We start from the raw sequence: 113,267 nt of genomic DNA, 5'->3' as shown, positions 1-113,267 counted from the left end.
GGCGCTCCGCGCTTCCTGGATCCGGGCATCGGCCGTCACCAACTCGGTCTTCGCCAACACCAGCGCCGCATCTATCTCCGACACACGCAGCCGCGCCGTTTCAAGCGCGGCTTTCTGGGTCGAACTGTCGAGCTTGAAGAGGCGCTGTCCCGATTTCACCTTTTCCCCGAGACCCACATAGACCTCTTCAACGCGGCCGGAGCCTTCGGGAAGAATGGGCACCGTGCGATAGAAAGAAACCGCGCTGGTTGTCGATGGATGGTAATAAAGGATCAGCGTCAGGAGAACGATGGTGAGTCCCAGGCAGGCGGTTATGCCATAACGGAGTTCATACCACACTGAATAGAGCGTGATCTCACGTCCGATCCTCTTTCCCTGGACAAAACGCCGGACGAGAAAATCGGGCAGGATCGTCACGACTGAGCATAGCAGTAACTCGATCATGGCCGGCGCTCCTCATTTGCTGGAACACGGTGTTGGTCGTCGGGTGGCGCGGATGGAGCCTCGAGCTCCACAACCCGCACCTGGGAGAATGGCGCGTCGTTCACCGACAGCGGCGATCCCGCAGCAATTGCTTCCGGCGCAGATGCTGCAGGTGCGGGCGCCTGGCGCCTGTCGGCGGCCATCCTGGCAAGCGATTCAGCCATGGTGGACAACGGCGTCCAGAAGTCGGGAATGGGAACGATCGCAAGCAGCAATGCCGCAACCCAGAACACATTGATGTGAGTGAACAGCGCGAGCAACGCCAGAACCGCCACCAACTGAAACTGGACCTGGCTGGCCCCATGCGCGATGCGCTCAGGCAGCGAATGGAGCCAGAAATACAGGCTGCCAAGCATCATGAGCAGCGCGATGATGAATATTACCGTTCCGGTGAAGAGAACATCGGTCTCTCCCGGAGCCACAATAAAGCCCGGCAGATGATGGGGTGCTAGGGGATGCATCGCTTCGGACATTGCCATCACTCCAAAATATCAGGCGCTGCCTGATGATCACCGCTTCCTGTTCGCCACCCTGTGCGGCGGCTTTCTGCTGGGCAAGCCTGACGACGGACTGGTGGCCGGGTCTGGCCATGAATGCGAAGCTCAATTCCATACCACCTCTTCTGCCACAGCGCAGGGTTTTGCCGATCGACTCGAAAATAACCCGGCTTTTGATCCATTTCTCTCAGTCGCCCACGACCTGCCACGTATCGTCCGGATTGAAGCGGTCGATGTATTTGACGATCTGCTCGGTGGCTGGCCCGAGATCCGCCTCGTAGACGACGCCGTGCTGGTTGACGGCGAAGGTTTTTGCGCCCGTCTCGCCATATTTGGCCGGCCAGGCGATAAGGCCAAAGCCGGCGATCATGTTGCCGTTGATGACGTAGTCGTAGGCGCCGCCGGCGATCTGGTCGCCCTGGCCGGTCAGGATCTTGTACTTGTAGCCGAAATAGCCTTCACCCTTGGCCGCGTCCTCAAGTTCGGCCTGATCGATATTACCGCCAGCCGGGCTCTCGCCGTTGATGTCGTCTGTCGGCCAGTAGAGTCCGTCGGTCGCGTCTTCCGAGCTGATCAGTTTCTGCGCGAACTCCTCCACGCCATCCTCGTCGCGGTCCTGCGACGCATAGTCCTCCTGCGCGTCGACATAGGCGCGCATCGTCTCGATCGCGGTGAGCTCGTTCTCGCCGACATACCGGTTCACGATCTCTTCGAGCCCGGCATAGGTGTCGAAAGCCCACTTGCCGTCCGAGCCCTTGACGATCGGAAAAGGCAGCGGCCATAACTTGTCGCCGATCTGCAGCGTGCGTCGGTCGCCCTCGCCATCGAGGACGAGCTGCTTGGCCACACCCTCCTTGATCGCCGCCAGTGTCTCCTCCGCGTTCTCGTCGGCCTTCAGCTTTTCCGCATCGAGGCCGAGAAGGGCCGCAACCGCACCGTTGCCGGCGTCGTTCAGCGCCTTCTTGAACGCCTCGACAGCCGCCTCCGGCGTGCCGAAGACGGGCGGCTCGGCAGCGGCCGCGAAGGCGGTGATCTCCGGCGCCTCCGGCGCATCCTGTGCGGCGGCTGGCTGCGAGACAGTGATGCCCACTGCAAGTGCCACGGCGCAGACAGAGTGGAGAAGGATTATATGAAAAACTCCCGTGTGACGGGGGGTGCCAAATAACTGTATCATGATCCTGTCCTCCCGTTCCGTTAACGCCGGCGTCCGCCACTGGGGCGCTTGATCTGCTTGTGGCCGCCACCACGGCCGCCGCCACCCATTGATTGATGGCCGCGGTTGGAGCTGACCTTGGTCACCTTGCCGCGATCGACGTTGCCAAGCCCCGAAGGCTTCTTCGGCCGGCTGTCGACCCTTGCCGCGGGTTTCGGTTTTCCAGCCGGACGGTTCACCTTGGCCGGCTTCGCCGCCGGGCGATTGGCACTCGGGCGGTCGCCGAGAACCGGCTTCGCCGCCGGGCGATTGGCGGTAGGCCTGTCCGCAGGTTTCTGGATGTTGGCGGGCTTGGCGGGGCGGGTGACGTTGGCGGGCTTCGCCTTCAGCCCGTCCAGCGTGCTCTTGCGCACGTCTCTCGTTCCCGCCGTCTTGCCCGGCGCCCTGTTGGCGAGGCTGTCGTTCTTCTTGATGTCGCGGGCGCGGTCGCGGATGGCGTTGTCGCCATTCTTCTCGATCCTGTTCTTGATGTTGTTCTGGTCGAACTTGTTCAACTGATCGCGGTCGATCTTGATCTTGCTGCGATCGACATTCTTCCAGTCGACGTCGTTGATGTTGATATTGCCGTTGAAGTCGCGGTTGTTGAAACAGTTGTTGCAGTCGATATCGATGTCGTTGCCGTTCCAGCCTCCACCCCATACCCCCCAGTCGTCCCAGTCGACGGCGGCGGCCCAGATAGCCCCCGTCACCGCCCCGGCGAAGAAGGTCGCTCCGGGATACCAGTAGTAGGGATAGGGGTCGGGATAGTAGCGGATCGGCTCCCACACATAGCCCGGCTCGTAAAGCATCTGAGGCGGATATTGCGGGACGTATATCACCTCGGGGCTGGCAGACTTGATGACGACGTTGTCGTTCTCCTTGGTGACCTGGATCTTGTCGTCGGTTTTGATGACGCCCTTGGCGACCGCCTCGTCGCGCAACTGCTGGATGGCGACCAGCACGTCCTTCTGCTGGTAGGCGATGGCATCGCCGAGCGCTTGGGTCCATTCGAGGTCGTCGCTCATCATCTTGACGATGTCCGGATAGTTGAGCAGCGACACTACCGAGCCGTCCCAGCTCTCCTTGGGCTTCAGGCTCTTGTCCTTCTCGTGCCGCTCGAGGAAGCGTGCCGCCTCGACGATCTGCAGCGGATAGAGTGCAGCAGCCGTGATCACCGCAATCAGCTCGTCCGGATAGAGCGCGATCCGCGCAACCAGGACCTCCATCTCGTCGGCGCTCAGCGGCTCCGGCGAAATCGTCGCATCACCCGAAGCGTCAGCCGCCGCGACCTGTTCTTGTGCAAGGACAGGGTGCGCCGAACCAAACCCGGCAAGCAGCAGCGCCAGCGCCGCAGCGCCGATCTTCAATATCTCATTGCCCGTCATGCTTCTATCCTCCCTGTCGAAGCTGCTGTTTGCACCCGGCCGACGGCTGTGGCCGAAATAGAGCTCGACCGATCCAGCCACGCTGAGGCAGCCATCACCTCATACCCCAAACCCGCTGACGCGCTCGACGAGCCAGAACGAAGCGACGCCGCCGATGCAGTATGCGCCCACCAGCCGCGGCCAGGCGCCGGACCAGGTCGCCTTGGGGCTGACGAATGTCAGCCACAGCCGGCTAAAGGCCGCGAACAAACCCATGACGGCCGCGATGAAAAGGAGTTGCCCGAGCTCCACCCCGAGATTGAAGAACAGCAACGCGACGGGGATGGCGTGACCGGGCAAACCGACCTCGCTCAGCGCGCCGGCAAAACCGAACCCGTGCAGCAGGCCGAAGGCAAAGGCGACGAGCCACGGTAGCCGGCCAGTCAGGCTTTGTCGGCCTCGCGTCGAATTGACGATCTCCACCGCGACGAGGGCGATGCTGAGCGCGATCGCCGCCTCGACCGGCGGACCGGGCACGTGGACAAAGCCGAGCGTGGCCGCCGCGAGCGTGACGCTGTGCGCGACTGTGAAGGCGGTGACGGCAAGGGCGATACGCTTCCAGCCGCGCACGAGGATAAGCAGCGCCAGGACGAACAGCAAATGGTCGATGCCGCTCAGGATGTGCTCGACGCCCAGCCAGAGATAGGCAGCCGCCACCTGAGCGGGTCCGGCCGACGCCGGAACCTCGAAGGCGGGGCTGGCCGGCGTAAGACGAGTGGTGCTGGTTTCGCCGCTTAGCCTCTCGATGCGCACCAGCACGTCGGTACGACTCGAGGCAAGACCGTCCATCGCAATGGTCTTGCCCGCGAAGCCAGTCGGCACATGGACCGTCCAGCGCTCGACGTAAGTATCGTTCAGGAAAACACTCTCTCGCGTCGTTGTCTCGGCCGCATCCTCCGGCAGCCTGGGGTAGACGGCCAGCCGCAGCCCGCCCATCGCCGGCGCTTTCCAGAGGACTGAATAGCTATCCGGTGCACTCTCGGTGATCGCGAGATAGGCAGGGCGGAGGTCATGCGCCTCAGCCTGTCCCGTGACCATGGTCAGCAGCAGCCAGGCGGCAGCCAACAGGCGGGTCATGGCGCGGCCTCGGCAAGCTTTTGTCCGTCGGCCTGCTTCGTCCCGTCCGCAACCGTGATGACGTATCGAGACTTCAACTTGTCGTAGAGCAAGTCATTGGCTGCCACCTTGCGGCTGTGAAGCCATTCCCGCCGCGCTGCCTCGCGAACTTCCTCGAATGGACGCTGACGCGCTTCGACACGTTCGCTGACGCGAACCAGGTGCACGCCGTAGGCCGAGGTCAGCGGGCCTTGCCAAACCCCGGTGGCCGAGCGGTCGATCGATGCCGCGAAGTTCTCGCCAAATGTTCGCTCCACGTCCGATTTTGCGAGGCCCCGGAAGTCGAAGCCTGCCATAAACGGGTCGCCGACTTCCGATGCATCGGCCGTCCCGGTATTCAGGGCTTCGCGCAACCGCTCCACGTCCGGGGCGCTCGCGCCTGTCCGGAAATAGACGTGGCTGAATGAAATATGCGGCTCGGCACGGAACCAGTCCGGATGGTCGGCAACGAAGGTCTTCAGCTCGGCGTGGGTCGGCTCGACGTCAAGTGTCAGGTCGGCGACGAATTCCAACTTTTGGCGCATGCGGCGACGGATGATGGCATCGTCCTGGTCGAGGCCCATCGCGATCGCCTCACGATAGAAGACCTCATCGCGGATGTAGTCCTTGACCAGGGCATCCGTTTCCGCTGCGGTCGGCTCTCGTTGCCAGGTGCGGCTGAAAATCGCTTGCATGCTGGCGATCTGGCCGGCGCTGACGACGATTTCGCCAGGAGCCGTCTCGTCACCGGTAGCCCATTGGTACACCCCAAAGAGGGCCGCGCCAATGACGAGGAAATGCAGCAGCGGCTCGCGTAGCAGCATCATGGCACTCCTCATTTTCGCTCGGCCGAAGGCAACGAGTGCAGCCGGGCGGATTCCCCCGCCTGCAGTATCGACACGTCGTGGTCGGCCGGTCCGCAGCAGAGCGGGCCGGATACGTGTGCCCGCGGCGCTGGCATGCCGTGATCGCCGGGCCGGCTTAACGCAGTTGCCAGGGCGGCGAGTGCCGCTCGGACCTGGTCCTGACGGTCATTCGGACCGTAGAATCGAACCAATCCGTGGCTCTCGGCAGCGGCGGCGTCGAAAGATCCATCAACAAGCGCGCGGACGACCTTTTCGTCGGTCACGATGACAATGTCGCCCTTTGCCGGGCGATCGGCGTGGACTTGGACGGAATAACCTGCCTCCGCGGGGGTATACGTTGTCCACATCACGGCGGGTATCAGCACGACCGAGAAGCTCGGCCTCTTGCCGGCCGCCGGAGCGGCAGCGTTCATTCGCGCGCCGAGCCCCTTCATGCTCTCGGCGGCCAGGCGGAATCCGCTCCCGAACAGATCCTTCTTTGTTGGATTCTCGGGGCGCGGCGGCAGTATGCCGGCCTGCTCAGCCTGCGAGACGGCGGTTCGCACATGGAGCGATTTCGGAAAAACCCAGTTCAACAGGCCGAGGGCAAGATCGTTGGGGTTCTCGTAGCCGCAGGCTATAGCCGAAGGCGGCGCGACGGCCGCGGCCAGAAGAACCGAAGCCGCGAGTGCTCCGCGCCGCCATCGGCGGCGCGGGTTTGCCGGAGCATTTTTCTCCATAGACGTCGCCTCCCTCAGCCCGGCGTGTACCAGATCGGCGACGTATAGGCCCTCTCCTGTCCGAACATCGGCACGTCGGCGGGCATCTTTACGCCGAAGCGTACAGCGTCATAGGCCGTCCAGCGCGGGGTCGGGATCTCGAGGACACGGGCGTAGTAGACCGCGCGCAGCGCGGGATCGAATTCCGGGTCGGTCCACGTCTTGATCAGTTCGGAAGCGCCGATCGTGTTGGTCCAGGTAGCCGTCGCCACGTCGACCGTATTGCCGACCGCCGGAAGCTTGCCGTCGGCTCTCGGCGCCCGGTTGTCGGACCAGACAACGTCATAGACCTTCTCCTGGCGAACGCCGGCGGCGTCGACCCAACCCTTGACGATCTGGATGCGGTCGAGATTGCCGCCAAGCGGATCCTTGAGCGCCGCGACGAGGAATGTCGGTGCCTTGCCGGCGGGCGCCTCGCTCAGGTCGCCGCCCATGGGCACGCCCTTGGCATATCCCGCGAAGGCCGGGCTGCGCGATTGCGCGTCGGTTTCGGTAAAGTCCCAGCCGCCGAAGAAACGCACCAGCATGCGCGGGCCGGTGGTGGCGTAAACCTCCTTGCGGCGCATGGCGTCCCAGATCGCCTCGCGCGTGTTCTCCGTCGCCCAGACGCCGGCATAGCCGGAAGCGACCATCTGCCATCCCGTCAGGGCCAGATCGCCATTGCGCATGATCTCATGATCCGCCCGATGAGGGTTGGGCTCGTTTCCCGAATGCTTGCCGAAGAAATTCTCCTCCTCGGCGGTAGCGAGTGAGGTGTGGCTGTCGGTCGATCCGATCATGCCGAATTTGTAGGGATTGGTCCCGAGCTTCGCCTCGAGTTGGAGGCCAGTCTGCAGGGCCGTGCGGGCGTATTCGCTCTGCAGCATCTCGGGCTTCTTCGGTTCGCTGAGGTTCAGATTGCCCACCTCCCAAAGCTCGTACCCGGCCAATTCGTCGGTCGGCGAGAGATAGGGATGAGCCTCGCCGTCGCCTTTGATCTGCGTTGCCTCGTAGAGCGGCTCCCACCGGGCACGTGTCTTGGCGTATTCCGCGGACAGGGGCTGGCCTGTTGCCGGGTTGGTCTCCGTCGGGAACATCCAGCCGTTCGACAGATTGCCGTTGTGTGCAATGGCCAGAACCCGTCCGCCGGTCTTGTCCTCATAGGCCTGAAGTTGCTTCCACAAATCCTCCGGGGTGGTGCTGCCAAGCGGCGGATAGGTCGTGAAGGGAAGAGTTTGGCTCGCTTTGTCGCCGCCATCGCGATAGATCACGACACGGTGCAGATTGTTGCCGGGCGGCACCTGGGACGTCCACTCATAGCCGATGAACGAAGTGAAGTGCCCCGGCTCGTTGTATTTTTCCGCCGCGGCGATCATCTGATCCCAGGTTGACCGATATCCGTCCGAGCCCGGAAGAAACTGCAGCGCCGGGGGAAATGTGCCGCGCGAGAAGTTGTCGATGATGTCGAGTGCCGCCTTGACGCCCTCTTCGCCACCGGCCTGGACCATATCGTACCATTTGCGGCCTGTCGGATCGGCAAGCATCTCGAGCTTGCCTGAAAACAGGGCCGGGAAGAAGCCCATATTGTCGGAGTGGTCGGCGATAACAAGGAAATCGAGCGGGCGCGACAGCTTCACGCGCAAGCCTCCCGAGGATGTCAGTTCCTCGCCACGGGCGAAGCGGTAGGCTTCATCGAAGCCGAGCCGATTGCCAAAGGCGCCGGCGTCCATCGACGCGCTGGTGTGAAGATGCGTGTCGCCCCAGAACACGCGGCTCGGGAAGTTGCGGCCTGCATAGGGCGAGTAGCCCGGCGCCTTGCTTGGCGCGACGGCAGTGGAGTCGAGGGTGCCGGCGTCGGTATTCGTCTGCGCCGCTGCCGGCGAGAGGGCAAGGACAGTTGTCATCGCCACACTGCAGAACAGGCGTCGCTGGAATCTCCGCGTCCCAATCGTCGAAGCAGCCAGTCGGCTCGGCAACAAATAGCCCATGCGTTCCTCCCCATGCAGCGCGCCGTGCAGGCCGATCCCCAAAGCGTGGACGCTAGGGTGGCACACAAGCTTGCGGGAGGGGACGTAACTAACGGTATCCTACAGTGCTATTCCGAGGCGATGAGGTAAGGCCGCTCTTTTCGCCGGCGCGCATGCCCTGCTTTTTCCGATCGATTGGCAGAGCGCGAAGCTGAAGATGGAACATCGGTCTGATGACACCTCATTCGTAGTTCACGTCCTGCGTGCAATGCAGCGAAACCCGAGATGCGAGATTGAGGTATCGATGGGCTGAGCCATGCGCGCGGCAGGCCGATAGCGGCGGCAGTAGTTCGGCGCGCACAGATGCGAGCCGCCCTTGGTGACTTTGCGCGGAATCTTGATGTCCGGCTGGCGCGGGTCGAGGCTGCCTTCGCGCGTGCCGCCGCGCGGACTGGCGGCGGTGCAGCACGGGCCGTCGATTTTGCCGTGCTCTCGATACCAGTCAGTCGTCCACTGCCAGACATTGCCGGCCATGTCGTAGAGGCCGTAGCCGTTGGGCGGGAATGAGCCCACCGGCGCTGTGTATTCGAAGCCGTCTTCCGTCGTGTTGCGGTAAGGGAACTCGCCCTGCCAGGTGTTGGCCATGTGCCTGCCGCCCAGTGTCATCTCGTCGCCCCAGACATATTCGGCGCCGTCGAGGCCGCCGCGCGCGGCGAATTCCCATTCGGCCTCGGTGGGCAATTCCTTGCCGGCCCACCGGGCATAAGCCCCCACATCCTCGAAGGCGACGTGCACGACAGGGTGATCCATCAGCTTCGTGATCTTGCTCGCCGGTCCGCGCGGATGGCGCCAATTGGCGCCGGCGACATAGACCCACCAGTTATAGTGGTCGCGCATGTCGACTGGCCCCGCCGGTTTCTTGAACATGGTGGAGGACGGCGACAGCAGCTCGGGCAAGGCGCCGGGATAGTCCGCCGGATCGGCAGGCTTTTCGGCAAGTGTCACGTAGCCTGTCTCAGTGACGAAGCGCTCGAACTCGGCATTGGTCACCGTGAAGCGGTCCATCCAGAAGCCGTCGACACGCACGCGATGCGTCGGAGCTTCTTCCGGATAGGCCGTGTCCGAGCCCATCAGGAATTCGCCTCCGGAGATCCAGACCATGCCGGGAGATGGCGGTTCACCGGGCGCCACAACAGCCTGAGTATCTTGTTCGATGGCTCGGTTCATTGCCCTGTCAGCATCCCAACCTCTGGAACATGCACCGCCCTCGTCCATATCGTCCTATTTCTCGAATGCGAATATCTGCTTCCAGTCGGCCTTCATATCGACAACCGTCCAACCAGAATCGGCTGCAGCGTCGAGACCCTTGTCCAGACGGCCGATGTGCGACTGGCGGTCGTAGGCCCATTCGCGCTCCGCGTCGGTGTGGTGCACGTAAAGGCAAAAGTGCGGGCCAGGTCCCGAGCATGTCCATTGCAGCATCTGCAGGTCGCCGTCCGAATTGCCAAACGCCGCGATTGGCCGGCGACCGATGTGCTGGTGGATGCCGACAGGCTTGCCGGCCTTGTCGTCAATGAAGTTGATTTCCGGCAACCGCATGAGCACCGGCGTTCCGTCGCGCATCTCGAACTTGGTCTTGCCACTGCTGCCGACGACCTGCTCGGGCGGTATACCATAGACCTTCTCCGTCCATGGACGCATGAAATCGATGCCGCCGCCTGAGACGATGAAAGTCTTGAAACCGTTGCCGCGAAGATAGGTGAACAGCTCCAGCATCGGCTGGTAGACCATCTCCGTGTAGAGCCGGCCGGTCTTCGGGTGTTTGGCGGTGGCAATCCATTCGCGAACGATCTGGTCGAATTCCACCGTTGTCATACCTGAGTGGGTGGTCATGACAATCTCCACGATCGCCGGCTCGCCGCCTGAGAGTGCAGCTTTCACGTCGCCCTTGAGCAACGAGGCAAAGGGCTCCTTGTCCTTCCACTCCGGATGCTGCGGCGCCATTGCCTTGACCCGATCGAGTGCGAACAGGAGCTGGAAGTACAGCGGCTGCTCGCCCCACAGGGTGCCGTCATTGTCGAAGACGGCGACGCGCTCTGCCTCGGGCACGAAGTCTGCCGCGCCTTCCGCAGTTACACGTTCAACGAAGGCGACGATGGCCTGCTTGGACTGGACATCATTCCAGGAAGGTAACTGATCGGCGCCCTGCGCAGTGGCAGAGCCTGCGACCCCCAGCAACAGGAGGATGGACACCAGGTAGCGCTTCGCGGCGCAAGCAAGATTGGTCATAGCTTGATGTCTCCTGTAGGTCAGCGCCCATCAGGAGCGCCATCATCAAAAAGCGATCACTGGTAAGGGTGATCGCTCGGGTTCGTTGGGCCTGGCTCTTTCGCGGCAGCTGCTAAACCGGCTGACCGAGGTCCGTCGCGGCGTTCGAGCAGCAGCGTCCAGAGCCTGCCTTCGCCAAGGGCGACATTCAGTTCCCTGGACGCCAAATAGGGGATCAATATCAGCAGCATGATCAGGCTTGTCGCCAGCGTCTGAGGCAGCTTGGCGCCTCCGAACTCAGCGAGCGAGGCGGCGACCGATCGCCCATGAATCAAACCGACGACGACTTCCTCGAGGACCGAGAGAACGAGAAGCAGGATCAGATAGAGCAAGGCCTTGTAGGCTATGACGTAGGCGATTCTGCCTCCTCCGCGCCGGTCTCCCAATCGGATCATCTGCCCGAGCATTATGAACTTCGCCAGGATCAGTGCCTTGATGGCCGCCAGCCCTGATGGCAGATAGCTGATGCCCTCCTCGCCAAGGATCGCTGCCTTGTAGAGAATGAGCGCACCAAAGCAGACGAATAGATACAAGGACAGGAGCGCGTACTCGCGCAGCTCGTTCTTTGCCCTCTGAGCAATGGTCTCGGTCGAAGGATTGTTGTTCGCGACTGCCATTGATCTGCTTCCGAGTTGGCTTGGAGGCCGCGCCTGCCGATAGTTGCGAGCGCGGCCTATTCAGAGCGAAGACTCAGTTTCTGCCACCCTCCTGCAGTTTCGCCAGGACCTGGTCGAGCGCGAAGCTGCCGGGCCTCTGCCGCGGCGGGAATTCGACATAGGTCTGCAGGTGTTTGGCGACATAAGCCTGTGCCGGCACGAGCGCGAAGGCGTGCTCGACACGCCATCTGTCGTATTCCCCGGCGTCCGTCTGCGCCCGTTCGAACGGGTCGCCCTTGATGTCGAAAAGCTTCGGGAACCGCAGCGGAATCAGCGGGTTCTCCCACACGGCCAGTCCTTCCTCGCGCTGCTCGAGGAAGACCATCTTCCAACGTTCGTAACGCAAGCCGGCGAGATTGCCGTCATCGGTCCAGTAGAAGTATTCGTGGCGCTTGCCTTCGCCTTCGCCGGCCAACACGTCGCGTTGGTTGTAGCCGTCCAGGTGCACCTTGAACGTCTTGCCAGCAGCTTCGTATCCGTTCAACAGCTTGGCCGTCACGTCTGGTTCGCCTGCGGCTGCGACCAGCGTCGGCACGAAATCTTCGTGTGACGTTATGTGATTGATTTCGGTTCCGGGCTTGATGACGCCCGGCCAGCGCATCATGCACGGCACGCGGTAGCCACCTTCCCAGTTGGTGTTCTTCTCGCCTTTGAAGGGCGTGGTGCCGCCGTCCGGCCACGAGAAAACCTCCGCGCCGTTGTCGGTCGTCCAAAGGACGATGGTGTTGTCGGCGATGCCGAGGTCATCGAGCTTGCCCAGAAGCTGGCCAACCATGCCGTCCATCTCCACCATGGCGTCCGCATAGATGCCCAAGCCGGTCTTGCCCTTCGAGGCCTCCTTGAGAAACGTGTAGATGTGGGTCCGGGTCGAATTGAACCAGCAGAAGAACGGCTTCCCATCGGCGTTCGAGCGGTCGATGAAGTTGAGCGCGCTGCCGAGGAACTCTTCGTCCACGGTTTCCATGCGCTTCTTCGTCAGCGGACCGGTGTCCTCGATCTCCTGTTTACCCACGCGCCCGAACCGCGGATCCTCGGTAGGATCGTCGGTTGCACTGGCCTTGCATTTCATCACGCCGCGTGGACCGAACTTGGCCTTGAACTCGGGATTCTTCGGGTAGTCGGGATGCTCAGGCTCGTCCTCGGCATTGAGGTGATAGAGATTGCCGAAAAACTCATCGAAGCCGTGAACGGTGGGCAGATGCTCGTTGCGGTCGCCGAGATGGTTCTTGCCGAATTGCCCGGTAACATAGCCCTGCGGCTTGAGCAGTTCCGCAAGTGTCGGGTCCTTCTCCGACAGCCCTTCCTTGGCACCCGGCAGGCCTACCTTCAGCAGGCCGGTGCGGAAGCAGGATTGGCCGGTAATGAATGCGGCGCGCCCGGCTGTGCAGGACTGCTGGGCGTAGTGGTCGGTGAAGATCGCCCCCTCTTTGGCGATCCGATCGATGTTCGGCGTGCGATAGCCCATCATGCCCCGGTTGTAGGCGCTGAGGTTCCAATAACCGACGTCATCGCCGAAAATGACGAGGATGTTGGGTTTTGCGCCGGCTGCTTGAGCTTTCGCGCTCGTGGCTATTCCGGATACGACAGCCGAAATGGCGAGCACAGATCCTCCGGTCAGCAAAATGTCGCGCCGGTTCGGTTGTCGGTCTGGATTCGCCTGCTTGTCACTCATCTGACGTCCTCCTTTGACTGTACCGCTTTTCCAGGATGACCCGAGTTTTCGGTTCCCTGGCATGCTCCGCGTTCTGTCGACGAGACGAAACTGGTGGCAGGACGCTTCAGACATGCCCCCGACAAAATCGCCCTTCGTGAGGTTCGCCTATTGCCGCTCGGGGCGGAAGGTAATTAACGGTAACCTACGGACGGAATCCGCTCGGTTGCATCGAAAGCGGGCTATCCAGGATACGGTCTAGCTCGACGGGACAAATGACAGCAGGGAGATCCAATTCCCGGCGCCGATATATCGCGCAATGGCCTTGGGTCGGATCGGGAAGACATTGCGGGTTCTTTGAGGACCGCTGCCACAAGCGTGTCAATCCTCGGCCATCGGCGGATACAGCTTCACCAAGCAACAGTCCGACTGCGTAACTTACATACTGATACTGGCACCATCAAAAAGACTATGCGCATTCTAGCGCATAAGGGATGGCGCTATGGCAGCAAATGGCAAAACTCGTGGCAGGGAGCTGTGATATTTGGCGGCAAGCGACGCCTGCCGCATGCCGAATTTGCGATCCGCAAATGAGGCATTCCGCGACGTTAGGGTGTGGTCGGTCGACTCCGACTTCTCCTTCAACGGCGGCCTTCTCAACCGTGTTTCGCGAAGCGACGGCGCAATCTGGGTGGATGCCATGGCCGGTCTTCGCGGAACTGTCCGGTCACGCCCAAGGTCTATCTGACCGGTGGGGCTCGTCGGCGTCGGCGAAGCCGACATCGAATTGGATGTCGCCGTGGCGATCGGCTATCGTTTCAATGATCGAATCTCATCGGTCATCGGGTACCAGGCACTGGGCGTCGACTACAGCAACGACGGCGGTTTCCTCGATGTCGTGCAGCAAGGTCCGATTCTGGGACTCGTTGTCCGGTTTTATGGGCACAAAGAGTCCGATGGATTTTGACTGCGCCCTTAGCTTGCAGCCACTCTGCCCGGAGACGTAGCATGCAGCCAAAACAGGGCCCATAAAAGGGGCGAGGAGCCAATATGTGCAGCTGCGGCATTCAAAACTCGAGGCACTCATGAATTACAAGCTACGGCTCGGGTTCTTGCCAGTTGTCGTCGTGCTCTTGCTAGCGCTCTTGCAGGGAACTTCGCTAGCTCAACTGCCCTCCCCCGACCTTGCGCCCGAAAAGGCAAAGCAGTTCCTCGAGCTTTTGTCCGATCCGGAACTAAAGGCATGGCTCGAGGGAAAGATTCCAGCGGCCACGGACGAGCCCGGCCTGTCCATTTCCGAGGACATCTTGAGCGTGGAGACGGGTATTCGTGCCCGTATCGGTGCGCTCGGCGCCGCGATCCCGCGCCTGCCGGAAGAATTTTCGCGAGCCGCCGAAATTGTCTCGCGTGACGTGAACTCCGGCAGGCCAGGGCTGGTCATGGGCATCCTGGCGGTCCTGATCGCGGTCGGTTTCGGAGCCGAGTGGGCGGTCCGACGAGCGCTCGCCAGGACGAGGAGCGCGGTTGCTCAGGAAGACGCCGGACAAGCGGTCCTCTTCGAGACTGTCGCCCTGCTGACTTTTGCTCTCGCCAGCGCCGGATCGTTCTTGGCACTCGGATGGCCACCCTTGCTCCGCAGGATCATTCTGACCCTGCTTCTTGCGTTCATCGCGTTCCGTATCGTTCGCGCGGCAGCCCGATTGCTGTTTGCGTTCGGCGGTGCGACAAGCGCCCCCTCGGACAGGCCGACTCGGCTTTTCGAAAGTGAGGCTTCGACCCGTTTCTGGCGGTGGCGTGTCAGCCTTGTGGCCGGGTTCCTGCTATTCGGCTGGGCGATCGCCAGCCTCATGCCTGGCCTGGGCTTCTCTCAAGAGGCTGCAGAGCTCGCCGCCTTCCTGTTCGGGCTTGGCGTTCTGGCGACCGCAATCGAGGTCGTCTGGCAACGGCCCGACGGGCGAGGCTCTCTGGTCAAGCAATGGTTTCTCACCTTGTTCCTGATCGTGCTCTGGATGGCTTGGGTCGCCGGCCTGCTCGGCGTCCTGTGGCTTGGGATTTTCGCCCTGGTGCTGCCGACAGCCTTGCGCGGCGTCGGCGCCGCGGCACAGGCTTTCGCCGGCAGGTCGAAGCGCAGCGGCGCGATGGGCGTCGCACTCAACGTGCTCATTGTCAGGGGCGCCAGGGCGGTGGTCATTGCCGCGGCAGTCGCATGGCTTGCCTATATCTGGCGGATCAGGGCCGCGAGCCTCGCCGGCAGCGAAAGCGCCGGCTTCCTGATAACCGGGCTGCTCCACGGCATCATCATTTTGCTGATCGCTGACCTGCTCTGGCAACTGTCGAAGGCCTTGATCGAATATCACACGAACCTCGCGACGGCGGATGTGAGCAGCGCCGACCAGTTGGCTCGCAGCGGCCGGCTGCGCACGCTGTTGCCGATATTCCGCAACGCCCTTGCCGTGTTCATAGCCGCGGTCACCGTGCTAACGATCCTCGCTGGGCTCGGCGTGAAGATACTCCCGCTGATTGCCGGCGCCGGCATCTTCGGCATCGCCATCGGCTTCGGCTCGCAGACCCTGGTCAAGGACGTGCTGAGCGGCGTGTTCTACATGATGGACGACGCCTTCCGGGTCGGTGAATACATCCAGAGCGGCAGCTACAAAGGCACGGTCGAGTCCTTCAGCCTACGGTCGGTGCGTCTGCGTCATCATCGCGGCCCCGTCTATACCGTCCCGTTCGGTGAACTCGGGGCGGTCCAGAACATGAGCAGGGATTGGGTGCTCGACAAGATCACGATCGGCGTGACCTATGATTCCGACGTGGACCTGGCGCGCAAGCTGATCAAGAAGATAGGCCAGGAACTGGCAGCCGATCCTGAATTTGCGGCTGACACGATCGAGCCGCTCAAGATGCAGGGCATCGACAATTTCGGGGACTATGCGATCGTTCTCAGGATGAAGCTGATGACGAAGCCCGGGACCCAATTCGGCATCAAGCGGCGCGCACTCATGATGATCAGGAAGGCCTTCGCGGAAAACGGTATCAAGATCGCGGTTCCCACCGTTCACGTCGAGGGTGGCGGGGAAACTGCGGCCGCTGCTCATCAGGCAAATCAGATCCTGAAAAAGAGCAAGGCCCCCTTGGAGGCGGTGAGCGACACGCCATAGAGCTGCGCGGTCCTGTCCGCGTCATCCGAACTCGGCCTGACCTTTCTGAGAAAGGCATGAAGCGGGGCGAGCATCCACCCACGGGTCAGAGCCTTCCTGCGGATCGGATCGCTGCTCGGATTTCATTGTACCCATGGGGTCGCTCCACGCCCGCTACATGAACATTGAATCAAAGCGCTCAATGCTCCAGAACGCTGCGATCGTCCCGATGACATAGGCTGAGGCGACAACCGCCTGCCGCGGCAATTCATAAACGCGCTGGACTAGATGAATGGCGACCAGCACGACGGCAATAAATATCAGCTAGCCAAGTTCGACGCCGACGTTGAATGAGAAGAGCGCCAGCGGACCATGGGATCCGCGCCCCATGGCCAACCGTATCCACTTGTCACGGGACGAGTTCGATCTCGCCCGGCTTCCAGGTCTTGTCGAACCATGGCTGCAGCGGACCATAGAGGCGAAGAAGAACGTTCCAGCCCTTGCCGGGAACCGTCTGGACCCAGTTGGTCTCATGGCCTTCCGGCGCTGTCGGGCCGAACCAGACATCGACCGAGGAGTCCGCGTTGATCACAATGTCTTTCTTGTCGCTGCCGATGCTAGGGAATTGCTGGTCCGTCTGCAGCATCGAACGCGTCTGATTGTCATACAAGACGAACGACCAGAAATTCTTTGCCGGAATGTTTGGCGGCAGATGCACCTTATAGGTCTTGCCGCCATCGAACGGCTTGCCGTCCTTGTCGGTCGTGGCGCCTGCGTACTGCGAACCGATGCCGACGCGCTTTATCGCCATGGCCGGCGTGATGCCCGTCGCATAGTAGTGGAACAGGACACGGGCATCCAGATAGCGAACGCCGGGCTGCAGAAGGAACTCGTAGCTGCCGCCGACAAAGCCGGTGAACCAGGCACTGTCCGGATAGTAGTAGGCGTCCTTCATACGAGTCTTGAAGGTAATGGTGCGCGCTGTCGCATTGCCGACGGCTACGGCTTCGGTGAGGATCTTTTTCATCCTCTCGTCGGGTGCGAAGGGTTTGCCTTTTACGATGCCGATGGCGGCGAGTTGTCCCAACACTTCCGGATGATAGGACTCCTCCGGCTCGTATTGGACGATGTCGTTCACTTCCTCGTAGAAATGGAAATCATTGGCATGGATGGTGTTGAACTCCTTGCCGGAAGAATTGATGATCTTCATCGGCGGCGGGTTGTCAGCTTCCGAAAGAGGATAAACCTTGGCGAATTTCCTGGTGTTTTCGACGGCAGTGGTGGTGCTGCCGTTCTCGAGGAAGCCGCGCCAGAAGAACAGGTTTCCGTAGGTCGACGTCTTAAACACGAAATAGCCTTCGGGTATCTCGCCTTGGTAACCCGGCGGCAAAAGCAGGTATTTTCCGCCCTTGCCCTTGTCCGGTCCGGCATTGCCGACATCGCCGACATATTGGAACCAGTGATTGTCGATCATGCCCAAGATATTGGGCGGTGTCTCGATGACCAGCGGGCCAGCCTTGGTGTCCAGCCACATCAGATTGTAGATGCTTTCGGTGTTGGCGGTCAGGAACAGCGAACGCGAGTCCGCCAGGTTTTCGAACACCAGGATGGTCTGGTTGTTGTCGGCTCCCTGGCTGGCAAATCCAACCCGCATAGCTTCGACGGATGCCCCAGGCATGGCGTTGAGAAAAGCATCGACGCCGCGCATGAAATCGAGATTGTCGTAGATCTTCTCCGAAGTGGCGTCATCCGGGAAGCCATCGAAGAAATTCAGTTTGCCAATCCTGGTGTCCACGCTCTCCGGCGTGACGATGGAATCCGGTATCGGCGTCGTCATCTTCATCTTCGGCGCTTCGGCGGAAGCGGTGCTCATGCCGATCAGTACCACCGCGGCGGTGGCGCAAAGCAGTCTCGTCGTGCGTGCAGCAGTCGCAGTAGAGCCGGCCAATTTCAGGTAGTGTTTCATGGCTTTTCATCCTTCACAGCGGTTCAGGCCGCGGGCGGCCGGTCTTCTCATTTTTTCGGGAACAGAAGCGTCCGGCCCATCAACCGACGGATCGGGAACCGACGCGCTGCGCTGAAAATGCTTTTCTTGCCTTTTGGCCGATACTCGCTCGCATTGCGCCACGTTATTCAAAGCAACCTAGGCTCGGCATTCGTGCCGTGCCAGCCGCAGTATGTAAATTACGTGGACCAACCCGTAATTGACGAAGAAACGAGGCGCGGGCGGTCGAAAACCTCAACACGCGAGGGTACGGCAATCCGGGCGGATGCCTCCGCAGTAAGGAAGTTCAATCCCCCGCGCGGAAAGACTGTCGTGCCCAAGTCCACCGGATCGCGAACGGCATACCGGTGGCCCTCGTTCCCAAGGCCAGCGCTGGAGCACGCGTTTGCCTTGGATGGTCGGGCGATTTCCTAAGTATGCGAATGCCCTGGGCCGTGCTGGCTCATATCACCATCGACTAAGTCCGTTTCATGTTTCCGGCTGACCCGCCTCGTCGCCGGCGGTCGGTCGTGCCCTGGCCATCGCCCGGCACGCGGTGGAGTTGGATCCCCGCAATGTGTGCGCTCTGCACGCCGAAATGTCCGCTCTTTATCAACAAGGAATTCAGGAGCGAGAGCCGTCGCGACAACTGGCGAAAGGCCTGATGGTGCTCCACCAAACCAGAACCACAGCAAACGCAGCTGCAAATAGGACAAACGTCTGATGCGAAACCGGCTGAAGAGCGCGATGACGGTGGCGAGGCCGAACAAGATGAAAAGGACGCCGGCCACTGCGGCCCAGGCAGTCAGGATTGCGACGGCTAGCGAAAGGATAATAGCAAGCGAGATCCGAGCGATGCGACGCATTCATCCCCCCTTTTTGCCGGACGGGACCGTGGCAACGTTCCTGCGGACGCGGCTGACTCTCCCCGTCATCGGCTTCAGTGCTGCCGCCTTTGGCTTCCACGAAGGATTATTTCTTGCAATCTTTTGTGGCGGAGCCAACGCATTTCTTGCCAGCACCCGATTTCTGGCTGGCCTGGGAACCCGTCAAGGCGCCGATGTGATTGCCCAAATTTTCTCTGCTGTTTTGATCGACGGCTGCAACGGGTGCGGCAATCACCAACCCTGCCGCGCTGCCCGCCGCTGCCGCCACACCGGTCGTTGCGTGAATGATCGTGTCGCCGAGGCCTATCCTGTTGTCGGTCAACGTCTGGCCGCCGGCCATACGCGCCCCAATCAGTTGCACGACCTGCGGTGACGAGGCGAACTTGCCGTGATGCAAAGGATCTCCGGATTTGACTTTCGTCAGATCGATGACGGTTATGTTGTTGCTGGCGAGATCTTCCTTGTATGGAGCTTGTTCCGGATCAATCGATCCGAGCCGGGGGATATCGCCCCAGACCCGTCGCGAAACTTTGAGTGCGCGATCGTCCTGCGAGACAAAGAGGGTGAACTGCGGGTGCTGTTTGCCCATGTCGGCAATCTGAGTGCGAAACACATCGACGTCGACGTCTGGCGCGGCCAGCATGACGTTCTTGAACTTCTTCGGAAGGCCGCCATTGCGGATGGCCATCTGGCGCAAGCCTTCCAGCGCAAGCCAGTTGCCCATCGAATGGGCGAGGATCGAAACTTCCTTTATCTGGGGATCGCGTGCAAGGTATTGGAACAGCAGTTCAAGCGCATTTCGCGTGTAGTTGGTGCTTTCACGATCGTAGCCATACGCCAGCGCACTGCCTCGGGAGGGCCAGGTGACCAGGATCGGGACGCTTTGCGTGTCCGTGTCCTTTGCGATCTGCGCAAAACGATAAACCGCGTCTTCAAAGCGATTGTTGAATCCGTGAATAAAGACGAGGACACTGTGATCCGGGCTCTTCCTGACCGAGGCGCTAAGCCACCCCTTCGCTGTCTCGAGCGTCAATTCCTGGGCCTGTACGACGGCGAAATCAGTCGCCGGGTTTGATGGCAGCTTCTTGGGCCATGCAACCTCTCCAACCTTGCGGACGGATGGCGGAGGGATCGAAACCGTAATTTCGGCGAACGAGGGGGCCAGTCCGCGCTCGCCCGTATACATTTGTGCCGGATTGGAGGAACGACTGCGTGTCGTTGCGACCAGCATCTCCACCTTGCTGGAGGACGGCGAGGTATCGGCCACGGGCAGCAGCACATTCGTCGGACGGGACGCGCACCCCCACAGCAGGCCAACCAACGCCGATGCCAACAAGACGTTGCTGTTACGCCTGACTTTGGACGGGCTCACGAAACAGTTCCCCAAACTCTTCTCCCGTTCGAAGCCGTCCCAGGCTCAGATATAATCAGAACCGAAACTTGGCGCCGATGATTGGTCCCTGCATTGCTATGTCGAACACAAATCGGTCGTCGTCGTAGTCTACGGCAAGGTAGCGATAGCCCGCTTCCAGCGTGACCCAATCACTGTACCGGTATTGAAGCGTGCCCTGCACTTGCCAATCGATGTCGGCGCCAAGCCCGAAGCCACCGACATCCGCCTCGCCATGGAGTCCGAAACCGTTGCCGAGAGCAACATCGCCGGCCACACCAATAATGGGGTCGACCCAGGTCTTGCTGCCGCTGGCCTCTCTTACGGCGAGAGGGCCAGTAACGGTCAGATCTGCATCGAGGTGCCAGAGCCGCCCGCCGGCCAGAACGTCCAAGGTCGCGGTGCCATTGTCGAAGACCCGATAGGAGCCGCCGAAGGTCCACACCACCGTGTCCATGTTCGCTTCGGCCGAGAAAAGAGCCAACGGGCCGGGCGACGTGCCATCGGCCTCGAGTCCCAGGTATATGAAGTCGGTGAACAGTGCGTAGCGGCCATTGCGCGCCTCACCGGCAAGCATGACCGGCGGGGGAGACCAATCGATGTGGTCAAAGATCTGGCCGAAATCGACGTCGATATCTACCGGCGACAGGCCCCTGACGCCGACCCTGCCCTTCATGCCTGCCATCCAGAAATAGGGTTCTGCGGTGAAGGTCCAGGCCGGCACGGCTTCAGCAGGCACGGGCGCGGCTTCAGGAAGTTGCGTCGCAGCGTCAGCAGCGATCGCCGGCACCGCAAACAGCGCTGCCGCTGTTCCCGCCGAAGCCAACACGAGAGCTCGGATGCTTCCCATATCGAAGTCCCCTCTAATTCCGTCTTTTACTTCATGTCCGATGCGATCGCGCCCGCAGCGACAACATATATCTATTCGCGCCGCTCAGCTAATGGATATCGGTTTCCGATCGTCTCTCATGTCGACAGCGGTTCATTTTGTTGCTGTCACGGACGAACAGTGCCGGGCCTACTTCGGGAACAGCAGTCCCGTGCGCAATCGAGCCCGTCGGGTCCGCTATCGGGGCTTACCGTGACGACAAGCAGGGCCGGGAGCACGGCTGCTATAATTTGTCGAGGTCGATTGCCAGACAGAAATTCCAAGCCAGCCTCCGCTTAATTCTGGCGTGGCGGCCAAGGAATGACGTGCGGTTTCCGGGCGGCATCCGCGCGCAGCACGGCTCCGACCTCCCCAACCAACCGATCCACCAGTTCCTGCCATTCGGCTCGTCTGGACTCGCGCAATGCCGGCGGGACCTTGTCGATCCTCAAGAGTGCCAGCTCCGCTTCTGCAAGTTCCTCGCACATATCCTGAAAGCCCTCACTTCGGCCCAACAGCCGATGGATCGCCAATTCAAATTGCGGGAACCGACGAACCGCCGCCGAGACCGCTCTTTGTCTATCAGCCGGTTCGTCGTCCATCCTCATGGCGCAAATTCGTGTTTTTCCGAAACCATCGTAGCCTATCGCAGGGAGGCGGCTGCGGAATGTAAGTTACGTGGGCGACAGGGTAATTTCTGAACATCCATAGCGGTCGGCACCAAGCCTAAAATCGCAAATTCAAATTGCGCTGCCGGCGAGGCCGCCTAACTCTTTGATCCGTTGTCATCCGCCGGTGCATTGCGCGAACCGTCGCCGTCGTCCCAGCGTTATCCGTTCAGACTACTGGGAGTATTGCAAGAACAGGCTCGCGGTTATAAATTGCGCAGCGAGGGTAACCGGCGAAAAAAGAAATATAACTGGGAGTGGTCACCCCCAGAACGTCAGGTGAGGGAACCAAGGTGATCCGGGCGGAACCAGCCATAGGGAGGGAGCATGGGCTCGCCCCAGAGGAATGTCGTGCCCAGCTTGCCCTGATCCTCAACAGCGCGGACTTCGATGCAACCGGTCGCGAGCGCCGCTTCCTCAGCCATGTCGTGGAGGAGACGCTGGCGGGTCGCGGTGATCGTATCAAGGCCTATTCGATCGCGGTCGAAGTGTTCGGCCGTGACATGTCCTTCGACCCGCAGACGGATCCGATTGTCCGGATCGAGGCTGGCCACCTCCGGCGCGGGCTCGAACGATACTACCTGACTGCCGGACACGACGATCCTATTCTCATCACGATCCCGAAAGGCGGTTACGTTCCAACGTTCTCGGTGCGATCGCCCCTCGAGACCATAGAGCCGGACTTGCCTGTCGACCGAGCAGAGAAAGTCTCGCCCCCTGCTCGATGGATGAAGGCATCATGGCTGACGGTGGCTCTTGCGGCAATCGTCGCGGCATTGGCTGTTCTGGCATTGGGATTGGCGAGGAGCGATGTTCGCCCGACTTCGCCTGAGATCCCGCGACTGCTGGTCGAGACGTTTGACGACCTTTCAGGAACGGAAGCCTCCAGGGCGATTGCGAGCGGATTGAGGCAGGAAGTCGTCAGCCAGCTTTCCAAGTTCAAGGATATCGTGGTCGTGGAGTCGGCCGCAAAGGGGGAGGATCCATCGATCTCGCCGGCAAGATTTGTCCTGGCCGGAAGCGTGAACCTGTCGACCGATGCCTTCCGGCTTCGGGTCCGGCTGCTCAACCGGGCGGACAACTCGGTTCTGTGGGCAGAAAGCTATGATGGCGGGCTGAAAGTGGCGCAGCTTGTGGAAGTCCAGACGGACATCGCGCGTAATGTGTCATCGAGCCTGGCCCAGGCATATGGCGTCATCTTCCAGGCCGACGCCAATCTCCACGTCGTCAATCCGCCCGACGATTGGGCCGCCTACTCTTGCACGCTTTCTTTTTACGCATATCGGGTCGGTGTCGATGCAGAAAGCCGGTCATCGGTACGCGGGTGCCTTGAGAAGGCGGTGGACCGCTTTCCGACCTACGCCACCGCCTGGGGTCTTCTCTCGCTGATCTACATCGATGACTACCGATTCGAGTTTTCAGCCGACCCGGCAGAGTCCGCCGCTGCGCTCGACCGCGCCTTGGCGGCGGCAAGGCGATCTGTGGGGCTTGATCCTGTCAACATCCGGGGACGCCAGGCCGAAATGGTTGCGCTCTATTTCCACAAGGAGATCGATGCCGCATTGAAAGTGGGCAAACAGACTTTAAGCATCAACCCGAACGACACCGAGTTTATGGGTGAATATGGAGAGCGCCTGGCGGTTTCTGGAAATTGGCATGACGGATGCCAGTTGATAGCGGAGGCGCGTCAGAAGAACCCAGGGCCAGGCTACTATGACGTGGATCTGGCTCTTTGCTCGTATTTCAGCGGGGATTATACGCAGGCAGCCATGTGGATCAACAAATCGCCATTTCCGTCGAATCCGATCTATCATCTGCTTGCCGCTGCCGTTTTCGGCGAGGGAGGATACAAAATCGCGGCTGATCGCGAGGTCGCATGGCTGAACCAAAATCAACCTGATTTGGTGAAGAACATGCGCCAGGTGGTTTCGGCGCGGTTGGCCCGTTCGCAAGATGTCGAGTTTTTCCTCGGCTCGCTAAGGAAAGCGGGCCTTGGCATCGCAGGCGACTAAGAAGCTCAAGGCGCCCGCCCCTCACCTGCCCGGCGGCGAAGCCGGCATCAAAAACATCGAGATCTGGATGGACGAAAGTGTTCGTTCGAATGATGCTATTGCGTTGTCTTGAGCGCAGGTTTTGCTCAGCCAGCACAGCGCCTCCTCTTAAGCACGCTGGCGGTCTTGGCCCGGCGGCCTGCTGACAGTCCCCCAATAGAGCTGCCGGGCCACTCGAACTTGCTCAATGGAAGGCGCGGACTTCCAGGATTAGAACCAACAAGCACATCAGAGGCATCATCTTTGGCGAGGTGCTGCATCATTGAGCACTTGCCAATGAAGAACGCAAAAAAGCCCCGCCGCTCCATTTGCGAAGCGGCGGGGCCCCCACTCGCCCCCTATCAATGCCCATGCAATTGTGGTGCCAGACATGTTGACCCATTGCGGCGCACCTTTGATGCCACGACGGCCTGTCTCAGTTGCGAGGGCTGTATCGAGCCGGTCGATGGAGTATCGACTTTTGTCGCAAAAGCTTTCCCGCCGGAACGCTTGCTCGTCTGGATGGTTGGTTGGGATGCAGGAGATGCAGCCGTGGCCAAGAAGCTGTCAATCGCGCAAACGTTGCGACGAACCTCTGACCAACTGAAGAGGATCCGGAAACACGTCGCCAATGGCGGTCATGTGGACCGGATGCAAGAGGTCGACGCCCTGGTGGGCCTCGCCAAAGAAGTGGCCGACCGGCAGCTGGCCGGGTATGAAGGCCCGGCAGATGAAAACGACGGCTCAGTGCAGGACAATGACGATGCAAAGGACTGAGCGTTGTCGACCGGCTCCTGACATTCCGCGATAACGGAATTACTTGATTTGCCAAGATCGATACTATCCAGCGGTGGCGGACCCCCCAATCCGCCTGGCCGGCGCCGTCAAGCGTTCTTACCCCACGCCCCCCAAGCGGCGCCGGCCGCTCGGCTGCGCACCCTCGTGTCAGGCCCAGTGTCAGGCCCGAGGGCATGCTTTTGCGCAACATGCATTGGACCAGCAGACGCGCGGGTTTGACGGGTTTTTTCTGCAACTTGCGGCGATCTGTACACGCGCCACGCAATCGGGAGATTCCCATCGCTCTCGGCGGCCTTTAATACCCGATCTGCGATATCGCAGCGGATAATGGGATCGTCCGCTATATGATCCATCGGATTCTGTTTGAAAAACATCTCCGCCCCCGCGCGTGGCGTTGAGAATGCTCAACGGATACCGCTTTGAACAGTCGTCAAATGACGACCACAGACGAATTTATACGTCATCCCACGAAGGCCACTTTGGCGTAATCGCAAGGAGCCGAGACGCGGATCCTGCCGTTGGTCGGCGTAACAAAAGCTTGTAGCCGGGAACGACCACTCGACGACTCGCGTTTGTTGTGAAGGCCCGCTTCTTTTGCACGGGCAGCGAGCCTCGAAGGTTCGCAATGCCGCACCGGCGTTTCAATCGCACCCGCCTCAGCCCTCACGATCTGGCTATTTGTGAACGCGTGTACGATCAGGTTTGCGCAGATGAACACATCGACCCTTTGAGCCGGGATGCCGAAGCCTTGGCGGTGATGATTGTCGCAATCTTCCGAAACATTACGACCAGTGAGCGCGAACTGCTGGAGGAGGTCAGGTCGCTTCGTCGTCCAAAGGGCGCAGAACAGGCGCGCTAGCTTGGCGGCTTTCCCTGACGAATCGTTCTTGTCCCGCTTTGGCACAGCCGGATTGGCATCGTAATTGCTTTTTGAGTCTCGCCAGAGTGTAGCCACAGCGCTTGCGAAGGAGATGGAAATGGGTTTGGCCGAAGACCTGTCTGATGTTGCCCTCACATTCGCTTGTCCGGATTGCTCGCATCCGGCGGTAAGGAAGGGCTCCGCGCTGAAAACGATCGCCCACTTCAGATGCGACGGGTGCAACGCCAAGGTGCGGATCACTTATCCGCAGAAACTGGCGATCTTCGAAAAGCACAAGCTATTGACTGCGCATGGGGCATGGCAATAACTCAACGCTGCTTATGCGGTTAAGAGCCAGGTTCGACTTCCCTGTGATTCCAAAGGGTTTTGGCGAATTGATGAATTGATTTGGAAGATGATAGGATCCCCGATCGCCCGGAAACAACTTGGCCGAGCATGGCTGCGCCATGAACTTATTTGACGGAGGCCGAACGCCATGGTTGAACCGCAGCTCCCATCGCCTGTAAGGGCCTCCGATCGTATTCAACTCCAGGTGGTTTGAATTTGACCACGGCAATTGAGGACATTTTTCGGCCGCTTGCATTAACCGCGCGGTTGCTTGTCCAGTGCTGGCCGCAGCTATTGCTTGTCGGCTGCCTGGGCATGATCGCTCGTGGTCTGCTGCTTCAGGGCGCCGTGACGATCGGCCTGCAATTCCCGCTGGGCGGAATGGTCATGCTGTCGCTGGTGGTCCTCGCCAAGCTGACGGTGCTGGTCATGATGTTCGTGGTGCTCCGGCCGCATATGCCGGCGGTGGCGGCACTGAGGCAAAAAGCCAAAAAGACAGTGGACGAAACGAAACGGGAGCCGGTCCTGGCGATTACCGCCGCTGCGATCCTGCCGTTCTTCGCCTATTACGCCGCCTGGGGTTTTCTTGGCGATACGGTTCGCGAATATTCGCGCATGGCGCTCGCCCAGGCCGAGTTCGGCAAGAGCGTCGACATCTTCGCCATTCTTCAGTCAAGCGGCGTGGCACTGTCGATCGTCATATGCTGGCTGGTGCGTTTTGCCGCCAAGCGACTGGATGCGCGCGCGTCTCACCCCTACTGGCGGCTGCTGATCGTGGCGACGGACGCAACCTGGGTCTTCATCGGCCTTTATGCGCTCGGCGTATGGAAGGACCAGTTCATCCGCTGGCTTGGCGCAGGCGCCGCTTTGCAACAACTCAGCCTCGATTTGCTTGCGCCGATAAGTCAGGCGGCCGCGGCCGGCCAGTTCGTTCCCGTGGAGTTCCGGCCGCTTCCCTTCGGCGAGCAGCTTCACAATCTATTCTTTTTCGCGTTGCTGCCGATTGTCTGGCTGGTGATGGCAGCGATCATCAACGGCTATGAGCTTTCCGCGCCGGCCGCTTCCGGTCCTGCGCCATCCCAAGCGACCTCCTGGCAGAAGTGGCTGAAGGATTTCGCGTCTCACTTCGTTGGCGGTTACCGCAGCCGCTATTCGCCGGTCTGGACCTGCGTCAAGCTGACGCTCAGTGCCGGCCTGGCCACGCTTGTCACCTTCGTCATTGCCTATCAGGCCATCTCCTGGGCCGGCGCCTGGACATGGTATGGACTGACGAGGCTGATCGGAGCGCACGATCTCGCGACCTGGCAGATCTTCGCCGATGCCATCAGCCTGTTCATCGGCAGCCCAAGCGAACTCGACGGCGGAATCCTGCTCGACGCGGTCCGGGTCGCGCTGCTTGCAGCCGTGCTCGAGACCGCGGTCGCCATGGCTGGCGCAGACAATGGCGTCAGGTCCGCGGCTCGCCGACGCTGAGATAACTCGGCAGCGCCGAGTAGAGGGCGATCGACAGCCTGAGGCCGCTCGCCGCAGGTGGGATCGAAAAACTGGCAGCCATCCGTGCCGGTTTGCCGGGCTCCGTCGCCGCGAATGCCATGCCGCCGCACTGGGACCGTTGCTCGGCCTCCGGATACTGCTTCCTGACCACCGGATCGGCAAACAGGGTTGGCCGCCATTCGCGACCGCTCCCATCGGAAAGCCGCACCTCGCAAGGTACCGAGCCGAGCGCTTTCGGGTCGGCAGCGAGAGCTTCGAATTCGGCAAGCACGACGGCGCTTCCCGCGCTGCCTGCCAGTCTGGTGAAGCGTGTCACGGTCCAGCTGGCGCCGGCATAGTCGATCGGCTGTCCCAGGCTCGCAGATAGCGGCTGGCGCAGATGTTGAGAGCGCCAGTCCTTGATGCTTCCCCACGTCTGCACGGCCAACGCGGCAGGCAGTGCGACCACCAGCGCCATCATGCTCAGCCAGTAGCCTCGCCGCGTTGACCTCACCTTTGCGGGAGAACTGTCCATGGCGGCCTTTCTTCGTTGCGGCGTAAAGTGATCGCCGGCTCGATGTCCTTGCCGGAAATAGTCGTGGCGATGCGGATCTCGTCGTCGAGCGGCAGCAATTTTGTAGGTGCGACCACGACGGTCCCGCCGGCGACAGCATCCTCCGGCACTTCGAACACCAGAAGGACCCGGCGTGGCAGCCCGGGCTGGTAGACATCGCCCGGCATCATTTCGATCGTCGCCCACAAGCGGTCGGTCAGGACATAACGGATGCCGCTGCGGCTCAGCCACTCGCCCGATGTGAGACCCAGGGACTTGAATTTCGCTTCGGCCTCGCATTCGACCACAACCCATACGCCGGAACTCGTGTAGGTCTTTGACTTGCCGAAGGTCTCGACGTTGAGAACACGCGCTACCCTGGCGCTGTCCAGCGAAAGCGCGAAGGCGCGGGCCTCCACACGCTTGTTCATGCCGCCCGAAGCGACTATCGGCGATGTAATGTCGCTGTACAGCGGACGCGTATGCTGCATGCCGTAGAGCACGGCGGCAGCCAACAGCAGCGCCAGCGCCGAACGCAACATGCGTATCATGGCGCCTTCTCCACCGGCAGATCGACCGTCGCAACGGGATCACGTTCGAACCACCCGCTTGCACCGTAGACATTGTCGCGCAACTTGTAGATCTGGCCGGTGACGGTGATCGTCACCTTGTCGGGCACGGGCACACCGGCCGGCCACTCCCAGGCCATGGTCAGGCGTTCCGGCATGTTGGGATTGAAATATCCCGCCAGGTACTTGTCACGCTCGAGATAAACCGTTGGCATCGGCAGCTTTTGCGCCGGCGCGCTGAGCGTGACGACGCGATGGAGCACGTTGTTGGGAGTGGCGGAACGGTTCACCACATCCATATCTACCATCACAAGCTGCACGGGCCGCGATGGCGGAACGCCTGTCGGCGGAACGGTTCCGACACGTGCCGTTCGCAAGGTCACAAACCAGCGACCGGCATCGATTTGCTGGCCCGCCTGCACAACCGGCGTCCTTGGCGGGTGGGCAGCTTCGTAGAGCGTCATTGAAAACGAGATTGCCGATGCGGCCAGCCCGCCCAGGCCTGCAATCAGAAAAGCATACAGCCGTTGCCGTATTGTCGTTCGTGTCGGTTCCGTCATGCGCCGTGCGGTATGCGATGGTCCTCGGGCCAGCCTTATACGATGCGAAAATGATTTGTTACAACAGCAGTGGCAGGCATCTCCAAAGGGGTTCAGCGCAGGCCACCAGCCGCGCAATCGGATCGTGGCCCGCCCGGCCAGTGTTCAATCTCCGCGGCTGACGCCAAGAGCGGCATTAAGTCCGATGGGCTCGCCTAAACCATTCGGCCCCACACCATTCGATAGAGGCGCCGGGCTCGGCTCGGCGCCCCTCACCTCTTCACTTATCCGACCACACCGCCAGCTCGTAGCCGTCGGGATCGGAGAAGTGGAAGCGGCGGCCGCCCGGGAAGGAATAGGCGGGCTTGACGATCTTTCCGCCGGCTTCCTCGACATGGCGCTGGGTCTCGTCGAGCTTGTCAGCATAAAGGATCACCAGCGGCCCGCCTGCCGCCTTGCCCTGGCCGCCCAGAGCGAAGCCGCCGGTCAGGCGGCCGTCGTTGAACTCGCAATAGCTCGGCCCGTAGTCCTTGAACGACCAGCCGAAGGCCTTTCCATAGAACTCGCGCGAGCGCGCGATGTCGCCGACGGAAAACTCGACATAATCGATGCGCTTGTCGTTGCTGGATTTGGCCATGATCTTCTCCTTTCGCGGTTTTTGGAAGCTCAGCGTTCGAGCATTGCCTTCAGGCTGTTGAGGTCGCGCTGCACGGCCTCGGCGTCGGCAGCGAATATCTCCTGCGTCATGTCCGGCGTTCTCAACAGCACGAACATGACCTCCGCGCCGGTCCCGTTGGCAACCACGCGCACCGCATTGCGGGTTTCCTTGCCATCGGCAAAGACGATGTGATCGAGGACGCCGTATTCGTTTGGCCGGGAGAAGCGGATGCGGATGGGCCGGCCGTCGGGGTCCTCCGCAGTCCATTCCTCGCCCGATCTTTCGAAGCGCCTGCCGAGGCCTGCCGCCCAGCGCTGGAAATTCTCAGGGATGGAGGCGAAGTCATAGACTTCGCGCCAGTCCCGGTCGATGGACACGGTGATGATGCGGGATTTGTAGATCGTCATATCTGCCTCCTTTCAACGAAGGCAGACTAGGCCGCGTTGGCGGTGGCGTCTTGAACGAAACGGCCAGCTCAGGCGCCGAGCTGCCACAGAACCGTCGCCGGCGAGAAGCCCGACAGGCGCCGCACCTCGCGCGTCAGATGCGCCTGGTCGGAATAACCCGCCTCGAACGCAAGATCGGCCAGGCGCGGATCGGCGGACTGCCGCGCCAGGTATAGGAACCGCTGGAAGCGGAGAATGCGGTCGAGCGTCTTCGGGCCATAGCCGAAAGCCTCCTGGCAGCGGCGGCGAAGCGTTCGCGGGCTGACGTCGAGCCGGTCGAGGATCACCGCCATGCCCGGACCGGCGGATTCGGTTTTCAGCGCGTTGAAGGCAAATCCCATGTCAGCAGGCGGCGGCTCGACATCCGGCGCAAGCCTGCACAGTGCCGCTTGCATCGCCCGCATCCGCTCTATCGTCGAGGACGCCTCGCCAATTTTTTCGGCGATTTCGCGCGCCAGCGCTCCCCAGAAGTGGCTGAGCGCCACCCGGCCGCCGACGATTTCCGACATCGGCAGGCCGAGCCACCGGCTTGCCGCACCCGGTCGGAAGCGGGCGCCGATCACCGTAGAGCCAGGTGTCAGCGCAGAGAGGGCAACCGCCACGTCTGGGCCTGCCACGACCAGATCGCCGTCGATCCAGGTGATGTCGACGCAGCCGTCGGGGACCACGGCCGACAGGCTCGCCGCGTCCGGTCGCAATGCCGCGTCCGCTCGCAATGAATTGGACCAGGCACACTGGAAATGCCCTTCGAGTGCGGCCGCAGGATCGAACTCGCGGTATTCCCCGATTGCCCCGGAAAGGATTGGTGCCCCGGAAAGGACGGGTGTGTTGTCGTCAGACGTCACGAGCCTCTCCTGTGAGGAACACTTTAGGCATCGTACTCTTCGGTCCCCGAAATCTATTGCGGTGGCGGTGCGCTTCAACCCTCCTCTGCGCTTCAATCCCTCGTTTGAGGCCTGCACTGTGAACTGGCGTCTGTGGTGCAATGCGTCCTGACGACCGGGGCGTCGTTCGATTGGCAGCTTTCACCGGCTGCTGGCGATGTCGCCCGCGATAGGCAGTTTGCCGTCTTTATCGCCATGGAGCCTTGACGCACGGGAACCATACACGTTAGGGCGTCCGGGCACGAACGATTGGCGACCAAGCAAGGAAATTCCAGCTGATGGAAATTTTTACCGCCGCCGGCCTCGCGGCCCTGCTCCAGGTCATTGCCATCGATCTGGTGCTTGCCGGAGACAATGCCATCGTCATCGGCCTTGCTGCGGCAGGCCTGCCGACGGATCAGCGCAAGAAGGCGATACTCGTCGGCATTGCGGCGGCCACCGTGCTTCGCATCTTCTTCGCTCTGATCACCCAGTGGCTTCTCACCATCGGCCCCATTCTCCTCATAGCCGGCGGCCTGCTGCTGCTTTGGGTGTGCTGGAAGATGTGGCGCGAGTTGCGTGTCAGCTACGAGCAGGAACATGACGCGACGGAAGCGTTGTCGAATGTCGATTACGACAAAAGCGGGACGATTGGCGGCAAGGGGCCGCGCAAGACCTTCGCTCAGGCAGCCTGGCAGATCGTCATTGCCGACGTTTCGATGTCTCTCGACAACGTCCTTGCAGTCGCCGGCGCGGCGATGGACCATCCGACGGTCCTGATCATCGGCTTGGCGCTGTCGATTGCGTTGATGGGCTTCGCCGCTTCGTTTGTCGCTCGCCTCCTGCATAAGTACCGCTGGATCGCCTATATCGGCCTGGTGATCATTTTCTACGTCGCCGTGAAGATGCTTCTGGATGGTGCTGTGCAGCAGTGGCCCGAACAGTTTGCGTTCCTGGCGCCCTGGTTCGGGCCGGGCGGTCATTGAAACCTGAGCAGTGCCGGTCTTAGCAGTGCAGGTCCGCCCGAGGCGCCAAGCCATTCGTCGGTTTGCCTGATTGAGGAACTATGCTATTGCGCCGTGCAAATTGAGCTTCTGCGAAAGTTCAAAAGATCAACACGCATCGAGACTTCCGGGCCGGGCCTAAGGGTTTCCGGCCCGCGTCCATTGGAAACCGCAAATGTCCGCCCCTCGCGTCAGTTTCGTCAGCCTTGGATGCCCGAAAGCCCTCGTGGACTCGGAGCGCATCATCACCCGCCTGCGCGCGGAGGGCTATGAGATCGCGCGCAAGCATGACGGCGCCGATCTGGTCGTCGTCAACACCTGCGGCTTTCTCGATTCGGCGCGCGATGAATCGCTCAACGCCATCGGCTCCGCCCTTTCGGAGAACGGCAGGGTCATCGTCACCGGCTGTCTCGGCGCCGAACCGGACGTCATCCGCGAAAAACATCCCAACGTTCTCGCCATCACCGGTCCGCAGGCCTACGAGAGCGTGATGGCTGCGGTGCATGAGGCCGCGCCCCCGAGCCACGACCCCTATGTCGACCTTTTGCCGCCGCAAGGCGTCAAGCTCACGCCGCGCCACTATGCCTATCTCAAGATTTCGGAGGGCTGCAACAACCGCTGCACCTTCTGCATCATCCCGGCGCTGCGCGGCGATCTCGTCTCGCGGCCGGCGGCCGACGTGCTGCGCGAGGCCGAGAAACTGGCCAAGGCCGGCGTCAAGGAAATCCTGGTCATCTCGCAGGACACCAGCGCCTACGGCATCGACATCAAATACCAGACCAGCATGTTCGGCGATCGCGAAGTGCGGGCCAAATTCCTCGATCTGTCGGAGGAACTCGGCAAGCTCGGCGTCTGGGTACGCATGCACTATGTCTACCCCTACCCGCATGTCGCCGATGTTATCCCGCTGATGGCCGAAGGAAAGATCCTTCCCTATCTGGACATCCCGTTCCAGCACGCCTCGCCGCGAGTGCTGAAGAACATGCGCCGGCCCGCCCATGGCGAAAAGACGCTCGACCGTATTCGCGGCTGGCGCGAAATCTGTCCGGATCTGGCGATCCGCTCCACCTTCATCGTCGGCTTCCCCGGCGAGACGGACGACGATTTCGAGATGCTGCTCGACTGGCTGGACGAAGCCAGGATCGACCGCGCCGGCTGCTTCAAATACGAGCCGGTCAGGGGCGCCCGCTCCAACGACCTCGGCCTCGAACAGGTTCCGCAGGAAATCAAGGAGGCGCGCTGGCACCGTTTCATGCAGCGTCAGCAGAAGATCTCGGCGACGCAGCTCGCCAGGAAGGTCGGCAAGCGTCTGCCAGTGCTGATCGACGAGGCGCATGGCACCTCGGCGAAGGGCCGCACCAGATACGACGCACCCGAAATCGACGGCTCGGTGCATATCCAGTCGCGGCGTCCGTTGCGCGCCGGCGATGTCGTCACCGTCAAGATCGACCGTGCCGACGCTTACGATCTTTACGGCTCAGCGGTCTGACCGCATCTCGCACTACGGCGCCGCGTCCTTTCGGGCGGCAAAGGACGCCGCATAACACCTGATTTTGCGCATGGCCCTTCCGGAAATCGATCCCGATTTCGGGCTCTTGCTAAACGAAAGGGCGCCGCACGGCGCCCTTCCTGTCAAGATTTTGGCCCAGCTTGCGCTTACTGCGGCAGCTTGTCGTCGACGCCCTTGACGTAGAAGTTCATGCCGAGCAGCGTCGGGTCGTCGGCGACTTCGCCTTCCTTCAGCCACGGCGTACCGTCCTGCTTGGCGATCGGCCCAGTGAACGGGTTCCATCCTTCGACGATCTTCTTCTCGGTGGCTTCCGCCATCGCCTTCACGTCGTCGGGCATGTTGGTGTAAGGGGCCATTTTAACGGCGCCGTCCTTGATGCCCAGCCAGACATTGCCGGGTTTCCATGTGCCGTCGAGCGCGGCCTTCACCCGGCCGATATAGTACGGGCCCCAATCGTCGACGATCGAGGTCAACTGCGCCTTGGGGGCGAACTTGATCATGTCAGAAGACTGGCCGAAGCCCTGCAGTCCGCGCTCTTCGGCGACTTGCAGGGCAGCGGTCGAGTCGGTGTGCTGGACGATGATGTCGGCACCCTGGTCGAACAGAGCCTTGGCGGCATCGGCTTCCTTGCCCGGATCGAACCATGAATTGATCCAGACGATCTTCGCCTTGAAATCCGGCTTGATCGACTGAGCGCCGAGCATGAAGGAATTGATACCCATCACCACCTCGGGAATCGGGAACGAAACGATGTAGCCGGCGACGCCCGACTTCGATTGCTTGGCGGCGATCTGGCCGAGGATGTAGCGGCCTTCGTAGAAGCGTGCGTTGTAGATGCCGAGGTTTTCTGATGTCTTGTAGCCGGTCGCGTGTTCGAACATCACGTCGGGGAATTTTTTGGCGACCTTTACTTCGGGGTCCATGAAGCCGAAGGACGTGCCGAAAATGATCTTGCATCCTTCGCGCGCCAGGCGCTCGAAGGCACGATCGGCATCGGGACCCTCGGAGACGTTCTCCAGATAAGCGGTTTCGACCTTGTCGCCGAGCGCCTTCTCCACGTCCAGGCGGCCCTGGTCATGCTGGTACGAATAGCCGAAATCGCCAATCGGTCCGGTATAGACCCAACAGGCTTTCAGCTTTTCCTGCGCTTCGGCGGTCGCCGCCAGCGACAATGCCGCCGCCGCGGTCATCAGCGCAATAAGCAGTTTTTTCATCGTGTTACCTCTCTGAGTTAAGCCTTGGAGCTTCCCGTTTGTCTTTTTATCGTCAGCGATCCGGAACGAATGGCTGCCCCAAGGAAGCCGGTGTGTTCATCATCGTCAAACGCTTGTTGCGCGAGATTAGAACGAGAACCACGATGGTTGCCAGATAGGGCAACGAAGAAAGCAGTTGCGAGGGAACCGGAATGCCAAAAGCCTGTGCATGAAGCTGGCCGATCCAGACCGCGCCGAAGATATAGGCGCCCGCCAGCACCCGCCATGGCCGCCATGATGCGAACACGACCAGCGCCAGCGCGATCCAGCCGCGTCCGGCGGTCATGTTCTCCACCCATTGCGGCGTATAGACCAGCGACAGGTGCCCTCCGGCAAGGCCCGCACAGGCGCCGCCGAAGATCACCGCCAGGTAGCGATAGCGGATGACCTCGATGCCAAGCGCATGGGCCGATGTGTGGCTGTCGCCGATCGAGCGCAGCGTCAGCCCGGTGCGGGTCTTGAACAGGAACCACATGACGGCGGCGGTCAATGCAATCGAGATGTAGAAGATCGGGTCCTGGCCGAACAGCAACCTGCCGATGACGGGCATCGCCGTCAGGCCGGGAATGTCGAGGTTTGGCAGCCTCGCGCCGGGCTGGCCGACAAAGCTGGTGCCCATCATGCCGGAAAGCCCTAGGCCGAGCAGTGTCAGCGACAGGCCGGTCGCCACCTGGTTAGTGGCCAGCGACAAGGTCATGACGGCGAACAGCAGTGAAAACACCGCACCCAGGGCGATCGCCGCCAACAACCCGATCCATGGCGATCCGGTGAGATAGCCGGCGCCGAAACCGCCGACCGCCCCCATGATCATCATGCCTTCGACGCCGAGATTGAGCACGCCGGAACGTTCGACCACCAGCTCGCCAATCGCCGCGATCAGCAAAGGCGTCGCCGCGGTTGCGATGGTCAAAAGAATGTTGACGGTGATGTCCATCAGCGGACCTCCTCCAGCTTCGGCGCGGCTTCAAGCGTCGGCGCAGCCAGGCCGATCAGACGAATGCGGTAGTGAATGAGCGTGTCGCAGCCGAGTACGAAGAACAGGAGCATGCCCTGGAACACGCGCGCCACCTTGTCGGAGATGCCGAGCGCGCTTTGCACCGCCTCGCCGCCAAGATAGGTCAGCGCCAGCACCAGGCCCGCCGCGACAATGCCTAATGGATTGAGCCGGCCGAGGAACGCCACGATGATGGCGGCAAAGCCGTAGCCGGGCGAAATCACCGGCTGCAGCTGGCCGATGGCGCCAGAGACTTCGGAGATGCCGGCAAGTCCAGCCAGTGCCCCCGACAGCATGAAGGCGAAGAACACCATCCGGTTGATGCCGAAGCCGGCGAAGCGCCCTGCCCTGGGGCTTGAGCCGAGCACGCGGACCTCAAAGCCTTTCAGCATGCGGCTCATCAGGATCCAGACCAGCACCGCCGCGACCAGCGCGAACACGAAACCCCAATTGGCACGGCCGGAGGTCGGCATCAGTTCCGGCAATATCGCCGAGTCGTTGAACTGTATCGTCTGCGGGAAATTGAAACCCTTCGGATCGCGCCACGGCCCGCGCACCAGCCAGTCGAGGAACAGCTGCGCGACATAGACCAGCATCAGGCTGGTCAGGATCTCGTTGGTGTTGAAGCGCGCCTTGAGCAGGGCGGGAATGGCGGCGTAGGCGGCACCGCCGACCATGCCGAACAGCAGCATCAGCGGCAGCACCAGCGGCCCTTCAAACTGTGGAAACAGCACCGGAACGCTCGAGCCGACGATGCCGCCCAGGATGAACTGGCCTTCCGCGCCGATGTTCCAGATGTTGGCTCTGTAGCAGACCGACAGGCCTACCCCGATCAGGATGAGCGGTGCCGCCTTGATCGCCAGCTCATGCAGCTGCCAGACCTGACTGACAGGCTCGAGGAAGTAGATCTGGAACGCCTTCAAGGGATTGACGCCAAGCAGCGCGAACAGGATGGCGCCGGCAATGATCGTCAGCACGAATGCAATGAAGGGCGACAGCGCCGAGAACAGCATCGAGCGCTGCGGCCGTTTGACGAGTTCGAGGCGCATCATGACGTCTCCAGAGCGTGTTCGGCGTGGCCCGGCTCGGCCCCGCCCATTAGCAGTCCGATCTTTTCGAACGTCGCCTCGGCGATCGGCAAAGGCTTCGACAATTCGCCATTGTGCATCACCGCGATCGCGTCGGATATCTCGAACAATTCGTCGAGATCCTGGCTGATGACCAGCACTGCCGAGCCGCTGCGGGCCAATTCGATCAGCGTCTGCCTGATATGGGCGGCCGCACCGGCGTCGACGCCCCACGTCGGCTGATTGACGACCATGACGCTTGGCCTGCGGTCGAGTTCGCGGCCGACGATGAATTTCTGCAGATTGCCGCCTGAAAGCGCTGCCGCCTCCGGGTCCGCAGCGCTCTTGCGCACATCCATCGCCTTGATGATGCGTTGGGCAGCGGCATAGATCGCATCGCTTTTGACCATTCCGCCGGCGCCGACAAACACCTTGCCGTCCGTGGCATGGCGCGACAGCAGCAGGTTTTCCGAAAGCTTCATGCGCGGTGCTGCACCGTGGCCGAGCCGCTCTTCCGGCACGAAGGCAGCGCCCATCAGCCGCCTGCCGGTGATGCTGAGGCCGCCGGCGTCCTTGCCGCGGATGCGTACCGAGGCGGCATCCTGCTGCGGCACCTCGCCGGAAACGGATTCGAAGAACTCGCCCTGGCCGTTGCCGGCGACGCCTGCAATGCCGATCACTTCGCCGGCGCGTACGGTCAGGTTGATGTTTCTGAGCGGGATCGAGAACGGCGTTGCCGGCTTGCGGCTGAGCGCGCGGATTTCAAGCAGCGGCTGCGCGGTCTCGATACCCTGGGCCGGCGCGCGCACCACGGCCTGCACGTCGTTGCCGACCATCATGCGGGCCAGCGATGCCGCGGTCTCCTTGCGCGGATTGCAATGGCCAACCACCTTGCCGTGGCGCAGCACGGTGGCGCGGTCGCAGATACGCTTGACCTCTTCCAGCCGGTGCGAAATGTAGAGGATGGACTTTCCTTCCGAGCGCAGCCGTTCGAGCGTCTCGAACAGCTTGTCGGCTTCCTGCGGCGTCAGCACCGAGGTCGGCTCGTCGAGGATGATGAGTTGCGGCGTCTGCAGCAGACAGCGGATGATCTCGATACGCTGGCGCTCACCGACCGAGAGGTCGCCGACCAGCGATTGCGGATCGAGCGGCAGGCCGTAGCTATAGGAAAGCGCCCTCGCCTTCGCGGCAATCGTGCTGATCGGCGAACCGTCGTCCAGCGACAGCGCGATGTTCTCGGCCGCAGTCAGTGCCTCGAACAGCGAAAAATGCTGGAACACCATGCCGATGCCAAGCTTCTTCGCAAAGCCGGGATTGGTGATCGTGACCGCTTGGCCGTTCCAGAAAATCTCGCCCGAATTGGGCTCCAGCGTTCCGAACAGCATTTTGACGAGCGTCGACTTGCCGGCGCCGTTCTCGCCGAGCAACGCATGGATTTCGCCTTTTGCGACGGTGAGATCGATATGGTCGCACGCAGTCAGTGTGCCGAACGTCTTGGTAAGGCCACGAACCTCAAGCAGGTTGGCGTCGTCCTGATTTGCACTCACAGTGCCTCCCATCTGGTTTGCCAGATATGTTCTGTGTTCCCGCAGGCATGGTATGCGCGGCCTGCTGTCGTCGCAAAGCGGCACCCGTCTTGAAAGAGCTTCAAGAATTTCAGCGGAAACCTAACGCATCGGCCCGAAAATCAAAATCGATTTTCGGAAAGCACGATGCGTGGATTCAAAATGTCAGAGCGTGCTTTTGTGCGTCCAAGTGGACGCAACGTCGCTCCAAGCGATAGCAAGGCTCAGGGGACAAGAATGGTTGTCCCGGTCGTCCTGCGGCCTTCAAGGTCGGAATGCGCCCTGCCGGCATCCTGGAGTGCGTAACGCTGATTGATCTTGATCTTGACTGCCCCGCTGAGCACGATTTCGAACAGCGCGGCGGCGGACGCCTCCAGGTCTTCGCGCCTGGCGTTGTAGACGAACAGCGTCGGACGGGTTGCAAACAGCGAACCTTTCTGCGCCAGCAATGACATGCTGAACGGCGGGACCGGTCCCGACGATTGACCGAAGCTGGCGAACATGCCGAGCGGCTTCAGGCAGTCGAGCGAGGCCGGAAAGGTGTCATTGCCGACCGAATCATAGACGACGTCGCACTTCTTGCCGCCGGTGATGGCGAGGACGCCGGCGACGAAGTCCTGCTCGCGGTAGTTGATGACGTGGTCGAAGCCATGCGCCCTGGCGAGCTCGATCTTGTCGGCGGAGCTGGCGGTGCCGATCACGGTTGCGCCAAGATGCTTGGCCCATTGGCCGAGGATCAGCCCGACGCCGCCGGCCGCCGCGTGAAACAGGATCGTGTCGCCCGCCTCCACCTTGAAGGTACGGCGCAGCAGATATTCCGCCGTCATCCCTTTCAGCATCATGGCGGCCGCCTGTTCGTCGCTGATACCGTCCGGCACCTTGACGACGCGATCGGCCGCGATCACGAGCTGCTCGGCATAGGCGCCAGTCGTCACGGCGTAGGCGATGCGATCGCCCGGCTTCAGCCAGTCGATATCCGCGCCCACTTCCACGACCACCCCGGCCGCCTCGCTGCCGGGTATCAGCGGGAAACCGCCTGGCGGCGGGTAAAGGCCGGAGCGATGATAGACGTCGATGAAATTGAGGCCGATCGCCGTGTGCCTGACCAGGATTTGCCCCGAGCCGGGTTGGCCCGGATCGGCGTCCTCATAGGTCAGGACCTCCGGACCGCCATGGGCGTGGATGCGTATTGCTTTGGACATTGATGAGGCTCTCTTGGGACCAGACTCTATGGGATCAGGTTTTCTTGGCGCCGAGCGTTGGAAAGAGCTGCATGATACCGCCGATGCATGCGAGGTAAAGTCCGGTGACCGTGATGCCGATCTTGGTGAAGACACTCACCTGCTCGCCCAGGACGCCGATCTGGTCGTAGAAGGCGGCAAGAGCTGCCTGCGCCAGCGCCAGCGCTCCGAAAGCGCACCATAGCAGCGTCATGCCAAGGTTGATCGGCCGCAGCCGCGCCACCCGCACCGGGTGGATGAAATTGATCGGCACAAAGGTCAGGATGGCGGCCACCACGACCACGGCGAAGGAAACCCATTGTCCCGGCTCGATGACGAACAGCGTGAACACCACCATGTTCCAGACCACGGGAAACCCTTTGAAAAAATTTTCCTTGGTCTTCATCCCGGTGTCGGCATAGTAGATCGCGCTCGACACGACGATGATCGCCGCCGACAGGAACGACAGGCCCTCACCCATGAAGCCGCGCTGGTAAAGCGCGAAGGCCGGTATCAGCACATAGGTGACGTAATCGATGATGTTGTCGAGGAGTTCGCCCGACCACGTCGGCAGGATCTCCTTGACCTCGAGTTTCCTGGCGATCGGCCCGTCGATGCCGTCGACGAACAGCGCCAGCCCCAGCCACCAGAACATCGCCGTCCAGCGCTGCTCGCTCGCCGCCACCAGCGACAGGAACGCCAGGAACGAGCCTGATGCGGTCAGCAGATGCACCGAAAACGCGCGCGCCTGCGGCCATGTGACTTTCTTCTTCGGCCTCGGAATCTTGTCGGCGATTTTCCTGGCCGTGATTTTTCCGGCCGTGATTTTTCTGGCCGTTGTTTTTTTGCTCACGGGCCCCGCCAGTCCAGCTTGCAGATTTCGGCCGAGCGGCCGGCAAAATTCCAGTTGCGGCCGAAGGCCCGCATCTTGCTCTTGTCGGACCTGGCGACGATGATTTCCGGTGCGATCCAGTACTCCGAATTGCTGATCACCGTATCCTTGTCGCGGTCCTTGCCGGAAATCGGCGTTACGGCTCCATCGATGATCTTCGGGATCTGGAAGATCCGCGTCCTGTCGCGCGTCTCATAGGTGATCGGCGCCTGCTCGACGCCGAGGAACTTTCCGACCAGGATGGAGAGCAGCGAGGTGGTCCCGCCAGCCTTGCCGGTGAAAATCCTGGTCAGCGCCTTTACCGCGTAGACTGAGGCGCGCTTGTCGATGAACAGTCCGGCGGTCCAGTTGCCGCGGCTCATATAGCCGGGGATTTCCATGACCAGCCCAAGATTGAGGCCGGACAGTTCGACCTCGCCGAAATGGCCGGCATCGATGCGGAACCCCGCCCAGGTCTGGCAATAGCCCTCGGTCGGCGGATGACTGCCGAGAGACAGCACGCAAGGACAAAAAACCGTGCAATTGCAGGAGAGCACCAACTCTCCTTTCATTGCCCAGCCTTGATCCGCCATAGAATTCTCTCCCTATGCCGAGACTACTAGCAGGGCGGTTGCCCAGACAAGCAGTATCGCACCGGCGATCCGGGTTGGCAGCCTGTCCGCCGTCTGTTTTTCGATCAAGGTGAACAGGCCGATCAACGCCAACCAGAACACGTTCATCACACCGACGGCGAACATCACCAGCATCAGCGCCCAGCAGCAGCCGAGGCACCAGACACCCTGCTCCATGCCGAGCCGGAAAATGCGGCCGCGCCTCGCGCTCCAGTTCGAAAACAGGATCGAGAACGGGCTTTTGCATTTTGTCAGGCAGGCTTCCTTCAGGCCGCTGAACTGGTAGAGGCCAGCAACCAGAAGCGCAGCCGCTCCTGTCGCTCCGACCACCGGATCGAGCATCTGCACAGATGAGGCGAAGGCGTGAACGATGAGCGTCAGCGCCGCAAACACTGCCGACGCAGCCAACCACACGCTGAGGTAACCGGCGACCAGGATCAGCGGATGGACGACCGCTTCGCCCTTGATCCGCGCGGTATCGGCAATCTCGCAATAGGTGCGGATCATCGGCCCCGCCGAAGGCAGCATGGTGGCGACCGCCATCAGGAACCACATGACGATGAGGGCTCCGGCCTGCGCGCCGACGCCCCCGTCGAGCGGCGCAGGTGCAAGACAAAGGCTGAAGAAGCGCTCGAGAAAATCCGGCAGCGGCAGGTACCTGAGCATCGTGTCGCCGGGTGCATCGATGCCCGGAACCCGGCTTTCGGCGCCACGTATGGCCATGGCGCCAAGCAGCAGCCATGCCAGGACGACGGCTGCGCCCAAAACGATGTTCACCGCCAGTCGAGGATTGCGCGAGACGCTCGCCGCGGCGCGGCCGAAACGGTCGAGATGACTGAAATCATGGTCTTCGGCGGTCATGGCAATCGAATGGGCCGAATCGCCGCGTTGATCAACCCGCATGATCTGATCTATATGCTCATCAGGTCTGACCGACCGCCTCGCATCGCAACCGGGAAGCCGAATTGGACCGTCGGGAAACAGCACGGATACTGGTTGCCGGCAGTGGCCCGGCAGGGCTGATTGCGGCGCTTGGTTTCGCAGACGCCGGCTTTCCCGTGACGCTCGTCGGTCCCGAGGCAAATGGCCAGGACGGCCGCACGACGGCCTTGATGAACCCGGCCCTGAAGATCCTCGAACGGTTGGGCGTGCTCGATGCGGTGAGGTCGCAGGCCGCACCGCTGAAGGTGATGCGCATCGTCGATGCAACCAGCCGGCTGATCCGCAGCCCGGTGGTCATTTTCCGCGCCAGCGAAATCGGCGAGGAGCAGTTCGGACTGAATTTACCCAACAGTGCGCTCAACCCCGCACTTGCCCGTGTTGTTGCCGCCCATTCCGGCATCGAATGGCGAAAAGCGATGGTAGAGACCTGGCGCCTCGAGGGCGACCATGCGCAGGCGATGCTGTCTGACGGCAGCGAGATCACGGCATCGCTGGCCGTCGCTGCCGATGGCCGTCTGTCGCCGGCCCGCGAGGCTGCCGGCATCTCGACGTCGGCGCGGTCCTATCCGCAGGCGGCATTGGTTCTCAATTTCGGCCACCGCAGCGACCACGCGTTCACTTCGACCGAGTTCCACACCGAGACCGGCCCGTTCACCCAGGTTCCCCTGCCCGGCAACCGGTCGAGTCTTGTCTGGGTGGTAGAGCCGGAAACGGCGAAGGAACTCGCCGCACTGGACGACGCGGCGCTTTCGATGCGGGTCGAACAGCGGATGCAATCGATGCTGGGCCGGGTTTCCGTCGAACCCGGGCGGCAGGTCTACCAGCTTTCCGGCGTGACGCCGCGGTGCTTCGCGCGCAACCGGGTGGCACTTGTCAGCGAAGCCGCCCATGTGTTTCCGCCGATCGGCGCACAAGGTCTCAACCTTGGTATCAGGGATATCGATGATCTGATTGGAATTACTTGCAAAAACAGGGACGACCCGGGCACCGTCAAGGCCCTCGTGGCCTATGATTTCAAGCGCCGGCCCGACATCCTGGCGCGCAGCAATGCGGTCAACCTGCTCAACAAAACGCTGCTCTCGCAGATGCTGCCGGCACAGATGGCGCGCAGTGCTGGCCTTGGCGTGCTTGGCGGATTCGCGCCGCTCCGCGCCTTTTTCATGCGCGAGGGGCTGCGGCCCGGCAGTGGTTTTGCAGCGCTCGCCGGCGGCTTAAGGAGACAGATCCTGCGCTAGCACAGGGCGGGCTGGCCCGGAGCTTGGCGGGGCGTCAAGCGTTCGGCATTGAAATCATGCGGCGTCTGCGTCAAATAGGTCAGGTATCAGCCATAAGTCGGGCTCGATTTTTTGAAGCGTAACGCGTAAATTCAAGGTCTTAGGGAGTCTTTGCGCATTCCAAGGACGCGGCACTCTGAGGACTTAGTGGTGAGTACCATGATGAAAACAGCCAAATTTTCGATCGGACAGGTGGTCCGCCACCGGCTGTTTCCGTTCCGCGGCATCATTTTCGATGTCGACCCGCAATTCGCCAACACCGACGAATGGTACGAGGCGATCCCGGCGGATGTGCGGCCGCGCAAGGACCAGCCCTTCTACCACTTGCTCGCCGAGAATTCGGAAACGGAATACATCGCCTATGTGTCTGAGCAGAACCTGCTCGAGGACCGGTCTGGCGAACCGGTGCGGCATCCGGAGATCGGCGAGATGTTCGACAAGAGGCCGGACGGACGCTACGAGCCGAGACGCCAGTCAAGACATTGACCTGACAAAAATTGCGGGGACCTGACGAAAATCGCGGGGACCTGACGCGATTGCGGGCCTACAAATGGCCGGACGGAACAAAAAAGCGGGGCATGACCCCGCTTTTTGTTGGCTTGAGAAATTGTCTTGTTTGCCTCAGGAATCAGTTGGCGGTCTTCGCCTTGTCCTGCTCTTCCTTGAGCTTCTTGGCGAAGTCCTGGTTGTTCTTGGCAACGAAATCCTGAAGCTTCTTCTGCCGATCCTCGATGTCCGACTGCTGCAGCGGCGGCCCGTCGAAGGCGCCGCTGAAGCCGGTCAGAGCGACCTTGATCGGGTTCGGCTGGTTCTGGAAATTGACTGAGGTCAGCGTCAGGTTCGAACCCTTCTTGAAGGAATTGATGAGCTGATCGGTCAGCGGCACTTCCGCCACGCAGCGGTCGGGGAAGCAGATCACATAGTCGAGCTTCTGCGCCTTCGCGGTGTCGATCTGGAGGCCAATGCCGGGAGGAATCAGGCGACCGCTCGGAACCGTCACCTGGAACACCTTGCGGTTTACCTTGCCCTTCAATTCGATCAGGCTGATGCCGGTGACGAGCTGGCCGTTGCCGGCAGTGGTGATGTTCTGGACATTGCAGATGTCGACGTCTTCCTGCTTGGTGCAGGCTTTGAACCAGCCCTGCGGAATCTGCTGTTGCTGCTGCGCGAGAGCAGCGGGAAGCTGTGCGCCCAAAAAGCCGACCACGCCAGCGGCCATGACCGACAGGCGGTACGCGTTGCTGTTCAGGCTCGTCATATCGTGCACTTCCTCTCAAATGATCCCGGGACCGGCTTCTTCGCGCCGTGTGGTCCAGCTAACTGTTGCCGAAATGAGGCAACAGAATGACTTCGAACGGCGTGTTACACTGCAGGCGGTGCCGAATCCACCCCGATGTCAGCAATTCTTGAGCTCGCGATTGACCGGGAGGCGGTCGGCTCATGTTAGGGTGCGCTCCGAATCATCAAGCCGACCCGGTAAGGAGACGGTCATGGGCCGCGTTCTTGTTTGGCTGATCGCCGCGATTATCACCCTTTCGCCCCAGCCGGCCTTGTCGGAGCCAAAACACGCGATCGCCATGCAGGGCGAGCCGGCGCTGCCGGCCGACTATGCGCATTTCAACTACGTCAATCCCGATGCGCCGAAGGGCGGCAGCATCACCTATTGCGTCGTTGGCAGCTTCGACAATCTCAACCCTTTCATCCTGAAAAGCCTGCGCACGACGGCACGCGGCATGATCGACAGGGTTTTCGGCAATCTCGTCTTCGAGCCGTTGATGCAGCGCAATGACGATGAGGCCTTCAGTCTTTACGGCCTGCTTGCCGACACTGCCGACATGGATCCGGAGCGCAAGAGCATCGAATTCCACCTCGATCCGAGGGCCAAATGGTCTGATGGCCAACCGGTGACTGCGGAAGACGTGCTGTTCACCTACGACGTCTTTACCGAGAAAGGCCGGCCACCCTACAGCGCCCGCATGAGCATGGTCGCCAAACTGGAAAAGACCGGCGACCGCAGCGTGCGCTTTACATTCAACGACAAGGCTAATCGCGAGACTCCGTTGGTTATCGCGATGACGCCGATCGTGCCGAAGCACGCTTTCGACAAGGCGACCTTCGACAGGACCACGCTGAAACCGGTGATCGGCAGCGGCCCCTACACCGTGGCGCACGTGGCGCCTGGCCAGCGCATCGTGTTCAAGCGCAACCCGAATTATTGGGGCAAGGACATACCCGCCAAGCGCGGTTTCGACAATTACGACCAGATCACCATCGAATATTTCCTCAACGCCAACGCCAAGCTGGAAGCTTTCAAGAAAGGCATCTGCGCTATCGCTGACGACAGCGATCCGGTCAAGCGCGAGCGCGATCTCGACTTCCCGGCCTTCCACAAGGGCGACGTGATCGCCGAAAATTTCGACACCGGCATCCCGCCAGTGGTGACGGGGTTCCTGTTCAACACACGGCTGCAGAAGTTTTCCAATCCGGTGGTTCGACGCGCGCTCGGCATGCTCTACGACTTCGAATGGGCCAACAAGAACTTGTTTGGCGGCAAGTACATGCGCACCATGAGCTATTGGCAGAATTCCGAGCTGTCGGCACTCGGCCATCCGGCCGACGACAGGGAAAAGGCGCTCCTGGCACCCTACCCGGGTCGTGTGCCGGCCGATGTCATGGACGGCACCTGGCGGCCACCTGTCACCGACGGCTCGGGCCAGGACCGCAGGGTGCTGAAAGCTGCCTTCGACATATTCAAGAGCGCGGGCTATGCCCTGCACGATGGAGTGATGCTCGATCCCGAGGGGAAACCCTTCGGCTTCGAGATCCTGACCGCCTCCCAGAACGAAGAGCGCCTTGCCGCCATCTACCAGCGCACGCTTGCGAAGATCGGCATCGATGTCACAATCCGCAGCCTTGACGGCGACCAGATCCAGTCACGCAAGCAACGTTTCAATTTCGAGGTGCTGATCGGCGCCAGCGGCTTCGAGAACTCGCTGTCGCCGGGCATCGAGCAATTCGGGCGCTGGGGATCGGCTGCCGCCAATGCCGAAGGGTCGTTCAACCTTGCCGGCGTCGCCGATCCGGCGATTGATGCAGCACTTGAGGCGATTGTCGACGCCCGCAGCCGCGAAGATTATGTTGCCGCCGTCCGGATCCTCGACAGGTTGTTGATCTCCGGCCACTACATGGTTCCGATGCAGCACAACACGCAGCAATGGCTCGCCTACTGGAGCTATCTGGAACATCCGCGAAAGACCCCCATATCCGGTTATCGACTGCCGACATGGTGGCGCAAGCCGAAGTGACCTCTTCGGAACAGGAGATCAAGATGAGCGACGAGAAGTCGATTACCGTAGATGTGGTCTCCGACGTCGTCTGCCCCTGGTGCTTCATCGGCCAGAAGCGGCTCGACAAGGCGATCGCCGCGGCAAACGAGGTCGAGGTGCATATTCGCTGGCGGCCGTTCCAGCTCGACCCAACCATCCCGCCCGAAGGCAAGGATCGCCGCGAATACATGATGGCCAAATTCGGCAGCGACGAACGCGTCAGCGAGATCCACGCCCGCATCGAGCCATTGGGCGAAGCCGAGGGCATCAATTTCGCCTTCGCCGCCATAAAGGTCGCGCCCAACACGCTGGACGCGCACCGCCTCATCCGTTGGGCTGGTGCCGCCGGCGAGGTCATGCAGAACCGGCTGGTTCGACGTCTGTTCCAGTTGAATTTCGAGGAAGGCGCCAATCTCGGCGATCATGTCGTGCTGATCAACGCCGCCCGCGAGGCCGGCATGGATGCGTCCGTCGTCGAGACGCTTTTGCCGACGGACGCAGATGTCGAGGCGGTGCGCACCGAAATCGCCACCGCATCGAGCATGGGCATCACGGGCGTGCCGTGCTTTCTGCTTGAGGGCAAGTATGCGGTGATGGGCGCGCAAGACGTTGACACGCTCACCGACGCCATTCGCCAGGTTGCGGCGGCGAAGGCGCGGGGCGAGTTGAAGAAAGCGAACTGATAGACGTCCTTCCATAGGCGCGTTTGGCGACATCGCCACAGCAGCCAACGCCCTCCGGGCCAACGCCCTCCGGTCACTTTCCGGCTGCCGCTAGGTCGATATGGCAACAAAGATGACGGCGCGCTTTGCGTCGATTCGTCTTCCGCAGCATAAAAATCGGCCGATCGATCACGCTCTTCCCATAACAAAACTGTGCAAAAAGCTTTCCCTTGGGGAAGATGCTGACGCTTGCACACGTGAATCAGCAACTCATTGATATTAGACGGGTAATCTGCGTCGAGGGCGACCTCGCAAGGCGTTGCCGCTGTTGCTTAATGGCAACGGCCAGGGGTTCAATCCTCGACAGCCCGAGAAAAGATAATGGAAAATGATCAATTGGTGTTACTGTCTGTAACAAAACTAAAAGAGGGTTGGGCGGGATTGTGATTCGGGTCGGTAGACCAGGGCGACATTCAATATCGGAAAAATGGCTCCGCGGTGCCGCAAGGTCGCCGCTCCTGACACCGGTTTCCTCGATGCGCAGCTTCTGGGGACTGATGCGGGCCTACTGGTTCTCGGACCGCTGGGTGGAGGCCTGGACGCTGACGCTGGTCATCGCCCTGTTTACCGCGCTCTCCAGCAAGGCTGGCGTCTGGTTCGCCGAAGCATCCGGGGAACTGGTCAACTCGATCGCCTTCTACCACGACGCCGCGAACACCACGCCGCTCGCATCGCTGCTCACCAACGCCGGCGTGCTCATCCTTCTGGTCGTGCTCAAGGACGCGGGCTTTACCGGCATCCGCACTTTTGTTTCCGCGACGCTGCATCGCAAATGGCGCGCTTGGCTGGACAGCCGTTTCAACGCAGCGCTTCTCGACACCAATCACACGCATTTCCATGCTCAGCACGGTTCCTCCGGCGCTGCTGCCCCCGACAACATCGACCAGCGTGTCCAGGAATCGATCAAGGACATGACCGGCGGAGCCATCGGCCTCGCCATCGGGGTGATGGCTGTCGCCACATCGCTTTATTTCGTCGGCCGGAAACTGCTTGAAACCTCGGCAGAGGTGAAAGGGCTGGAGTTCCTCGGCAGCTATGGCAGCGCGGTCTTGGCTTTCCTGGCGGTCGCCATTTACGTGCCGCTGAACACCTGGATCGCGGTGAAGCTCGGCAGGTTGCTGGAACGGATCAACATCCGGATGCAGCAATCCGAAGGCAGTTATCGCGGCGAGCTGACCACGTTCCTGCGCCGCAGTTTCCATGTCGCCGCCTCCCAGGGCGAGAATGTGCAAAAGACGATGCACGAACGGCTTTATGTCGACATCGACCGGACCTGGGCAAGGCTGAACATCGTCAACACCAGCTATCGTTCTTTCGAGCTGGTCTACACTTTCATCGGCGCCCGCATTGTCGCCTATGCGCCGGGCCTGGTGCCCTATATCCACAACCGTTTCGACCTCAAGGGCTACATAACGGGCTCCGAGATGGTCAACTCACTCATCAATCAATGTTCGTGGTTCATCCATGTCATGCCTTCCATTGCGGCGCTGCGCGCCAACAGCCTACGCGTGACCGAACTCGCCAACGCGATCGAAAACGTCCAACACCCGCAGGAATTCTATAGTCTCACCGGCTGTTCCGATTTCCGCTACGACCGTCAGAACCCGGTTTTCGGCCTGACCATCCAGAAACTCGAGCTGACCCATCAGGGCGAGGACGCCACGCCCTTCCTGAGTGCCGCGAATTTGCGCTTCCGGCGTGGCGAGTGGACGTTCCTGAAGGGCGAATCCGGCTGCGGCAAGACATCGCTGATCAAGGCGATCAACGGCCTGTGGCCCTATGGCCGCGGCTCCATCGTCTTTCCGGAAGGGGTCGAAAGTTTCTATGCCGCCCAGGAGGTCAAGCTGCAGCAGGTCTCGCTGAAGCAACTGGTCTGCCTGCCCGGTTCAGAGCGCGATCACACCGACACGCAGGTTGCATCGGCCCTGCATAAAGCCGGCCTTGGCGATTTCATCGAACACATGGGCGATGAGAGCCGCGACGGAATGAGCTGGGACCAGGTGCTTTCGGGCGGCCAGAAACAGAAGCTGGTTGTCGCTCGTATCGTGCTGCAGCAGCCGGGGCTGCTGTTCCTCGATGAAGCGACCGGAGCGCTCGATCCGGAAGGGAAGATCGCTTTCCATCAAGCGATCAAGGACAATTGTCCAGATGTCACGGTGATCTCGATCATGCACGAGGCCGTGCCGCCAAGGTCGCTTTCAGGCGCCGAATTCTACCACAGCATCGTTGCCATCGCGGACGGCGTCGCGACCAAAAAGCCGCTGGCGCCGAGCCTGCCGGTCGAGCTCACCACCATCCTCGCGCACCCCAGGCCAGTCGAGGAAACAAGGCCGGTCGAGGAAAGATGGCTGCGCTTCCCTCGCCGCATCAGGCAGAAATAGCGGCGAACAGAATATCGTTGCACAGTGTCGCATCGGATTGTGATCTGTGGTCGGGTGCTGCGGCGCCATTGCTTGCGAGCATCGAGTGCTCCGTTGGCGAGGGTGTGGGAAAAACGTCAGGCGCGCTCGCCGTCCCTCACCCGGTAGGTCGGCTTGTACATGGTGACGAGTTCTTCCGCCGCGGTCGGGTGCACGGCCATCGTGCGATCGAAGTCATCCTTGGTCAGTCCGGCCTTCAGCGGAATGCCGAGAAGCTGCGCCATCTCGCCGGCATCAGGCCCCAGGATATGGGCGCCGAGCACCTTTTTCGAGGCGCCGTCGACCACCAGCTTCATCAGCATCTTTTCGTCGCGGCCCGACAGCGTGTTGCGCATCGGCCGGAAGGTGGCGCGGTAGACCTCGACGTCGGAAAACCGCTTTATGGCCTCGTCTTCCGATAGGCCGACCGTGCCGATCTCGGGCTGCGAGAACACCGCGGTGGCGATCGTGTCATGGTCGGGCGCGGTCGGGTTGTCCTTGAAGGCGGTCTCGACGAAACACATCGCCTCATGGATCGCCACCGGCGTCAATTGCACGCGGTTGGTGACGTCGCCGATAGCCCAGATGTTGTCGATGCTGGTGCGCGAATATTGGTCCACATGGATAGCGCCGGTCCTGGTCATCTCGATGCCGACGCCCTCAATCCCCATGTTTTCGGTATTGGGCAGACGGCCGATGGCGAGCATGACCTGATCGACCGTCAGCACCTTGCCACCGGTGACGACAGCGTCGAGGCGCCCGTCGGGACGCTTCCTGACCCATTCGGACACGGCATGGCAGAGGATTTTTATCCCCTTCTTTTCCATCGTCTCGTGCAGCATGCGCCTGAGATCCATGTCGAAGCGGGAGAGGATCTCCTTGCCGCGATAGACCAGCGTGGTGTCGACGCCGAGGCCGTGAAAGATGTTGGCGAATTCGACGGCAATATAGCCGCCGCCCTCGATCATGATCGCGTCAGGCAATTCCTTGAGATCGAAGGCCTCGTTGGAAAAGATACAATGCTCATGGCCGGGCAGAGCCGGGTGCGGTGCCGGGCGGCCGCCGGTGGCGATGAGAATCTGGTCGGCGGTGACGGTGCGGTCCTCGCCGAGAAGATGCACCGCATGCGGATCGACCAGCATGGCGCGTGACTGAAACGTCTCGCCGCCGGCGCCTTGGACATTTTTCCTGTAGATGGCTTCCAGCCGGCTGATCTCGCGATCCTTGTTGGCAACCAATTTCTGCCAGTCGAAGCTCGCCTGCGGCACGGTCCAGCCGTAACCGGCGGCGTCGGCAAAGTGCTCGGGAAATTGCGAGGCATAGACATAGAGCTTTTTCGGCACGCAGCCGCGGATGACGCAGGTGCCGCCATAGCGGTATTCCTCGGCAATACCGACGCGCTTGCCGAGTGCCGCCGCAACGCGCGCCGCCCTCACCCCGCCGGAGCCGCCGCCGATGACGAAAAGATCGTAGTCATAGACGGCCATGGCGCGGCTCCTTGCCCTTCAAAATGTCTGAGACAGGTAGGCTGCAAACCGCCAAAAGAAAAGCCCGGACGCCGCGCATCCTGTCGGACGCGCAACGGAGGCGGGCTTTCCGGTCCAGCAGCGATGACGCCGCCGGAAACAGGTTCAGTTCTTCGGTGCTTCCGGCTGCGTGCCATCAGCAGGAGCCGCGGCATTTGACGGTGCTGTGGCCTTTGCCGCCGCGGCCAGCGTTTCGCCGACCTGCTGGGCGAGATCGCGAGCGAGGCCGTTCTGCCATATCTCGGCGGCCTTGAGCAGCTCACGCGTCACGGCCTGGCCGCTGTCGAGCAGTTTCTTGCCGGTATCGGAATTGTAGAAAGCGGCGATTTCGGTAAGCTCTTTTTCGGAAAATACTTTGGCATAGGCCAGGGCCGCTTCCTTCTCGAGATCGGCGCGGCGCGAGGCCAGCGCCAGAGCCTTTTCGCTAACCGTTCTGCCGATCAGCTCCTGCATGTCCGGGTTCTTTTGGATAAGCTGCTGCTGAAGCGCGGCGGCGGCCTGCGGCAGGATGTTGTCGAACGGGTCCGTCGCGTCGATCGCCGCGACTGCGGCGCGGGCCGCCTTCAGATGCCCTTCGCTGACGTCCTGCGAGAACGCCGGCGATGAAAACGCAAAGACGGCCGAAGCTGCCAGAATTGCAGAAAAACGGCGAACCCGGTTATGCAACGTCATGATCGGTAGAACTCCCTGGTTTTCGGGCGGCATGGACGGTTTGGACGCCGTCGCCGGCTATGATGGCCGCTGATGCCAGCCCGATGAAAAGACCATGCTCGACCACGCCCGGAATGGCATGGAGAGCATTCGAAAGCGCTCTTGTATCCGGAATGCGGCCAAAAGATGCATCGAGGATAAAATGGCCGCCGTCTGTAACAAAAGGCTGGCTTCCCGTCATCCTCAATGTGACGGGGCCGGAAAGGCCGAGCCTTCCGGCTGCCGCGGCGACCGCGATTTCAGTGGCACGCAGGCCGAACGGGTTGACCTCGATCGGCAGTGGAAAACGGCCGAGCGTCTCGACCATCTTCGAATGGTCGGCGATGACGATCATGCGGGCGGAAGCCGCCGCCACGATCTTTTCCCGCAGCAGCGCACCGCCGCCGCCCTTGATCAATGTCAGCTCCGGATCGATCTCGTCGGCGCCGTCGATGGTGAGGTCGAGCTCGGGCGTTTCTTCCAGCGTCGACAGCGGCACGCCAAGCTCGCCGCAGAGGGTGGCGGTGCGCTCCGAGGTCGGCACGCCGAGAATGGTAAGTCCGGTGGCGACCTTTTCGGCGAGCAGCCGAACGAACTCTTCGGCCGTCGAGCCGGTGCCGATGCCAAGCCGCATGCCATCGCTGACATGGGCAAGTGCCGCCCGCGCGGCCTCGATCTTCAGTTGCCTCGCATCCATGCTTTGCCCCGGATTTCGCTTGTTTCGGCGCTCCTAGCATCTTTGCCCGTCCGGTCAAAGACTTTGCCCTGTGGATTGACGCCCTGTGGATTGAGCCGGCACGGCTTGCCTGGATGGGCTGCAGCGGCTATCGCCTGCCGGCAGCGCAATCGTCACAGGACATGCCATGACCCGACCGATCATCGTGTTCGACCTCGACGGGACGCTGGTCGACACAGCGCCGGACCTGCTCGACAGCCTCAACCACAGCCTTGCCGCCAGCGAACTCGCAGCCGTCGACGAAGCCGGCTTCAAGCGCTTCGTCGGCCATGGCGGCCGGGTGATGATCGAGCGCGCGCACGCCGCGCAGCAGAGATCGCTGGTGGTGGAGGAACACGACCGATTGCTAAAACTCTTCCTCGATCATTACACCGACAACATCCCGGGCAAATCGCGCCCCTACTCCGGCGTCGTCGAGGCGATCGCCCGATTCGAGGCAGCCGGCTATCTCTTGGCCGTCTGCACGAACAAATACGAAGCCAACTCGGTGGCGCTGATCGAGGCGCTCGGCCTGGCGAAGCATTTCGCGGCGATTTGCGGTCAGGACACGTTTGCGTTCCGCAAGCCCGACCCGCGCCATCTGACCGAAACCATCGTGCTCGCCGGCGGCGATCCGCACCGCGCGCTGATGGTCGGTGATTCGCAGACCGACATCGATACGGCGAAGGCGGCCGGCATTCCCGTGGTGGCAGTGGATTTCGGCTATACCGACCGCCATGTGCGCGAATTCGAACCGTCGGCGGTGATCTCGCATTTCGATGCGCTGACGCTTGGTCTGGCCGAACGCCTGATTGCCGCTGCCGGGCACTGAGCGCGACGGCGACCGGACCGCTCCCGGCGGGGTTGCATTCGGTCTTCGTCGGAACGCCAGCACATCGCCTTGACTTCCCCGGCCGGCCTCCCTTATATCGCGGCGCGCTTGGCCTTCGGGCAACGAGCGGGCGATTAGCTCAGCGGGAGAGCACACCCTTCACACGGGTGGGGTCGCAGGTTCAATCCCTGCATCGCCCACCAATACCCGCTTCCCGTACAAAGTTACCATCCGCTTCGGAGCCGCCTACGCTTCGAACTTCCGCCTCATCGCAAGGTTTGCCATGACCCGGTTCATGCGATTCGCCAGGCAGCCGGGGACACATCACAAGGCGCTGTCTACCCTTGGAATCGCTCAAGCTGCACATTGAACGCGGCCGGGAGAAAGTTGACGCAGGATAAAATCGTCCTAGGTGAACTGCTATCTCAGTGGCCCGCGAACTGACGAGGGGAAATCGCCGTCGACCTCCTGCTCCGATTAGGTGAAACTGCGCAATTGCAAATGCGTCCGGCTTCCGCGAACATTGCTGGACCCCATCAAGGGCCCGTAGCGGCCGACCCGAATCTGAGCGCTGGCTTCCCGGCCCGCTGTCCTGGCGGCCTCGACCTTGGATCCAGCCGGCGACCTTAAAGTCGAAAGGGAGGAATAACCGATGAACCTGACAAAACACCTTGCCGGTGTGGTGATCGCGTCGACCTGTCTGTGTGCGCCCGCGCTGGCGCAGACCAGGCTGACCATGTGGTATCACGGCGCCGGCAATGAGGTGGAGTCGCGAATCCTCAACCAGATCATTTCCGACTTCAACACCAGCCAGTCCGACTGGACGGTGACCATCGAGAGCTTCCCCGAGAAGAGCTACAATGATTCCGTCGCGGCGGCGGCCCTGGCGGGCAACCTGCCCGACATCCTGGATGTGGACGGGCCCGTCATGCCCAATTGGGCCTGGGCCGGCTATCTGCAGCCGCTGCCGATCGACGAGAGCGAGTTCGCCGACTTCCTGCCCGGCACCAAAGGCGTGTGGGACGGCAAGCTCTATTCGGTCGGTCTGTGGGACGCGGCGGTGGCGCTTTTTGCACGCCAATCGACGCTGGACGAGCTGGGGTTGCGCACCCCGACCCTCGACAAGCCCTGGTCGCGCGAGGAATTCATGGCCGCGCTCGATGCCGCCAAGGCCTCCGGCAAGTTTGAATTCGCCCTTGATCTCGGCATGAACGACCAGGCCGAGTGGTATTCCTACGCCTTCTCGCCGTTCCTGCAGAGCTTCGGCGGCGACATTGTCGACCGTTCGACCTACAAGAACGCGGAAGGCGCGCTGAACGGCGAGGCTGCGCAGGCGTTCGGCAAGTGGTGGCAAGCGCTGTTTACCGGAGGCTATGCACCTGGCACCAGCGAGGACCCGGCCGATCAGCAGACCGGTTTCATCGGCGGCAAGTTCGCCTTCCAGTGGAACGGCAACTGGCGCGCGGTGGCAACGATGGAAGCCGTGGATGACGTTGTCTTCCTTCCAGCCCCCGATTTCGGCGCCGGCAACAAGATCGGCGCGGGATCCTGGCAATTCGGCGTCTCGGCCAAGTCCAAGCATCCGGAAGGCGCTGCCGAGTTCATCAAGTTTGCCGCGCAGGACAAATACCTGGCCGCCTTCTCCGACGGCATCGGCCTGATCCCGCCGACGCCCTCGGCGGCGCAGATGACGAAGAACTACAAGGATGGCGGCCCGCTCGCGGTGTTCTTCGACCTCTCCAAGGCACAAGCTCTGGTGCGCCCGGTCACCCCGGGCTACGTGGTCCAGGCCAAGGTCTTCACCAAGGCACTGGCCGATATCGCCAATGGCGCCGACGTGGCCGACACGCTTGACGCGGCGGTCGACGAGATCGACGCTGACATCGAAAGCAATGGTGGCTACGGTCACCGCTAGTTCTGTCGCGCCGGGGTCCTCGCCAGCCGCGGACTCCACCCTCTCTGGCTTGCTGGGCGGATACCGCAAATGGCGTCGAAGCTAACCCTGTCGAACCGGGCGGGCTGGACATTCGTCCTGCCGGGCTTCGCGCTTATCTTCACATTCATCGTGCTGCCGTTTTTCTTCGCGATCGGTCTGTCATTGACAAATCAGCGGCTGCTGTCACCGAACCCGACCCAGTTCGTCGGGTTGGAAAACTATCAGCAGCTCCTGGGCCTTGCTGTGGTGACCCTCAAGCCAGAGCGCGACGATGCTGGCGAAGTGGTCCGAAACGAGGCCGGCGAAATCCAGTATCCCCGCCTGCGTGAGATCACCCGTAGCGACGACTATCCTCAGTATCGCGGCATGCGCGAGTGGTTTCGCTGGCAGTCCGGCGAAAACGTCATGATCGTCATCGCCAGCGACGTTGTGTTCATGAAGGCGCTGGTAAACACCTTCCTGTTCGTCCTGGTCGTGGCGCCGGTACAGGGCAGCCTCGCTCTGATGCTTGCTTTGCTGATCAACCACAAGGTCAGGGGCATCAACCTGTTCCGGACCATCTACTTCATGCCGGTGGTGGTCTCCATCGTCGTGGTCTCGCTCCTCTGGCGGTTCATCTATGACGGCCAGAACGGGCTGTTGAACAGCATCCTCCAGGCCCTCACCTTCGGCCTCTTCCAGCCCGTCGACTGGCTCGGCAATCCCTCGACGGCGCTGCCCGCAGTCATGGCCATGTCGATCTGGCAGGCCGTCGGCTTCCACATGGTCATCTGGCTGGCGGGGTTGCAGACGATCAGCCCCACGCTCTACGAGGCCGCCGCCATCGAGGGGGCTTCGAGATGGCAGACCTTCCGCTATGTCACCTGGCCGGGCCTGCGCAACACCGCCGTGCTTGTCCTTGTCGTGATCACCATGCAGGGCTTCGCGCTTTTCGCCCAGATCAACGTGATGACCAGTGGCGGTCCGCTCGACAGCACCCAGACCCTCGTCTTCCAGGCGGTCGAGCGCGGCTACGGCAAGCAGGACATCTCCGGCGGCTCGACCATCTCGGTCATCCTGTTCGCGATCGTGCTGGCGATCTCACTCACCCAGCGCTGGCTGACACGGGAGCGTTAGGATGGCCTTCGATCCCGACAATTACGGCCTCAGGCTGTTCGTCCGCTATCTGGTGCTGTGCCTGATCGCGCTGATCTTCGTCTTTCCGCTCGTGTTCATGATCAACTCGAGCTTCAAGCCGGACAGTCAGCTTCTCGCGGACACTTCCAGCCTGCGTGCATTCCTGCCCGTCGGGGACATCAGCCTCAACAACTATTTCGGTGCGTTCCGGCGGGCGCCTGTCGGCCTGTTCGTCCTGAATTCGGTTCTGGTCACCGGGGTGACCGTCCTTCTCTCGCTGCTAATCTGTTCGCTGGCCGCGTTCCCCTTTGCTTTCCTGCGGTGGAAGGGGCGCGATGTCCTGCTCTCGATCGTCATCGCGACGCTGATCATCCCTTTCGAGACCATCGCTATCCCGCTCCTGCTCCTGGTCTCGAAACTGCCCTGGATCGGGCTTGATGGGCTGCATTGGGGCTGGCTCAATACCTACCGGGTGCAGATCATCCCGTGGATCGCCGACGGACTGACGATCTTCCTGTTCGTGCAGTATTTCAAAGGGCTGCCGGGCGAACTGATTGAGGCAAGCCGGGTGGAGGGCGCGAATTGGTGGCAGGTCTACTATCGCGTCGTCATGCCGCTTTCAGGGCCGGTACTGGCGACTGCCGCCATCCTGAAATTCCTCGTCATGTACAACCAATATCTCTGGCCGCTGATCGTGGTGCAGCAGGAAGGCTATCGCCCGGTCATGGTCGGCCTCGGCTACTTCTTTCAACTCAACGTCGCCTGGGGCGAAGTCATGGCTTATCTCACCCTTATCACCGTCCCGGTGCTGGTCTTCTACCTGTTGCTGCAGCGCGCCTTCATCGCGTCGATCGCCTCGACCGGCGTGAAGGGCTGACTGCATGGCTCTCGCGCTCAAACGCCAGTGGATCTGGGACGGCCGGTCAGCCCCATTCCTCAAGGCCGACCAATCGATCGGAGACCCCGAATTGCCGCACATGAATCAGGAAACGGGAGCCATCGCTCATGGCTGAGGTCTCACTCAAGGGCGTCAAGAAATCCTTCGGTCGCGTCGAAATCATCAAAGGCGTCGATATCCACATCAACGACGGCGAGTTCGTCGTCTTTGTTGGACCGTCGGGCTGCGGGAAGTCCACGTTGCTGCGCATGATTGCCGGACTCGAGGACATAACCGAAGGCACCCTCGAGATCGGCGGCCGGGTGGTCAACCAGCTGCAGCCCAAGCAACGCGGTGTTGCGATGGTGTTCCAGAGCTATGCCATCTTTCCGCACATGACCGTGCGCGAGAACATCGCGTTCGGCCTTACGATCGCGGGCGCTTCCAGGCAGGAAAAGCAGCAGAAGGTGGCCGAGGCCGCACGCATCCTGCAAATGGAACATTTGCTCGACCGCCGGCCAAGTCAGCTTTCGGGCGGCCAGCGCCAGCGCGTCGCCATCGGGCGCGCAATCACTCGGAAACCGGCTGTATTCCTGTTTGACGAGCCGCTCTCCAACCTCGACGCCGCACTGCGCATGGACATGCGCATGGAAATCGGCCGGCTGCGCAGGCAACTGGGCACAACGATGATCTACGTCACCCACGACCAGGTCGAGGCGATGACGCTGGCTGACAGGATCGTCGTGCTGAAGGACGGTCAAGTCATGCAGATCGGAGCGCCGATGGAGCTCTATCACGAGCCGGCCAACAGGTTCGTAGCCGGCTTTCTCGGAGCCCCGTCGATGAATTTCCTGAACGTCGACGTCCTCGCCCTCGATGGCGAAGCGGCAATGGTTGGCAACCAATCCCTGGAGCCGATCAGGGTAGCGACCAGAAGGCGCGCCTTCCGGAAAGACGGCAAGGCCATCCTGGGTGTCCGTCCGCAGTACCTGCGGCCGGTGCAATCTGGAAAAGGCTTGCTGCATGGCATCGTGGCCCATGCCGAGCGATTGGGCAGCGAGACGGTCGTGGACCTGACACTTCGCGATAACAGCGAACTCATTGCGGCCTTCAATGAAGACAAGGTTTTTCAACCGGGTGACGCTCTGGAACTCACGTTCGACACGGCCTTGGCCCACCTCTTCCCCGACGAAGGTGAGTTGCAGACGCATTAGCATGAGCAAACGACAATGCGTCGGCGCAATTCGCTTGTGTCCATTCCGGAACCCGGAACAAACCTGCCCGGAACAAACCTGCATGGCCGCGAGTTTCTACTTTTGCGAGAAGCGAGGGAAAGCCATGTTCAGACTTGTTTTGGCGACAGGCGTCGTCGTTCTCTTTTTCGGTGAACCGGCCCTTGCCGCAGACGGAAGTCCGTTGCCGCCGCAGAATGCCAGGAAACTGTCGGAGATTATCGCCAAGGTCGAGCAACGCGACGACTTTCGCTACGTCGACGAGGTCGCTTGGGACAGCGGCGCCTACACCGTTACTTATTACACGACCGACAAGGCGAAGGTCGAAATCACCTACGATCCGGTGACAGCCGAACCCAAATAGATCGCCCCTCCAGGCAATACGTGGCCAGCTCGGCGACGCTCATGGCGGCGCGGCCGGGTTCCGGCGCCCGCTCTCCCCCGCGTTAGCGTCCTCAGATCGCCGGCGAGCGCACTGCTTGCGTGCTGTCGATCGCCTGCTGCAGCCGCGCGTCGCGGTCGTAGACGTCGCTGAAATATTCGACCTTGCCGGACATATCAGGCCAGGCGGTGAAATAGGCGACATAGACCGGGATCCTGCGCGCTACCTTCTCCGTCGCATGTCCGTGCTTCAGCTTCTCCGCGATGTCATCGACCGAGGTGCCGAGCACCGCCGCCGCCATGCCGCGCGGATCCTGCAGGCGAACGCAGCCATGGCTGAGCGCGCGCATGTCACGCTCGAAAAAAGTCTTTTGCGGCGTGTCGTGCATGTAGATGGCGTGCTTGTTGGGGAACAGGATCTTCAGTTCGCCCAGCGCATTGGCCTCGCTCGGCAGCTGGCGCACGCCATAAGGTATTTTTGCGCCATAGGCGCCCCAATTGACCGAGGAGGACGGAATGCGTTTGCCGCGCGCATTGACCACTTCGTAGCCGGCGCGGTCGAGATAGCCGGGATCCCTGCGCAGCCGGGGCAGCATCTCGTTGACGAGGATCGACTGCGGCACGCCCCAATAGGGATGGAAGTCGACCTGCTCGAGTTGATCGTAGAAGAAGGAAGTCTGGTTGGTGGTCTTGCCGATGACGACGCGGGTCTTCAGCTTCTCCTCGCCATTTTCGATATAGGTCGCGGTAAACGCCGGCTGGTTGATGAAGACACGCGGGCTGCCGAGATCGGATGGCAGCCAGCGCAACTCTTCCAGCGCGACATGCACCTTTTGAATCTTGTCGGCCTTGGACGTCCCGACCAGCGCCGCGACGGTGCGCGGACCGATGACGCCGTCGCCCTTCATGCCAGCCTCTTTCTGCACCGCCTTGATGACCGGCACCAGTTCCGGGGCATAGACCTCGCTGGTGGCGAGCCTGGCCAATATCTCGCCATAGGCGCCGCCCGTCTCGTCGTCGAGATTGCGCGCTATCTTCGTCAGAAGCTTCGGCAGTTCGGGGCTGGTCTCCCCCGGCTTCAGCAACAGCTTGGGATCGACGACGATCTCGTCGTCGGCGCTGGCCTGAAGTGATTCCAGCTCGACGCGCAGCGCCTGGTATTCGGCGTTCTGCGGATGCCGCGATTCGAGATAGGTGCGCACTTGCTGGGTGCGCGTCAGCGTTTTCAGCACGCCTTCCATGTCGAGCGGCTTGGCCGGGAAATCATAGTAGCCGGTGATGCGATTGGGATCGACGCGGCCACTGTGCGCGTCGCGGACATAGCGCAAGACGCGCGCTGACAGCGCCATCTCGAAGCGGACGAGCTGCTTGAGCCGCGCATCGGCGCTGCCGGTCGATGCGCCGGCGGCAGGCACTTCAACCGTATAGTCGGCCGGCATGAGGCCATAGCTCGTCGCCTCGCCAAGCACCCGCACCGCATCTTGCGCGCGACTGTTGGCATTGGCTCCCGTCACCCAGACGAAATCCGGATTGGCCGCGTAATAGGCGACGAGTGCCTTGGCGATGTCCTTCTCGGCGTAGAGCTCGTAATCGTGGAGTCCGGCAATCGCTTCGCGGAAGGCAGCGCCGGTGGCGGACGACGGCTGGAATGCGGCGTCCTGCGGCATTGCCGGCTCCGGCGCTGCCGTCAGCGTCGAGAAGTCGACGCGCACGAGCGGGTCGCTCTTGTAGGTGTAATAGGACGGGCTGCGGATACGAGAGGCAGCGGGCGCCGTGGCATATGGCTTGTATTTCAGCCTCTGCCTCGACGGCGGCAGGGGGAAATCGCCTCGCGGCGAATGCCTGACACCACCGCCGAAGAGTCTCTCGAAAAATCCTTGCGCGTCTGCCTGCGGCACGCCGAAGGCCAGCATTGCCGCGACCGCCGCAAGCGGCATCACGGTTGCCTTGTTTCCGAGGAATTTCATGGAATCACCCGCTCCGGCTGCAGCCGGCTCCCGTTCCGCATCGCTTGACGGTCTCGCCCACCGCATCATGGATGTAGGGCGCGACTACACCGATTCATACTGATTTCGTTAAGCTTTCATAAATTTCAGAACGTCTCTGTTGCAGAACGGTTTCACAACGGTGGCAGCCGAAGCGAATCGGCTCCATCGAATAGCACTGAGGCCGGGCGATGACGCCGCCGGCGATGGGAATCAACTCGACCAGCCGCATTCGGTTGCAAGGAAGCGCTCTTCCTCGAATCACTCTTCCTTGAAGCGGTCGACTTTTGACACGCAGGTCGAAGCCGCCGGTGTTTAATGCAGCGATACCGGCTGCCGGTGTTCGGCAACGAAGCCGACCGCACGCTCGACCACGCTCTTGTCGGCGAGGATGCGGCGGTGGCCGAGCCCGTCGGCCCAGTACAGCCGCACATGGTCGCCGGCGCCGGCATAGAGCCTTGCATGGTCGGCGGACACTTCGCGGTCGTCCGGCGCATGGATGACCAGCGTTGGCACCGGCGTGCCGGCAAGCTGACGGTCGCCGGTGAATTCGTGCAGCGGTCGCCCGGCGATGCGTTCGACCCGGTCGGCCATGGCGGCCTGCGAGCGTGGGCCGACACTGAGCATGCGGCTGAAATCGTTGAAGATCGCCGGCAGCGAACTCGGTGCCGCGATCAGCACCAGCCGCTCGGCCACCAGCGGCGGAACGTCCTTGACCGAACCGACGACGGCATTGGCGGCCACGGCACCGCCGAAGGAATGGCCGACGACCGCCACGAACGGGCCGAACCATTCGCCAGCGAGTCGGGCGGCCTCTACAGCGCTGACCAATGTGAGCCGGCGTCCCTGCGATTGGCCGTGGCCCGGCAGGTCGAGCGAGACAACCTTGTAGCCGGCGCCTCGATAGGCTTCGATCAGCGTGCGCATATATTCGGTGCGCGAACGCCAGCCATGGATGACGAGCACCGTGCCGGCGGCCCGCCTGCCCGGCTCTGGCCTGAATTCATGCACCATGACGCAGCCGTTTTTGGTCTTCAGCCGATGATGGCGCGCCTCGGCCATGAAGCCGGCGGCGCGGTCGACGGCGCGTCGCTCGCCGTCGCTGAGGATTTTGGCGTTCGGCGTGCGGCAGAACAGTTCGAATGCCGCGCGCCCGGTCAGGCGGGGAGCCACATGTTCGGCGGCGGCAAACACGCCCCGGATGACCTTCAATCCAAATGATGCCATAGTGGCGATCCATCCATTCGTTCAAGCATGAACATAATAGTTCAAACATGAACATTAAGCAAGAGCTGCCCTGGGACAACCCGCGTTTTCGCAACTGGGTCGCGGTGGCGCGCGCCTGCCATGTCCTGGAGCGCACGCTGGCAGTGAAGCTTGCGCCGCTGGACCTGAAGCCGGCGCAGCTCGACGTGCTGATGAACCTTTACCGCCATCCCGGCATGTCGCAGCACGATCTCGCCCGCCGGCTGCTGGTCGGCCGTTCCAACATAACCATGCTGCTGCCGCAACTCGAGACACGCGGCCTGCTGCGCCGCGAAGGCGATCAGAAGGACAAGCGCGTGCTGCGCCTGACCCTGACCGAAGCCGGCACGGAACTGCTGATGCAGGCGCTGAAGGTTCATATGGCGCTGATCGAGAAAGCGATGAGCCAGTCGACGCCGGAGCAATGCGACATGATCGGCGAGCAGATGCGCAAAATTGCCGACGTGCTCAAGGAGGCGTGACCCGCTCACCACATCGACTTTTTCGCGCGCTCCGGCCATTCCCTGTCGTAAGCCTCGCCGTCGATGCCTTTCCGGCTGGTGATTTCCAGGATTTTTCCGGGTGTCGGCAGCGACTTCGGGTCGATATGCCTCACCGGGTTCCACAACTCCGACCGGACAATGGCGCGGGCGCACTGGAAATAGACCGAATCGACATCGATGACCGTGACCGAACGCGCCGGTCGGCCGTCGACGCTGAACGAGGCACACAGCGCGGCATCCGTGGTGATGTGGGCGCGGCCGTTGACGCGCAGCGTCGTGCCGCAGCCTGGGACCAGGAACAACAGGCCGACGCGCGGATCGCGAATGATGTTTTTTAGCGAATCGGCACGGTTGTTGCCGCGCCGGTCCGGCATCATCAGGGTTTTCGGATCATGGATGCGGACGAAGCCGGCGAAATCGCCGCGCGGCGAACAATCCAGCCCTTCCGGCCCGCTGGTCGCGATCGCGGCAAAAGGCGAGGCCTCGATGAAGGCGGTGTATTCGGGAATCACATGGTCGAGCTCCTTGACCAGCGAGGTCTCGCCGGGCAGGCCATAGAGTGCTTCGAGCTGTTCGACCGTGGTGATGACGGACATGTTTTCGCCTCCGAGCATCCGCAGCCGCTACTCCAAATCGGTGACGCTTTGACGACGGGCCGGAGCTACCGATCGCGGCTCAGCCCCTTCTCTTCCAGCTCGGCGAGATAGGCGGCCCAGCGTGCGTCCTTCTCATGACCCAGCATATGCAGGTAGTTCCAGGTGAAGATGCCGGTATCGTGGAAATCGTCGAAGGTGATGCGGACGGCATAGTTGCCGACCGGTTCGATCTTCAGGATGGCAACGTTGCGCTTGCCGGGAACGGTCACGCGCTGTTCGGGCGAATGGCCCTGCACTTCGGCGGATGGCGAGGCCACCCGCAAAAGCTCCGCCGGCAGCTCGAACGGCTGATGGCCAGGGAACGTCACGGTTAGCAGCCTGCGGTCCTTCGAGACCCTGAGTTCCTTCGGCGCCGTCATGGTGATAGGTTCCGCATCATCTGTCCTTTCCCTACGCCGCTTCGCGCAGCGGGAAAAGGCCGCTTCGAAACTTCCGACACGATCTGTCGGCGCGATGTTGCCCAGGATCGAAACTTCTTGTCTTGAATGGCAGGTTGGATCGTATCACATAGCTATATATAACGATGCCGTTCGCAACCACGGGAAACGCACCAGCATGGACATGATCGATCCTTTTGGTCGCACGATCAGCTATCTGCGCGTTTCGGTCACCGACCGCTGCGACTTCCGCTGCACCTATTGCATGGCCGAGGACATGGCGTTCCTTCCCAAGAAGGATTTGCTGTCGCTGGAAGAACTCGACCGGCTATGCACGGTTTTCATCGAAAAGGGCGTCAGGAAACTGCGTCTTACCGGCGGCGAGCCGCTGGTGCGCAAGAACATCATGCATCTTGTGCGTCAGATTTCGCGTCATCTCGAAAGCGGCGCTCTGGAAGAATTGACGCTGACCACCAACGGCTCGCAGCTTTCGCGCTTTGCCGCTGAACTCGCCGATTGCGGGGTCAAGCGCATCAACGTCTCGCTGGACACGCTGGACCCGGAAAAATTCCGCCAGATTACCCGCTGGGGCAATCTCGACAAGGTCATGGACGGCATCGACGCCGCGCAGGCAGCGGGACTGAAGGTGAAGCTCAATGCGGTGGCGCTGAAGGATTTCAATGACGCCGAACTGCCCGAGATGCTGCGCTGGGCGCACGGCCGCGGCATGGAGTTGACTGTCATCGAAACCATGCCGATGGGCGAGATCGACGCCGACCGCACCGACCAGTATCTGCCGCTGTCGCTGCTGCGCGCAGCACTCGAGCGGCAGTTCACGCTGACCGACATCCCCTACAAGACCGGTGGCCCGGCCCGCTACGTCCACGTCGCCGAGACCGGTGGCAGGCTCGGCTTCATCACGCCGATGACGCATAATTTTTGCGAAAGCTGCAACCGCGTCCGGCTGACTTGCACCGGCACGCTCTATATGTGCCTCGGCCAGGAAGATGCCGCCGACCTGCGCGCACCGTTGCGTGCATCCGAAGGCAACGAACTGGTCGCCGACGCCATCGACGAAGCCATTGGCCGCAAGCCGAAGGGCCATGATTTCATCATCGACCGCCGCACCAACCGTCCGTCGGTATCGCGGCACATGAGCGTCACCGGCGGCTGATCTTCCTGGTCGCACCGCCGAAATAGATCCTGCCGCTGTTGCGAGGAGGTTGCAGCGAGCCGCCGAACGCCGTGGACCAGCCCTTTGACGTTGCTGTCTTGCCGCCGGCTGGTAGAGGCTTGATGCAGGACCACAGTGGTAACGCCTTTGCTTTTTTCCCCAAATCTTCGCGGTGCACTGTTCATGGTGGTGGCCATGAGTGGTTTCACCCTCAACGACGCGATCACCAAAGTCGCGTCGGAATCCATGAACATGGCGCAGGTCATGCTGATCCGCGGCGCCTTCGCTTCGCTTTTCGTGGGCCTGCTTGCCTGGCAACGCGGTGCGCTTGCCCTGCCCGGCTCGATGCTGCAGCCGATGGTGGCGATACGCGTGATCGGCGAAGCCGGCGCTACCGCGTCGTTTCTCATCGCCCTTGCCCATCTGCCGATTGCCAATGTCTCGGCCGTGCTGCAGGCGCTGCCGCTGGCGGTGACGATGGGCGCAGCACTTGTGTTCAAGGAAGGCGTCGGCTGGCGGCGCTGGCTGGCCATCGCCATCGGTTTTGCCGGCGTGCTGATCATCGTGCGGCCCGGCTTCGAGGGGTTCAGCATCTATTCGCTGCTGGCGCTGGCCTGTGTCGCCTGTTGTGCGGTGCGTGACCTCGCCACCAAGCGGATACCGCAAGCCATTCCGACATTGCTGGTGTCGACCACCACGGCAGTCGCCATGACCGTGCTCGGCGCGGCGCTGCTTTTGCCAATGGGCGGATGGACACCGATGACGGGGGAAAGCACGGCGTTCCTGGCATTGGCGGCAGTGCTCGTGGTCATCGGTTACCAGTTCATCATCATGGCGATGCGGGTGGGCGACATCTCGTTCATCGCGCCGTTCCGCTACACGGCCCTGCTCTGGTCGATCCTGCTTGGCCTGTTCATCTTCGGCGACGTTCCCGACCTGCCGATGATCCTCGGCGCCAGCATCATCGTCTGCTCCGGCCTCTACGCACTTTACCGCGAACGGATCGTCGGCCGGCGCAAGACAGCCGCCGAAAGCGCTGGACCTGATATGGCGCCGGACGGCATATAGGCTTGCCGTTCGCCACGAGTGACATTGTCCGTGTCGAGGGTCTGTTGCAGAGCATGAAGTCATGATGAGACGCGTCTTCGGCATCACCGGCTGGAAGAATTCCGGCAAGACGACACTGACCGAAAAGCTGGTCGCCGAGCTCGTCCGGCGCGGCTGGAAAGTCTCGACGGTAAAACACGCCCATCATGCCTTCGACATCGACAAACCGGGGGCGGACAGTTTTCGCCATAGGCAGGCCGGCGCCACTGAAGTCGCCATCGTGTCGGACAGGCGCTGGGCGCTGATGCACGAATTACGCGCAGAGGAGGAGCCGACGCTGGATGCGATCCTGTCGCGGCTCGGCGCCTCCGACATTGTGCTGGTCGAAGGCTACAAGCGCGAGGCGCACAGCAAGATCGAGACGCGGCGGCTGGAAGCCAAGGACCGGGCGCCGCTTTCGGCAAATGATCCGCACATCGTCGCCATCGCCGCCGACTTCGCCATAGCCGACGAAAGCCTGCCTGTCTTCGATCTCGACGACACCAGATCGATAGCCGACTTCATCGAGCGCGCGACAGGTTTGACGCGCTGAGGGTACTGCCGAAGAAGCATCGGCCGCCCCCTGTTTCCCCTTTGCTATACCTGCCGCAACGTCAGCATTGTCCGGCAATGCGAAACCCGCAAGCAACGGTTTTACAGTTGCTTTTTCTTGGGAAAGAATGGGAGTATCGCGCCAGCGGGCGGTCAACAGAACCGCCCACAGAGCCGTTTGGAACGACGGCCGGGAACATACAGAGAGGACTATCATGCGTACTGCACTGCGTATAGCGCTCGCCGCATCGGCGGCGCTGCTGACATTGGGCGTTGCCCAGGCTCAGGAGAAAACCTTGAGGATCGGCTCGGAGGGAGCCTATCCGCCGTTCAACAACCTGACCGCTGATGGCCAGCTCGTGGGCTTCGACATCGATATCGCCAAGGCGCTTTGCGACGAGATGAAGGTGACGTGCACTTTCGTCGCGCAGGATTGGGACGGCATCATCCCGGCGCTTCAGGCCGGCAAGTTCGACGCCATCGTTGCCTCGATGTCGATTACGCCGGAGCGTGCCGAGAAGGTCGACTTCACCAACAAATACTACAACACGCCGCCGGCGATCGCCGCGCCCAAGGACAGCGATATCAAAGGCGTGACCAAAGAGGACCTGGCCGGCAAGACGATCGGCGTGCAGGCGGCCACCACCCACTTCAATTATTCAACCAAGACTTATACCGACAGCACGGTCAAGCCGTACCCGACCGCGCAGGAATACCAGCTCGATCTCGCCAATGGCCGCGTTGATGCGGTCAATGACGACATCACTGTCATCGAAGGCTGGCTTGCCACGCCGGACGGCGCCTGCTGCAAGCTGATCGGCGCGATCACGCCCGACATCGAGATCCATGGTCCGGGCGCCGGCATCGCGGTACGCAAGGGCGACACCGCGTTGGTCGATCAGTTCAACAAGGCGATCGACGCCATCCGTGCCAACGGAAAGTACAAGGAAATCAACGACAAGTATTTTAAGTACGACGTCTACGGCGGCGAGTCCTGATCATTCCGGGTTGACAGCGAACGGCGGGATATCCCCGCCGTTTGCGCAAGCAGCGGAACGCCAGGGCTGACGCCGCTCTCTAAAAAAGCCATAGAGGAGAACAGGCAGGCGGATGCAAAGCGTTTGGACGCTGCTCAGTTGGGGCCCCGAAGGCTGGCTCGACGACATCGCCTATGGTGTTTTCATCACCGTTTCGCTTGCAGCCGCGACCCTGCCTCTCGGTCTGGTGATCGGCTTTCTGGTCGCACTGGCCAAGCAATCCAACGAGCCGTCGCTGCGGCTGGCCGGCAATATCTACACCACGATCTTTCGTGGATTGCCTGAGCTGCTGACCCTGTTCATCATCTTTTACGGCGCGCAAATCGGCATCCAGCAATTGATGCGCCTGTATGACCCGACCGCCGCGGTCGAAGTGAATGCTTTTGTTTCGGGCATGATCGCGCTCGGCGTCGTCTTCTCGTCCTACGCCAGCGAGGTCTTCCTCTCGGCGTTCCGCGCCATCCCGAAGGGACAGTATGAGGGCGGCTATTCGGTTGGCTTGTCTGGCTGGCAGACGATGCGCCTTGTGGTGCTGCCGCAACTTGTCCGCATCGCGCTGCCGGGCCTTGCCAATCTGTGGCTCATCCTGCTCAAGGATACCGCCCTGGTTTCCGCCATCGGACTTACCGACATATTGCGACAAGCGGGCGTCGCCGCCCGCGTCACCAAGCACGCCTTCCTGTTTTTCGGTGTTGCCGCGCTTATTTATCTGCTCCTCGCAATCATATCGTCCTTCGGCATCAATGCGATCGAACGTGCGGTCGGCCGCCAGCAGGTGCAGCGATGAGTGCGGCAGCAGCCGACGTGGCGAGGAAGGTCGAAAAACCGCCAGCAATCCCGCACGGCTGGCCGCGCCAACGTATTCTCGGCTACGCGCTGGTCTGTATGTGGATAGCTTTTCTCGCCGGGATTGCTGCGTACCTCATTGTCGCCTGGAACGGCGAGCTTTTCGCGAAATATGCGCCATCCTATGTGACAGGGCTAGGTGTGACGCTTCTGCTGGTCGCCATCTCGATCGTGCTTGGCGCGGTCCTGTCGGTGCCGATCGCCTATGCCCGCATGTCGAAAAACCGGTTTCTTTCAGGTCTTGCCTACGCCTATGTCTATTTCTTCCGCGGCACGCCGCTGCTGGCCCAGACCTTCCTTGTCTATTACGGCGTAGGCTCGTTCCGGCCGCAGCTCGATATGATTGGCCTCTGGGGTTTTTTCCGCGAGGCGTTCAACTGCGCAATCTTCGCCTTCTCGCTCAATACTGCCGCCTATCAGGCTGAAATCCTGCGCGGCGCGATCGAGAGCGTGCCCAGGGGCCAGTGGGAGGGCGCCGCCTCGCTCGGCCTGCACAAATTGCAGACGATGTGGAAGATCATCCTGCCGCAGGCACTGATCGTGGCGCTGCGTCCCTACGGCAACGAGATCATCCTGATGATCAAGGGCTCGGCGATCGTAGCCATCATCACCGTCTATGATCTGATGGGCATCACGAAGCTCACCTATTCGCGGACTTTCGACTTCCAGTCCTATGTCTGGGCGGCGATCATCTATCTGATCATTGTCGAGATACTCCGCCACGCGGTCGAGTGGATAGAACGGCGCATTACCATACATCTGCACCGCTGACTCCCATAGCTTTGCCTGATCCGCTAAGAAGGCCGGAAACAGGATTGAAGGGATTCGAAAACATGGCATCGGTGGCATTTCTCGGTCTTGGCGTCATGGGCTATCCAATGGCCGGACATCTCCGGAACAAGGGCGGCCACGACGTCACCGTCTACAACCGCACCAAGGCAAAGGCCGAGCAATGGGTTGCCCAGCATGGCGGCAGTGTTGCCGACACGCCGGCTGAGGCCGCCGACGGCAAGGATTTTGTCTTTTGCTGCGTTGGCAATGACGACGATTTGCGCGCGGTGACGATCGGAGCCGAGGGTGCGTTCCATTCGATGAAGAAGGGAGCCATCTTCATCGACAACACCACGGCCTCGGCTGAAGTCGCGCGCGAACTGGCGGAGAAGGCGCAAGTTCGCGGTTTTTCGTTCCTCGACGCACCGGTCTCCGGCGGTCAGGCCGGCGCCGAAAACGGCATCCTGACCGTCATGGTCGGCGGCGAGCAGAAAGCCTTCGAGCAGGCGAAGCCTGTCATCGATGCCTATGCCCGCATGGTCGGGCTGATGGGCCCGGCCGGCTCCGGCCAACTCACCAAGATGATCAACCAGATCTGCATCGCCGGCCTTGTCCAAGGGCTGGCCGAAGGCATTCATTTCGGCAAGAAGGCCGGGCTCGACATCGAAAAGGTCATCGAGGTGATCTCCAAGGGCGCGGCCGGCTCATGGCAGATGGAGAACCGCCACAAGACGATGAATGCCGGCAAATATGATTTCGGCTTCGCCGTCGACTGGATGCGCAAGGATCTCGGCATCTGCCTGGCGGAGGCCGACCGCAACGGCGCCAAGCTGCCGGTGACGGCACTTGTCGACCAGTTCTACAAGGATGTGCAGGGGATGGGCGGCAAACGCTGGGACACGTCTTCGCTGCTGGCGCGATTGGAGAAGTAGGTTTTGTTGTGGCCGAGCTTTCGCCTCACTCCAGCGCCGAGGAGATTGTCGCCCATCTGCGTTCGATCGGCTCGCAGGAGAACCGCCTTGGCATGCTCCGCTACGGCATCAAGATCGAACGTGCGCTCGGAATCCCGCATGGCGTGCAGCGGCAGATTGCCAAGAAAATCAAGCGCAACCATGAGCGTGCCTTCGAACTATGGGAGTCGGGCATCATGGAAGCGCAGTTCATCGCTTCCGTCACAGCCGATCCGAAGCGGTTTTCTGCTGCGGATGCAAGACGATGGGCGGCGACTTTCGACTCGTGGGATATCGTCGACGGCGTCTCCGACCTCTTTGTCGATTCGGATTGCTGGAAGGAGCTGATAGAAGAGTTCGCGGCCGACGAACACGAGTTCGTTCGACGCACGGCTTTTGCCATGATGGCCTGGTCGGTCGTCCACCGGAAGAAGGAGCCGGAGGCGACCTTCCTCGACTTCCTGCCGATCATCGAAGCGCACGCCGCCGATGACCGCAACTTTGTCAAGAAGGCAGTGAACTGGGCGCTTCGCTCTATAGGCAAGCGATCGATGAGTTTGCACGGCGCTGCCCTTGCCCTGGCACAGAAGCTGGCCGGATCGACCGACAAGACGGCGCGCTGGATCGGCAAGGACGCTGCAAGGGAGCTTTCCGATGCCAAAACACTCGAGCGGCTCGCCAGAAAAGGCTGACCGGAGCCAGATCCGCTTTACTGAGGTGACGCGATCCGCGCGCGCCGATTTCGAGAACCTGTTCGAGCAGCCTGGCGGCCCGAAATATTGCTGGTGCATGGCCTGGCGCCACCTCGAAAACCGCGAGCACGCGTCCAACGATGAGAGGAGACGGGCCATGCTGGCGCTCATCGAAGCCGGCACGCCGGTCGGTATCGTCGCCCATGCCGAAAGCAAGACCGTCGGCTGGTGCTCCGTGGCGCCACGCGAGACCTATCGCAAGCTGTCGCAGGAGCAGGACGACAGCGAGGCGGGCGTCTGGTCGATCGTCTGCTTCTATGTGCCGAGGGCGTCGCGCGGCCGTGGACTGGCAAGCGCCCTGCTCGACGCGGCCATCGATCACGCCTTCGCCAAAGGCGCCAGGACCATCGAGGCCTATCCGGTCGACCAGGCGTCGCCGAGTTACCGGTTCATGGGCTTTCGCGAGATGTTCGTGGCCCGCGGCTTCCACGAGATCGGCATGGCCGGCTCGCGCCGGCATGTGATGCGCCTGGAGCGCGTTGAGGACGCCAGGCGCTATCGGCGCAGGTCGCGAACGCCGAGTTCCGTCCACATCCAATCAAAACTGTAAACGGCCATAGGATGGGAGCGGTCAGGCTGCTTGGCGGTCTGGTTTTCCAGATGTTTGAGCCATTCGGCCACCTTTTGCCGGCCTGTTTGGGTCTTGACGGCCTGACGCGGTGTCTTGCCATCAAGAACTTGGACCGGCTGATCGAGGGTATCCCGATAGTGTTGATCCGAGTATTCGTGAATGACCGGTTCAGTGACTTCCGGAGGAATCTTCGATGAGGGCGTCCTGCCCTCCTTGGCTGGCCGTTCAGCCATCATCTGCTTTACGGTACGGATTTCGGTAAGAGGTGTTCGGACCAGATCGCCGAGGGCTCGCTGGATCAGGGCCGTCCCTTTTTCCGCCCGCTCGGCGGAATTGGCGGATAGACACAGGAAACCGCCTTTCAACTCGACATTGCCCAACACGCGCCAACCGTTGTCCATTGCGGTGTCCAGGGAAAGCGTGCCCGCCTGCTTGGGTCTGTCCTCGCCTTGCGGCGAGCATTCCAGCCAGTTCCAGAACTGCGCATTTTCCTGCGACATGCCCGCTATGCCGTTCAGCCGGGCGGTGATGTCCTCTTGCGACGCGCCGGCGGCCAAGGGAAAGCGGACATCATGAAACATGAATTCGTCGCCTTCGGCATTTTGAAGCATCGGCATGTCCAGCGCCTTACCAAGGGCGTCGAACACCCATATGAGCGTGAACGTGCACGCCACCGCCCGCAGGTCTTCATCCCTTATGACCGGCAGCTTTCTTGCGTTCTTTTTGCCGAACACGTCCAACAGGGCATCGAACAAGGATTGGGTGGCCTCTCGGGTGAACTGAAGAATGCCGCCGGTAAGGATATTCTTTCCGCGGACGGACACGATTCTCGCCGCAATCTTGTCCCACTGCTTCAACGTCTTGGTGGCGGTGCCCTCTTCGACGGCGATGGGTTCGCCACCACGGAGAAGATCGCGCGCCATAAGCGATTGTCCCGGAACGACGTCGCTAACCTCATACAAGCTCATGATGGAAGTACGCAGCGCGCCCATATAGGCTCTCGTTTGCGCATTTTCCTTCCAGCCTCTGCGCTTGAGATACTTTCGACGATGTTGCTGGGTTCGCCCTCGAAGTCCTGGGTCAGGAAATCCTCGAAGGCGCAGCCCCAAAGATTCATGACTCGGTCATCACCCAGGATCTCGGCGAGTTCTTCGAATTCCATGTCCGCGTCGCCGAGGATCGGGCCGAAATGATCGTCGAACACTTCCGCGAAACACTCGCTCCATTCGTCACGGCTGAGGAATTTCATCAGCCCGTTGAGATCATGGCTGGTCGGCATTGAATTTCTCCAGGCTCATGCGATGTTCGAAGATGGGGTTTGTCTTCTGGCGTCGCTTGGTCGGGTTATTCTGCGCCGCTGAGGCCACTGGGCAAGACTTTTTTCGGCGATTTCCTCGCCTTCTTCGGATCGAACTCCCCGCGCAGGCGCCGCTCTGCCCTTCGGTGTGGGCGGCAGCCCCAACGACGGTTTGCCCCGGTTAGCCCCACGGGCATGGCACTCTATGTTGCATTCTGCGATAACAAGCGGATCACCCCGTTGCCGATACTTCACGACGGGTTTACCCGATCCAGCCACGGACTGGCGAAGCATGAAGCCAATGAACAATTGTCTCAAATCAGGCGCGGCCTTGGCTGTCGCACTCGGCATCTCCATTGCCACCGCTACCGCCGAAACCGCGCGCATATTCTGGAAGGACCTGCGCCCGGCGACCCAGCCCGCTGCCGAAAGTGTCGGATTGCCGATGGTCGCGGCAAAAATGCCTGACCGTGGCGAGACGCTGTCTGTCAATTTGCGAGACAAGGCCATCCAACTGGCGGGCTACGCGCTGCCGCTCGATCGGGACGGCGATCTCGTCTATCAGTTCCTGCTGGTGCCGTGGACAGGGGCGTGCAGCCACATGCCGACGCCGCCGCCCAATCAGATCGTCCTCGTCACGCCCGCCCGCCCCTACAGAATGTCGCAAGCCTATCAGCCGGTTGCCGTGACCGGCGCGCTGGAGCCGGGCATGGAGAAAAGTCAGCTCTTCATCCTCGACGGTGTCAGCGTGATCCAGTCGGGTTACACCGTACGCAAGGCGGAGGTGACGGATGTCGATCTCGTGCCGGACACGATCACGCTACCGGCAAACTCGCCGTGGAGTTTCCTCAACAAAAAGAAGAACTAAGCGAAAACTCCCTCAGGCCGCGTTGGCGCCCGATTCCTTGTCCAGAACCATGTAGTCGAGCGGCATTTCTGTCGTGTATTTGATCTGTTCCATGGCAAACGACGACGAGACGTCGCGGATCTCGATCTTGGCGATCAGCCGCTTGTAGAAGGCGTCGTAAGCAGCGATGTCGGGCACCACCACGCGCAGGAGATAGTCGACGTCGCCGCTCATCCGGTAGAACTCGACCACTTCCGGAAATTCCTGGATGACCTCCGAAAAGCGCCGCAGCCACTCATGGCTGTGCGAATTGGTGCGGATCGACACGAACACGGTGACACGCACATTGACCTTTTCATGATCGAGGATGGCGACGCGCCGCTTGATGACGCCTTCCTCCTCGAGCTTCTGGATGCGCCGCCAGCAGGGCGTGGTCGACAGTCCGACTTTCTTGGCGACATCGGCGACCGCGAGCGTCGCGTCCTCCTGCAAGAGGCGGAGGATTTTTCTGTCAAGGCGGTCCATTTGGGTGCTCCCACGGGATAGATCAGGAATAGATTGGCTATAGTCCTTCTTATTTGGGCCATTCACAAGAAAGAAATTCTGTCAGATGGCGCAAAAGCGAGTGATTTCTTGCTTACGCGTCAGCCGAGGCGATAGCGGATTTCCGATCTCAGAAACGGCAGCAAATCCATTTCAAACCACGGATTGCGCTTCAGCCAGCCGGTATTGCGCCACGACGGATGCGGTAGCGGCAGCACTTTCGGGATGGTGGGCGCATCCCAGATGGTGCGCCAGTCCATCACCGTCTCCGTCAGCGAGGGCCGGCGCGCGGCGCCCATGTGCCAGGATTGCGCATAGATGCCGATCGTCAGCACCAGATCGATATGCGGCATCAGCGCCATCAGTGGCGCACGCCAGGCCGCTGCACATTCGCGGCGCGGCGGCAGGTCGCCGCCCTTGCCATCCTGGCCGGGAAAGCAAAAGCCCATCGGCACGATGGCGAATTTTGTCGTGTCGTAGAATTCTTCGCTGCTGACGCCCAGCCAGTCCCGCAACCGATCGCCGGAGGCGTCGGTGAACGGCATGCCTGACATATGCACCTTGGTGCCCGGTGCCTGGCTGGCAATCAGGATACGGGCGCTCGACGACGGCCTGAGCACCGGGCGCGGCTCATGCGGCAGCGGCCGGCCTACCGGGTTTTCGACGCAGAGTCGGCAGGCGCGCACCCTCGCCGCGAAGTTTTCCAGCTCTCGATCATGCCTGGGGCTCATCTTCAGGCGGCGGCGCTCGGCCGGCTGGAGATCGCCTGATGCCAGCGCAGCACGTTGACACAGTCTTCCGGCACCTTGATGCGCGCCGGCTTCATGAAGTCGATGGCAATCAGCCCGGTGATGTCGGCGATCGAATAGGCGTCGCCGGCAACGAATTCGCGGTTCGCCAACTCGTCGTCGAGCAGTTTCAGGAATGCAACGGCTTTCGGCTTGTTGGCCTCGCCCCATTCGGGAATTTGCGGGATCTCCCATTCCTTCATCGCCGGATGGACGTGTCGGAACGCGGCGCTGACGCAATTGAGCAAGTTGAGCTCCATCCGTCTCTGCCACATCTCGACCAGCGCTTTGCCGAGCGCGCCGCGGCCGAACAACGCCGGTTCCGGGTGCAGTTCCTCGAAATAGCGGCAGATGGCGACGGATTCGGTGATGACGGTGCCGTCGTCGAGTTCGAGCACCGGCAGGCGCTGCAGCGGGTTGCGCGAACTGACCGGCTGCTCTTTCTGCTGCATCGCGCCCATGTCGACGGGCACCAGCGGAACCTCAAGCCGCTTTTCGGCGAGGAAGACGCGAACCCGCCGTGGATTGGGCGCCCGGCCGCCGTCGAAGAGTTTCATCCATCCTCCTTTCGCACCGGCCCGACGGCCGGAATCGATTGCCGGAAAGCACGACGCGAAGATTAAAAAAATCTCAGCGCATGGCTTGTGTCGTCCGACTGGACGCACCTCGCTCTGTTGCAACACTATAGGGTTGACCATCACCAGAAGCGAAAAATTTCTCGCAAGCCATCGCCGATCGAAGCCAAGCGACCGTGCTTTCTTTCGACCACTTCGTGATCGCGGCTCTCGCGCCAGTCGTGCGGTTCGTCGAAAGTGCCGGCCCAGATGCCGGCCTTGCCTGATCGGGCAGCGGCCTCCTCGGTTTCAAAATCGCCATAGGCAACTGCCCAGCCGGCCTCGACCTGGGCGCGGTTGAGATCCCTGCCGCCGGCGTTGCAATTGCCGAGCAGCCGGCGGTATCGGTCGCGCTGCCAGCCGGTGCAGGAGACGGGTTTGCCTGCTATCAGACGTACCAGCGACTGCCGCGCCAGCTTGCCGCAGGGATAGCCGGCGCCGTCCTTGCGGCAGATCTGCGAATATTCTGGCGCATCAATGCCGCGCATGCGGATACGCTCGGTACCGAGCGTGATCGTATCGCCGTCATTGACGACGGCGGCACCCTCAGCCTTGCGCGTCTCGATCCGATCAAGGCGCGCCGCCAGAAGGATCAGCAGACCGAGGACAAGCATGGCCAGTGCGTAGTCCACCAGCCGGCGCCAAAGCCTTCGCGGCCGCGGCGGGACGTATCGCAGTCCCGGCCGCCGCGACCACGAACGGCTCATATGGCAAACCGTTGGTTAATCATTCGAACGTAGCTTAACAATTTGAAACCGCTGCCCGCATAAATTGAAGTCTCCATGCCCTCGCAACGTTCGACCACAGCGGACAAGTTTATTGTGGACCGCCGGAAACCCCATCGCAACAGCGATGTGGCGCGCGCGGTGCGCAAGACGCGCGACCGTCTTTCGCAGCAGGCCGGAAATCCTGATTTCGACCGCGAGCTGTTGAAACTGCACGCCCGTGCGATGATAGGCGGCGCGATCATAGTTCCGCTTCTCGTCCTGGCGACCGCCGCGACCGGTCTGTTTGCTGGCGTCGGCAAGGCAATTGGCGTCTGGGCGCTTCTTATACTCATCTGCTACGCCATCGTCGTGTTCATGGCGAGGCGCGTCGACCGAACGGAAGCTGCCGAACTCAACCCGCTGCAAACGCACCGTGATTTCCTGATAGGCCATTTCCTTTGCGGCCTGGGCTGGGCCTGGTTTGCCTGGCTCGGTTGCGACACCTGCCAGGTCGACCGGTTCCAGTTGATCAAGGCGGTGGTGCTGCTGCTTGCCATGGCGGCGACGGCGATCACGGCGTCATCGTTGCGCGGTGCGTTGCTGGCGACTTTCGCCGTTCCGGTGGCCGCCTATGCCTATGCCGGCGCCAGGCAGTGGATGCCGGTCGAGTTGATCATGGCCGGGTTGCTGATTGTCTCGCTGCCCTTCTTCGCCTATGTGGCGCGCCGCCTCAATCGCTCGTCCTTGATGCTGCTCTCGTTCCGCTCCGAAAAGGACGCGCTGATTGCCGAATTGGACACGGCGAAATCGATGTCGGACGAAGCGCGCCGACGGGCGGAGGACGCCAACTTGGCAAAGTCGCGGTTTTTGGCCTCGATGAGTCATGAGTTGCGGACGCCGCTCAACGCCATTCTCGGTTTCTCCGAGGTGATGGCGAACGAAGTGCTCGGACCGATGAGCAATCCGACCTATCGCGACTATGCTCGCGACGTCCATGACTCTGGCCAGCACCTGCTCGACCTGATCAACGAAATCCTCGACCTGTCGCGCATCGAAGCGGGCCGCTACCAGCTCAACGAAGAGCCGATGATGCTGCTTTCCGTCGTCGAGGATTGCTGTCACATGATGGAGCTGAAGGCGCGCAACAAGGACATCCGCATCGTCCAGGATTTCGAAAACGCCTTGCCGCGCCTGTTCGCTGACGAACGCGCGGTGCGCCAGATCGCGCTCAATCTTTTGTCGAACGCCATCAAGTTCACCGGAACTGGCGGCGAGATCCGCGTGCGCGTCGGCTGGACGGCGGGCGGCGGCCAATACCTCTCCGTCAAAGATAATGGGCCCGGCATTCCGGAAGACGAGATTCCGGTCGTGCTGTCCGCCTTCGGCCAGGGCTCCATCGCCATCAAGAGCGCCGAGCAAGGCACCGGGCTTGGCCTGCCGATCGTCCAAAGCCTGCTCGCCATGCATGGCGGCGAGTTCGAACTCCATTCCAAACTGCGCGAAGGCACCGAGGCGATCGCCATCTTTCCGTTGAGCCGGGTGATGGAGGAATTGCCGGCGCTGCCGACCAGGGCCGTTGCTGCGCGCCGGCGATAGACGCTTAATGCATGTCGCCGCAAAACAACAACCTGAAGCGCGTCGCATGAGGCGGGTCGAACGCGACGCGCTTTAATGCAGCGCCGCTGCCATGCCCGAGGCGGTGAGCGCAGCGGCTTTGACCAGGCCGGCCGCAAGTGCCGCCCCTGCCCCCTCGCCGTGGCTGACGCCGAGATCAAGCAGCGGGCGCAAGCCGAGCCGCTCGGCGGCCCGAGCATGCGCAGGCTCTGGCGACAGGCTGGCAAGCAGGCAATGATCGAGCGCAGTGGCGTCGGCGGCATGCAGCGCCGCCGCAGCGGCTGTCGTCACCAACCCATCGAGCAGGACGGGGATCTTCTGCGTCCGGGCGGCGAGGATGGCGCCGGCAATCGCTGCGAACTCACGGCCGCCAACCCGGCGCAACGCTTCCAGCGGGTCCCTGAGACCTGTGCCGTGGAAGGCTAGCGCGGCATCGACCACTTCCGCCTTGCGCACCCGCATCGATGCATCGGCGCCCGATCCGGAGCCGACCCAATCTGCGCCACTGCCGCCGAACAGTGCGGCAAGCAAGGCCGCGGCGACGGTGGAATTGCCGACGCCGAGGTCGCCAAGGCAAAGCAGATCGGCGCCGCCGGCGATCGCCTCCATGCCGAAGGCCATGGTGGCGGCACAGCCGCGTTCGTCAAGTGCCGCCTCCTCGGTGATGTCGGCGGTTGGAATGTGCAGCGCAAGATCGAACACTTTCAGCCCGAGATTATTGGCGATGCAGATCTGGTTGATCGCCGCACCGCCGGCCGCGCAAAGCTCGACGGCGTTCGCCGTGGTAGCGACGGGCCGTGGCGAAATGCCGTGGCGAGCGACGCCGTGATTGCCGGCGAAGATCGCCACCAGAGGCCGGTTCACTGCCGGCGGCGCGCGGCCGCTCCAGGCGGCCAGCCAAGCCGCGATGTCCTCGATGCGGCCGAGCGAACCCTTGGGTTTGTCGGCCGTGGCAAACAGCGCACGGACGCGGGCTTCGGCTGCCGCGTCGGCCTGCGGCAGGGTCGCCAGAAGATTGCGAAAATCGTCAAAGGGCAGCGCGCTGGTCATGTCGTCGATGATCGTTCCCGGAGTTGGTGAGCGGCATAGCCGCCTTGCTCGGCCGGCACAACTGCCTGCATTGACGCGAAAGCGGCTGCCGGCGGCGCATTCCGGAGGTCTTGCATTGGCCTTGCCGTTACACCATGTGGAAGCGAGACAAGGGATTCCTTGGGAATCCTGAGAGATAAACATGACGGCCATCGAATCCCCATGCGTCCTGGTCTGTTCGATCGATATGAAAACCGGCTTCTGCTTCGGCTGCGGCCGTACGCGCGAGGAAATCGGCGCCTGGATCGAGATGACCCCTGAAATCCGCCGCAGCGTCATGGCCGAGCTGCCGGCCCGGCTGGAAACGGTTGAACGCAGACCGCGCCGCGAAACCCGCCGCACCCGCCTCGCGCGCGAACGCGACGCTCTCTCGTGAGCCACATATGAACCGGGTTTTCTGGGTTTTGATGATCCTGATCGGGGTAGGCGTTGTCCTGCTCATGCTTAACGATTCCGCCGGCAGCACATTCGGCGTCGAGAATTACGATTTCAGCCGGCTGATCTGGCTTGCCGCACTGGTCGCGCTCATCGGCGCCGGCCTGCTCAGATCAGGCAGGCCCTTGGGCACGATGGCCCGCAGCATGGGCGCCTGGGCCGTCATCGTGCTCGCACTGATCGCCGGCTACCAGTATCGTTATGAATTGCAGGATTTCGCCAGCCGGGTAACGGCCGGCCTTGTTCCCGGCAGTCCGCTGGCGTTGGGCCTTGAGGACGGCCACGCCACGGTGACCCTGGATAAGGCCGGCAATGGCCATTTCGAAGCACGAATCATGGTCAACGGCACGCCGGTCCGGGCCGTGGTCGATACCGGCGCAACAAGCACCGTGCTGACCGCGCAGGACGCGCAAGCGGCCGGCTTCAATCCAGCCGCTCTCAATTTCACCATCCCGGTTTCGACCGCCAACGGCATGGCGCGCGCCGCCGTCGTGAGAACCGACGAATTGGCGATCGGCGGGATCGTGCGCAAGGACATGCCGGTGATGATCGCCGCGCCCGGCATGCTCGGCCAGAGCCTGCTCGGCATGAACTTCATCGGCTCGCTGTCCGGTTTCGACGTGCGCGGCGACCGCATGATCTTGCGCGATTGAACGGCCGCTGCGCCGCCGCTCAGTGAGCTGCCAATAGTGCGCTCTCGTTGGGACAGTCGGTCAGCGTAGCGAGCATCTCCGACACTTTGCAAACTCTCGATCTGGGAACTTCAAGGCAAATCGTGACCCAAAGCCGACGAGAGCAGGACTAGGCTCCGAAGCGATACTCTTTTATCATGGAAACAGTTGCCCAGCGCCGGAAACTACCATGGAGCGCAGGCTTGCGGCGATACTTGCCGCTGACATCGTTGGCTACAGCCGCCTTATGGAAGCCGATGAGGCGGATACCCTCGCGCGCCTGAAGAGCACCCGCGAGAACCTGATCGATCCGAAGATCGCCGCTCATAAGGGGCGCATCGTGAAGCTCATGGGCGACGGCGCGCTGATAGAATTTTCCAGCGTGGTCGACGCGGTCGGTTGCGCCGTCGAAATCCAGCGGACTATGGCGGAGTGCAACGCCGAACTGCCGAAGGAAAAACAACTCGAATTCCGCATTGGCGTAAACCTCGGCGATGTGATTGTCGAAGGGCAGGATATCTATGGCGACGGCGTGAATGTCGCAGCGAGACTGGAAGGATTGGCCGAACCCGGGGGCGTCCTTATTTCAGGATCGGCATTCGATCAGGTCGAGAGAAAGCTGGATTTTGAGTTCGAATTCTTGGGTGAACAAAAGCTCAAGAACATCGAAAAACCTATTCGTCTGTATCGGATAGGCCCGCGGGCACGCGCCGCATCCGGAACAGTTCCAGCAAAACGCAAGCGCTATATCGAATGGCGCCGGCCGGCGGTCGCGGCGACGGCGCTGATCCTGATCGCCGGAGGTGTAGCACTTTGGAAGGTCGTCGGCGACGGTTCAGGACCGCCGGTCGAGGTGGCCTCCAGAGAAAGAATGGCGCTCCCGCTACCGGATAAGCCATCGATCGCTGTATTGCCATTCACCAACATCTCGAGCGACGCCGGCCAGGAGCACTTCGCCGACGGCATGACCGATGACTTGATCACCGACCTTTCCAAGCTTTCCGGCCTCTTCGTGATCGCGCGAAACTCGACATTCATTTACCGCGGCAAGCCGGTAAAAATCAGCCAGGTCGCCGAAGAACTTGGCGTACGTTACGTTCTCGAGGGAAGCGTACGGCGAGCCGGCGAGCAGGTGCGAGTCAACGCCCAACTCATCGATGCCCTCACCGGCGGGCATGTGTGGGCGGACAGGTTCGATGGAAACGTCGCCGATATTTTTGCGGTCCAGGACGTTTTTGTCGCAAAGATCGTCGAAGCTTTGAAGGTCAATCTCACCACCACCGAAAAAACGGAAATTGCCCGCGCCAAGCCGGACAATATCGCAGCCAAGGAAGCTTTCGAAGAGGGTTGGAGCCTGTATCTCCGTTACAACGCAAAGGACACAGCTGCCGCCATCACTTCCTTGAAAAAAGCAACCGAACTTGATCCCGAATATGGGCGAGCTTATGCCGCCCTGGCGCTGGCCTACTTCCGCGTCGTTGAGTCACTCTGGGGTAAAGAACTCGGAAGGGACGAACCATATTTCTGGTGGGGAGCTCACGATTACGCAGAGCTGGCCAAGAAATATCCAACGTCACTGTCTTACACGGTCGAGGCATTGCGGGACGTCTATCAAGGTCTGGCCGACGATGCACGCAGGAATGCCGGTCGAGCGATTGCTTTGGATCCCAACGACCCCGAGGCACACATCGCAACGGCGTGGGCGCTGACGATCTCAGGCGAACCTGCAGAGGCGCTGAATTTCGTCGCGACCGCCATGCGGCTCAACCCGAACTATCCAAGCCACTACGTTCTCGCGCGTGGATTGGCGCTTTTTGCAACGGGCGATCTGAAGCAAGCGGCTGAGGTGTTCGGAGAAGGCGTCAGGCGAAACCCAGACGCAACTGCGCTCTTTCTACCTTTCAGTTCCGTGCTGACGCAGCTCGGGCGCCGGGAAGAAGCGAGACAAATACTACTGAAGTTCCGACCGGGTTTAGACCAGAAAGGGCTCGAAAACCTTCCCGACACCTTACACCTCTCGTTCAAATGGGATTATGAACACGCAAGCGTCCGGGAGCGCCTGAATGACGGTGTCCGTATCGCTGCGCTGCCGCTGGACGTCACCGTGACGAGCCTGGAAGCGGAGCTTGAGACCGGCAATCCCTTTTCCCAGCAATATGCAGTAAAGCGACTGGGCTGGTTTGGACCAGCGGCATTACAAGCCGTTCCGGCTTTGGTTGAAGCGCTCAAGGTTGAGTATCTCCGACGGGAGGCCATCGAGGCTCTGGGCAAGATCGGGCCTCCGGCACAAGCTGCGATACCTGCGCTCGTGGCACTCCAGAATGAAGCTCTGGTCGGCTTTTACGCAAAGAACGCGCTGTCTAAGATCAGAGGCAATTGATGGACCCCGGATGCGCGCCAGGGACTTCCGCTTGTGGGCAACTCGGACCTGCTGCGATGTCCGCTCCGGCGCCGCTGCTGGGGGACAGGGAGGCATCAAACGCGTGCAATCCGCCATCCCAATATATGAGTACACGGCCTAGGCGAACCACCAGCGTTCGGCGATCTTCTGCCCGTCCATCGGCCAGTTCGACGCCACCTCGCCATGGGCGAGAGCCTTGGTGTGGGCTTCGACATAGGAGTTGAAGACCACGTTCACCAGCCCGCCGTCGTCATGCAGCAATTGCTGCATTTCGGCATACATGCCGGCACGCTTGGTATTGTCAGTCTCCGAGCGGGCGGCGGCGAGCAGCTCATTAAAGCGCGGATTTTTCCAAGTCGTTTCGTTCCACACCGCTTCCGCCGCATAGGCGGTGGTGAACATCCAGTCGCACGTCGGCCGGCCGGCCCAGTAAGAGGCGAAGAACGGCTTCTTGAGCCAGACATTGTCCCAATAGCCGTCGTTGGGCTCCCTGATCACATTCAGATTGAGCCCGGCCGTCCGGGCATGCTCCTGCCACAGGAGAGCCGAGTCGGTCGCACCCGTGAACGCGGCATCCGCGACCGACAGGTCGAACTGGGTGTTCTCGGCCCCCGCCTTCTTGAGGAGGCTCTTGACCATGTCGGGGTCGTAGACGTGCTTCGGCTGCGGATCGATCGCGAACTTGACGGTCGGTGCGATCGGATTGTCGTTGCCGACGGCGCCGTGGCCGAGAAACACCTTCTGCACGATCTCGTCGCGATTGAGCGAGTATTTGATCGCATTCCGCACATCGGGATTGTCGAAGGGCGCCTTCTGGACATTCATGACATAGACATAATGGCCGTAGCCCGTCGTCTCCAAGATCGCGAGATCGGGGCTCTGCTTCAGAATGTCGAGCGTCTTCAGGTCGCAGCGATCCATGTAGTGGATCTCGCCGGTGTAGAGCGCGTTGGTGCGCGCCGTTACATCATAGATCGCCAGGCATTCGACACGGTCGAACCAGCCCTTGTCGGATTTGAAGTAGCTAGGGTTCTTGTTGAAGGTGGCGATGACGCCGGGCTCGAATTTCTCGAGCATGTAGGGCCCGGTGCGGATGCCCGACTCCCAGTCGACGCCGCCCTCTTTCGCCGGCAAGACCGGGATGTCCGACATGATGTAGGGGAAGTCGGCATTGCCGCCGTCGAGTTCGAACACCACCGTCTCGGCACCGTCGGCGACGACATTCTTGACCGAAGCCAAGAGCGATTTCATCACCGATTTCGTGCCCTCGATGCTGTGATGCCTGACAGAGGCCACGACATCGTCGGCGGTAACCGTCTTGCCATTGTGAAAGGTGGCTCCTTTCCTCAGTTTGAACACCCACTTCTTGGCGCCGTCTGACGGCTCAAAGCTCTCTGCGAGGTCGGGGACCACATTGCCCTTGGAATCGATTTCGGTCAGGCCGTTCGACAAGGTTCCGAATAGCGCGGTGCCGATGAACGGGTTGACGTTGGTACTACCCGGTTCCAGTGTATCGGCGGCGGCGGCATCGCCGATGCCGATCTTCAAGGTGCCGCCCTTCTTGGGCTCGGCGTGCACCGCCTGGACGAACATCGCATTGGCGGCCGTGGCGGCAAGGCCGGCGGCGAGCGCCAGCTGAACAAAGTCGCGACGCGAAACCCTGCCTTTCGCGGCAAGCTTGGCGGCCAACTTCAGTTTCGTTTCAAATTCCGTCACAGATGCTCTCTCCCTCGAACGGAAGATCATGCGTGACCCTTGGCGGCCCGAGAGACTTTAGGACGATAGCACAACAGGCATTCCCGAGCTAACGAGGAACCTCGGCAGCGCCCGGTCGGACTCGTGTCCTCTCGCTTGCTCCCGCGCGGACTTGGGCCTCACCCCGGGGCGGATGGATCGGTCGATATCCAGTTCGTTGGCTGCGACGGAAAGATTGCCAACTGTATTTCGATTACACCTGGCTGGAGTTACTGGGCCCGCCTCTATCACCCGCGCACGCAAATTTTAGATCGCACAGGGTATTCTAGGAGCCGAAGCTGATGAATTGATATGAGGATGTCGAAGGTCCGCTCTTCCAAAGCTGCCCTGGAATCGCTTCGCTAATGTCCGTTTCTGGCGCTACCTGCCCGTTCAGGTGGCCGCTACTGTTGATTGCAAGCGACCCAGGGCAGCCTTTCGAAACGAACGCCCAACAGAATCACCATTTGTTCCCGCTTAGCGTTGTTGGGCGTACCTTCAACGCGATGCCCTCCACATGATCTTGCGCGATTGGACAGTCAGGCTGCTTCGGCGTCCGTCCCGCTAAAATCGACTGCGGCGAAAGCCGCCTTCAGCACATCGGGTCCGGCGCCGGGCCTTGTCGCATCGGTCGAAAGGATCTGCCGGTAACGGCGCGCACCGGGCAGGCCGTGGAACAGGCCGACCATGTGACGGATGACATGGCCAAGCCGCCCGCCCCGCTCAATATGGCGTGCCGCATAATCCGCCATCGCATCGATCAGCGCGGCAAAATCGAACGTTTTGGGCTTCTCGCCGTAAAACGCCGCGTCGACGCCTGCCAGAATGCCCGGCGTATGATAGGCGGCGCGGCCGAGCATGGCGCCGTCGACATGATCAATGTGGTCAAGCGCCTCTTCAAGAGATTGAATTCCGCCGTTGATGCCGATGAATTTGTTTGGCTTTTTTGCCTTCAGTCGGTACACTCTGTTGTAGTCGAGCGGCGGGATGTCGCGGTTTTCCTTCGGGCTCAGCCCTTCCAGCCACGCCTTGCGGGCATGCACCCACAGCGCGTCGGCGCCGGCCGCGAAAACCCCGTCCGCCAGCGTATCGAGCGCCGGCTCAGGGTGCTGCTCGTCGACGCCGATGCGGCATTTGACGGTGACCGGAATGCCGACAGAAGTCTTCATCGCCGCGACGCAATCGGCGACCAGGTCCGGTGCTTTCATCAGGCAGGCGCCGAACGTACCCGACTGGACGCGGTCGGACGGGCAGCCGACATTGAGGTTGATCTCGTCATAGCCGAAGGCTTCGCCGATGCGGGCCGCCTCGGCAAGCTTCTGCGGATCGGAGCCGCCGACCTGCAACGCGACCGGATGTTCCGTATCATCGAAACCAAGCAAGCGCTCGCGCTCGCCGTGGATGACCGCGTCGGCCACCACCATCTCGGTGTAGAGCAAGGCCCGGCGCGTCAACTGGCGATGCAGGAACCGGCAATGCCGGTCGGTCCAGTCCATCATCGGCGCTATGGCGAATTTCATATGTATTTCAATCATTTATACACATTTTTTAAACGGCACTTAGATTGGTCAGACTGACATCGCCGGCCTCTATGATATGTGACCCATTTCATTCTATCTTTCAAAGCGTAACCATCAATGTCACTCAACACCGCTTTTCTGCTCATGGCACAATATAATGGTAAGGCCATCATTCCGCTCGATGAGGTCCGTCGCGATTTCTTTTTGCACCTGACGCTCCCGAAAGTTCTTCGCAAGCTCAGTTCAGGCGCCATTGCCCTGCCGCTCATGCGAATAGAAACAAGTCAGAAATGTGCCAAGGGTGTCCATTTGCAGAATTTGGCTGACTACCTTGATAAGCACAGACAGGTGGCCCAGAGAGAGTTTCCCAGATGAGCTGCCGTTCAGGTTTGAACGGTCGAATGGCTCCAAACGCCAACGCAAGCAAGAAGCGCGAAGCGCTGAGCTGGCCTGCTGCCGGACGCCGCGTACCCCGCTGGATTGCGCGCTACGGGGCGATATTATGCATGATAGCCGCCGAAAGACAGCCGATAGCCGCATTGCTCTCGACAAGAGCACTCCTGCCGCAAACCGTCTAGCTGGCAGACACTTGGCTCACGTAGCGGAGCCAGACTAACTCTGCGTCGCGAGCAGACGTGCAGCTGACTTCAGATCAGCAGTATCCAAACCTTCAACGAAGCGCTCGAACCGCGGCTGGAGATGCGCCCGGGCGGTTTCGTGTTGTCTGCGATCGATCAGAAGGGTAGCCAGGTCGACCGCGGCGCGCAGCTCCCACCCCCACGCGCCCCAACCCTGGCTCATTTCGAGTGACCGCCTGAAGTAGGTTTCAGCCTCGTCGCCAGACTGCACTGACGCCAAAACAAGGCAGCCCTTCACGCGCAGCAACTCCGGCATATAGCAGAGATCTCCGTTTGCCTCGACCGACAGGATCGTGTCGTCGAGCAGTGCGAGGGCCTCCGCGAGCCGGCCCGTGGCGGCAAGGCCTTGAACGAGCGCGACGTTGAGCGGAGTGGTGAGCAGTTCGTAGGGTGCTGCGTGGAGCTCCGCGAGACTGCCTTGCAGGCTCTCGATTCCCTTTTCCGCATCGCCTCGACGAATGGCCAGTTCTCCCTTGAAGCCTCGTCCTAGCGCCAGATACGGTCCGAGCGAGTGGGGTTCCGCACGCAAGCAGAGACGGTCTATATGCTCGTCCGCGCGGTCGAGATCGCCGACCCAAAGGAACACGGAAACGGCCCAGACAAGAGCGATCGAAAGCGTCAGCGGATGGTTCAGGATCTCGGCGTCCTTGATCGTCAGCAGCGCGCGTTCCACCGCCCGATCCGGATGGCCTTGCAGCCAAAGCGTTCTTGCCAGGATCGCGCCGGCCAGGATTCTCCCGTCGAAGCCGAGATAGTTGGTCGTGGTCCGACCGGAACGCGGCCCGTATCGCAATGCTGCCGCAAGCGAGGTCTGGGCGCGAGCTAGTTCTCCATTGAGGTGAAGCGATATTCCCATCAACGAATGCGCCAATGTCGTGGAAACGGAGTCTTCCAGCGCGTCGGCAATGACGGTGCAACGCTCCGCGTAGCGGAGTGCGGTCCTGAAATCTCCGGTACGCAAATGGAACATCTGCAGCGGCCCGAGAACCTGAATCTGGTCGAGCGCATCGCTGCGCTGCTCGGCAATGGAGAAGCTTCTGTTCAGCGCCACGCGCGCTGCGTCCCTTCCCCCGTGCGTGAACATCAGGGAAACTCCAAGGCCCGCCTGAAGGTGCATCTCCTCGCGTCCGCTGCGCATGGAGTCGTCGAGAGCGAAAATTGCCCGGGAACTCCAGCGATGGCACTCGGTGAGCAAGGACATCGACAGGAAAAGCGGAGCAGCGGCGGCGGCAAGACGAATGCCGAGCCTGGCATCTCCGTTGGATCCGAAACACCAATCCAGAGCCCCACGCACATTGGCAAGGCCCGCGAGGTGCAGTGATCGTTGCGACGCGCTCGACAACGTAGGCCACTCATTCCCCGTATCCTCCAGCCATCGCAGACAGTAGGTCGCGTGCCGGGCGGCCAGTTCCGTGAGTTCCGCATCCTGGACCTCGAACTGAAGGGCATAAGCCCGCGTCGTATCGAGCAGTCGATAGCGCATCGTTGCACCGGCTGGCCTCGCCGCAACCATCGACTTCGCCACGAGGCTATCGATGGCGCTGAATACGAGCGCATCGTCCACGGTCGGGCTCGTTACTATTGTCAGCGCGGCATCGATCGAAAAATGACCGACGAAAACGGCAAGCCGGCGAAGCACCAGGCGCTCGAATTCGGACAGAAGCCCGAGGCTCCAGTCCAGAGTAGCCTGAAGTGTCTTCTGGCGCGGCGGTGCGCTGCGCTGCCCCGGCCACATGAGGGCCAGGCGTTCGTCGAGAAGCATCGCGGTTGTCTGCAGGCCATAGCTTGCCACCCGCCCGGCCGCCAGTTCGATGGCAAGAGGTACGCCATCAAGCTTCCGGCAGATGTGCGCCACGACCCCCGCTTCCGAATCGTCGAGGTCAAGACGAGCACCGCTCGCTGCTGCGCGCTCCAAGAACAGCTCGGTCGCAGGGAACGCCTGCGCGACTGCCGCGGTGGGTTCCAGATCGTCCGGCGGGTAAGCAAGCGGCGCGAGCTTATAGACGTGCTCGCCTTCGACCTGGAGAGCCTCCCGGCTCGTCGCCAGGATGTGGGCCTGCGGTGCGGCAGCGAAGATACGGGCCGCCAGGTCTGCCGCCGCGTCTATGACATGCTCGCAGGTGTCCAGGATCAGGAGGATTCTCTTGTCAGCCAGGTATGTGATGAGAGCGGACGTGGCGTCGTCAGACTGAAGCGACAGCCCCAGCATCGACGCTACAGTCGGCGCGACCAGGTTGGGATCATTCAGCGCGCCAAGATCGACGAAATGCACGGCGCCAGCGAACGCATCGACCACGTGATGCCCGGCCGCCAACGCAACGGTGGTCTTGCCGACCCCACCCGTCCCGACGACGTGACGAAGCGCGCTGCCGCCAGCTCCGCGGAAAGCGCGGCCGTGTCGTCGGTTCGCCCGACCATGCGGGCTAGTCGGCTCGGCAGGTTGGCCTGCGGGTAGCTGGCGGCAGCCTCGCTTCGCGCATCGTTGCGACCACCCGATCGCGAGACCGGCGCCACGAAGCAATAGCCCCGGCCCTTCAAGGTAGCGATGTAGCGCGCGCCGTCCTTGCCGTCGCCCAACGCCTTTCTGAGATTGGCCATGTGAAACCGCAGACTACCCTCCTCGACGGTGACGTCGGGCCAGACGTTCGCCAACAAATCCTTCTTGCTGATCACCTCGTTGGAGCGGGCAGCCAAAGTAGCCAGGATATCGAAAGCCCGCCCGCCCAGATCGACGGTGGTGCCTTGCCGCAAGAGCAGCCGTTCGCGGACGGCAAGCGTAAAGGGACCAAATGATATCGTGTCGCTTGCAGGCCCTGCCATGACACTCCCTTCGCGGCCTGCTCCATGCAGGCGACCACTCAGCTATGAGAAGAACAAAAGTGGGGGCTTCGCTGCAAGCCTGCATTCGCCGACGAGCGCTAACGTTGCATCATAATGCATAACGGGCGCTTCGGGCGATCTCCTTCTATGTGTCGAAAGCAGCAAGAACCTCTCTGCCGACGGACCCAAGGAGAACGACCATGCCCGCATCATCGCCATCGCTCACGCGGCGAAGCCTGCTCGCCGCATCAGTGGCGGCAGGCGCCTTGAGCCTGCTTCCCGCGAGGGCGCGCGCGAGCGTCGACATCGAAGCCGTCCATCCCTTTCGCGTCGACATCACGGAAGAGGCAATCGTCGATCTTCGTCGACGTCTGGCAACGACGCGCTGGCCCCTGCGGGAAACCGTCACGGATCAGTCGCAGGGCGTGCAACTCGCAAAGCTCCAGAATCTCCTTCGGTATTGGATGACCGATTACAACTGGCGGAAGGTCGAGGCGAAGCTCAACGCTCTGCCTATGTTCGTCACCGAAATCGACGGCGTTGCTATCCACTTCATCCACGTCCGGTCCCGCCATGAGAATGCTATGCCGATGATCATGACGCATGGTTGGCCCGGCTCGATCCTAGAATTCATGAAGGTCATCGGTCCGCTGACCGATCCCACAGCCCATGGCGGTGCTGCCGGGGACGCCTTCCATCTCGTCTTGCCTTCAATCCCCGGCTTCGGCTTTTCCGGGAAGCCGACTGAGACCGGCTGGGGCTCAGACCATATCGGCCGTGCCTGGGGCGTGCTGATGGGGCGGCTGGGTTACGACCGCTACGTCTCGCAGGGTGGCGACTGCGGTTCGGTCATCTCCCACCGCATGGCGCTGCAGAAGATGCCTGGGCTCATTGGTATACACGTCAACATGCCGGGGACCGTGCCGCCGGAAATTGCATCAGTGTTGGCGGCCGGCGGGCCGGCGCCGAGCGGACTGAGCGAGAAGGAAAGAGCGGCGTTCGAGGCGCTCGACACCTTCTACAAGGACAGTTCCGGCTATGCCGCCATGATGGTCACGCGGCCGCAGACCATCGGCTACTCCCTGGTGGATTCGCCGGTCGGCCTGGCGGCGTGGATCTACGAGAAGTTCGCGCAGTGGACCTATAGCGGTGGCGACCCCGAGCGGGTTCTGACCAAGGACGAGATGCTCGACGACATCTCGCTCTACTGGCTCACTGAAACCGGAACCTCCGCGGCGCAGATCTACTGGGAAGACCACTCCAACAATTTCAATGCCGTGGACATTGCCGATCTTCCGGTCGCCGTGACGGTATTCCCCGGCGAAATCTACTGCGCGCCGCGAAGCTGGGCCGAGCGCTGCTACCACAACCTCATCTATTTCCATGAGGCCAAGGCCGGCGGGCATTTCGCTGCCTGGGAACAGCCGGAAATCTTCACGCAGGAGGTCCGTGCAGCTTTCAGATCGCTGCGCTAACCGAAGATCCGATGTCATACAGGATGCATGCCATGACTACCCAAGCAAAACGACTCTACACAGCGAAGGTGCACACAACGGGCGGCCGGGAGGGCGGCTCACGCAGTTCCGACGGCAGGCTGGACATCAGGCTCTCGACGCCCGGCGGCGCGGGCAGCGGCACCAATCCCGAACAGCTTTTTGCTGCCGGTTGGTCGGCATGTTTCGAGGGCGCGATGGCGATCGCCGCGCGCAAAATGAACGTCGTGCTGCCAGCAGACCTTTCGATCGATGCGGAGGTTGATCTCAACAGCGGCGACGGCGCCTTCTTTCTCAGCGCCCGGCTCAATGTGAGCCTGCCAGGGATGGATCGCAACGACGCCCGGGCCGTTGTCGATGCTGCTCATCAGACCTGTCCCTACTCGAAGGCCACGCGCGGCAACATCGAAGTCGAAATCAACCTGATCTAGTCCCTCGGTTTCGGCACTGCCGCGACTGCCCTGGAAACATGAACAAAGGTAGTAGTCCCATGAACGCAATCAAAATTCCGGAAGTCGTCGACCATCATCGCCGACGCCTGTTCGGCATCGCGGCCGCGACCGTGGCGTTGGCTCAGTTAGGAGCGGTCCGAACCTCCACTGCTCAGGGCGGGACGCAGACGACAGTAGCCGGCGGGACAGGATTGCGAAACTCATTCGCATCGCTGAAGCAGATCGAGGCTGGTCTGCTCACCGTCGGGTATGCCGAGGACGGCCCGGCGAATGGGCCACCCGTCATACTGCTGCACGGCTGGCCCTACGACATCTACAGCTATGTCGATGTCGCGCCGCTGCTTGCAGGAGCCGGCTATCGGGTCATCATGCCCTATCTGCGCGGCTTCGGCACGACGCGGTTCCTGTCGGATGCCACTCTTCGCAACGGCCAGCAGGCTGCGCTGGCGGTCGATATCATCGACCTGATGGATGCCCTGGGCGTCGAAAAAGCGATCGTCGCCGGCTACGACTGGGGCGCGAGGACGGCAAATATCCTTGCCGCGCTCTGGCCGGAGCGCTGCAAGGCCATGGTTTCGGTCAGCGGCTATCTAATCGGCAGCCAGGCGGCCAACAAGGCGCCGCTACCGCCACAGGCCGAACTGCAATGGTGGTATCAGTTCTATTTCGCGACCGATCGTGGCCGTGCCGGCTATGCGCAATACACGGACGACTTCGCCAAACTGATCTGGCGGCTCGCCTCGCCGCGCTGGAACTTCGACGATGCGACCTTCGCCGGAAGCGCCGCTGCGTTCAAAAACCCCGACCACGTCGACATCGTCCTCCACAACTACCGTTGGCGGCTCGGCCTTGCTGAAGGCGAGCGCCGCTATGACGAACTGGAGGAAAAGCTTGCCAAGCGCCCGGAGATCGACGTGCCAACGATCACGCTGGAGGGCGACGCGAATGGTGCGCCACATCCCGATCCCGACGCCTATGCGAAGAAATTCTCCGGCAAGTACGAGCATCGGCTGATCACCGGCGGCATCGGGCATGACCTGCCGCAGGAGGCGCCTGATGCCTTCGCCACGGCCATCATCGACGTCGACAAGTTCTGAGCGCGGACGGAGCGAGCGCATGAGACGCAAGCTTGCAATTGCAGCCGTCATCGCCGTGTCGATCGCTCTCGCTATCGGCTGCGTTGAGATCGACAGCGTTCGAGCTCAGAACGCGGAAGCCTCGCCGATCTATGGCGTGACGATCCCGGTCGGTTACCGCAGCTGGGAGCTCATCGGGCCGGCCTTGGAAGGCGATCCGCTGAACGAGCTTCGCGCAGTCGTCGGAAATACAGTCGCGATGGATGCCTATCGAAAAAGCACGCTGCCGTTCCCGGACGGCACCGTCCTCGTCAAGCTTGCATGGAAGCAAACGCAGTCGACCGAGTTCGAACCCGCCTCGGTTCCCGGCGCGGCCACGACGGTGCAGGTCATGGTCAAGGATTCGAAGAAATACGCCTCGAGCGGCGGCTGGGGTTTTGGCCGGTTCATTAATGGCAAGCCAGCCGACGTAGCACAGCACGAAACATGCTTCGCCTGCCACGAGGCGCGTGTCCAGGGACACGACTACGTCTTTACCCGCTACGCGCCGTAACTCGGTTCCCCACGCAGAGAAACGCCGGGGCGAGTATGCGGCAGCCCCGCCCCTTACCCTGCGCTCGGCGCAGTGAAGACCGCACCCACAACGAAAGCACGTTCAGATGAAAATCTTGCTCGCAGGCCTCGCAATTATCGCGGCCACGTTCGGCAACGCTCTTGCGCAGCCCGACAAACCCACCATCGTCCTGGTTCACGGCGCCTTCGCCGACTCTTCGAGTTGGAACGGTGTCGTTGAGATTCTTGAGAAGGATGGCTTTTCCGTCGTGGCGGCAGCCAATCCGTTGCGAGGCGTCAGAAGTGACGGAGACTATGTCGCCGCTGTGCTTGCCTCGATAGAAGCGCCAATCGTTCTCGTCGGCCACTCCTATGGCGGGTCGGTGATCAGCGATGCGGCCGGTGGTCATGCCAATGTGAAGGCGCTGGTCTATGTCGCCGCGTTTGCGCCAGAGGTGGGCGAAACGGCTGCCCAACTTGCCGGAAAGTTTGAAGGCAGCACACTTGGTCCCACACTTGCTCCCCCGGTCGCGCTGTCAGGCGGTGGAAAGGATTTATACATCCAGCAGGATAAGTTCCACAATCAGTTCGCGGCAGACGTCTCCGATGCCGAGGGGAGGCTGATGGCCGCAACGCAGCGGCCGATCACGGAAGCGGCCCTCAACGAAGCCCAGACCAAGGCTGGCTGGAAGAATATCCCAAGCTGGTTCATCTACGGCGACGCGGACAAGAACATCCCGCCGCGAGCATCTGCCTACATGGCTGAACGGGCTCACGCCCGCGAAACGGTCGCAATCAAGGGCGCTTCGCACGTAGTGATGGTGTCGAACCCTGAACCCGTAGCGCGGCTGATTGAGAATGCTGCGACGGAGATATCGCGATGAAAGCCATTGTCATGAACCGCACCGGGGGACCGGATGCGCTCGAATTCGTCGAGCGCTCCGAAACTGCTCCCGCGAGCGGCCAAGTTCTGGTCGAGGTCACCGCGGCGGGCGTGAACTTCATGGACATCGGCGTCCGAAAGGGCATGGCCTGGACGGAATTCTGGGCGTAGAGGGTGTCGGACGGGTGCTCGCCGTGGGCGATGGAGTAGAGCATTTCCGGCCCGGGCAACGGGTTGCCTGGGTATACGCGCCGGGAAGCTATGCCGAGCGTATCACTCTTTCTGCGGACGCGCTCGTGCCGCTTCCGGACGGGATCGATGATCGTACGGCCGCTTCCGTGATGATGCAGGGGCTGACCGCCAGCCACTTCGCCACCGACTTCTATCCCGTCCAGCCCGGCGACGTGGCGCTGGTCCATGCGGCGGCGGGCGGCGTCGGATTGCTGCTCACCCAGATCATAAAGCTGAGAGGGGGGCACGTGATCGGCCGCGTCTCGTCCGCAGACAAGATCGCCGTCGCAGGAGAGGCCGGAGCAGACCATGTGATCGTGGACACCGAGGGGCGATTCGCCGAGGAAGTCGTTCGCCTGTCCGGCGGTGAAGGCGTCCATGTTGTCTATGACGGTTCCGGCCCGAAGACCTTTCAGGCTTCGCTCGACTCCCTGCGCCGCTCCGGCACCTTCTGCTGGTACGGCCCGGTGCTGGGCGGTCCCGGACCGCTCGACATCATGAGCCTGCCGAAAAGCATCAAGATCGGCTACGCTAGGTTCTTCGATCATATTTACACCCCGGCACTGCTTCGCGCCCGCACCAGCCAACTCTTCGACTGGATCGTGAAGGGGAACCTGAAGATCCGGATCGGCGGCGTTTACCCGCTCGCCGAAGCAGCACGCGCCCATGCCGACATGGAAAGCCGCGCCACGACGGGCAAGCTTCTGCTCATTCCCTGAGCCATCCGGCCTGCCTCGCGATACGGTGCTCGCGAGGCCCAAGAGGCGAAGTTTCCGAGATCACTCCGCCGGTTGGCGCGCCGACAATCGCAAGGAAGGTCTCGTCGTGGCTGACCAGCAATCAGCGCGTCATAGCCCGTCAGGCCCGCCTCTATGGTCTCGACAGGGTCGATGTTGGGATGATTGGTGAGCTCGAAGACGGCGATCAACCCGTCCCCCAGGTTCTCCGCGCACGTAGGCAAGGAAGACCCTGTGGGCGTAAGCGGAAACGGGAGATACTTAGGCGCCACTGCACCAGCATTCCGGCTCGAAAACTCAAACCTGAAGTTCACAGGTTCAAATCCTGCACTAGTCAGGCAACGGCAAAACGCGGCCCATTTTGTGCCCAAGCACTCTGGACGAGTACAACAACAGTACAACTCAGAGAAACGGAACCACCTAAGTTATTGGATAGGCGTTGCTTTTCGCGATGTCCATCCAATCCATCATCGGCGCGATCGCGAATCTCATATGTCTTTCAATCATTTATTCACATTTTTTAAACGGCACTGAGATTGGGCAGACTGACATTGCCGACCACTATGATATGTGACCCCATTTCATTCTATTTTCAAAGCGTAACCATCAATGTCACTCAACACCGCTTTTCTGCTTGAGGGGATTTTTCCTGTTGCCCGATAGCACGGCTGCTGAGGTTTTCGGAGGGACGGCCGGTCCCGGCGCCCACCAGCAGGTACAGGAGGCCATCACTCAAGGCAAACGCGGTGCTAGGGAAACTGCTCTCCGCGGGCTGCTCGGATTTCCTCCTTGACCGCCACAAGAGCGGCGGTCAGCTTCTCGAAAGCCGAATTCATGGGTGAGCTACGACGCCAATGAAGGGCGATCTCATGTCGCGCTTCTGGATGATCAAGACGGCGGAGGATGAATTCCGGGTCCCGGATCGCCTCTCCCAACGCATACAGCGATGGCAACACCGCGACACCAGCGCCCATGACAGCCATTTGGCGAACGGCGTCAAGGCTCGCGCCCTGATAGTCCCGGCTAACCTGCGTTCCCGCCAGTGCGGCAAGTCGCTCGACTATCTCGGTGAGCCGGTATCCCGGGCTCAGGGACAAAAGCGGCTTCGCGGCAAGATCCGCAAGCGTAACGGGTCCGTCTGACGATGAGAGGGGATCATCGGCCGCAGCGCAGATCCACAGAGTTTCAGTGAACAACGGGCGGGTGCGAAACTCGGGGTTTTCCGTCGGGGAACCGATAACCGCATCCAACCGCCCCTCACGCAAATGGTTCAGCAAATCGCGCGTTGCACCCTCCTGAACGGCTAGCCTGAGATCGGGAAAAGACGCATGCAGTCGGCGGGTCGCCAATGGCATGTAGTAGGCTCCGACCGATGGCAGCACGCCGATGTTGAGGCGCAGGTTCAGCTTGCCATCGGCGTGTCTGGCCAAGCCCCGGAACTCTTCCAGATCCCGCAAGATCGCGCGCGCTCTGGGCAAAAGGATTTCACCCAGTGGCGTGAGCTGCACGCGCCGGGAGGTGCGCTCGAACAGGGCGATGCCAAGTTCTGCCTCCATGGTCGCGAGCTGTTTGGACAAGCTGGGCTGGCTGACGGCCAGCTCCTGAGCGGCTGCGCCAAATCCGGACTGATCGGCGACCGCCACAAAATACTGAAGCTGGCGGAACGTGGGGCGCATTATGAATGTTCCTTTGATTGATAGCTGGAAGCTATCGATTCAACAGAAAATTACCATTGGTTTCATCGATCTCCGGTCACCAACTTATCCCCGTGGGCGGCGACGCCCGTGTAGCAAACGGAGAAAACAGAATGCTCAACAAGATAGCGATGGCAGCTAGCGCAATTGCCCTGATGGCCGTGGGATCCGCGCAAGCCAAGGGGATGACCCCAGTTACCGCGGACGAAGTCGTCGCGCTTCAGAAGGCCTGGGGCGAGGGTATTGTCGATATCGGGCAGGTCTTCAGCGATGGTGGCGACTACAGAGCTGCTGCCGAGGAGCATCTCAAGAAATTCTATGCCTATGGAGAGGAAGAAGTTCTGTTCAAGCCCACACTTGCAGACGAAGACCAGTTCCGCGGCACTTTCGAGGAGGCATTGTCATATTTCGTCACGGGAGTTGTGAGCGAAGACAAGGGATTCGCGATTGCGCCCTACACCGAGGTGCGCTGGGAAAACGAAGGCACGATCGTCGACAGCGATAGTGCCATGTCGATGGGCAACTACTATTTCACGAAGACGGACGGCTCCGAGACCAAGGTCGAATACTCTTTTGGAATTGAGCGAATGGGTGACGGTCAGCTGAAGATCGTCCTGCACCACTCGTCGCTGCCTTATTCGCCAAACTGATCTGGGTGTAAGACGAGAACCTCTTCAGGTTGCGGCAGTAGGCGAGCAGGGCCGGATCGACCGGCCCCGCTTCGCTTTTAGGGTGCCCGCACCTTGCCCGGCGCGGCCTGGGCCGACCGTTAGTTCCGCCAGGATCCTCACCCAACTGCGTATCCCCTTGCGGAGTCGTTCGACATGGTACCGCTCGTTAGGGGCATGAATGGCGTCGTCAGGCAGGATAAAGCCCGTCACTATGCAATCGACGCCAAGGCGGTCGGCAAGCAGTCCCACCAAGGGAATCGTGCCGCCCGTTCCTTTGATCAGGGTTGGCTCTGGCCATTCTGCGTCAAGCGCCCGCACCGTGGCTGCAATGTAGGGGCTGGCTTCGTTCACCGACACCGCCGAGTTCCCGCCGGCTCCCTCGAACACGACGCGGCAAACGGCAGGAAGCTGAGCCTCGACGAAATGTCGAAACAACGCGCGGATGTGTTCCGGTCGCTGCCCATCAACCAAGCGGAACGACAACCGAGCCGAGGCCGATGAGGGAAGAACCGATCGTTCGCCCGGGCCTGTATTTGCGGACGAGGCTACATCCTACATCCCGCCTCGACCCGGTCAGCCAGAAGGAGGCCGCTGCTTGCGCCCTTCGATCCGCCGCCGCTCAGGATCGACAAGTTCGATCACTGGAGCCTTGGCGCCTATAATTCGGCCATCCAGGCGGGCATCATGCCAGCGATCCGCCTGCATCGCCGGATCGGCGTCGAGAGGATCCAGCGGCGCCTCAGCGAACTCACGCGGTACTGGATCGAGCGCGCACGCGACATTCCGGGCTTTCGCCTGCATACGCCGCTTAATGCCGGGTCCCTTGATGCCGAGCCAGTTGATGCCGGACCCTTGGGCGCCGTGGCGCTCTTTTCCATCGACGGCGTCGATTCGCGGCTGCTCGAGCGCGTGCTGCGTGAGCAGCACCGGGTCCATGTCAAATATCGCCGGGTCGAGGATATCGCCGGGATGCGCGTTTCCCCGCACATCTACATGCACAAGGATGAACTCGATGTGTTTGTCGATGCGCTGCAAGCGACCGTCAGCGGAGCGCGCGCATCGTGCTGACGCCGCGCATCGGCACGTACCGTCTATCCGCGCGCCGGCACCGCCGATGGCCTGATCTACGGCATGGGCTATTCAGGACATGGCGCGCAGCTCTCGACGCTGATCGGAAATGTCCTAGCGGACATTGCAATGGGCCGCACGGATACCAATCCAATCGGCGGCATGGACTGGAATGCCGTCCCGCTGCATACCGGCAAGCCGTGATTCCTGCCAATGGTGGGGCACCTATTATCGGCTGAAGGATATGCTTGCCTGATCCAGCCGACAGGCCCCAAAGCGGCCGACCCGACACGCCAATCTCGGCATGCATTGACCAGGACCTGGGAACCAGGACCTGGCCACCTGCTCGCAGCTATGCGGTCTAGCCCGCTACCTTGATGAGCGCCCGCTCGATGGCTGCAAGAAAAAGATCGACATGCTCGGCCTGGCAAACGAGCGGCGGGCGCACTTTGAGCGAATCCTCGTTGGCCCCTGTCGTGCTGACAAGGACGCCGTCGCCGCGCAGTGCGTTCACCACATCCAGCGCCATTGCCCGCCGGCTTGCGGCCGGGGCACCCTCACGCCCGATGTCGATGCCAAAGAACAGACCGGCGTTTCGGATAGCGCGCACTCCATATGGCTGCTGCGCGATTTTCTCCAACCCGGCTCGGAGGCGCTGGCTCATGGCAAGCGCTTTCTGGGGGATCTGGTCGCGCTGCAGGATCGCCAGCACGGCGTCGGCGGTCGCTATGCCAACCGTATTTCCGGCGAACGTGTTGGAGTAGCGAGCGGTTGCGCCAAATTGCTCCATCGGTGCTTTGCGACCAACGACCGCGCCAATTGGAAATCCGTTGCCCATCGGCTTGCCGAGGGTAGCGAGATCGGGAACGATCCCGTGCCGTTCAAAGCCCCACATATGAGCGCCGGTTCGCCCAAAACCCGGCTGAACTTCGTCGGCGATGACGAGACCACCTGCCTCTCGCACCGCCGCAACTCCACCGGCAATGAAGCCAGGAGGATCGACCCATACGCCGTCGCTGGAAAAAATACTGTCGATGAGCAGGGCCGCAACGCCGATGCCACGACGGTTCAGATCTACAATGGCCGCGCGTACTTGCGCCTCGAAAAAGTCCGCAGCTTGTGATTCCGGCACACCCGCCGGCCCCGGCAGGGAGACCATGCGCACGAATGGGCTGAGCTTGACGGCGTCGCCCAGGTTCGGGGAAACCGCGGCGACAGCCGCGCTGGTGCCGTGATAGGCGTAGGTCGAGACGATCACGCCTTCATTGCCGCTCGCAAATCGCGCGATACGCAGGGCCAGGTCGTTGGATTCACTCCCCGTGCAGGTAAAAACCACCCGGTCGAGCTCGCTTGGGAAAGTGTCGACCAGTCGCTCGGCATAGTCGATAAGTTTTGGCTCGAGATAGCGCGTGTTGGCGCTTATCCGGCCCGCCTGTTCAGCCATTGCGGCGTTTACTTCTGGGTGGCAATGGCCGAGCGACGGCACGTTGTTGTAGAAATCAAGATAGGCACGCCCGTCAGGGTCGTAGAGCCACATGCCTTCGCCGCGTACGAAGTGCACGGGCCGGCGGTACTGAAGCCGATAGGAGGCCCCAAGTACTTCGTCACGGCGAGCAATGAGCTCGGACTCGCGCCTCGGAAGATCGGATTCGCCGGGCCTGTAGCGATTAGGCATGAGATCTGTGGACATGTGCTGCTGCCTATCTGAAAGAGTACCTTGATCAATTCGCGGTTCGTCTTTTGGCTACCGTGCCGGTCGAGCGAACCGAGATGCATTACGGCTGAAACGACGACATTGCCGCCAGGACGGCTGCCTCGCCCGATGCGACACCAAGAGGCGCCAGGATGGAAAGTCCGTGCTCGGCACGCGCGACATTCTTTTTGATGTATTGGGCATCGGCCGGAAAAAGGTGAGACCGCCAGTAGTTGACCAGGATCAACGCGCTTTGTCGCGCCCGCATCAGTCCGACGAGCAATTTTGCTTCCAGTGCCGAAAGTGCAATGACAGAGGCATAGCCGGCAATAAGATGCTCGGCTCCACCCAAAGGAAGTGTCGAATCCCCTACGACGTGACTTGCTGCGATCGCCAGGTCCTGGATCCTCGGGCTCCAGCAGCCGTCGCCGAAATCGATAAAACCCATTCCCTGGCCAGTCACCATCATATTGAATGGGCTAGGATCATTATGCGTTACCTGCCACGCCACATCAGAGATTTGTGGCTCAACGAACTCCGCATACTCCGCCATCGCGACGCGTACGCTCTCGGCAATGCTCCCGGATGGCAGGTATTGCTCCAGTTCCATCAACCTCGACCAGCAACCAATGTGCCAAAGAACGGGACGGTGAGCCGCGGGCACACTGACCAGCTCAAGAGCCAGGTCCAGCCGGGCGAGAGCGCTGCCGGTTCGAAAAAGCAGGTCGGGAGTTGGCGTCGCCTGGTGCAGCGGAATGCCCTCGATCCGGGTCTGCAAGTACCCGCATGTCCCCTCTTGCTCGAACATCCCCTCTTGCTCGAACATCAACGCGCCGCTGGTCGTGCGGAGCACTTCGGGTGCGACGAAGCCGGTGAACCCTTGCAATCCGGCCATGGCGGCGGTTTGAAAACGAAAGCTGTCGACCGCCTCCGCTGTTGCCGACGTCTTCAGGATCAACCGGCGGCCGTCCAGCAGGTTGACGTCAACGGTGCGCTCAACCTCGGAGGACAATGTCGCGATCGATCCCGTCAATCCGTAGTGGCGCTTCAGTAGTGCCGCCGACATGTCCGGTTCGGAAGCGCCCGGCCGCATCGCCAGGCTTGCGGCGGCAGCGCGAAAATAAGCTTCGGTTGAAGCTGCCGCGTAAGGCAGATGGTCGCGTCCTGCCGTCATGGAGCCATCGAGCTGACCAGCTTCTTCATCGGGGACCAGATCACCATAAGCACCCAATTCGAAAGATCCTCGCCTGTTGGGGAACCGTTGTCCTTCATGCTTCGACAGATGGAGCGCTCCAGCGATGACGCCCTGCAGTTCCATTTCTCGCGATGTTGAGACGCCGCCGCTGGCCGCCCTCGAAAATGGGCGCAGTGCTCTGCGGGGCTCCGGCCTGCCCTCGCCCGTCAGAGTCCGAAAACGCCTCGCAGCTGCGTCACATCGCGGATTTCGGTGTATTCGTAAAAGGGATTGGCCGGCTCGTGGCCGCGATTGACCCAGACCTTGCTCTTGATCCCCAGATCATAGGCGGACATCAGGTCGTGGCGGAAGGACGAGGACACATGCGTGATGTCCTCCGGGCCGCAGCCCAGCGTGTCGAACATGTACTCGAACGCCTTGAAGTGCGGCTTGTAGGCACCCGCCTCTTCAGCGGTCAAGACGGCATGAAACGGCGCACCGAGCCTTGCTACGTTCGACGGAATCTGGGCCACCATTGAGTTCGTCAGGGTGACCAACGGAATTTCCTTGGCCAGCTTGGCCAATCCCTCGGGGACGTCGGGATGCGGCCCCCAGGTCGGGATGCGGTTGTAGATAGTTTCGGCGTCTTCGGCACGGAATGCGACGCTGTTGCGGCGGCAGGTGCGCTCCAGTGCGTTGTGAACGACATCTGCATAAGGCTTCCAGTCCTGCAGCACCTCATCGAGGCGGTAGCCCTGGAAGTTCCTGATGAATTCGTCCATGCGCGGCCCATCCAGAAGATGACCGAACAGATCCCTGGCGGCGTCCGCCATTTGGAAATTGATGAGCGTGCCGTGGCAATCAAACGTCACGTATTTCGGCCGGAAGCGATCCATGTCCTTGGTTCCTGTCAATCTGCCCTATCAGCCGAGCATAATCGCAGGCGTTTGGCAGAATGTGCCGCAATGCGAGGTCATCCGGCACAAGGCCCTCCGGTCGACCGCCAAACCAGCACGCCCTTTCGCAGTGCTGTCTCTTTCGCCCTGCCTGAGCCGCTACGGGCGCAAAGGCGACGTTATTTTCCTAATAGCTGTTCTCAAGCACCTGCCGCTTGAACGATGTGTCGGACTCTGCGGTCAGCCAATCACCCAACGCGGAGAGGCCGGTTGAAACAATGATCGACTTCGGATGGATCAGGCCGTAGTCCGTCCCGTCGCGATCAAAGCCGAGTGGTGCTTCCAATCGCCCATTCGCGACGTCGTCCGCTGCAATCGCCTGGGGGGCAAGAGCAACGCCAAGACCACCCAGGGCGGCTTCTGCCATCAGGAAATGATGGTCCAGCAATCGGGTCGTTCGAGGACGCGGCGCGTCCATGTGCGCGTCGAGCCACGCTTCCCAGGCATCCGGTCGCGTCCGTGATCCGAGCGCCACATAGTCGCCACTCTCGAACCGCTTGCGCAGGGATGGCAGCATGACCGGACCAACCCGTTCCGGCATCAGCCTGATGATGGTCCATTCCGGGTCCATCGGAAAATCGAGACGGCGGATCGCAAGCGTCACCCGGTCACGTGCGAAGTCGAGCCCTCCGCCGCCGGTCGACAGATGCACCTCGACATCCGGGTATCGATCCTGAAACCCAGACAGGCGCGGGATCAGCCAGCGCATCGCCAGCGAGCGTTCGCAGGACAGGATGATCGGAATGGGCGTCGAGCTGGATCTGATTTCTGCCAAGGCATCAGTGATTAAATGGAATGCCTTGCCGGTTGCCTCCGCCAGCTTCGCGCCATCGGAGGTCAGACGCACCCCGCGTCCGTCCGCTTCGAGCAACCGCAGACCAAGATCGGCGGCCAGTTTGGAGACGCGGCGGCTGACTGCACCATGCGTCAGAGCGAGTTCGGCAGCCGCAGCACGCACAGATCCCAGACGCGCCACTGTTTGGAAGGCGCGCAGGTCGTCGAGCGAAGGTACTTCAGAACGCTTCATTGGTGACGTCATATCACCATAAATCGTCAGATCATATGGATAATCGGTTCCGACAATTCTGCTATTATCACCGACATGAAGCGGAACACATCTCTCCTGATCGGGATAGTCGCCGACGATCTGACCAGCGCTACCGACGGCGCGGCGGCCTTTCTCGCGAGAGGCTATGCACCTGTGATCACGCGACAGGTCGACGGCGCGGAGAATGGAGCGATCACTTCGATTGATACCAACAGCCGCGCCTCCGACATCCCGCAGGCAAGAAAGGCTACGGCCGACGCCGTGTCGGCCCTCTCGAATGCCCGCCTTCTGTTCAAAACGATCGATTCGACCCTGCGCGGCCATATCCGCGTGGAAGTCGCCGCCGCCTTTCGCGCCAGCGGCCGGAGCAGGCTTGTCATCGCTCCAGCCTTTCCCGAAGCGGGGCGGCTCACCGTCGGCGGGATCCAGACGGTGAACGGCATTCCCGTGAGTCAAAGCGTCTACGGCCGTGATCCAGTCCACCCCGCAGGCACCTCGGACATCGCCGATCTGGTCGACCCGTCCCTGGGGAAACCGATCATTATCGCCCCAGACAGTTCCGGCGATGCGGCGAGGAAAGGGTCCATTCTGATCCTCGACGCCGACAGCCAGGACATACTGAACCGGCAGGTCGCCGGCATCCCCGAGCCTGAGACTGTTCTTTGGGTGGGCTCTCCTGGTCTCGCCATCGCGCTGGCATCGCTGGTCCCTGCCGTGCCGGATGAACGCCCGGTAACGGGTAAAGCCGCCGGGCGGGTGGTGATCGTCGCAGGAAGCGCCAATCCGGTGACGCGCGCCCAATGCGAGACCTTGCAGGTACAAGGCGTTCCCGTCGTCAGCAACCTGGTCGACGCTCCCGGCGACGCCCGTGTGATTTGTCTTCGGGCACCGCTGCAACGGCAGGAGAATGCCAGCGCGGTGACGACGAACCTCGCCGCACAAGCAGCCGCAGCGGTCGCCCGGCGCGACTATGACGCGGTGATTGCCACCGGCGGCGAGACGATGGCGGCGATCCTCGACCGCCTCGGCATCGGCCGTTTCTGTCTCACCCGCGAGCTGGAGCCCGGCTTTCCGGTCGGCCGCGCCGAACGGGCGGACGGGACGCCGCTCACCATCGCCATGAAGGCGGGAGGCTTCGGCTCACCCTCTGCACTCCTTGATGCCGCCCGCGACCTGCTGGCAAACCGCTTCCCTGAAAGGCTGATTCATGACCGCCCATGACGCTCCTCTCGCCGTGACCATGGGTGACCCCTCCGGCATCGGCCCCGAGATCATTGCAAAAATGTATCTCCGTCGCCCGGACAAGCGACACTGGATCGTCGTCGGTGATCCGCTGGTGATGACCCACGCCCTTTGCGCGCTCGATGCTGATGTGCGGATCCGGCCGATCGCTTCCGTCGATGAGACCGTGCTCGATGACGGAACCCTCAACGTGCTTTGCTCCTCGCAGCTTTCCGCCCTGCCACCGGTCAGGCAGGTTTCGGCCGTCAGTGGACGCGCGGCGTTCGACGCCATCGTTGTCGCGATCGGACTGGCGCGGGACGGTTGGGTGGGCGGCATCGTAACGGCGCCGATTCACAAGGAAGCACTCGCAGCAGCCGGTTTGCACTATCCCGGCCACACCGAAATCCTGGCCGATCATGGCGGGGCTCCCAAGGTCGCCATGATGCTGGCGAACGAGGACATTCGCACGGTCCTCGTCACCATCCATTGTTCGCTGTCCGAGGCGATCCGCAAAGGCGATTTCGCGGCGCAGATGGATGCCATCCGGTTGGCCGATGCCGGTGCGAAGGCGCTCGGCATCTCCCATCCGCGCGTCGCCGTCGCCGGCCTCAATCCGCATGCCGGCGAAGGCGGTCTCTTCGGAGACGAGGAAATCCGCATCATCCGGCCGGCAATCGAGGCGGCCCGTGCCGAAGGCATCGACGCCTCCGGCCCATGGCCAGGCGACACCGTGTTCATGCAGGCCCGCAAGGGCCGGTTCGACATCGTGGTCGCCCAGTATCACGACCAGGGTCTCATCCCGGTCAAATATATGGGCCTCGACCATGGCGTGAACGTCACGCTGGGCCTGCCATTCGTGCGCACCAGCCCCGATCACGGCACCGCCTTCGACATCGCGGGGTCCGGCGTTGCCGACCCCTCCAGCCTGGAGACCGCCTTCGACTACGCCCTTAGGCTGAAGGCCTCCCTCCCCTAACCAGAAAGCCGTCACCCCATGACCCAATTCGACTTCATCTTCATGCTGACACGCAACGACCGCACGGTGACCGACGCCGCCGTCCACGCCGAAACGGCGCTCGGAGCCGGAATCCGCCACATCGGCTTCAAGGACATCGGCCTGCCGCTCGACGCGCTTGCCGCCCTCGCCCGCCAGATCCGCGAGGGCGGAGCCAACACTTATCTCGAAGTTGTATCGCTCGACCGCGACAGCGAGATCCGCTCGGTCAAGGCGGCGATCGACCTCGGCGTCGACTTTCTTCTCGGTGGCACCCATGCCGAAGACGTGCTGCCGCTGCTGGAAGGGACGCCCATCCGCTACTATCCGTTTCCGGGTCGCATCGTCGGGCACCCGAGCATTTTGGAAGGATCGCAGGCCGAGATCGTCAAAAGCGCGGTTGCGCTCGCCAGCCATCCCGGTGTCGCCGGTCTCGACCTTCTCGCCTACCGTTCGGCAGGCAATGTGCCGTCTCTGATCGACGCTGTGTGCCGGGCCGTGCCCAAGCCCGTTATCGTCGCGGGATCGGTGGACCGGCCGGATCAGATCAACACCATTCGCAACAGTGGCGCAGCGGGATTTACCGTCGGCACCTCCGCGCTGGACGGCCGGTTCCCGGCGGAGGGTCCCGCACTGGAATTCCAGTTGCGGGCGATCTCGGCGTGCCTCGAAGGACATCAAGAGAGGGTGGGAGGTTAGTCCTGGTCAAAATAATCTAATCACAAATTGAACTCAGCACGGCGGCGCTTCGAACGATCGAGGAAGCTCCAGGCCAGAGTTCTCTGCCACTACATTCGATCGCAAGACAAACGCCCTGTCGACGGCACCTGCCCGCGCGCCGTCGCAACTTCGAGGTCTTTGATGCCACGCCCGATCGTCGAACGGGCCAGACCGGTGATCTCAGACACCACCGCAAGCCCACAACCCGCAGCACGAGCCTCACTCGCAGCGAATACCCGGCGGCCACGCTCGTCCGCTTCGAGCGGTCCGCCTCCACCGCTGCTCGATTCCGCGTCGGTCGATCATGCCCGATCGGTGACCCACAAAGCGACCGAATAGAATCGCAACCTGATGAGTCAAACCGACGCAGACGTCACCAAATCCGATTCAGTCATCAATCGACATGTTCTAACTGATTAGCGATCCGCTCAACCTACAGGCGTAGACGGCAGCTGCGCCCTCTGCGCCAGGCGAAATGTCGCCTAGAGATAGCCGAGGATGGATTTGACCTCGAGATACTCCAACATGCCTTCGATGCCATATTCGCGTCCGTTTCCGGACTGCTTGAAGCCGCCAAACGGGGCGTGCGGGTCCCAGGCCGGGTAGTTGAGATGAACCTGACCGGCGCGGATCCTCGTTGCAACGTCCCTGACGGCGCCCATATCCTCGCCCTGTACATGGGCCCCCAGGCCGTAGACCGTATCGTTGGCGATAGTGATGGCCTCTTCGACTGTGTCGTAGGGGATGATGCACAGAACTGGCCCAAAAACCTCTTCCTGGGCAATGCGCATGCCTGTGCGCACGTCGGAAAAGATGGTCGGCTTTACATAGAACCCGGCGCTCAGATCGTTGGCGCGACCCGACCCGCCGGTGAGGAGCCTGGCGCCTTCCGAAATGCCGACGCCGATCATGGTTTGGATGCGGTCGAACTGGGAACGGTTGGCGATTGCACCGTGAGTGGTGGCTTCTGAAAGCGGATCGCCGACGATGATCTGGGCTGCGGCCCTCCTGGCGATTGCCTCGATCTCGGACAGCCGCTCGCGCGGCACGATCATCCGCGTCGGCGCGCTGCATGACTGGCCGAGATTGCGGAAGGCGGCGGCTACGCCCAGCGAAACGGCACGATCGAGATCGGCGTCGGGCAGAATCACATTCGGCGACTTGCCGCCGAGCTCCTGTCCGACGCGCTTGACCGTCGGCGCGGCGGCCTGGGCCACCGCGATGCCGGCACGGGTGGAGCCGGTGATGGAGATCATGTCGACATCCCTGTGGGAGGCGAGACCCATGCCCACGCCTGGGCCGTCACCATTGACGAGGTTGAAGACACCGGCAGGGAAGCCGGCTTCCTCAATCGCCTCGGCGAACAGGAGGGCGTCCAAAGGAGAGAGTTCGCTTGGCTTCAGCACGACCGTGCAGCCTGCGGCGAGCGCCGGCGCAACCTTGGCGGTGATCTGGTAGAGCGGCCAGTTCCAGGGCGTGATCAGGGCGCAGACACCGATCGGTTCGTGGGTGACGGCGGTGTGGCCGCGCTGCACGACGAAGGGGAAGGTTTTCAGGACATCGCGAGCGACTTGCACATGGGCGATCGCGAGCGGCACCTGCGCGGTGCGCGCATATCCGATCGCCGCGCCCATTTCGAGGCTCAAGCATTGCGCAAGCAGTTCATTGCGCGCTTCGAGCAGCGCCTGCAGGCGATCAAGCAGACCCGCGCGGTATTCCGGCCTGGTACGGCTCCAGGTGGCGAACGCCCGGCGGGCCGCTGCAACGGCCGCGTCCACATCCCAGCTGTTTCCGAGCGGAAACCGAGCCACGATCTCTTCGGTGGCGGGATTCACCACGACGCCCTCGGCGGTGCCCTTCGGCTCGACCCATTGACCGTCGATGAAGAACTTGTCGAGGCGGCCGTTGCGGGACAGGTGTTCGAGGGGCGAAATCATGTGACAAGGTCCTTCATGCGGTAATAGGCGCCGAGGATCGGCAGGAACCAGGGACGCCCAAAGTATCCAGGGATCGCCGGCCAGTCGAAATCCTTCCAGGGGTTCAGGTCGGGACGCCCGTCCATGACATCGGCCATGATGCTGCCCATCAGCGTCGACATATGGGTGCCGTGGCCGCTATAGCCCATGGAGTAGTAGATTCCGTTGCGCTCCCCGGCGCGCGGCAGGCGGTCGCGGGTCATGTCGACCATGCCGCCCCAGCAGTAATCGATGCGGATGTCGGCCAGTTCCGGATACACCTCGACCATCGCCGCTTTCAGGATCCGGCCGCTCTTCTCGTCGGACTGCGGGTTGGACACTGCAAACCGGGCCCGCCCGCCGAACAGCATGCGATTGTCCGGCGTCAGCCGCCAGTAGACGACCAGATTGCGCGTGTCGACGACATTGCGTCGGGTCGGCATGAGGCGCTCGAGTTGCGAAGGCGACAGCGGTTCCGTCACGACCAGGAAGGCGCCGACCGGCACGATGCGGCGGCGGATCCATCCGAGCGGACCGACCTGGGAAATGCCGCTCGCCAGCAGGACCTGACGCGCGACGATCTTGCCGCGCGGCGTCTCGACCTCATGCCCGTCGGCGACCTTGCGCAAAACCATGACGGGGGCGTTTTCATAGACCTCTGCGCCCCGCCGCGCCGCAGCGGTCGCCAGACCCCGGACGAAACGGCCGACATGCATGCTGGCGCTCTTGGGAAACAGCAGCCCGCCATGGTAGCGGTCGGTGCCGACTTCGCTTCGCAGGTCGGCGCGCGCGATCATCCTCGTTCCGGGATCGACATCGGCGGCGAGCAGTTCCTGGCTGCGCGCCAGCATGTCGTAGTGCTCAGGCTTGGCGGCAAGCTTGAGCTTGCCGACGCGGGAGAAGCTGCAGTCGATCTTTTCTTCCTGCACCAGCCGCTCGACCATATCGACGCCGGAGTCGAAAGCCTTGTAGAGCGCGATTGCGGCCGGCTTGCCGTGCTTGCCGGCCATGATCGCGTAGTTCTGGGCAAAACCGTTGTTGCACATCCCGCCGTTGCGACCGGAAGCGGCGTTGCCGATCGTTTCGGCCTCCAACAGTGCAACCCGGGCGCCCTTTTTGGCGAGGGCCAACGCGGCGGAGGATCCGGTCAGGCCGCCGCCCACAACCGCCACATCGTAGTCGCCTTCGAGTGGTTTGGACGCGCCCTCATTGAACGGCTGAGAGGTATCCAGCCAATAAGATGTAAACTTCATGATTGCACTACCAGTGCGTCAGTTTGCATGGGCGCCATGCAAAGCTTTGCGATTGCGGCCCCTACCATCCGCGGATCCGCTCCCAACGCGCTTCGATCCGGGGACTGTCCTCGTTGACGACGCTGTAGAAATGATGCTGGGCGGCCATCGCGCAGGCATGGTTGGGCAGAATCCGAACCCGAGCCCCGAGCGGCAAATCGGGCATGGACTTTCCAGAACCGGCACGAATGGCGAGGATACCGTGTTCCTGGCTGGCCTGCGCCACGATCACATCTTCAAGCACCCGCCCCTTTTCATCGCAGACGACACCGTAACCCTGGTCGATCTTCTGGTTTGCGGTTCCGCGGTCGCGCGAAAGCGCCATCCAGCCCGCGTCGACCAGCACCCATCCCTTTTCCGGCTTGGCGCCGATCACCGTGGCCAACACGGAAATCGCGATGTCGTCGATGGCACAGACCCCTACTCCGTGCTGGACGAGGTCGAAGAACATGTAGACCCCGGCGCGCAGTTCAGTGACGCCTTCGAGGTTCTCCGCAAAGTGCGCCGTCGGCGTCGAGCCGAGGCTGACGATCGGGCAGGCATGGCCGTGGGCGCGCAAAGTTTCGGCGGCGCGCACGGTGGCCGAACGCTCGTCCTCGGCTGCCTTGACCAGTGCATCGGGCGTGCTCAAGCCATAGGACTCGCCGGCATGGGCGAGGACGCCGACCAGGTTGGCGCCGGCTGCGACGATCCTGTCGGCCACATCGAGCAGCTTGGGATCGTCCGGCTTCAATCCGCCGCGATGGTCGTCGCAGTCCAGTTCGATGAAGACGGACGGCGTCACACCGGTGGCTTCGCGTACACCGGCCAGGGCGTCGGCCTGCTCCACGCAATCGAGCAGCAGCTTCACATCGGCGCCGGTGCGGCGACAAAGCTCCATGGCGCGGACGGCCGACGCCGGCGACATGCCGACTGCATAGGTGATGTCGCGAAAGCCGTGGCCGGCGAAATACTCCGCCTCGGCGATGGTCGAGACCGTGATCGGGCCGGGTTCGCCGGGGAACACATGTCGGGCCACGTCGATGCTTTTGGCCGTCTTCATATGCGGGCGCAGCACTACGCCAAGCTCTCTGGCATGCTCGGCCAGACGCTGGATGTTGCGCTCGATCCGCCCCCGGTCCAGAAGCAGCGACGGGGTGATGAGGGCATCGATCGTTTGGACCGCCTCACGGATATCTACATTCGTATCCATCGCTACCCTACCTCATTCCTTAACCGAACGACTGATTTGCCAAGGCATACATGCTGGCCGTCCCGTCGCAGACCGGCCGTCGCCCCTTGACCATCGCGATCACAGCCCCGACACGCGCGAGGCCCAGGCTCTCCAGCCAGTCGCCCAATCCGTGTTCGGCATAGACGTCGATGCGCACGAACTGGCCGTGAAGCGTCGCAAGCTGGGCCAGGATCAGGAGTCGCGCGTCTTGGGCGCTTTCAGCAGCAACAGGGCCGACGACATAGCCGCGGCCGAACCGCCTGGCGATGGCGTAGCCTGCAATCCGCCCCGCGCGTTGGATGACCAGAACATTGCCCGCATCAGCGAGGCCAGCCACCATCGACGGCCGGGGCATGCCTGTCGCCCGTTCGTCGAAGGCCTGGACTGCCGCGAGGTCAGAGGCCGTCGCCTGGCGGATGTCGTCGCGCGCACTCTGCGTCACGGCAACGGTCAGCGGGCCCTGGTGCTGAATCACCGTGCCCCAGGCTGTGAAGCCGCGTCGCTTGTAGAGCCCGAGCCCCTCTTCCGTAGAATTGAGCAGCACGTTGCGCCCGTCCGCTGCCTGAAGCAACCCGTCAAAGAGCCGGGAGCCGTTGCCGCCGCCTTGCGCCGAGCCAGTGACTATGATCATCCCGGCAGTGGCATAGGCCTGTCCGTAATTCCAGGACATGGCAGTGCCGATCACCTGTCCCGCCCGCTCGAGGACCAGCCCAGTGCCGACAGTCACGGCAAATTCCCAGTCCTCCTGGCGATAAGGCCAGCCCATCTCCTGCGACAGCTTCAGCGCGCCCGGCACATGGCGGGTCTCGATTTTCATCAGCTCGGTCGGGACGCTGACGGTATCTCTGTCATGCTCAACGGTCATGAGTGCAACGCTGTCGCTTGATCCAAAGTCAGATTGAAGTCGTACCTTAGCGTCGCATCCGGCGGACAGATTTGGCTGCTGTTTTGCCCTTTCAATTCAGCGGGATCATTGGTTTTGAGCCGTCCGTCGGCATGCCATATGGCGCAAATCGGGCGAGGAACGCGGCAAGACCACTCGGGCGTCGTCAGGCGAGGTGCAATGCATACCTCGGCGGCATCCTTCGGTCCCAGTCTGCCACGCGCCTGACCAACGTCAATGCAATTTGAGACGCGGACGGACAACCCGGTTGACATGGCCGACCAGGATAAGAGCCAAGCCCTTGATCCAGCCATGTATGGCCACCAGGTGCATGCGGTACAAAGAGACGTAGATCATCCTGGCCAGCCGCCCCTCGATCGCCATCCGCCCTCCGACGAGGTTTCCCATCAAGCTGCCGACGGTGGAAAACCGGCTCAACGACACGAGCGAGCCCTTGTCCCGATAGACAAATGCCTCCGGCGTTTCCCCGGCAATCAAGTGAAGAATGTTGCGATAAGCGGTCGATGCCATCTGGTGGGCAGCCTGAGCTCGTGGTGGCACCGGGCCGCCCGCCCCATCTGGCTTGAAGAAGCAGCAATCGCCGATAGCGAAGATGCGCTCGTCCCGGCTCGTTTGGAGGGTGGGAAGGACGACAAGTTGCCTGCTGCGCGCCACCTCAAGTCCGTCGAGCTCTCCCAGAATATTTGCCCCCTGCACTCCTGCAGCCCAGACGCAAATATTGGTGTGTATCTGCTCCCCGGTAGCACACCTCAGTCCCTGTTCCGTTGCTTCGGATACAGCCGTGTTTGCGAGCACCCGGACGCCGAGGGCCTCAAGTTCCTGATGCGCGGCCTTTGCTAAAGCTTCTGGGAGAGCCGGAAGAATCCGCGGCCCGGCCTCTATCAAAGTGACCCTCAGCCGGGTCTCGTCGAAGACCTCCAGGCCATAATGTCTGAGAGACGATGCAGCATTGTAGAGTTCAGCAGCGAGTTCGACGCCTGTCGCGCCGCCACCTACGATAGCTATATCAACAAAGGCGTCGTCGGTTGAATCAGCTGACATTGTCCTGGAAACTCGAAGACAATGATTCAACAACTTCAATCGAAAGCGATCCGCTTGGTGACGGTCTTCGAGGAAAAGGCAATGATCCTTGACTCCGGGAGTGCCGAAGTCGTTTGAAACCGACCCGATTGCGATAACCAGGTAGTCGTATCGGAGCCGATGTCGACCAACCAGCTCCGACCCGTCATCGTCGAATATCGGCGCCACTGTGACCTGCCGCGCGGTGCGATCGATGGCCTCCAGCGACCCGTAGAAGAAGCGGTAGCCCCAACGGTGCCCGTGGCCGCGGTAGCCCACTTCGTCAAGATTTGCGTCGAGTGATCCGGCCGCAACCTCATGGAGCAGCGGCTTCCAGACATGGGTGTGGTTCCGCTCGACAAGAATGATATCGAAATCCTTGCGGCCGAGCCGTGCTCCGAGCCGGCGCACGAGTCCAAGACCTCCAGCCCCACCGCCAACGACGACAATTTGAGTCTTCATTCGTGCTTGCCCGGTCCGTAGCGGAATGCTTCTCGACATGACCAACCGCCTGTCAGCGGCTGGTGCGCCGGATGGCAGTCAAGTCCTGGATTCGATAGCCCTGAATGATAAAGAAGCGTCATCATCGCCCTCACGAACTCAAAAATCGCGCTATTCCCGGACGTTCACGCCGCGAATGGCGAGCCCTGTAGTCAGCCCCAAGGCCGCCCTCACCAGTCCATCACCACCTTGCCGGAATTGCCGCTCTTCATCGCCTCGAAGCCGAAAATATAGTCGTCCACGCCGATGCGGTGGGTGATCAGCCCGCCGACATCGAGCGGACCCTGCACCAGCGCGATCATCTTGTACCAGGTCTCGAACATCTCGCGGCCATAGATGCCCTTGAGATGCAGCATCTTGAAGATGACCTTGTTCCAGTCGATCTCGAAGCCGGTCGGCGC

104 protein-coding genes, 1 tRNA gene and 5 pseudogenes (1 of these 110 running past the window's edge) are annotated in these 113,267 nt (G+C 61.6%); 48 read left to right on the top strand and 62 right to left on the bottom strand.

The window, feature by feature from the left end:
* The 12 genes from AC0L2B_RS17730 to AC0L2B_RS17675 all read right to left on the bottom strand — a co-directional run.
* Positions 1-444 carry the 5' end (the start) of an HlyD family secretion protein gene (locus AC0L2B_RS17730; protein WP_473746277.1) on the bottom strand. The gene continues 789 nt to the left of window position 1, outside the view, so 444 of the gene's 1,233 nt are visible here — the first part of the coding sequence; the start codon lies at positions 442-444; its stop codon lies beyond the left edge, outside the window.
* Positions 441-956 (bottom strand): hypothetical protein, encoded by a 516-nt coding sequence (locus AC0L2B_RS17725; RefSeq protein WP_473746276.1) that lies wholly within the window; start codon positions 954-956, stop codon positions 441-443. Before AC0L2B_RS17725 ends, AC0L2B_RS17730 begins: the two co-directional genes overlap by 4 nt.
* 211 nt (positions 957-1,167) lie before the next feature.
* Entirely contained in the window at positions 1,168-2,154 is a 987-nt protein-coding gene (locus AC0L2B_RS17720; protein ID WP_473746275.1) for a DUF2950 family protein, read from the bottom strand.
* A 20-nt stretch (positions 2,155-2,174) separates the two neighbouring features.
* Positions 2,175-3,557 carry a DUF3300 domain-containing protein gene (locus AC0L2B_RS17715; RefSeq protein ID WP_473746274.1) on the bottom strand — a complete coding sequence of 461 codons (1,383 nt, stop codon included), beginning with the start codon at positions 3,555-3,557 and terminating at the stop codon, positions 2,175-2,177.
* 99 nt (positions 3,558-3,656) lie between these two features.
* Complete coding sequence (locus AC0L2B_RS17710; RefSeq protein WP_473746273.1) at positions 3,657-4,661, bottom strand: HupE/UreJ family protein; 1,005 nt, start codon at positions 4,659-4,661, stop codon at positions 3,657-3,659.
* 8 nt (positions 4,662-4,669) lie between these two features.
* A complete protein-coding gene (locus AC0L2B_RS17705) occupies positions 4,670-5,518 on the bottom strand; it encodes a peptidyl-prolyl cis-trans isomerase (protein ID WP_473746272.1) in 849 nt (282 codons plus the stop codon).
* An 8-nt stretch (positions 5,519-5,526) separates the two neighbouring features.
* The gene (locus AC0L2B_RS17700; RefSeq protein WP_473746271.1) at positions 5,527-6,276 is read right to left on the bottom strand and encodes a hypothetical protein; all 750 of its coding nucleotides are present in this window, start codon (positions 6,274-6,276) and stop codon (positions 5,527-5,529) included.
* A gap of 14 nt (positions 6,277-6,290) precedes the next feature.
* A complete protein-coding gene (locus tag AC0L2B_RS17695) occupies positions 6,291-8,198 on the bottom strand; it encodes a DUF3604 domain-containing protein (RefSeq protein ID WP_473746270.1) in 1,908 nt (635 codons plus the stop codon).
* A 315-nt stretch (positions 8,199-8,513) separates the two neighbouring features.
* A complete protein-coding gene (locus AC0L2B_RS17690; RefSeq protein ID WP_473746269.1) occupies positions 8,514-9,488 on the bottom strand; it encodes a formylglycine-generating enzyme family protein in 975 nt (324 codons plus the stop codon).
* 54 nt (positions 9,489-9,542) lie between these two features.
* Complete coding sequence (locus tag AC0L2B_RS17685) at positions 9,543-10,550, bottom strand: HAD family hydrolase (RefSeq protein WP_473746268.1); 1,008 nt, start codon at positions 10,548-10,550, stop codon at positions 9,543-9,545.
* A gap of 56 nt (positions 10,551-10,606) precedes the next feature.
* A complete protein-coding gene (locus AC0L2B_RS17680; protein ID WP_473746267.1) occupies positions 10,607-11,206 on the bottom strand; it encodes a hypothetical protein in 600 nt (199 codons plus the stop codon).
* A 73-nt stretch (positions 11,207-11,279) separates the two neighbouring features.
* Positions 11,280-12,917: an arylsulfatase gene (locus tag AC0L2B_RS17675; protein ID WP_473746266.1), complete on the bottom strand. Its 1,638-nt coding sequence runs from the start codon at positions 12,915-12,917 to the stop codon at positions 11,280-11,282.
* Between the two features lie 586 nt (positions 12,918-13,503).
* Between AC0L2B_RS17675 and AC0L2B_RS17670 the strand changes: the two are divergent.
* Positions 13,504-13,863, top strand: a pseudogene (locus AC0L2B_RS17670) (hypothetical protein); the annotation flags it as partial.
* Between the two features lie 118 nt (positions 13,864-13,981).
* Positions 13,982-16,057, top strand: a complete 2,076-nt coding sequence (locus AC0L2B_RS17665) for a mechanosensitive ion channel domain-containing protein (RefSeq protein WP_473746265.1) — start codon at positions 13,982-13,984, stop codon at positions 16,055-16,057.
* Between the two features lie 388 nt (positions 16,058-16,445).
* On the opposite strand, the gene AC0L2B_RS17660 is transcribed toward AC0L2B_RS17665, so the two are convergent.
* The 4 genes from AC0L2B_RS17660 to AC0L2B_RS17645 all read right to left on the bottom strand — a co-directional run bounded on the left by AC0L2B_RS17660 (position 16,446) and on the right by AC0L2B_RS17645 (position 21,773).
* A complete protein-coding gene (locus AC0L2B_RS17660) occupies positions 16,446-18,002 on the bottom strand; it encodes a DUF1254 domain-containing protein (protein WP_473746264.1) in 1,557 nt (518 codons plus the stop codon).
* A 990-nt stretch (positions 18,003-18,992) separates the two neighbouring features.
* Complete coding sequence (locus AC0L2B_RS17655; RefSeq protein ID WP_473746348.1) at positions 18,993-20,243, bottom strand: alpha/beta hydrolase; 1,251 nt, start codon at positions 20,241-20,243, stop codon at positions 18,993-18,995.
* A 91-nt stretch (positions 20,244-20,334) separates the two neighbouring features.
* The gene (locus AC0L2B_RS17650) at positions 20,335-21,123 is read right to left on the bottom strand and encodes a YfaZ family outer membrane protein (protein ID WP_473746263.1); all 789 of its coding nucleotides are present in this window, start codon (positions 21,121-21,123) and stop codon (positions 20,335-20,337) included.
* 338 nt (positions 21,124-21,461) lie between these two features.
* Positions 21,462-21,773, bottom strand: coding sequence for a hypothetical protein (locus tag AC0L2B_RS17645; RefSeq protein WP_473493192.1), 312 nt, complete (start codon positions 21,771-21,773; stop codon positions 21,462-21,464).
* Positions 21,774-22,261: 488 nt separating this feature from the next.
* Here AC0L2B_RS17645 and AC0L2B_RS17640 point away from each other — a divergent pair, with 488 nt between their 5' ends.
* The 3 genes from AC0L2B_RS17640 to AC0L2B_RS17630 all read left to right on the top strand — a co-directional run bounded on the left by AC0L2B_RS17640 (position 22,262) and on the right by AC0L2B_RS17630 (position 24,640).
* A complete protein-coding gene (locus tag AC0L2B_RS17640; RefSeq protein WP_473746262.1) occupies positions 22,262-23,845 on the top strand; it encodes a hypothetical protein in 1,584 nt (527 codons plus the stop codon).
* Positions 23,826-23,957: a hypothetical protein gene (locus tag AC0L2B_RS17635; protein WP_473746261.1), complete on the top strand. Its 132-nt coding sequence runs from the start codon at positions 23,826-23,828 to the stop codon at positions 23,955-23,957. The genes AC0L2B_RS17640 and AC0L2B_RS17635 overlap by 20 nt, the downstream gene beginning before the upstream one ends.
* 203 nt (positions 23,958-24,160) lie before the next feature.
* Complete coding sequence (locus AC0L2B_RS17630) at positions 24,161-24,640, top strand: hypothetical protein (RefSeq protein ID WP_473746260.1); 480 nt, start codon at positions 24,161-24,163, stop codon at positions 24,638-24,640.
* A gap of 481 nt (positions 24,641-25,121) precedes the next feature.
* Here AC0L2B_RS17630 and AC0L2B_RS17625 read toward each other — a convergent pair whose 3' ends face one another.
* Complete coding sequence (locus AC0L2B_RS17625) at positions 25,122-25,781, bottom strand: hypothetical protein (protein WP_473746259.1); 660 nt, start codon at positions 25,779-25,781, stop codon at positions 25,122-25,124.
* Positions 25,782-26,183: 402 nt separating this feature from the next.
* Between AC0L2B_RS17625 and AC0L2B_RS17620 the strand changes: the two genes are divergently transcribed.
* Complete coding sequence (locus AC0L2B_RS17620; RefSeq protein WP_473746258.1) at positions 26,184-27,341, top strand: hypothetical protein; 1,158 nt, start codon at positions 26,184-26,186, stop codon at positions 27,339-27,341.
* Here AC0L2B_RS17620 and AC0L2B_RS17615 read toward each other — a convergent pair.
* The 6 genes from AC0L2B_RS17615 to AC0L2B_RS17590 form a co-directional block, all read right to left on the bottom strand.
* On the bottom strand, positions 27,316-27,876 hold the full coding sequence (locus AC0L2B_RS17615) for a hypothetical protein (RefSeq protein ID WP_473507702.1): 561 nt from the start codon (positions 27,874-27,876) through the stop codon (positions 27,316-27,318). The genes AC0L2B_RS17620 and AC0L2B_RS17615 overlap by 26 nt on opposite strands.
* Complete coding sequence (locus tag AC0L2B_RS17610) at positions 27,852-28,445, bottom strand: hypothetical protein (protein ID WP_473493198.1); 594 nt, start codon at positions 28,443-28,445, stop codon at positions 27,852-27,854. Before AC0L2B_RS17610 ends, AC0L2B_RS17615 begins: the two co-directional genes overlap by 25 nt.
* Positions 28,442-28,927 (bottom strand): hypothetical protein, encoded by a 486-nt coding sequence (locus AC0L2B_RS17605; protein WP_473519678.1) that lies wholly within the window; start codon positions 28,925-28,927, stop codon positions 28,442-28,444. The genes AC0L2B_RS17610 and AC0L2B_RS17605 overlap by 4 nt, the downstream gene beginning before the upstream one ends.
* A 355-nt stretch (positions 28,928-29,282) precedes the next feature.
* Positions 29,283-29,639, bottom strand: coding sequence for a VOC family protein (locus tag AC0L2B_RS17600; RefSeq protein WP_473746257.1), 357 nt, complete (start codon positions 29,637-29,639; stop codon positions 29,283-29,285).
* Positions 29,640-29,668: 29 nt separating this feature from the next.
* Positions 29,669-30,067 (bottom strand): SRPBCC family protein, encoded by a 399-nt coding sequence (locus AC0L2B_RS17595; RefSeq protein ID WP_473746256.1) that lies wholly within the window; start codon positions 30,065-30,067, stop codon positions 29,669-29,671.
* A gap of 68 nt (positions 30,068-30,135) precedes the next feature.
* A complete protein-coding gene (locus tag AC0L2B_RS17590; protein WP_473746255.1) occupies positions 30,136-30,951 on the bottom strand; it encodes a helix-turn-helix domain-containing protein in 816 nt (271 codons plus the stop codon).
* A gap of 317 nt (positions 30,952-31,268) precedes the next feature.
* On the opposite strand from AC0L2B_RS17590, the gene AC0L2B_RS17585 reads away from it, so the two are divergent.
* Positions 31,269-31,955 carry a TerC family protein gene (locus AC0L2B_RS17585; protein ID WP_027151729.1) on the top strand — a complete coding sequence of 229 codons (687 nt, stop codon included), beginning with the start codon at positions 31,269-31,271 and terminating at the stop codon, positions 31,953-31,955.
* Positions 31,956-32,148: 193 nt separating this feature from the next.
* A complete protein-coding gene (gene rimO / locus AC0L2B_RS17580; protein ID WP_473746254.1) occupies positions 32,149-33,462 on the top strand; it encodes a 30S ribosomal protein S12 methylthiotransferase RimO in 1,314 nt (437 codons plus the stop codon).
* A 167-nt stretch (positions 33,463-33,629) separates the two neighbouring features.
* Here rimO and AC0L2B_RS17575 read toward each other — a convergent pair whose 3' ends face one another.
* The 8 genes from AC0L2B_RS17575 to AC0L2B_RS17540 form a co-directional block, all read right to left on the bottom strand.
* Positions 33,630-34,697 (bottom strand): BMP family ABC transporter substrate-binding protein, encoded by a 1,068-nt coding sequence (locus AC0L2B_RS17575; protein WP_023801834.1) that lies wholly within the window; start codon positions 34,695-34,697, stop codon positions 33,630-33,632.
* Positions 34,698-34,749: 52 nt separating this feature from the next.
* Positions 34,750-35,670: an ABC transporter permease gene (locus tag AC0L2B_RS17570; protein WP_027151731.1), complete on the bottom strand. Its 921-nt coding sequence runs from the start codon at positions 35,668-35,670 to the stop codon at positions 34,750-34,752.
* Entirely contained in the window at positions 35,670-36,782 is a 1,113-nt protein-coding gene (locus AC0L2B_RS17565) for an ABC transporter permease (protein WP_473746253.1), read from the bottom strand. Before AC0L2B_RS17565 ends, AC0L2B_RS17570 begins: the two co-directional genes overlap by 1 nt.
* Positions 36,779-38,356 carry an ABC transporter ATP-binding protein gene (locus AC0L2B_RS17560; protein ID WP_036261549.1) on the bottom strand — a complete coding sequence of 526 codons (1,578 nt, stop codon included), beginning with the start codon at positions 38,354-38,356 and terminating at the stop codon, positions 36,779-36,781. The genes AC0L2B_RS17565 and AC0L2B_RS17560 overlap by 4 nt, the downstream gene beginning before the upstream one ends.
* Before the next feature lie 230 nt (positions 38,357-38,586).
* Complete coding sequence (locus tag AC0L2B_RS17555) at positions 38,587-39,564, bottom strand: quinone oxidoreductase family protein (RefSeq protein WP_473746252.1); 978 nt, start codon at positions 39,562-39,564, stop codon at positions 38,587-38,589.
* 34 nt (positions 39,565-39,598) lie between these two features.
* Entirely contained in the window at positions 39,599-40,435 is an 837-nt protein-coding gene (pcsA, locus tag AC0L2B_RS17550) for a phosphatidylcholine synthase (protein ID WP_027151735.1), read from the bottom strand.
* Positions 40,432-41,046 carry a DUF1326 domain-containing protein gene (locus tag AC0L2B_RS17545; protein ID WP_023801840.1) on the bottom strand — a complete coding sequence of 205 codons (615 nt, stop codon included), beginning with the start codon at positions 41,044-41,046 and terminating at the stop codon, positions 40,432-40,434. Before AC0L2B_RS17545 ends, pcsA begins: the two co-directional genes overlap by 4 nt.
* 12 nt (positions 41,047-41,058) lie before the next feature.
* Complete coding sequence (locus tag AC0L2B_RS17540) at positions 41,059-41,988, bottom strand: DUF2182 domain-containing protein (protein ID WP_473746251.1); 930 nt, start codon at positions 41,986-41,988, stop codon at positions 41,059-41,061.
* 62 nt (positions 41,989-42,050) lie between these two features.
* Between AC0L2B_RS17540 and AC0L2B_RS17535 the strand changes: the two genes are divergently transcribed.
* Positions 42,051-43,262 carry a UbiH/UbiF family hydroxylase gene (locus AC0L2B_RS17535; RefSeq protein ID WP_473746250.1) on the top strand — a complete coding sequence of 404 codons (1,212 nt, stop codon included), beginning with the start codon at positions 42,051-42,053 and terminating at the stop codon, positions 43,260-43,262.
* A 201-nt stretch (positions 43,263-43,463) separates the two neighbouring features.
* Positions 43,464-43,787, top strand: coding sequence for a heat shock protein HspQ (gene hspQ / locus AC0L2B_RS17530; RefSeq protein ID WP_023801843.1), 324 nt, complete (start codon positions 43,464-43,466; stop codon positions 43,785-43,787).
* Between the two features lie 142 nt (positions 43,788-43,929).
* Here the strand turns inward: hspQ and AC0L2B_RS17525 are convergent, their stop codons facing one another.
* Positions 43,930-44,559 carry an invasion associated locus B family protein gene (locus AC0L2B_RS17525; protein ID WP_091590984.1) on the bottom strand — a complete coding sequence of 210 codons (630 nt, stop codon included), beginning with the start codon at positions 44,557-44,559 and terminating at the stop codon, positions 43,930-43,932.
* A gap of 232 nt (positions 44,560-44,791) precedes the next feature.
* On the opposite strand from AC0L2B_RS17525, the gene AC0L2B_RS17520 reads away from it, so the two are divergent.
* The 3 genes from AC0L2B_RS17520 to AC0L2B_RS17510 all read left to right on the top strand — a co-directional run bounded on the left by AC0L2B_RS17520 (position 44,792) and on the right by AC0L2B_RS17510 (position 49,730).
* A complete protein-coding gene (locus AC0L2B_RS17520) occupies positions 44,792-46,606 on the top strand; it encodes an extracellular solute-binding protein (RefSeq protein ID WP_473746249.1) in 1,815 nt (604 codons plus the stop codon).
* Positions 46,607-46,629: 23 nt separating this feature from the next.
* Complete coding sequence (locus tag AC0L2B_RS17515; RefSeq protein ID WP_473746248.1) at positions 46,630-47,310, top strand: DsbA family oxidoreductase; 681 nt, start codon at positions 46,630-46,632, stop codon at positions 47,308-47,310.
* Positions 47,311-47,825: 515 nt separating this feature from the next.
* A complete protein-coding gene (locus AC0L2B_RS17510; protein ID WP_473746247.1) occupies positions 47,826-49,730 on the top strand; it encodes an ABC transporter ATP-binding protein/permease in 1,905 nt (634 codons plus the stop codon).
* Positions 49,731-49,846: 116 nt separating this feature from the next.
* Here AC0L2B_RS17510 and gor read toward each other — a convergent pair whose 3' ends face one another.
* From gor to rpiA, 3 genes are all read right to left on the bottom strand, one after another.
* On the bottom strand, positions 49,847-51,235 hold the full coding sequence (gor, locus tag AC0L2B_RS17505) for a glutathione-disulfide reductase (RefSeq protein ID WP_473746246.1): 1,389 nt from the start codon (positions 51,233-51,235) through the stop codon (positions 49,847-49,849).
* 144 nt (positions 51,236-51,379) lie between these two features.
* Positions 51,380-51,946 carry a DUF2059 domain-containing protein gene (locus tag AC0L2B_RS17500; RefSeq protein ID WP_091590973.1) on the bottom strand — a complete coding sequence of 189 codons (567 nt, stop codon included), beginning with the start codon at positions 51,944-51,946 and terminating at the stop codon, positions 51,380-51,382.
* Positions 51,933-52,661, bottom strand: coding sequence for a ribose-5-phosphate isomerase RpiA (gene rpiA / locus AC0L2B_RS17495; RefSeq protein WP_473746245.1), 729 nt, complete (start codon positions 52,659-52,661; stop codon positions 51,933-51,935). Before rpiA ends, AC0L2B_RS17500 begins: the two co-directional genes overlap by 14 nt.
* A gap of 166 nt (positions 52,662-52,827) precedes the next feature.
* Between rpiA and AC0L2B_RS17490 the strand changes: the two genes are divergently transcribed.
* The 7 genes from AC0L2B_RS17490 to AC0L2B_RS17460 all read left to right on the top strand — a co-directional run bounded on the left by AC0L2B_RS17490 (position 52,828) and on the right by AC0L2B_RS17460 (position 59,036).
* Complete coding sequence (locus AC0L2B_RS17490; RefSeq protein WP_473746244.1) at positions 52,828-53,511, top strand: phosphoglycolate phosphatase; 684 nt, start codon at positions 52,828-52,830, stop codon at positions 53,509-53,511.
* 128 nt (positions 53,512-53,639) lie between these two features.
* Positions 53,640-53,714: transfer RNA gene (locus AC0L2B_RS17485), tRNA-Val, on the top strand.
* Between the two features lie 449 nt (positions 53,715-54,163).
* Positions 54,164-55,426 (top strand): ABC transporter substrate-binding protein, encoded by a 1,263-nt coding sequence (locus tag AC0L2B_RS17480; protein WP_473746243.1) that lies wholly within the window; start codon positions 54,164-54,166, stop codon positions 55,424-55,426.
* A 69-nt stretch (positions 55,427-55,495) separates the two neighbouring features.
* The gene (locus AC0L2B_RS17475) at positions 55,496-56,563 is read left to right on the top strand and encodes a carbohydrate ABC transporter permease (RefSeq protein ID WP_473746242.1); all 1,068 of its coding nucleotides are present in this window, start codon (positions 55,496-55,498) and stop codon (positions 56,561-56,563) included.
* Between the two features lies 1 nt (position 56,564).
* On the top strand, positions 56,565-57,440 hold the full coding sequence (locus tag AC0L2B_RS17470) for a carbohydrate ABC transporter permease (protein WP_473746241.1): 876 nt from the start codon (positions 56,565-56,567) through the stop codon (positions 57,438-57,440).
* Positions 57,441-57,568: 128 nt separating this feature from the next.
* Complete coding sequence (locus AC0L2B_RS17465; protein WP_473746240.1) at positions 57,569-58,654, top strand: ABC transporter ATP-binding protein; 1,086 nt, start codon at positions 57,569-57,571, stop codon at positions 58,652-58,654.
* Between the two features lie 124 nt (positions 58,655-58,778).
* Complete coding sequence (locus AC0L2B_RS17460) at positions 58,779-59,036, top strand: PepSY domain-containing protein (protein ID WP_027151749.1); 258 nt, start codon at positions 58,779-58,781, stop codon at positions 59,034-59,036.
* 91 nt (positions 59,037-59,127) lie between these two features.
* Here AC0L2B_RS17460 and AC0L2B_RS17455 read toward each other — a convergent pair whose 3' ends face one another.
* Entirely contained in the window at positions 59,128-61,020 is a 1,893-nt protein-coding gene (locus AC0L2B_RS17455; RefSeq protein ID WP_473746239.1) for a L,D-transpeptidase family protein, read from the bottom strand.
* Positions 61,021-61,353: 333 nt separating this feature from the next.
* Positions 61,354-62,265, bottom strand: a complete 912-nt coding sequence (locus AC0L2B_RS17450) for an alpha/beta hydrolase (RefSeq protein WP_473746238.1) — start codon at positions 62,263-62,265, stop codon at positions 61,354-61,356.
* 47 nt (positions 62,266-62,312) lie between these two features.
* Here AC0L2B_RS17450 and AC0L2B_RS17445 point away from each other — a divergent pair, with 47 nt between their 5' ends.
* Complete coding sequence (locus AC0L2B_RS17445) at positions 62,313-62,765, top strand: MarR family winged helix-turn-helix transcriptional regulator (RefSeq protein ID WP_091590958.1); 453 nt, start codon at positions 62,313-62,315, stop codon at positions 62,763-62,765.
* A gap of 5 nt (positions 62,766-62,770) precedes the next feature.
* Here AC0L2B_RS17445 and AC0L2B_RS17440 read toward each other — a convergent pair whose 3' ends face one another.
* Both AC0L2B_RS17440 and AC0L2B_RS17435 read right to left on the bottom strand, forming a co-directional pair.
* Positions 62,771-63,382 (bottom strand): pyridoxamine 5'-phosphate oxidase family protein, encoded by a 612-nt coding sequence (locus tag AC0L2B_RS17440; RefSeq protein ID WP_473746237.1) that lies wholly within the window; start codon positions 63,380-63,382, stop codon positions 62,771-62,773.
* Positions 63,383-63,447: 65 nt separating this feature from the next.
* Positions 63,448-63,801, bottom strand: a complete 354-nt coding sequence (locus AC0L2B_RS17435; RefSeq protein WP_473746236.1) for a gamma-butyrobetaine hydroxylase family protein — start codon at positions 63,799-63,801, stop codon at positions 63,448-63,450.
* A 196-nt stretch (positions 63,802-63,997) separates the two neighbouring features.
* Between AC0L2B_RS17435 and moaA the strand changes: the two genes are divergently transcribed.
* The 9 genes from moaA (at position 63,998) to AC0L2B_RS17390 (ending at position 71,537) form a co-directional block, all read left to right on the top strand.
* Entirely contained in the window at positions 63,998-64,993 is a 996-nt protein-coding gene (gene moaA, locus AC0L2B_RS17430; protein WP_027151755.1) for a GTP 3',8-cyclase MoaA, read from the top strand.
* A gap of 147 nt (positions 64,994-65,140) precedes the next feature.
* Positions 65,141-66,061 carry a DMT family transporter gene (locus tag AC0L2B_RS17425; protein WP_287241942.1) on the top strand — a complete coding sequence of 307 codons (921 nt, stop codon included), beginning with the start codon at positions 65,141-65,143 and terminating at the stop codon, positions 66,059-66,061.
* Positions 66,062-66,122: 61 nt separating this feature from the next.
* Positions 66,123-66,632: a molybdopterin-guanine dinucleotide biosynthesis protein B gene (mobB, locus tag AC0L2B_RS17420; RefSeq protein ID WP_473746235.1), complete on the top strand. Its 510-nt coding sequence runs from the start codon at positions 66,123-66,125 to the stop codon at positions 66,630-66,632.
* Positions 66,633-66,846: 214 nt separating this feature from the next.
* Positions 66,847-67,629, top strand: a complete 783-nt coding sequence (locus AC0L2B_RS17415; protein WP_473746234.1) for an ABC transporter substrate-binding protein — start codon at positions 66,847-66,849, stop codon at positions 67,627-67,629.
* A 112-nt stretch (positions 67,630-67,741) separates the two neighbouring features.
* A complete protein-coding gene (locus AC0L2B_RS17410) occupies positions 67,742-68,455 on the top strand; it encodes an ABC transporter permease (RefSeq protein WP_287175057.1) in 714 nt (237 codons plus the stop codon).
* A complete protein-coding gene (locus tag AC0L2B_RS17405) occupies positions 68,452-69,285 on the top strand; it encodes an ABC transporter permease (protein WP_128172519.1) in 834 nt (277 codons plus the stop codon). Before AC0L2B_RS17410 ends, AC0L2B_RS17405 begins: the two co-directional genes overlap by 4 nt.
* Before the next feature lie 62 nt (positions 69,286-69,347).
* Positions 69,348-70,217, top strand: a complete 870-nt coding sequence (locus AC0L2B_RS17400; protein ID WP_473746347.1) for an NAD(P)-dependent oxidoreductase — start codon at positions 69,348-69,350, stop codon at positions 70,215-70,217.
* Positions 70,218-70,225: 8 nt separating this feature from the next.
* Positions 70,226-70,927, top strand: coding sequence for a DNA alkylation repair protein (locus tag AC0L2B_RS17395; RefSeq protein WP_473746233.1), 702 nt, complete (start codon positions 70,226-70,228; stop codon positions 70,925-70,927).
* On the top strand, positions 70,890-71,537 hold the full coding sequence (locus tag AC0L2B_RS17390) for a GNAT family N-acetyltransferase (RefSeq protein ID WP_473746232.1): 648 nt from the start codon (positions 70,890-70,892) through the stop codon (positions 71,535-71,537). Before AC0L2B_RS17395 ends, AC0L2B_RS17390 begins: the two co-directional genes overlap by 38 nt.
* Here AC0L2B_RS17390 and AC0L2B_RS17385 read toward each other — a convergent pair.
* Positions 71,483-72,550: a DUF7986 domain-containing protein gene (locus AC0L2B_RS17385; protein ID WP_473746231.1), complete on the bottom strand. Its 1,068-nt coding sequence runs from the start codon at positions 72,548-72,550 to the stop codon at positions 71,483-71,485. The two genes, AC0L2B_RS17390 and AC0L2B_RS17385, sit on opposite strands and share 55 nt — an antisense overlap.
* Positions 72,523-72,837, bottom strand: coding sequence for a hypothetical protein (locus AC0L2B_RS17380; RefSeq protein WP_473746230.1), 315 nt, complete (start codon positions 72,835-72,837; stop codon positions 72,523-72,525). The genes AC0L2B_RS17385 and AC0L2B_RS17380 overlap by 28 nt, the downstream gene beginning before the upstream one ends.
* Positions 72,838-73,156: 319 nt before the next feature.
* On the opposite strand from AC0L2B_RS17380, the gene AC0L2B_RS17375 reads away from it, so the two are divergent.
* Complete coding sequence (locus tag AC0L2B_RS17375) at positions 73,157-73,723, top strand: DUF3299 domain-containing protein (protein ID WP_473746229.1); 567 nt, start codon at positions 73,157-73,159, stop codon at positions 73,721-73,723.
* A gap of 12 nt (positions 73,724-73,735) precedes the next feature.
* On the opposite strand, the gene AC0L2B_RS17370 is transcribed toward AC0L2B_RS17375, so the two are convergent.
* From AC0L2B_RS17370 to AC0L2B_RS17355, 4 genes are all read right to left on the bottom strand, one after another.
* Positions 73,736-74,227 (bottom strand): Lrp/AsnC family transcriptional regulator, encoded by a 492-nt coding sequence (locus AC0L2B_RS17370; RefSeq protein WP_006333679.1) that lies wholly within the window; start codon positions 74,225-74,227, stop codon positions 73,736-73,738.
* 119 nt (positions 74,228-74,346) lie between these two features.
* Positions 74,347-75,039: a uracil-DNA glycosylase family protein gene (locus AC0L2B_RS17365; protein ID WP_473746346.1), complete on the bottom strand. Its 693-nt coding sequence runs from the start codon at positions 75,037-75,039 to the stop codon at positions 74,347-74,349.
* Positions 74,979-75,590, bottom strand: a complete 612-nt coding sequence (locus tag AC0L2B_RS17360) for a glutathione S-transferase (RefSeq protein ID WP_473746228.1) — start codon at positions 75,588-75,590, stop codon at positions 74,979-74,981. The genes AC0L2B_RS17365 and AC0L2B_RS17360 overlap by 61 nt, the downstream gene beginning before the upstream one ends.
* 140 nt (positions 75,591-75,730) lie before the next feature.
* Entirely contained in the window at positions 75,731-76,354 is a 624-nt protein-coding gene (locus AC0L2B_RS17355) for a thermonuclease family protein (protein WP_473746227.1), read from the bottom strand.
* A gap of 75 nt (positions 76,355-76,429) precedes the next feature.
* On the opposite strand from AC0L2B_RS17355, the gene AC0L2B_RS17350 reads away from it, so the two are divergent.
* The gene (locus AC0L2B_RS17350) at positions 76,430-77,950 is read left to right on the top strand and encodes a sensor histidine kinase (protein ID WP_473746226.1); all 1,521 of its coding nucleotides are present in this window, start codon (positions 76,430-76,432) and stop codon (positions 77,948-77,950) included.
* Between the two features lie 72 nt (positions 77,951-78,022).
* Here the strand turns inward: AC0L2B_RS17350 and AC0L2B_RS17345 are convergent, their stop codons facing one another.
* Positions 78,023-79,018: a nicotinate-nucleotide--dimethylbenzimidazole phosphoribosyltransferase gene (locus AC0L2B_RS17345; protein ID WP_473746225.1), complete on the bottom strand. Its 996-nt coding sequence runs from the start codon at positions 79,016-79,018 to the stop codon at positions 78,023-78,025.
* Positions 79,019-79,199: 181 nt separating this feature from the next.
* Here AC0L2B_RS17345 and AC0L2B_RS17340 point away from each other — a divergent pair, with 181 nt between their 5' ends.
* The 3 genes from AC0L2B_RS17340 (at position 79,200) to AC0L2B_RS17330 (ending at position 82,543) form a co-directional block, all read left to right on the top strand.
* Positions 79,200-79,433 (top strand): DUF1289 domain-containing protein, encoded by a 234-nt coding sequence (locus AC0L2B_RS17340; protein ID WP_027151770.1) that lies wholly within the window; start codon positions 79,200-79,202, stop codon positions 79,431-79,433.
* Between the two features lie 7 nt (positions 79,434-79,440).
* A complete protein-coding gene (locus AC0L2B_RS17335; RefSeq protein ID WP_473746224.1) occupies positions 79,441-80,145 on the top strand; it encodes a TIGR02281 family clan AA aspartic protease in 705 nt (234 codons plus the stop codon).
* Between the two features lie 208 nt (positions 80,146-80,353).
* Positions 80,354-82,543, top strand: a complete 2,190-nt coding sequence (locus tag AC0L2B_RS17330) for an adenylate/guanylate cyclase domain-containing protein (RefSeq protein ID WP_473746223.1) — start codon at positions 80,354-80,356, stop codon at positions 82,541-82,543.
* A gap of 138 nt (positions 82,544-82,681) precedes the next feature.
* Here AC0L2B_RS17330 and AC0L2B_RS17325 read toward each other — a convergent pair whose 3' ends face one another.
* Positions 82,682-84,280: an ABC transporter substrate-binding protein gene (locus AC0L2B_RS17325; RefSeq protein ID WP_473746222.1), complete on the bottom strand. Its 1,599-nt coding sequence runs from the start codon at positions 84,278-84,280 to the stop codon at positions 82,682-82,684.
* A gap of 557 nt (positions 84,281-84,837) precedes the next feature.
* Positions 84,838-85,818 carry a tRNA dihydrouridine(20/20a) synthase DusA gene (gene dusA, locus AC0L2B_RS17320; protein ID WP_473746221.1) on the bottom strand — a complete coding sequence of 327 codons (981 nt, stop codon included), beginning with the start codon at positions 85,816-85,818 and terminating at the stop codon, positions 84,838-84,840.
* A gap of 117 nt (positions 85,819-85,935) precedes the next feature.
* Between dusA and AC0L2B_RS17315 the strand changes: the two genes are divergently transcribed.
* Positions 85,936-86,193 (top strand): pyocin activator PrtN family protein, encoded by a 258-nt coding sequence (locus AC0L2B_RS17315; protein WP_473746220.1) that lies wholly within the window; start codon positions 85,936-85,938, stop codon positions 86,191-86,193.
* A 237-nt stretch (positions 86,194-86,430) separates the two neighbouring features.
* Here AC0L2B_RS17315 and AC0L2B_RS17310 read toward each other — a convergent pair whose 3' ends face one another.
* Together AC0L2B_RS17310 and AC0L2B_RS17305 are read right to left on the bottom strand one after the other, a co-directional pair.
* Positions 86,431-88,752: an ATP-binding protein gene (locus tag AC0L2B_RS17310; RefSeq protein WP_473746219.1), complete on the bottom strand. Its 2,322-nt coding sequence runs from the start codon at positions 88,750-88,752 to the stop codon at positions 86,431-86,433.
* Positions 88,701-89,276: a winged helix-turn-helix domain-containing protein gene (locus tag AC0L2B_RS17305; RefSeq protein ID WP_473746218.1), complete on the bottom strand. Its 576-nt coding sequence runs from the start codon at positions 89,274-89,276 to the stop codon at positions 88,701-88,703. Before AC0L2B_RS17305 ends, AC0L2B_RS17310 begins: the two co-directional genes overlap by 52 nt.
* Before the next feature lie 200 nt (positions 89,277-89,476).
* Between AC0L2B_RS17305 and AC0L2B_RS17300 the strand changes: the two genes are divergently transcribed.
* The 6 genes and pseudogenes from AC0L2B_RS17300 to AC0L2B_RS17275 all read left to right on the top strand — a co-directional run bounded on the left by AC0L2B_RS17300 (position 89,477) and on the right by AC0L2B_RS17275 (position 94,682).
* Positions 89,477-90,751 carry an epoxide hydrolase family protein gene (locus AC0L2B_RS17300; protein WP_473746217.1) on the top strand — a complete coding sequence of 425 codons (1,275 nt, stop codon included), beginning with the start codon at positions 89,477-89,479 and terminating at the stop codon, positions 90,749-90,751.
* A 32-nt stretch (positions 90,752-90,783) separates the two neighbouring features.
* Complete coding sequence (locus AC0L2B_RS17295) at positions 90,784-91,200, top strand: organic hydroperoxide resistance protein (protein ID WP_023801884.1); 417 nt, start codon at positions 90,784-90,786, stop codon at positions 91,198-91,200.
* 59 nt (positions 91,201-91,259) lie between these two features.
* Entirely contained in the window at positions 91,260-92,318 is a 1,059-nt protein-coding gene (locus AC0L2B_RS17290; protein ID WP_473746216.1) for an alpha/beta fold hydrolase, read from the top strand.
* 19 nt (positions 92,319-92,337) lie between these two features.
* Positions 92,338-92,850, top strand: a complete 513-nt coding sequence (locus tag AC0L2B_RS17285) for a cytochrome P460 family protein (RefSeq protein ID WP_473746215.1) — start codon at positions 92,338-92,340, stop codon at positions 92,848-92,850.
* Positions 92,851-92,956: 106 nt separating this feature from the next.
* Complete coding sequence (locus AC0L2B_RS17280) at positions 92,957-93,733, top strand: alpha/beta fold hydrolase (RefSeq protein ID WP_473746214.1); 777 nt, start codon at positions 92,957-92,959, stop codon at positions 93,731-93,733.
* Positions 93,730-94,682, top strand: a pseudogene (locus AC0L2B_RS17275) (quinone oxidoreductase family protein). Before AC0L2B_RS17280 ends, AC0L2B_RS17275 begins: the two are co-directional and overlap by 4 nt.
* A gap of 767 nt (positions 94,683-95,449) precedes the next feature.
* Here AC0L2B_RS17275 and AC0L2B_RS17270 read toward each other — a convergent pair.
* A complete protein-coding gene (locus tag AC0L2B_RS17270; protein ID WP_473746212.1) occupies positions 95,450-96,376 on the bottom strand; it encodes a LysR family transcriptional regulator in 927 nt (308 codons plus the stop codon).
* A gap of 131 nt (positions 96,377-96,507) precedes the next feature.
* On the opposite strand from AC0L2B_RS17270, the gene AC0L2B_RS17265 reads away from it, so the two are divergent.
* The 3 genes and pseudogenes from AC0L2B_RS17265 to AC0L2B_RS17255 all read left to right on the top strand — a co-directional run.
* A complete protein-coding gene (locus tag AC0L2B_RS17265; RefSeq protein WP_473746211.1) occupies positions 96,508-97,044 on the top strand; it encodes a phosphoribosyl-AMP cyclohydrolase in 537 nt (178 codons plus the stop codon).
* 705 nt (positions 97,045-97,749) lie between these two features.
* Positions 97,750-98,133: a hypothetical protein gene (locus AC0L2B_RS17260; RefSeq protein WP_473746210.1), complete on the top strand. Its 384-nt coding sequence runs from the start codon at positions 97,750-97,752 to the stop codon at positions 98,131-98,133.
* A 24-nt stretch (positions 98,134-98,157) separates the two neighbouring features.
* Positions 98,158-98,337: pseudogene (locus AC0L2B_RS17255) on the top strand (FAD-dependent oxidoreductase); the annotation flags it as partial.
* Between the two features lie 157 nt (positions 98,338-98,494).
* Here the strand turns inward: AC0L2B_RS17255 and AC0L2B_RS17250 are convergent.
* The 4 genes from AC0L2B_RS17250 to AC0L2B_RS17235 all read right to left on the bottom strand — a co-directional run bounded on the left by AC0L2B_RS17250 (position 98,495) and on the right by AC0L2B_RS17235 (position 103,151).
* Positions 98,495-99,823 carry an aspartate aminotransferase family protein gene (locus tag AC0L2B_RS17250; RefSeq protein WP_473746209.1) on the bottom strand — a complete coding sequence of 443 codons (1,329 nt, stop codon included), beginning with the start codon at positions 99,821-99,823 and terminating at the stop codon, positions 98,495-98,497.
* Between the two features lie 85 nt (positions 99,824-99,908).
* Positions 99,909-101,144: a phosphotransferase enzyme family protein gene (locus AC0L2B_RS17245; RefSeq protein WP_473746208.1), complete on the bottom strand. Its 1,236-nt coding sequence runs from the start codon at positions 101,142-101,144 to the stop codon at positions 99,909-99,911.
* 83 nt (positions 101,145-101,227) lie between these two features.
* Entirely contained in the window at positions 101,228-101,896 is a 669-nt protein-coding gene (locus tag AC0L2B_RS17240; RefSeq protein WP_473746207.1) for a haloacid dehalogenase type II, read from the bottom strand.
* Positions 101,897-102,083: 187 nt separating this feature from the next.
* A complete protein-coding gene (locus AC0L2B_RS17235) occupies positions 102,084-103,151 on the bottom strand; it encodes a LysR family transcriptional regulator (protein WP_473746345.1) in 1,068 nt (355 codons plus the stop codon).
* Between AC0L2B_RS17235 and AC0L2B_RS17230 the strand changes: the two genes are divergently transcribed.
* Genes AC0L2B_RS17230 through AC0L2B_RS17220 form a run of 3 tightly spaced genes read left to right on the top strand, consistent with a single transcriptional unit; the run spans position 103,059 to position 105,921 of the window.
* Positions 103,059-104,225 (top strand): four-carbon acid sugar kinase family protein, encoded by a 1,167-nt coding sequence (locus AC0L2B_RS17230; RefSeq protein ID WP_473746206.1) that lies wholly within the window; start codon positions 103,059-103,061, stop codon positions 104,223-104,225. The two genes, AC0L2B_RS17235 and AC0L2B_RS17230, sit on opposite strands and share 93 nt — an antisense overlap.
* Positions 104,212-105,204: a 4-hydroxythreonine-4-phosphate dehydrogenase PdxA gene (gene pdxA / locus AC0L2B_RS17225; RefSeq protein ID WP_473746205.1), complete on the top strand. Its 993-nt coding sequence runs from the start codon at positions 104,212-104,214 to the stop codon at positions 105,202-105,204. The genes AC0L2B_RS17230 and pdxA overlap by 14 nt, the downstream gene beginning before the upstream one ends.
* Before the next feature lie 18 nt (positions 105,205-105,222).
* The gene (locus AC0L2B_RS17220) at positions 105,223-105,921 is read left to right on the top strand and encodes a 4-hydroxythreonine-4-phosphate dehydrogenase (RefSeq protein ID WP_473746204.1); all 699 of its coding nucleotides are present in this window, start codon (positions 105,223-105,225) and stop codon (positions 105,919-105,921) included.
* Between the two features lie 134 nt (positions 105,922-106,055).
* Here AC0L2B_RS17220 and AC0L2B_RS17215 read toward each other — a convergent pair.
* The 7 genes and pseudogenes from AC0L2B_RS17215 to tdh form a co-directional block, all read right to left on the bottom strand.
* Positions 106,056-106,248: pseudogene (locus AC0L2B_RS17215) on the bottom strand (ISAzo13 family transposase); the annotation flags it as partial.
* A gap of 176 nt (positions 106,249-106,424) precedes the next feature.
* Entirely contained in the window at positions 106,425-107,879 is a 1,455-nt protein-coding gene (locus AC0L2B_RS17210) for an aldehyde dehydrogenase family protein (RefSeq protein ID WP_473746203.1), read from the bottom strand.
* Positions 107,876-109,150, bottom strand: a complete 1,275-nt coding sequence (locus AC0L2B_RS17205) for an NAD(P)/FAD-dependent oxidoreductase (RefSeq protein ID WP_473746202.1) — start codon at positions 109,148-109,150, stop codon at positions 107,876-107,878. The genes AC0L2B_RS17210 and AC0L2B_RS17205 overlap by 4 nt, the downstream gene beginning before the upstream one ends.
* 61 nt (positions 109,151-109,211) lie before the next feature.
* Entirely contained in the window at positions 109,212-110,381 is a 1,170-nt protein-coding gene (locus tag AC0L2B_RS17200) for an alanine racemase (protein WP_473746201.1), read from the bottom strand.
* A 19-nt stretch (positions 110,382-110,400) separates the two neighbouring features.
* Positions 110,401-111,267 (bottom strand): GNAT family N-acetyltransferase, encoded by an 867-nt coding sequence (locus AC0L2B_RS17195; RefSeq protein WP_473746200.1) that lies wholly within the window; start codon positions 111,265-111,267, stop codon positions 110,401-110,403.
* 252 nt (positions 111,268-111,519) lie between these two features.
* Positions 111,520-112,827 carry an NAD(P)/FAD-dependent oxidoreductase gene (locus AC0L2B_RS17190; RefSeq protein ID WP_473746199.1) on the bottom strand — a complete coding sequence of 436 codons (1,308 nt, stop codon included), beginning with the start codon at positions 112,825-112,827 and terminating at the stop codon, positions 111,520-111,522.
* A 209-nt stretch (positions 112,828-113,036) separates the two neighbouring features.
* Positions 113,037-113,267, bottom strand: a pseudogene (gene tdh / locus AC0L2B_RS17185) (L-threonine 3-dehydrogenase); the annotation flags it as partial.

The sequence above is a fragment of the Mesorhizobium sp. WSM4815 genome (assembly GCF_055811575.1).
Note: the sequence above shows the minus strand (reverse complement) of the source record. Positions and strands in the feature narration are given on the sequence as shown.

What these genes read in the sequence shown, in the direction of transcription:
- AC0L2B_RS17555 (WP_473746252.1), bottom strand. Translation starts at nt 39,564, where the DNA reads ATGTCCAAAGCAATACGCATCCACGCCCATGGCGGTCCGGAGGTCCTG.
- AC0L2B_RS17330 (WP_473746223.1), top strand. Translation starts at nt 80,354, where the DNA reads ATGGAGCGCAGGCTTGCGGCGATACTTGCCGCTGACATCGTTGGCTAC.
- AC0L2B_RS17540 (WP_473746251.1), bottom strand. Translation starts at nt 41,988, where the DNA reads ATGCGGGTTGATCAACGCGGCGATTCGGCCCATTCGATTGCCATGACC.
- AC0L2B_RS17620 (WP_473746258.1), top strand. Translation starts at nt 26,184, where the DNA reads ATGATCGCTCGTGGTCTGCTGCTTCAGGGCGCCGTGACGATCGGCCTG.
- AC0L2B_RS17190 (WP_473746199.1), bottom strand. Translation starts at nt 112,827, where the DNA reads ATGAAGACTCAAATTGTCGTCGTTGGCGGTGGGGCTGGAGGTCTTGGA.
- AC0L2B_RS17545 (WP_023801840.1), bottom strand. Translation starts at nt 41,046, where the DNA reads ATGGCGGATCAAGGCTGGGCAATGAAAGGAGAGTTGGTGCTCTCCTGC.
- AC0L2B_RS17725 (WP_473746276.1), bottom strand. Translation starts at nt 956, where the DNA reads ATGTCCGAAGCGATGCATCCCCTAGCACCCCATCATCTGCCGGGCTTT.
- AC0L2B_RS17445 (WP_091590958.1), top strand. Translation starts at nt 62,313, where the DNA reads ATGAACATTAAGCAAGAGCTGCCCTGGGACAACCCGCGTTTTCGCAAC.
- AC0L2B_RS17615 (WP_473507702.1), bottom strand. Translation starts at nt 27,876, where the DNA reads ATGGACAGTTCTCCCGCAAAGGTGAGGTCAACGCGGCGAGGCTACTGG.
- moaA (WP_027151755.1), top strand. Translation starts at nt 63,998, where the DNA reads ATGGACATGATCGATCCTTTTGGTCGCACGATCAGCTATCTGCGCGTT.
- AC0L2B_RS17300 (WP_473746217.1), top strand. Translation starts at nt 89,477, where the DNA reads ATGCCCGCATCATCGCCATCGCTCACGCGGCGAAGCCTGCTCGCCGCA.
- gor (WP_473746246.1), bottom strand. Translation starts at nt 51,235, where the DNA reads ATGGCCGTCTATGACTACGATCTTTTCGTCATCGGCGGCGGCTCCGGC.
- AC0L2B_RS17440 (WP_473746237.1), bottom strand. Translation starts at nt 63,382, where the DNA reads ATGTCCGTCATCACCACGGTCGAACAGCTCGAAGCACTCTATGGCCTG.
- AC0L2B_RS17715 (WP_473746274.1), bottom strand. Translation starts at nt 3,557, where the DNA reads ATGACGGGCAATGAGATATTGAAGATCGGCGCTGCGGCGCTGGCGCTG.
- AC0L2B_RS17515 (WP_473746248.1), top strand. Translation starts at nt 46,630, where the DNA reads ATGAGCGACGAGAAGTCGATTACCGTAGATGTGGTCTCCGACGTCGTC.
- AC0L2B_RS17500 (WP_091590973.1), bottom strand. Translation starts at nt 51,946, where the DNA reads ATGACGTTGCATAACCGGGTTCGCCGTTTTTCTGCAATTCTGGCAGCT.
- AC0L2B_RS17385 (WP_473746231.1), bottom strand. Translation starts at nt 72,550, where the DNA reads ATGGGCGCGCTGCGTACTTCCATCATGAGCTTGTATGAGGTTAGCGAC.
- AC0L2B_RS17250 (WP_473746209.1), bottom strand. Translation starts at nt 99,823, where the DNA reads ATGTCCACAGATCTCATGCCTAATCGCTACAGGCCCGGCGAATCCGAT.
- AC0L2B_RS17435 (WP_473746236.1), bottom strand. Translation starts at nt 63,801, where the DNA reads ATGACGGCGCCGAAGGAACTCAGGGTCTCGAAGGACCGCAGGCTGCTA.
- AC0L2B_RS17705 (WP_473746272.1), bottom strand. Translation starts at nt 5,518, where the DNA reads ATGATGCTGCTACGCGAGCCGCTGCTGCATTTCCTCGTCATTGGCGCG.
- AC0L2B_RS17720 (WP_473746275.1), bottom strand. Translation starts at nt 2,154, where the DNA reads ATGATACAGTTATTTGGCACCCCCCGTCACACGGGAGTTTTTCATATA.
- AC0L2B_RS17350 (WP_473746226.1), top strand. Translation starts at nt 76,430, where the DNA reads ATGCCCTCGCAACGTTCGACCACAGCGGACAAGTTTATTGTGGACCGC.
- AC0L2B_RS17675 (WP_473746266.1), bottom strand. Translation starts at nt 12,917, where the DNA reads ATGAGTGACAAGCAGGCGAATCCAGACCGACAACCGAACCGGCGCGAC.
- AC0L2B_RS17200 (WP_473746201.1), bottom strand. Translation starts at nt 110,381, where the DNA reads ATGGATACGAATGTAGATATCCGTGAGGCGGTCCAAACGATCGATGCC.
- mobB (WP_473746235.1), top strand. Translation starts at nt 66,123, where the DNA reads ATGATGAGACGCGTCTTCGGCATCACCGGCTGGAAGAATTCCGGCAAG.
- AC0L2B_RS17390 (WP_473746232.1), top strand. Translation starts at nt 70,890, where the DNA reads ATGCCAAAACACTCGAGCGGCTCGCCAGAAAAGGCTGACCGGAGCCAG.
- AC0L2B_RS17415 (WP_473746234.1), top strand. Translation starts at nt 66,847, where the DNA reads ATGCGTACTGCACTGCGTATAGCGCTCGCCGCATCGGCGGCGCTGCTG.
- AC0L2B_RS17510 (WP_473746247.1), top strand. Translation starts at nt 47,826, where the DNA reads ATGCGCAGCTTCTGGGGACTGATGCGGGCCTACTGGTTCTCGGACCGC.
- AC0L2B_RS17210 (WP_473746203.1), bottom strand. Translation starts at nt 107,879, where the DNA reads ATGATTTCGCCCCTCGAACACCTGTCCCGCAACGGCCGCCTCGACAAG.
- rpiA (WP_473746245.1), bottom strand. Translation starts at nt 52,661, where the DNA reads ATGGATGCGAGGCAACTGAAGATCGAGGCCGCGCGGGCGGCACTTGCC.
- AC0L2B_RS17695 (WP_473746270.1), bottom strand. Translation starts at nt 8,198, where the DNA reads ATGACAACTGTCCTTGCCCTCTCGCCGGCAGCGGCGCAGACGAATACC.
- AC0L2B_RS17610 (WP_473493198.1), bottom strand. Translation starts at nt 28,445, where the DNA reads ATGATACGCATGTTGCGTTCGGCGCTGGCGCTGCTGTTGGCTGCCGCC.
- AC0L2B_RS17305 (WP_473746218.1), bottom strand. Translation starts at nt 89,276, where the DNA reads ATGGCAGGGCCTGCAAGCGACACGATATCATTTGGTCCCTTTACGCTT.
- AC0L2B_RS17285 (WP_473746215.1), top strand. Translation starts at nt 92,338, where the DNA reads ATGAGACGCAAGCTTGCAATTGCAGCCGTCATCGCCGTGTCGATCGCT.
- AC0L2B_RS17465 (WP_473746240.1), top strand. Translation starts at nt 57,569, where the DNA reads ATGGCTGAGGTCTCACTCAAGGGCGTCAAGAAATCCTTCGGTCGCGTC.
- AC0L2B_RS17630 (WP_473746260.1), top strand. Translation starts at nt 24,161, where the DNA reads ATGAAGAACGCAAAAAAGCCCCGCCGCTCCATTTGCGAAGCGGCGGGG.
- AC0L2B_RS17490 (WP_473746244.1), top strand. Translation starts at nt 52,828, where the DNA reads ATGACCCGACCGATCATCGTGTTCGACCTCGACGGGACGCTGGTCGAC.
- AC0L2B_RS17585 (WP_027151729.1), top strand. Translation starts at nt 31,269, where the DNA reads ATGGAAATTTTTACCGCCGCCGGCCTCGCGGCCCTGCTCCAGGTCATT.
- AC0L2B_RS17315 (WP_473746220.1), top strand. Translation starts at nt 85,936, where the DNA reads ATGTCACTCAACACCGCTTTTCTGCTCATGGCACAATATAATGGTAAG.
- AC0L2B_RS17270 (WP_473746212.1), bottom strand. Translation starts at nt 96,376, where the DNA reads ATGCGCCCCACGTTCCGCCAGCTTCAGTATTTTGTGGCGGTCGCCGAT.
- AC0L2B_RS17400 (WP_473746347.1), top strand. Translation starts at nt 69,348, where the DNA reads ATGGCATCGGTGGCATTTCTCGGTCTTGGCGTCATGGGCTATCCAATG.
- AC0L2B_RS17405 (WP_128172519.1), top strand. Translation starts at nt 68,452, where the DNA reads ATGAGTGCGGCAGCAGCCGACGTGGCGAGGAAGGTCGAAAAACCGCCA.
- AC0L2B_RS17340 (WP_027151770.1), top strand. Translation starts at nt 79,200, where the DNA reads ATGACGGCCATCGAATCCCCATGCGTCCTGGTCTGTTCGATCGATATG.
- pdxA (WP_473746205.1), top strand. Translation starts at nt 104,212, where the DNA reads ATGACCGCCCATGACGCTCCTCTCGCCGTGACCATGGGTGACCCCTCC.
- AC0L2B_RS17345 (WP_473746225.1), bottom strand. Translation starts at nt 79,018, where the DNA reads ATGACCAGCGCGCTGCCCTTTGACGATTTTCGCAATCTTCTGGCGACC.
- AC0L2B_RS17220 (WP_473746204.1), top strand. Translation starts at nt 105,223, where the DNA reads ATGACCCAATTCGACTTCATCTTCATGCTGACACGCAACGACCGCACG.
- AC0L2B_RS17280 (WP_473746214.1), top strand. Translation starts at nt 92,957, where the DNA reads ATGAAAATCTTGCTCGCAGGCCTCGCAATTATCGCGGCCACGTTCGGC.
- AC0L2B_RS17690 (WP_473746269.1), bottom strand. Translation starts at nt 9,488, where the DNA reads ATGAACCGAGCCATCGAACAAGATACTCAGGCTGTTGTGGCGCCCGGT.
- AC0L2B_RS17560 (WP_036261549.1), bottom strand. Translation starts at nt 38,356, where the DNA reads ATGGGAGGCACTGTGAGTGCAAATCAGGACGACGCCAACCTGCTTGAG.
- AC0L2B_RS17665 (WP_473746265.1), top strand. Translation starts at nt 13,982, where the DNA reads ATGAATTACAAGCTACGGCTCGGGTTCTTGCCAGTTGTCGTCGTGCTC.
- AC0L2B_RS17450 (WP_473746238.1), bottom strand. Translation starts at nt 62,265, where the DNA reads ATGGCATCATTTGGATTGAAGGTCATCCGGGGCGTGTTTGCCGCCGCC.
- AC0L2B_RS17265 (WP_473746211.1), top strand. Translation starts at nt 96,508, where the DNA reads ATGCTCAACAAGATAGCGATGGCAGCTAGCGCAATTGCCCTGATGGCC.
- AC0L2B_RS17595 (WP_473746256.1), bottom strand. Translation starts at nt 30,067, where the DNA reads ATGACGATCTACAAATCCCGCATCATCACCGTGTCCATCGACCGGGAC.
- AC0L2B_RS17380 (WP_473746230.1), bottom strand. Translation starts at nt 72,837, where the DNA reads ATGCCGACCAGCCATGATCTCAACGGGCTGATGAAATTCCTCAGCCGT.
- AC0L2B_RS17455 (WP_473746239.1), bottom strand. Translation starts at nt 61,020, where the DNA reads ATGAAATTCCTCGGAAACAAGGCAACCGTGATGCCGCTTGCGGCGGTC.
- AC0L2B_RS17475 (WP_473746242.1), top strand. Translation starts at nt 55,496, where the DNA reads ATGGCGTCGAAGCTAACCCTGTCGAACCGGGCGGGCTGGACATTCGTC.
- hspQ (WP_023801843.1), top strand. Translation starts at nt 43,464, where the DNA reads ATGAAAACAGCCAAATTTTCGATCGGACAGGTGGTCCGCCACCGGCTG.
- AC0L2B_RS17370 (WP_006333679.1), bottom strand. Translation starts at nt 74,227, where the DNA reads ATGGACCGCCTTGACAGAAAAATCCTCCGCCTCTTGCAGGAGGACGCG.
- AC0L2B_RS17520 (WP_473746249.1), top strand. Translation starts at nt 44,792, where the DNA reads ATGGGCCGCGTTCTTGTTTGGCTGATCGCCGCGATTATCACCCTTTCG.
- AC0L2B_RS17375 (WP_473746229.1), top strand. Translation starts at nt 73,157, where the DNA reads ATGAACAATTGTCTCAAATCAGGCGCGGCCTTGGCTGTCGCACTCGGC.
- AC0L2B_RS17660 (WP_473746264.1), bottom strand. Translation starts at nt 18,002, where the DNA reads ATGAAACACTACCTGAAATTGGCCGGCTCTACTGCGACTGCTGCACGC.
- AC0L2B_RS17525 (WP_091590984.1), bottom strand. Translation starts at nt 44,559, where the DNA reads ATGACGAGCCTGAACAGCAACGCGTACCGCCTGTCGGTCATGGCCGCT.
- AC0L2B_RS17360 (WP_473746228.1), bottom strand. Translation starts at nt 75,590, where the DNA reads ATGAAACTCTTCGACGGCGGCCGGGCGCCCAATCCACGGCGGGTTCGC.
- AC0L2B_RS17205 (WP_473746202.1), bottom strand. Translation starts at nt 109,150, where the DNA reads ATGAAGTTTACATCTTATTGGCTGGATACCTCTCAGCCGTTCAATGAG.
- AC0L2B_RS17600 (WP_473746257.1), bottom strand. Translation starts at nt 29,639, where the DNA reads ATGGCCAAATCCAGCAACGACAAGCGCATCGATTATGTCGAGTTTTCC.
- AC0L2B_RS17195 (WP_473746200.1), bottom strand. Translation starts at nt 111,267, where the DNA reads ATGACCGTTGAGCATGACAGAGATACCGTCAGCGTCCCGACCGAGCTG.
- AC0L2B_RS17565 (WP_473746253.1), bottom strand. Translation starts at nt 36,782, where the DNA reads ATGATGCGCCTCGAACTCGTCAAACGGCCGCAGCGCTCGATGCTGTTC.
- AC0L2B_RS17570 (WP_027151731.1), bottom strand. Translation starts at nt 35,670, where the DNA reads ATGGACATCACCGTCAACATTCTTTTGACCATCGCAACCGCGGCGACG.
- AC0L2B_RS17680 (WP_473746267.1), bottom strand. Translation starts at nt 11,206, where the DNA reads ATGGCAGTCGCGAACAACAATCCTTCGACCGAGACCATTGCTCAGAGG.
- AC0L2B_RS17575 (WP_023801834.1), bottom strand. Translation starts at nt 34,697, where the DNA reads ATGAAAAAACTGCTTATTGCGCTGATGACCGCGGCGGCGGCATTGTCG.
- AC0L2B_RS17685 (WP_473746268.1), bottom strand. Translation starts at nt 10,550, where the DNA reads ATGACCAATCTTGCTTGCGCCGCGAAGCGCTACCTGGTGTCCATCCTC.
- AC0L2B_RS17230 (WP_473746206.1), top strand. Translation starts at nt 103,059, where the DNA reads ATGAAGCGGAACACATCTCTCCTGATCGGGATAGTCGCCGACGATCTG.
- dusA (WP_473746221.1), bottom strand. Translation starts at nt 85,818, where the DNA reads ATGAAATTCGCCATAGCGCCGATGATGGACTGGACCGACCGGCATTGC.
- AC0L2B_RS17700 (WP_473746271.1), bottom strand. Translation starts at nt 6,276, where the DNA reads ATGGAGAAAAATGCTCCGGCAAACCCGCGCCGCCGATGGCGGCGCGGA.
- AC0L2B_RS17335 (WP_473746224.1), top strand. Translation starts at nt 79,441, where the DNA reads ATGAACCGGGTTTTCTGGGTTTTGATGATCCTGATCGGGGTAGGCGTT.
- AC0L2B_RS17460 (WP_027151749.1), top strand. Translation starts at nt 58,779, where the DNA reads ATGTTCAGACTTGTTTTGGCGACAGGCGTCGTCGTTCTCTTTTTCGGT.
- AC0L2B_RS17605 (WP_473519678.1), bottom strand. Translation starts at nt 28,927, where the DNA reads ATGACGCTCTACGAAGCTGCCCACCCGCCAAGGACGCCGGTTGTGCAG.
- AC0L2B_RS17645 (WP_473493192.1), bottom strand. Translation starts at nt 21,773, where the DNA reads ATGAGGATGGACGACGAACCGGCTGATAGACAAAGAGCGGTCTCGGCG.
- AC0L2B_RS17410 (WP_287175057.1), top strand. Translation starts at nt 67,742, where the DNA reads ATGCAAAGCGTTTGGACGCTGCTCAGTTGGGGCCCCGAAGGCTGGCTC.
- AC0L2B_RS17295 (WP_023801884.1), top strand. Translation starts at nt 90,784, where the DNA reads ATGACTACCCAAGCAAAACGACTCTACACAGCGAAGGTGCACACAACG.
- AC0L2B_RS17355 (WP_473746227.1), bottom strand. Translation starts at nt 76,354, where the DNA reads ATGAGCCGTTCGTGGTCGCGGCGGCCGGGACTGCGATACGTCCCGCCG.
- AC0L2B_RS17470 (WP_473746241.1), top strand. Translation starts at nt 56,565, where the DNA reads ATGGCCTTCGATCCCGACAATTACGGCCTCAGGCTGTTCGTCCGCTAT.
- AC0L2B_RS17290 (WP_473746216.1), top strand. Translation starts at nt 91,260, where the DNA reads ATGAACGCAATCAAAATTCCGGAAGTCGTCGACCATCATCGCCGACGC.
- AC0L2B_RS17240 (WP_473746207.1), bottom strand. Translation starts at nt 101,896, where the DNA reads ATGGATCGCTTCCGGCCGAAATACGTGACGTTTGATTGCCACGGCACG.
- rimO (WP_473746254.1), top strand. Translation starts at nt 32,149, where the DNA reads ATGTCCGCCCCTCGCGTCAGTTTCGTCAGCCTTGGATGCCCGAAAGCC.
- AC0L2B_RS17245 (WP_473746208.1), bottom strand. Translation starts at nt 101,144, where the DNA reads ATGGAACTGCAGGGCGTCATCGCTGGAGCGCTCCATCTGTCGAAGCAT.
- AC0L2B_RS17480 (WP_473746243.1), top strand. Translation starts at nt 54,164, where the DNA reads ATGAACCTGACAAAACACCTTGCCGGTGTGGTGATCGCGTCGACCTGT.
- AC0L2B_RS17260 (WP_473746210.1), top strand. Translation starts at nt 97,750, where the DNA reads ATGCCAGCGATCCGCCTGCATCGCCGGATCGGCGTCGAGAGGATCCAG.